At 65.2% G+C, this 111,260-nt stretch carries 106 protein-coding genes, 5 tRNA genes, 1 pseudogene and 2 riboswitches (1 of these 114 cut by a window edge); of the genes and pseudogenes, 49 read left to right on the top strand and 63 right to left on the bottom strand.

Translation table 11 applies throughout. The features are described from left to right. Positions 1-178: 178 nt before the first annotated feature. A complete protein-coding gene (locus AC0J42_RS23135) occupies positions 179-1,078 on the bottom strand; it encodes a LysR family transcriptional regulator (RefSeq protein ID WP_473004025.1) in 900 nt (299 codons plus the stop codon). Between the two features lie 131 nt (positions 1,079-1,209). Here AC0J42_RS23135 and AC0J42_RS23140 point away from each other — a divergent pair, with 131 nt between their 5' ends. Next, entirely contained in the window at positions 1,210-2,241 is a 1,032-nt protein-coding gene (locus AC0J42_RS23140; RefSeq protein ID WP_473004027.1) for a Rieske 2Fe-2S domain-containing protein, read from the top strand. A 10-nt stretch (positions 2,242-2,251) separates the two neighbouring features. Beyond that, the gene (locus tag AC0J42_RS23145) at positions 2,252-3,208 is read left to right on the top strand and encodes a PDR/VanB family oxidoreductase (RefSeq protein WP_473004030.1); all 957 of its coding nucleotides are present in this window, start codon (positions 2,252-2,254) and stop codon (positions 3,206-3,208) included. A 108-nt stretch (positions 3,209-3,316) separates the two neighbouring features. Here AC0J42_RS23145 and AC0J42_RS23150 read toward each other — a convergent pair whose 3' ends face one another. From AC0J42_RS23150 to AC0J42_RS23160, 3 genes are all read right to left on the bottom strand, one after another. Next, positions 3,317-3,745: a type II toxin-antitoxin system YafO family toxin gene (locus AC0J42_RS23150; RefSeq protein WP_473006894.1), complete on the bottom strand. Its 429-nt coding sequence runs from the start codon at positions 3,743-3,745 to the stop codon at positions 3,317-3,319. 6 nt (positions 3,746-3,751) lie between these two features. Continuing rightward, complete coding sequence (locus AC0J42_RS23155) at positions 3,752-3,907, bottom strand: hypothetical protein (RefSeq protein WP_416426135.1); 156 nt, start codon at positions 3,905-3,907, stop codon at positions 3,752-3,754. 131 nt (positions 3,908-4,038) lie between these two features. Further along, positions 4,039-4,115, bottom strand: a tRNA-Arg gene (locus AC0J42_RS23160). Between the two features lie 45 nt (positions 4,116-4,160). Here AC0J42_RS23160 and AC0J42_RS23165 point away from each other — a divergent pair. Genes AC0J42_RS23165 through AC0J42_RS23175 form a run of 3 tightly spaced genes read left to right on the top strand, consistent with a single transcriptional unit; the run spans position 4,161 to position 4,905 of the window. Continuing rightward, positions 4,161-4,427, top strand: coding sequence for a hypothetical protein (locus AC0J42_RS23165; RefSeq protein WP_473004032.1), 267 nt, complete (start codon positions 4,161-4,163; stop codon positions 4,425-4,427). 41 nt (positions 4,428-4,468) lie between these two features. Beyond that, positions 4,469-4,708, top strand: a complete 240-nt coding sequence (locus AC0J42_RS23170) for a hypothetical protein (RefSeq protein WP_473004034.1) — start codon at positions 4,469-4,471, stop codon at positions 4,706-4,708. An 11-nt stretch (positions 4,709-4,719) separates the two neighbouring features. Then, positions 4,720-4,905, top strand: coding sequence for a PA3371 family protein (locus AC0J42_RS23175; RefSeq protein WP_473004036.1), 186 nt, complete (start codon positions 4,720-4,722; stop codon positions 4,903-4,905). Here AC0J42_RS23175 and phnN read toward each other — a convergent pair. Then, positions 4,880-5,470, bottom strand: coding sequence for a phosphonate metabolism protein/1,5-bisphosphokinase (PRPP-forming) PhnN (phnN, locus tag AC0J42_RS23180; RefSeq protein ID WP_473004038.1), 591 nt, complete (start codon positions 5,468-5,470; stop codon positions 4,880-4,882). The two genes, AC0J42_RS23175 and phnN, sit on opposite strands and share 26 nt — an antisense overlap. Before the next feature lie 378 nt (positions 5,471-5,848). Between phnN and AC0J42_RS23185 the strand changes: the two genes are divergently transcribed. Further along, the gene (locus tag AC0J42_RS23185; protein WP_027978646.1) at positions 5,849-6,175 is read left to right on the top strand and encodes an Arc family DNA-binding protein; all 327 of its coding nucleotides are present in this window, start codon (positions 5,849-5,851) and stop codon (positions 6,173-6,175) included. 65 nt (positions 6,176-6,240) lie between these two features. On the opposite strand, the gene mgtE is transcribed toward AC0J42_RS23185, so the two are convergent. Then, positions 6,241-7,689, bottom strand: a complete 1,449-nt coding sequence (gene mgtE / locus AC0J42_RS23190; protein ID WP_473004040.1) for a magnesium transporter — start codon at positions 7,687-7,689, stop codon at positions 6,241-6,243. Positions 7,690-8,007: 318 nt separating this feature from the next. On the opposite strand from mgtE, the gene AC0J42_RS23195 reads away from it, so the two are divergent. Continuing rightward, complete coding sequence (locus tag AC0J42_RS23195) at positions 8,008-8,268, top strand: hypothetical protein (protein WP_473004042.1); 261 nt, start codon at positions 8,008-8,010, stop codon at positions 8,266-8,268. Positions 8,269-8,408: 140 nt separating this feature from the next. Here AC0J42_RS23195 and AC0J42_RS23200 read toward each other — a convergent pair. From AC0J42_RS23200 to alaS, 7 genes are all read right to left on the bottom strand, one after another. Then, positions 8,409-8,485: transfer RNA gene (locus AC0J42_RS23200), tRNA-Arg, on the bottom strand. 78 nt (positions 8,486-8,563) lie between these two features. Further along, positions 8,564-8,640: transfer RNA gene (locus AC0J42_RS23205), tRNA-Arg, on the bottom strand. 78 nt (positions 8,641-8,718) lie between these two features. After that, positions 8,719-8,795: transfer RNA gene (locus AC0J42_RS23210), tRNA-Arg, on the bottom strand. Between the two features lie 107 nt (positions 8,796-8,902). Continuing rightward, positions 8,903-8,993 (bottom strand) — tRNA-Ser (locus AC0J42_RS23215). A gap of 71 nt (positions 8,994-9,064) precedes the next feature. Continuing rightward, positions 9,065-9,253 carry a carbon storage regulator CsrA gene (gene csrA / locus AC0J42_RS23220; RefSeq protein WP_027978649.1) on the bottom strand — a complete coding sequence of 63 codons (189 nt, stop codon included), beginning with the start codon at positions 9,251-9,253 and terminating at the stop codon, positions 9,065-9,067. Between the two features lie 92 nt (positions 9,254-9,345). Beyond that, complete coding sequence (locus AC0J42_RS23225) at positions 9,346-10,584, bottom strand: aspartate kinase (protein ID WP_416426143.1); 1,239 nt, start codon at positions 10,582-10,584, stop codon at positions 9,346-9,348. A gap of 97 nt (positions 10,585-10,681) precedes the next feature. Beyond that, positions 10,682-13,306: an alanine--tRNA ligase gene (gene alaS / locus AC0J42_RS23230; RefSeq protein ID WP_416426144.1), complete on the bottom strand. Its 2,625-nt coding sequence runs from the start codon at positions 13,304-13,306 to the stop codon at positions 10,682-10,684. Positions 13,307-13,629: 323 nt separating this feature from the next. Further along, positions 13,630-13,786: riboswitch (FMN riboswitch) on the top strand. 91 nt (positions 13,787-13,877) lie between these two features. Between alaS and AC0J42_RS23235 the strand changes: the two genes are divergently transcribed. Continuing rightward, positions 13,878-14,378 (top strand): 6,7-dimethyl-8-ribityllumazine synthase, encoded by a 501-nt coding sequence (locus AC0J42_RS23235; protein ID WP_416426145.1) that lies wholly within the window; start codon positions 13,878-13,880, stop codon positions 14,376-14,378. A gap of 156 nt (positions 14,379-14,534) precedes the next feature. On the opposite strand, the gene astE is transcribed toward AC0J42_RS23235, so the two are convergent. The 14 genes from astE to acs all read right to left on the bottom strand — a co-directional run bounded on the left by astE (position 14,535) and on the right by acs (position 30,256). Further along, positions 14,535-15,521: a succinylglutamate desuccinylase gene (gene astE, locus AC0J42_RS23240; protein ID WP_473004044.1), complete on the bottom strand. Its 987-nt coding sequence runs from the start codon at positions 15,519-15,521 to the stop codon at positions 14,535-14,537. A gap of 12 nt (positions 15,522-15,533) precedes the next feature. Beyond that, on the bottom strand, positions 15,534-15,818 hold the full coding sequence (locus AC0J42_RS23245) for a topoisomerase II (RefSeq protein WP_416426147.1): 285 nt from the start codon (positions 15,816-15,818) through the stop codon (positions 15,534-15,536). A gap of 12 nt (positions 15,819-15,830) precedes the next feature. Beyond that, complete coding sequence (gene astB, locus AC0J42_RS23250) at positions 15,831-17,180, bottom strand: N-succinylarginine dihydrolase (RefSeq protein WP_473004046.1); 1,350 nt, start codon at positions 17,178-17,180, stop codon at positions 15,831-15,833. 37 nt (positions 17,181-17,217) lie between these two features. Further along, a complete protein-coding gene (astD, locus tag AC0J42_RS23255; RefSeq protein ID WP_473004047.1) occupies positions 17,218-18,681 on the bottom strand; it encodes a succinylglutamate-semialdehyde dehydrogenase in 1,464 nt (487 codons plus the stop codon). Next, complete coding sequence (gene astA / locus AC0J42_RS23260) at positions 18,678-19,712, bottom strand: arginine N-succinyltransferase (protein ID WP_473004048.1); 1,035 nt, start codon at positions 19,710-19,712, stop codon at positions 18,678-18,680. Before astA ends, astD begins: the two co-directional genes overlap by 4 nt. Before the next feature lie 61 nt (positions 19,713-19,773). Then, the gene (aruF, locus tag AC0J42_RS23265; protein WP_416426153.1) at positions 19,774-20,802 is read right to left on the bottom strand and encodes an arginine/ornithine succinyltransferase subunit alpha; all 1,029 of its coding nucleotides are present in this window, start codon (positions 20,800-20,802) and stop codon (positions 19,774-19,776) included. Positions 20,803-20,871: 69 nt separating this feature from the next. Then, positions 20,872-22,092, bottom strand: a complete 1,221-nt coding sequence (locus tag AC0J42_RS23270) for an aspartate aminotransferase family protein (protein ID WP_416426154.1) — start codon at positions 22,090-22,092, stop codon at positions 20,872-20,874. 466 nt (positions 22,093-22,558) lie between these two features. Continuing rightward, positions 22,559-23,539: a transcriptional regulator ArgR gene (argR, locus tag AC0J42_RS23275; protein ID WP_416426155.1), complete on the bottom strand. Its 981-nt coding sequence runs from the start codon at positions 23,537-23,539 to the stop codon at positions 22,559-22,561. A 127-nt stretch (positions 23,540-23,666) separates the two neighbouring features. After that, positions 23,667-24,431 (bottom strand): ABC transporter ATP-binding protein, encoded by a 765-nt coding sequence (locus AC0J42_RS23280; protein ID WP_027978661.1) that lies wholly within the window; start codon positions 24,429-24,431, stop codon positions 23,667-23,669. A gap of 19 nt (positions 24,432-24,450) precedes the next feature. Next, the gene (locus AC0J42_RS23285) at positions 24,451-25,563 is read right to left on the bottom strand and encodes a M14 family metallopeptidase (RefSeq protein ID WP_416426156.1); all 1,113 of its coding nucleotides are present in this window, start codon (positions 25,561-25,563) and stop codon (positions 24,451-24,453) included. 4 nt (positions 25,564-25,567) lie between these two features. Continuing rightward, positions 25,568-26,266, bottom strand: a complete 699-nt coding sequence (locus tag AC0J42_RS23290; protein WP_473004051.1) for an ABC transporter permease — start codon at positions 26,264-26,266, stop codon at positions 25,568-25,570. Beyond that, on the bottom strand, positions 26,263-26,952 hold the full coding sequence (locus AC0J42_RS23295; protein WP_416426158.1) for an ABC transporter permease: 690 nt from the start codon (positions 26,950-26,952) through the stop codon (positions 26,263-26,265). Before AC0J42_RS23295 ends, AC0J42_RS23290 begins: the two co-directional genes overlap by 4 nt. 89 nt (positions 26,953-27,041) lie before the next feature. Continuing rightward, on the bottom strand, positions 27,042-27,818 hold the full coding sequence (locus AC0J42_RS23300) for an ABC transporter substrate-binding protein (RefSeq protein WP_473004053.1): 777 nt from the start codon (positions 27,816-27,818) through the stop codon (positions 27,042-27,044). Between the two features lie 482 nt (positions 27,819-28,300). After that, entirely contained in the window at positions 28,301-30,256 is a 1,956-nt protein-coding gene (gene acs / locus AC0J42_RS23305) for an acetate--CoA ligase (RefSeq protein WP_416426161.1), read from the bottom strand. Positions 30,257-30,674: 418 nt separating this feature from the next. On the opposite strand from acs, the gene AC0J42_RS23310 reads away from it, so the two are divergent. Further along, positions 30,675-30,935: a DUF2790 domain-containing protein gene (locus tag AC0J42_RS23310; RefSeq protein WP_416426162.1), complete on the top strand. Its 261-nt coding sequence runs from the start codon at positions 30,675-30,677 to the stop codon at positions 30,933-30,935. A 140-nt stretch (positions 30,936-31,075) separates the two neighbouring features. Continuing rightward, entirely contained in the window at positions 31,076-35,224 is a 4,149-nt protein-coding gene (locus tag AC0J42_RS23315) for a deaminase domain-containing protein (protein ID WP_473004055.1), read from the top strand. Here AC0J42_RS23315 and AC0J42_RS23320 read toward each other — a convergent pair. Continuing rightward, complete coding sequence (locus AC0J42_RS23320) at positions 35,193-36,785, bottom strand: sigma-54-dependent transcriptional regulator (RefSeq protein ID WP_416426165.1); 1,593 nt, start codon at positions 36,783-36,785, stop codon at positions 35,193-35,195. The two genes, AC0J42_RS23315 and AC0J42_RS23320, sit on opposite strands and share 32 nt — an antisense overlap. A gap of 278 nt (positions 36,786-37,063) precedes the next feature. On the opposite strand from AC0J42_RS23320, the gene phhA reads away from it, so the two are divergent. The 5 genes from phhA to AC0J42_RS23345 all read left to right on the top strand — a co-directional run bounded on the left by phhA (position 37,064) and on the right by AC0J42_RS23345 (position 41,349). Further along, positions 37,064-37,849 carry a phenylalanine 4-monooxygenase gene (phhA, locus tag AC0J42_RS23325; protein ID WP_473004056.1) on the top strand — a complete coding sequence of 262 codons (786 nt, stop codon included), beginning with the start codon at positions 37,064-37,066 and terminating at the stop codon, positions 37,847-37,849. Between the two features lie 30 nt (positions 37,850-37,879). After that, positions 37,880-38,236 (top strand): 4a-hydroxytetrahydrobiopterin dehydratase, encoded by a 357-nt coding sequence (locus AC0J42_RS23330; protein WP_473004058.1) that lies wholly within the window; start codon positions 37,880-37,882, stop codon positions 38,234-38,236. Beyond that, positions 38,236-39,426 (top strand): amino acid aminotransferase, encoded by a 1,191-nt coding sequence (locus AC0J42_RS23335; RefSeq protein WP_473004059.1) that lies wholly within the window; start codon positions 38,236-38,238, stop codon positions 39,424-39,426. The genes AC0J42_RS23330 and AC0J42_RS23335 overlap by 1 nt, the downstream gene beginning before the upstream one ends. 428 nt (positions 39,427-39,854) lie before the next feature. After that, positions 39,855-40,037: a hypothetical protein gene (locus tag AC0J42_RS23340; RefSeq protein WP_416426170.1), complete on the top strand. Its 183-nt coding sequence runs from the start codon at positions 39,855-39,857 to the stop codon at positions 40,035-40,037. 109 nt (positions 40,038-40,146) lie between these two features. Continuing rightward, positions 40,147-41,349, top strand: a complete 1,203-nt coding sequence (locus AC0J42_RS23345; protein ID WP_416426172.1) for an MFS transporter — start codon at positions 40,147-40,149, stop codon at positions 41,347-41,349. Here the strand turns inward: AC0J42_RS23345 and arfB are convergent. The 8 genes from arfB to AC0J42_RS23385 all read right to left on the bottom strand — a co-directional run bounded on the left by arfB (position 41,346) and on the right by AC0J42_RS23385 (position 49,092). Continuing rightward, positions 41,346-41,759: an alternative ribosome rescue aminoacyl-tRNA hydrolase ArfB gene (arfB, locus tag AC0J42_RS23350; protein WP_473004060.1), complete on the bottom strand. Its 414-nt coding sequence runs from the start codon at positions 41,757-41,759 to the stop codon at positions 41,346-41,348. The genes AC0J42_RS23345 and arfB overlap by 4 nt on opposite strands. Before the next feature lie 158 nt (positions 41,760-41,917). Then, positions 41,918-43,312, bottom strand: a complete 1,395-nt coding sequence (locus AC0J42_RS23355) for an amino acid permease (RefSeq protein WP_416426174.1) — start codon at positions 43,310-43,312, stop codon at positions 41,918-41,920. 404 nt (positions 43,313-43,716) lie between these two features. Beyond that, entirely contained in the window at positions 43,717-44,904 is a 1,188-nt protein-coding gene (gene rluB / locus AC0J42_RS23360) for a 23S rRNA pseudouridine(2605) synthase RluB (RefSeq protein WP_416426176.1), read from the bottom strand. Between the two features lie 111 nt (positions 44,905-45,015). Then, on the bottom strand, positions 45,016-45,204 hold the full coding sequence (locus AC0J42_RS23365) for a DUF1289 domain-containing protein (protein WP_473004064.1): 189 nt from the start codon (positions 45,202-45,204) through the stop codon (positions 45,016-45,018). A 6-nt stretch (positions 45,205-45,210) separates the two neighbouring features. After that, on the bottom strand, positions 45,211-46,005 hold the full coding sequence (scpB, locus tag AC0J42_RS23370) for an SMC-Scp complex subunit ScpB (protein ID WP_473004066.1): 795 nt from the start codon (positions 46,003-46,005) through the stop codon (positions 45,211-45,213). 756 nt (positions 46,006-46,761) lie between these two features. Further along, positions 46,762-47,460, bottom strand: coding sequence for a segregation and condensation protein A (locus tag AC0J42_RS23375; protein WP_473006895.1), 699 nt, complete (start codon positions 47,458-47,460; stop codon positions 46,762-46,764). Positions 47,461-47,585: 125 nt separating this feature from the next. Next, on the bottom strand, positions 47,586-48,215 hold the full coding sequence (locus AC0J42_RS23380) for an L-threonylcarbamoyladenylate synthase (protein WP_416426179.1): 630 nt from the start codon (positions 48,213-48,215) through the stop codon (positions 47,586-47,588). Between the two features lie 16 nt (positions 48,216-48,231). Next, on the bottom strand, positions 48,232-49,092 hold the full coding sequence (locus AC0J42_RS23385) for a PHP domain-containing protein (RefSeq protein ID WP_473004069.1): 861 nt from the start codon (positions 49,090-49,092) through the stop codon (positions 48,232-48,234). Between the two features lie 67 nt (positions 49,093-49,159). Between AC0J42_RS23385 and AC0J42_RS23390 the strand changes: the two genes are divergently transcribed. The 6 genes from AC0J42_RS23390 (at position 49,160) to AC0J42_RS23415 (ending at position 53,399) form a co-directional block, all read left to right on the top strand. Further along, complete coding sequence (locus tag AC0J42_RS23390; RefSeq protein WP_473004072.1) at positions 49,160-49,756, top strand: septation protein A; 597 nt, start codon at positions 49,160-49,162, stop codon at positions 49,754-49,756. 1 nt (position 49,757) lies between these two features. Beyond that, positions 49,758-50,057 (top strand): YciI family protein, encoded by a 300-nt coding sequence (locus tag AC0J42_RS23395; protein ID WP_416426185.1) that lies wholly within the window; start codon positions 49,758-49,760, stop codon positions 50,055-50,057. A 216-nt stretch (positions 50,058-50,273) separates the two neighbouring features. Further along, a complete protein-coding gene (locus AC0J42_RS23400; RefSeq protein ID WP_416426187.1) occupies positions 50,274-50,621 on the top strand; it encodes an SH3 domain-containing protein in 348 nt (115 codons plus the stop codon). Between the two features lie 7 nt (positions 50,622-50,628). Beyond that, on the top strand, positions 50,629-51,306 hold the full coding sequence (locus tag AC0J42_RS23405; protein ID WP_416426189.1) for a response regulator transcription factor: 678 nt from the start codon (positions 50,629-50,631) through the stop codon (positions 51,304-51,306). A 225-nt stretch (positions 51,307-51,531) separates the two neighbouring features. Next, complete coding sequence (locus AC0J42_RS23410; protein WP_473004075.1) at positions 51,532-51,987, top strand: LTXXQ domain protein; 456 nt, start codon at positions 51,532-51,534, stop codon at positions 51,985-51,987. A gap of 71 nt (positions 51,988-52,058) precedes the next feature. Beyond that, complete coding sequence (locus tag AC0J42_RS23415; protein WP_416426191.1) at positions 52,059-53,399, top strand: sensor histidine kinase; 1,341 nt, start codon at positions 52,059-52,061, stop codon at positions 53,397-53,399. Between the two features lie 59 nt (positions 53,400-53,458). On the opposite strand, the gene AC0J42_RS23420 is transcribed toward AC0J42_RS23415, so the two are convergent. After that, the gene (locus AC0J42_RS23420; protein WP_416426192.1) at positions 53,459-54,016 is read right to left on the bottom strand and encodes a nitroreductase family protein; all 558 of its coding nucleotides are present in this window, start codon (positions 54,014-54,016) and stop codon (positions 53,459-53,461) included. A gap of 125 nt (positions 54,017-54,141) precedes the next feature. On the opposite strand from AC0J42_RS23420, the gene AC0J42_RS23425 reads away from it, so the two are divergent. Then, on the top strand, positions 54,142-55,596 hold the full coding sequence (locus AC0J42_RS23425; protein WP_473004077.1) for a TrkH family potassium uptake protein: 1,455 nt from the start codon (positions 54,142-54,144) through the stop codon (positions 55,594-55,596). On the opposite strand, the gene AC0J42_RS23430 is transcribed toward AC0J42_RS23425, so the two are convergent. After that, complete coding sequence (locus AC0J42_RS23430) at positions 55,553-56,617, bottom strand: AraC family transcriptional regulator (RefSeq protein ID WP_416426195.1); 1,065 nt, start codon at positions 56,615-56,617, stop codon at positions 55,553-55,555. The genes AC0J42_RS23425 and AC0J42_RS23430 overlap by 44 nt on opposite strands. 148 nt (positions 56,618-56,765) lie before the next feature. Between AC0J42_RS23430 and AC0J42_RS23435 the strand changes: the two genes are divergently transcribed. Continuing rightward, positions 56,766-57,077, top strand: coding sequence for an Mpo1-like protein (locus AC0J42_RS23435; RefSeq protein WP_416426196.1), 312 nt, complete (start codon positions 56,766-56,768; stop codon positions 57,075-57,077). A gap of 45 nt (positions 57,078-57,122) precedes the next feature. Beyond that, positions 57,123-57,710, top strand: a complete 588-nt coding sequence (locus AC0J42_RS23440) for an HD domain-containing protein (RefSeq protein ID WP_416426198.1) — start codon at positions 57,123-57,125, stop codon at positions 57,708-57,710. A 33-nt stretch (positions 57,711-57,743) separates the two neighbouring features. Here AC0J42_RS23440 and AC0J42_RS23445 read toward each other — a convergent pair whose 3' ends face one another. Next, positions 57,744-58,550: a UDP-2,3-diacylglucosamine diphosphatase gene (locus AC0J42_RS23445; RefSeq protein ID WP_416426200.1), complete on the bottom strand. Its 807-nt coding sequence runs from the start codon at positions 58,548-58,550 to the stop codon at positions 57,744-57,746. Positions 58,551-58,659: 109 nt separating this feature from the next. Between AC0J42_RS23445 and AC0J42_RS23450 the strand changes: the two genes are divergently transcribed. Continuing rightward, positions 58,660-59,529: a DMT family transporter gene (locus AC0J42_RS23450; RefSeq protein ID WP_473004080.1), complete on the top strand. Its 870-nt coding sequence runs from the start codon at positions 58,660-58,662 to the stop codon at positions 59,527-59,529. 118 nt (positions 59,530-59,647) lie between these two features. Here the strand turns inward: AC0J42_RS23450 and AC0J42_RS23455 are convergent, their stop codons facing one another. The 10 genes from AC0J42_RS23455 to cobO are packed head-to-tail and all read right to left on the bottom strand — an operon-like array spanning position 59,648 to position 68,452. After that, the gene (locus tag AC0J42_RS23455) at positions 59,648-60,379 is read right to left on the bottom strand and encodes an adenosylcobinamide-GDP ribazoletransferase (RefSeq protein ID WP_473004081.1); all 732 of its coding nucleotides are present in this window, start codon (positions 60,377-60,379) and stop codon (positions 59,648-59,650) included. Between the two features lie 3 nt (positions 60,380-60,382). Then, positions 60,383-60,958, bottom strand: coding sequence for an alpha-ribazole phosphatase family protein (gene cobC / locus AC0J42_RS23460; protein WP_416426206.1), 576 nt, complete (start codon positions 60,956-60,958; stop codon positions 60,383-60,385). Continuing rightward, positions 60,955-62,010 carry a nicotinate-nucleotide--dimethylbenzimidazole phosphoribosyltransferase gene (gene cobT / locus AC0J42_RS23465; RefSeq protein ID WP_416426208.1) on the bottom strand — a complete coding sequence of 352 codons (1,056 nt, stop codon included), beginning with the start codon at positions 62,008-62,010 and terminating at the stop codon, positions 60,955-60,957. The genes cobC and cobT overlap by 4 nt, the downstream gene beginning before the upstream one ends. Beyond that, complete coding sequence (gene cobU / locus AC0J42_RS23470; protein ID WP_473004085.1) at positions 62,007-62,528, bottom strand: bifunctional adenosylcobinamide kinase/adenosylcobinamide-phosphate guanylyltransferase; 522 nt, start codon at positions 62,526-62,528, stop codon at positions 62,007-62,009. The genes cobT and cobU overlap by 4 nt, the downstream gene beginning before the upstream one ends. Next, positions 62,516-63,982, bottom strand: a complete 1,467-nt coding sequence (locus AC0J42_RS23475) for a cobyric acid synthase (protein WP_416427444.1) — start codon at positions 63,980-63,982, stop codon at positions 62,516-62,518. The genes cobU and AC0J42_RS23475 overlap by 13 nt, the downstream gene beginning before the upstream one ends. 8 nt (positions 63,983-63,990) lie before the next feature. Further along, on the bottom strand, positions 63,991-64,983 hold the full coding sequence (gene cobD, locus AC0J42_RS23480; protein WP_473004087.1) for a threonine-phosphate decarboxylase CobD: 993 nt from the start codon (positions 64,981-64,983) through the stop codon (positions 63,991-63,993). Next, entirely contained in the window at positions 64,976-65,884 is a 909-nt protein-coding gene (gene cbiB / locus AC0J42_RS23485; RefSeq protein WP_416426214.1) for an adenosylcobinamide-phosphate synthase CbiB, read from the bottom strand. The genes cobD and cbiB overlap by 8 nt, the downstream gene beginning before the upstream one ends. Then, a complete protein-coding gene (bluB, locus tag AC0J42_RS23490) occupies positions 65,881-66,531 on the bottom strand; it encodes a 5,6-dimethylbenzimidazole synthase (RefSeq protein ID WP_473004089.1) in 651 nt (216 codons plus the stop codon). The genes cbiB and bluB overlap by 4 nt, the downstream gene beginning before the upstream one ends. Further along, positions 66,531-67,844, bottom strand: a complete 1,314-nt coding sequence (locus AC0J42_RS23495) for a cobyrinate a,c-diamide synthase (RefSeq protein WP_473004091.1) — start codon at positions 67,842-67,844, stop codon at positions 66,531-66,533. Before AC0J42_RS23495 ends, bluB begins: the two co-directional genes overlap by 1 nt. After that, positions 67,841-68,452 carry a cob(I)yrinic acid a,c-diamide adenosyltransferase gene (gene cobO, locus AC0J42_RS23500; RefSeq protein ID WP_473004094.1) on the bottom strand — a complete coding sequence of 204 codons (612 nt, stop codon included), beginning with the start codon at positions 68,450-68,452 and terminating at the stop codon, positions 67,841-67,843. Before cobO ends, AC0J42_RS23495 begins: the two co-directional genes overlap by 4 nt. Positions 68,453-68,584: 132 nt before the next feature. Further along, positions 68,585-68,812: riboswitch (cobalamin riboswitch) on the bottom strand. Between the two features lie 247 nt (positions 68,813-69,059). On the opposite strand from cobO, the gene AC0J42_RS23505 reads away from it, so the two are divergent. After that, positions 69,060-70,376, top strand: coding sequence for a PQQ-dependent sugar dehydrogenase (locus AC0J42_RS23505; protein WP_473004095.1), 1,317 nt, complete (start codon positions 69,060-69,062; stop codon positions 70,374-70,376). A gap of 81 nt (positions 70,377-70,457) precedes the next feature. Here the strand turns inward: AC0J42_RS23505 and AC0J42_RS23510 are convergent, their stop codons facing one another. The 6 genes from AC0J42_RS23510 to AC0J42_RS23535 all read right to left on the bottom strand — a co-directional run bounded on the left by AC0J42_RS23510 (position 70,458) and on the right by AC0J42_RS23535 (position 75,609). Continuing rightward, entirely contained in the window at positions 70,458-70,997 is a 540-nt protein-coding gene (locus AC0J42_RS23510; RefSeq protein WP_416426223.1) for a C40 family peptidase, read from the bottom strand. A gap of 112 nt (positions 70,998-71,109) precedes the next feature. Continuing rightward, complete coding sequence (locus AC0J42_RS23515; RefSeq protein ID WP_416426224.1) at positions 71,110-71,745, bottom strand: C40 family peptidase; 636 nt, start codon at positions 71,743-71,745, stop codon at positions 71,110-71,112. 67 nt (positions 71,746-71,812) lie between these two features. Then, entirely contained in the window at positions 71,813-72,586 is a 774-nt protein-coding gene (locus AC0J42_RS23520; RefSeq protein ID WP_473004098.1) for an NAD-dependent deacylase, read from the bottom strand. Further along, a complete protein-coding gene (gene hda, locus AC0J42_RS23525) occupies positions 72,580-73,284 on the bottom strand; it encodes a DnaA regulatory inactivator Hda (protein WP_008374391.1) in 705 nt (234 codons plus the stop codon). The genes AC0J42_RS23520 and hda overlap by 7 nt, the downstream gene beginning before the upstream one ends. Before the next feature lie 159 nt (positions 73,285-73,443). Beyond that, the gene (locus tag AC0J42_RS23530) at positions 73,444-74,517 is read right to left on the bottom strand and encodes an AI-2E family transporter (protein WP_416426228.1); all 1,074 of its coding nucleotides are present in this window, start codon (positions 74,515-74,517) and stop codon (positions 73,444-73,446) included. 39 nt (positions 74,518-74,556) lie between these two features. Next, complete coding sequence (locus AC0J42_RS23535) at positions 74,557-75,609, bottom strand: DUF2066 domain-containing protein (protein ID WP_473004101.1); 1,053 nt, start codon at positions 75,607-75,609, stop codon at positions 74,557-74,559. A gap of 391 nt (positions 75,610-76,000) precedes the next feature. On the opposite strand from AC0J42_RS23535, the gene purM reads away from it, so the two are divergent. From purM to AC0J42_RS23550, 3 genes are read left to right on the top strand one after another with little or no spacing between them, the layout of a single operon-like run. After that, positions 76,001-77,059 carry a phosphoribosylformylglycinamidine cyclo-ligase gene (gene purM / locus AC0J42_RS23540; protein ID WP_416426231.1) on the top strand — a complete coding sequence of 353 codons (1,059 nt, stop codon included), beginning with the start codon at positions 76,001-76,003 and terminating at the stop codon, positions 77,057-77,059. Between the two features lie 11 nt (positions 77,060-77,070). Next, positions 77,071-77,727 (top strand): phosphoribosylglycinamide formyltransferase, encoded by a 657-nt coding sequence (gene purN, locus AC0J42_RS23545; protein WP_416427445.1) that lies wholly within the window; start codon positions 77,071-77,073, stop codon positions 77,725-77,727. 8 nt (positions 77,728-77,735) lie between these two features. Beyond that, positions 77,736-78,446, top strand: coding sequence for a DUF3108 domain-containing protein (locus AC0J42_RS23550; RefSeq protein WP_416426232.1), 711 nt, complete (start codon positions 77,736-77,738; stop codon positions 78,444-78,446). 139 nt (positions 78,447-78,585) lie between these two features. On the opposite strand, the gene grxD is transcribed toward AC0J42_RS23550, so the two are convergent. From grxD to AC0J42_RS23565, 3 genes are all read right to left on the bottom strand, one after another. Further along, complete coding sequence (gene grxD, locus AC0J42_RS23555; RefSeq protein ID WP_473004103.1) at positions 78,586-78,927, bottom strand: Grx4 family monothiol glutaredoxin; 342 nt, start codon at positions 78,925-78,927, stop codon at positions 78,586-78,588. Between the two features lie 97 nt (positions 78,928-79,024). Further along, positions 79,025-81,115 carry a molybdopterin oxidoreductase family protein gene (locus AC0J42_RS23560; protein WP_473004105.1) on the bottom strand — a complete coding sequence of 697 codons (2,091 nt, stop codon included), beginning with the start codon at positions 81,113-81,115 and terminating at the stop codon, positions 79,025-79,027. 106 nt (positions 81,116-81,221) lie between these two features. Further along, positions 81,222-81,515 carry a hypothetical protein gene (locus AC0J42_RS23565; protein ID WP_416426235.1) on the bottom strand — a complete coding sequence of 98 codons (294 nt, stop codon included), beginning with the start codon at positions 81,513-81,515 and terminating at the stop codon, positions 81,222-81,224. Between the two features lie 378 nt (positions 81,516-81,893). Between AC0J42_RS23565 and argF the strand changes: the two genes are divergently transcribed. Next, the gene (gene argF / locus AC0J42_RS23570) at positions 81,894-82,814 is read left to right on the top strand and encodes an ornithine carbamoyltransferase (protein WP_416426237.1); all 921 of its coding nucleotides are present in this window, start codon (positions 81,894-81,896) and stop codon (positions 82,812-82,814) included. Next, positions 82,811-83,854 (top strand): ABC transporter ATP-binding protein, encoded by a 1,044-nt coding sequence (locus AC0J42_RS23575; RefSeq protein WP_473004107.1) that lies wholly within the window; start codon positions 82,811-82,813, stop codon positions 83,852-83,854. Before argF ends, AC0J42_RS23575 begins: the two co-directional genes overlap by 4 nt. A 1-nt stretch (position 83,855) precedes the next feature. Here the strand turns inward: AC0J42_RS23575 and ybaK are convergent, their stop codons facing one another. Then, positions 83,856-84,326 (bottom strand): Cys-tRNA(Pro) deacylase, encoded by a 471-nt coding sequence (gene ybaK, locus AC0J42_RS23580; RefSeq protein WP_473004109.1) that lies wholly within the window; start codon positions 84,324-84,326, stop codon positions 83,856-83,858. 336 nt (positions 84,327-84,662) lie between these two features. Between ybaK and AC0J42_RS23585 the strand changes: the two genes are divergently transcribed. From AC0J42_RS23585 to AC0J42_RS23635, 11 genes and pseudogenes are all read left to right on the top strand, one after another. Beyond that, positions 84,663-85,514: an MIP/aquaporin family protein gene (locus AC0J42_RS23585; RefSeq protein WP_473004111.1), complete on the top strand. Its 852-nt coding sequence runs from the start codon at positions 84,663-84,665 to the stop codon at positions 85,512-85,514. A gap of 64 nt (positions 85,515-85,578) precedes the next feature. Beyond that, entirely contained in the window at positions 85,579-87,081 is a 1,503-nt protein-coding gene (gene glpK, locus AC0J42_RS23590; protein WP_416426244.1) for a glycerol kinase GlpK, read from the top strand. 156 nt (positions 87,082-87,237) lie between these two features. Continuing rightward, positions 87,238-87,993 (top strand): DeoR/GlpR family transcriptional regulator, encoded by a 756-nt coding sequence (locus AC0J42_RS23595; RefSeq protein ID WP_416426246.1) that lies wholly within the window; start codon positions 87,238-87,240, stop codon positions 87,991-87,993. 242 nt (positions 87,994-88,235) lie between these two features. After that, positions 88,236-89,784, top strand: a pseudogene (glpD, locus tag AC0J42_RS23600) (glycerol-3-phosphate dehydrogenase). 258 nt (positions 89,785-90,042) lie between these two features. Beyond that, the gene (locus AC0J42_RS23605) at positions 90,043-90,948 is read left to right on the top strand and encodes a glutamate/aspartate ABC transporter substrate-binding protein (protein WP_416426248.1); all 906 of its coding nucleotides are present in this window, start codon (positions 90,043-90,045) and stop codon (positions 90,946-90,948) included. 97 nt (positions 90,949-91,045) lie between these two features. Continuing rightward, positions 91,046-91,792, top strand: a complete 747-nt coding sequence (locus AC0J42_RS23610; protein ID WP_416426249.1) for an amino acid ABC transporter permease — start codon at positions 91,046-91,048, stop codon at positions 91,790-91,792. Then, on the top strand, positions 91,793-92,458 hold the full coding sequence (locus AC0J42_RS23615; RefSeq protein ID WP_473004112.1) for an amino acid ABC transporter permease: 666 nt from the start codon (positions 91,793-91,795) through the stop codon (positions 92,456-92,458). After that, positions 92,455-93,189, top strand: a complete 735-nt coding sequence (locus tag AC0J42_RS23620; protein WP_416426251.1) for an amino acid ABC transporter ATP-binding protein — start codon at positions 92,455-92,457, stop codon at positions 93,187-93,189. The genes AC0J42_RS23615 and AC0J42_RS23620 overlap by 4 nt, the downstream gene beginning before the upstream one ends. A gap of 58 nt (positions 93,190-93,247) precedes the next feature. Then, positions 93,248-95,167, top strand: coding sequence for a two-component sensor histidine kinase AauS (gene aauS / locus AC0J42_RS23625; RefSeq protein ID WP_473004115.1), 1,920 nt, complete (start codon positions 93,248-93,250; stop codon positions 95,165-95,167). A 44-nt stretch (positions 95,168-95,211) separates the two neighbouring features. Further along, on the top strand, positions 95,212-96,486 hold the full coding sequence (gene aauR / locus AC0J42_RS23630) for a two-component response regulator AauR (RefSeq protein ID WP_473006896.1): 1,275 nt from the start codon (positions 95,212-95,214) through the stop codon (positions 96,484-96,486). A gap of 122 nt (positions 96,487-96,608) precedes the next feature. Further along, positions 96,609-97,754, top strand: a complete 1,146-nt coding sequence (locus tag AC0J42_RS23635; RefSeq protein WP_473003419.1) for an integrase core domain-containing protein — start codon at positions 96,609-96,611, stop codon at positions 97,752-97,754. 125 nt (positions 97,755-97,879) lie between these two features. Here AC0J42_RS23635 and AC0J42_RS23640 read toward each other — a convergent pair whose 3' ends face one another. Then, positions 97,880-98,641 (bottom strand): MipA/OmpV family protein, encoded by a 762-nt coding sequence (locus tag AC0J42_RS23640; protein ID WP_473004116.1) that lies wholly within the window; start codon positions 98,639-98,641, stop codon positions 97,880-97,882. A 217-nt stretch (positions 98,642-98,858) separates the two neighbouring features. Between AC0J42_RS23640 and AC0J42_RS23645 the strand changes: the two genes are divergently transcribed. From AC0J42_RS23645 to AC0J42_RS23665, 5 genes are all read left to right on the top strand, one after another. Beyond that, positions 98,859-99,557 (top strand): MtnX-like HAD-IB family phosphatase, encoded by a 699-nt coding sequence (locus AC0J42_RS23645; protein ID WP_416426255.1) that lies wholly within the window; start codon positions 98,859-98,861, stop codon positions 99,555-99,557. Continuing rightward, a complete protein-coding gene (locus AC0J42_RS23650; protein WP_027978733.1) occupies positions 99,550-100,947 on the top strand; it encodes an aspartate aminotransferase family protein in 1,398 nt (465 codons plus the stop codon). Before AC0J42_RS23645 ends, AC0J42_RS23650 begins: the two co-directional genes overlap by 8 nt. 17 nt (positions 100,948-100,964) lie before the next feature. Continuing rightward, positions 100,965-101,789 (top strand): alpha/beta hydrolase, encoded by an 825-nt coding sequence (locus AC0J42_RS23655; RefSeq protein WP_473006897.1) that lies wholly within the window; start codon positions 100,965-100,967, stop codon positions 101,787-101,789. Between the two features lie 143 nt (positions 101,790-101,932). Next, positions 101,933-103,690 (top strand): sensor histidine kinase, encoded by a 1,758-nt coding sequence (locus AC0J42_RS23660; protein WP_473004118.1) that lies wholly within the window; start codon positions 101,933-101,935, stop codon positions 103,688-103,690. Further along, positions 103,687-105,072: a sigma-54-dependent transcriptional regulator gene (locus tag AC0J42_RS23665; RefSeq protein WP_416426259.1), complete on the top strand. Its 1,386-nt coding sequence runs from the start codon at positions 103,687-103,689 to the stop codon at positions 105,070-105,072. Before AC0J42_RS23660 ends, AC0J42_RS23665 begins: the two co-directional genes overlap by 4 nt. A gap of 89 nt (positions 105,073-105,161) precedes the next feature. On the opposite strand, the gene AC0J42_RS23670 is transcribed toward AC0J42_RS23665, so the two are convergent. Both AC0J42_RS23670 and AC0J42_RS23675 read right to left on the bottom strand, forming a co-directional pair. Next, on the bottom strand, positions 105,162-106,154 hold the full coding sequence (locus AC0J42_RS23670) for an alpha/beta fold hydrolase (RefSeq protein WP_416426260.1): 993 nt from the start codon (positions 106,152-106,154) through the stop codon (positions 105,162-105,164). A gap of 109 nt (positions 106,155-106,263) precedes the next feature. Next, a complete protein-coding gene (locus tag AC0J42_RS23675) occupies positions 106,264-106,935 on the bottom strand; it encodes a uroporphyrinogen decarboxylase/cobalamine-independent methonine synthase family protein (RefSeq protein WP_473004119.1) in 672 nt (223 codons plus the stop codon). Between the two features lie 105 nt (positions 106,936-107,040). Between AC0J42_RS23675 and metR the strand changes: the two genes are divergently transcribed. Next, positions 107,041-107,958 (top strand): transcriptional regulator MetR, encoded by a 918-nt coding sequence (gene metR / locus AC0J42_RS23680; protein WP_416426261.1) that lies wholly within the window; start codon positions 107,041-107,043, stop codon positions 107,956-107,958. Here the strand turns inward: metR and AC0J42_RS23685 are convergent. Next, complete coding sequence (locus tag AC0J42_RS23685) at positions 107,942-108,349, bottom strand: NUDIX hydrolase (protein WP_473004120.1); 408 nt, start codon at positions 108,347-108,349, stop codon at positions 107,942-107,944. The two genes, metR and AC0J42_RS23685, sit on opposite strands and share 17 nt — an antisense overlap. A 156-nt stretch (positions 108,350-108,505) precedes the next feature. Between AC0J42_RS23685 and AC0J42_RS23690 the strand changes: the two genes are divergently transcribed. Beyond that, positions 108,506-111,260 carry the 5' portion of a DEAD/DEAH box helicase gene (locus AC0J42_RS23690; RefSeq protein ID WP_473004121.1) on the top strand. 1,532 nt of this gene lie beyond the right edge of the window, so 2,755 of the gene's 4,287 nt are visible here — the first part of the coding sequence; it begins with the start codon at positions 108,506-108,508; its stop codon lies off the right edge, out of view.

The raw sequence follows: 111,260 nt of genomic DNA on the forward strand, positions 1-111,260 counted from the left end.
TGCATGCCTGGGAATCTTCAAGCCTCATGACATCGAGCGCCGCCCGCGCGGCGCGACCCGGCCTGCGGCGGACGGCCGCCCCGCCGGTACTACCCGTTTGTTTCGGGCCAGTTATGTCAGTGGCATCTCCGGGGGCCGCCTTGGTTGTACGCCGGGAGATTTTTGGGGGGGGCGCTTTCTATATGGCGGCCAGCCTGCCTCGCACGTCTGCCAGCGCCAGCAGCGCTGCGCGTGACAGCTGCCGGTGGGGCGCTACGCACAGGCACAGCACCGGGTGGCTCACATGAATGCCGGTCAACGGCACGAAGGCGATTGTCCCTTCGGCGACTTCGCTGGCCACGTCCAGCCAGGACAACATCCCTACCCCCACGCCCTGGCGAATCAGCGAGCGCATCATGCGCAGGTCGTTGCAGGCCACGCGCTGCCGCACGTCCAGGCGCAGCTGGTCGTGCAGGGTACGCACGTGCTTGTGCACCACCAGCGGTTCGGCCGGGAAGATCACCGTTTCGCCCTGGGTCTCGCTGAGCCGCAGGCTCGGCTTGCCGGCCAGCGGGTGCGACACCGGCATGGCAATGCCCATTTTTACCGGAGCGCTGGCATTGATGGCCAGCTCGCTGCTGTCGCTGGCGTCGAGCATCAGGCCAAAGTCCACTTCGGCCGAGGTGATCATCTGCGCCACTTTCTGGTTGTCTGCCACCTTCATGCCAAACGTCAGCCCCGGGTATTGCGCCATCAGCGCCGCCACCGCCTCGGCGACGATGCCCTCGCTCAAAGCGTCGATCAGGCCGATCTCCACATGGCCGCGGCGTAGCCCCTGCATTTCATCGATCTGCTCACGGGTGCGGCCGTAGTCCTTTTGCCACTGGCGGGCATTGGCCAACAGCAACTCCCCCGCCGCCGTCAGCCGCAGGCCGCTGGGCAAGCGCTCGAACAAGGGCACGCCCAACTCCTCCTCGACCTTGAGAATCTGCCGATCAATGGCCGACGCCGACACATGCAGCACCTCCGCCGCGCGGCGGATGCTGCGGTGCCTGGCCACTTCCAGAAAGTAACGGGTGAAGCGCGAGAACGGGAACATGTGTTGCCTTTTTTGCAACGCGACAGTGAAAAAACGATGCTGGAGTTCATCACGACGCACTTCTAAAGTCCATCCCATAAGCGCTCTACAGCGCACCTTACAGACCGCCGAAGCCTGATGAGTGACACACCATGAACCAAGATCGCTCCCTCCCCCTGCACTGCACCTTCATTGAAAGCGACTGGCGCATCCTTGGCGCCCACTGGTACCCCATCGCGCAATCCGCCGCCGTCGGCCGCGAGCCGGTCAAGGCCATGCTGCTGGACGAACCGCTGGTGCTGTACCGCATGGACGACGAGCTGGTGGTGGCCCGCGACGTCTGCCCGCACCGCGGCGTGCCGCTGACCATGGGCAAAAGCGACGGCGAGGGCGTGGTGTGCCCCTACCACGGCCTGCGCTTCGGCAACGGCGGCCGCTGCAACAAAGTGCCGGCCAGCCCCAACGCTGCCATCCCGGCGCGCATGCAATTGCACACCTACCCCGCCGTGGAGCGCTACGGCCTGGTATGGACCTGCCTCGACCTGCAGAGCGACAGCGTCGATATCCCGCTGATGCCCCACTGGGACGACCCGCAATTCCAGCAGATCATCTGCCCCACCGTGGACATCCAGGCGTTCGCCGGCCGCCAGCTGGAAGGCTTCCTTGACGTCGCGCACTTCGGCTTCGTGCACACCGACACCTTCGGCGACCCCGACAACACCCAGATCCCGCCCTATCGCCCGGTGGAAACCGGCAGCGGCTTCGAAGTGCACTACAACAGTTCGGTGGGCAACTACCCCATCGGCGTCGACGGCAAGGCGCCGGACGACTTCAACTGGCTGCGGCACTTCCAGGTGCACCTGCCCTTCACCGCCACCCTCACCGTGCACTTCCCCAACGACGGCCGGCTGGTGATCATGAACGCCGCCTCGCCGGTGTCGTCGAAGGTCACCCGCCTGTTCGCGCCCATCGCGCGCAACTTCGACAAGGACCTGCCCGTGGAGGACTGCCACGCCTTCAACCTCAAAGTGTTCGAAGAAGACCGCCTGATCGTCGAGTCGCAGAAACCCGAGCGCCTGCCCCTGGACCCGATGCTGGAAGTGCACATCCCCGCCGACATGAGCTCCATCGCCTACCGCAAGGGCCTGCGCAACCAGGGCCTGAGCCAGTTCTTCCTGTATTGAGGGGCACGCCATGAACCGCCTCACCGTCACCGTCGCCGCACTGGCCGCCGAAGGCGCCGGCAACCTGGGCGTCCGCCTGGAGCCGCTGCCCGGCCAGGCGCTGCCAGCGTTCAGCGCTGGCGCGCACATCGACGTATTCCTGCCCGGCGCCCTCACCCGGCAATACTCGATCGCCAGCGCGCCTTCCCACCGGGACCACTACGAGCTGTGTGTGAAACGCGAACCCGAGTCGCGGGGCGGTTCGCGCTTCATCCATCAGCACCTGGCGGTTGGCGCCCAGCTGGAGATCTCCGCACCACGCAACCTGTTCGCCCTGCAGCCTGCCGGCCACCACGTGCTGGTCGCCGCCGGCATCGGCATCACGCCACTGCTGTCCATGGCCAGCGTATTAAAGGAACAGCAGCAGCCGTTCACCCTGCACTACTACACCCGCACCCGCGCCGAAGCGGCCTACGCCGAACGGCTGGAAACCCAGTTCACCCCAGGGCAGGTGCATCTGCACCACAGCGACCAGGACAAAAGCCCGCGCCGGCACCTGCCGGACGACCTCCTGCACCCCGCCCCCAACGCACATCTATACCTGTGCGGCCCCGCCCCCTTCATGCGCCACATGACCGAGCGGGCGCTGGGGCTGGAATGGGCGCCAGCGCAGATCCATCAAGAAGCGTTCGCCCCGGTAGCAGCTGAGGCGGTGGCCGGCGATGCGTTCGAAGTCCAGGTCAACTCCACCGGCCAGGTGGTGCAGGTACCGGCCGAGCAATCCATCGCCCAGGCGCTGATGGCGGCAGGGGTTGAAGTACCGGTGTCGTGTGAGCAGGGGTTTTGCGGGGCGTGCCTGACGCGGGTGCTGGAAGGGACGCCGTGTCACAGGGATAGCGTGTTGAGTGATGGGGAGAAGGAGTTGAATGACCAGATGGCGCTGTGCTGTTCGCGGAGTCGGTCGGGGCGGTTGGTGTTGGGGATATAGCCAGCATCCGGGCCAAGGCGGTGCTTCTATATATAGAGGAATACGACGAGAGAACATTTGTACTCCCGACGTATAGATGGCGAGTGCGCACGATCCACGAGTCGCCCCCTACTCCTGCACCGTATCGTCGGGGTCGTAATATTGAACTTGGCCTCTAACCCAAGGACCGACAATCTCGTGATGAATGTCACGCAGATAAGCTCCCCAGCGATCACGGCTATGAGCATCAGGCCCAAGGATTGTGAGCAGCAGATATTCTCCCCGGAGAGGTTCGTAGGCGTAGATTAGCCAAAAGTCTTCTTCGGGATGCTTGGCGTCTGTGGTGCGCCAAAACTGCATTCTTGCAGCACGCCATCGAGCCTGGGTGGCCTCGGTGGCGGCGAGATGGATGTGATAGAGATCATCAAGATCCAGCTCTTCATCTCGCCCGAAAATGTCCGGGAGATCGCCACAGAGCTTGTAATCGTGAAATTCAACGAAGAAATCGTACCAGCCATGAGACTGCTTGAAGAGGTCTGATACTTTGATTACAGACAGAAAGGCTCACTTAGAGACGGGGAGCTTTCCAGTCTCGACGTAATGATCAAATGCAGACTCTCCGCCGCGAGCAGCGATTCGCACATCTTCGAATGTGAGCTTCTTGCCAGCTTTCTTGCGCTTGGCGACGACTTTTTTTGGAGCTGCGGCCTGAACAATCATTTCCGCCTCCTGATAGCGGCTCAATCTGGATCAATCATAGGGGATGGGTCGGCTTCGAGCAACGCGCAGCACGGGATCTGAAGGATGGCGCAACACATTTGCCCATGAGACGACGGGCGAGGCGAACAATATGGTGTCCCAGGGCAGGTTCGAACTGCCAACCTTCCCCTTAGGAGGGGGATGCTCTATCCAATTGAGCTACTGAGACCTTGCTGAGCGCTGCGAGGAACCCGCAGCACGATGGACGGCGAGCATGTTAACCAGCCGCCCCGCATTTGTCATGTCATCCGTGGCCTTTTTGCCTGTAGGCAAGGTGAACGCCGAGGGAACTTTTCCGGATGACGGCGCGGACGCTCTGGCACAGGGGCCTGCGGCGACCGTGCATTTTGCAAGGCTGCCAGAATGCCATCTTGCAGATTGCAACCTGCCACTGTCGCCAAAACCCTGTAAACTACTGAAATCATTGGGTTTTATCCGACTTTCAGAGTTGGCACGGCGCCTGCTGTATTCACTTGCATAAAAAGTGGCCAGGCAGCCCTTCACTCTGCGGAGACAAGCCCCATGAACAGCACCCTCTTTGCCCTGAATGTGTTGGCCCTCGTTGCCCTGGTGGCGTTTCATTTCCATGACGAGGCGCAACCCGATGCCGCCCTGGTGCATGTCCAGGCGGAGCATTTCATGGCCCGGCCGGCCGCGCAGGTGGCGGACATGAAGCCGCACAGAGGGATGTCGGTACTGACCTCGCAGCAGGAACAGGGCGAATCGGTGCCGGTGATCCATACTGACCGCTATACCTTTTGAAGGAGCAGCACATGTCGAAAAGCGCATGGGCCTTTTTTCTGATCGCCCTTACCAGCTTCCTGGCGGCCGTGACCTTGCCACCGGATGCCGGCCAGGCCAGCGCGGTGCTGGGCATTGCCAGTGGGGTGTCGACCGCGCTGCTGCTGTTGGCGCTGCTGCGCGGCCGCAAGATCAAGTTCGATCCGTCGCTGCGCTGATGCCGTGACGGGCCAGCAGCGCCATCAGGCGCTGCACCGCTGACGCAAGGTCTGCGGAATTGTCCAGCGCCTCGATGCGCACGCTTCCCTCCTCCCATTGCCCCGGCTCGGCCTGCAGGCGCTCGTTGCGTGCCAGGCGCTCGTCGATCTGCGCTGCGGTTTCGCGCCCGCGGGCCTGCAGGCGCTGGCGCAGCACGGCGCTGTCGACGGTGACCAGCACCGGGATCAGTCCGGGGTAGAGCTGCAGGGCCTGGGGCAGCCAGGCGCGGGAGCCGTTGACCAACACGTGCTGGCCGCCGGCAAGCCGCGCGTTGATGTCACGGCCGATACCATATTGCAACCCGTTGGCCTGCCAATTCATGGCAAACTCGCCCGCCTCGCGCAAGCGCGCGAAGGTTTCCGGGCTGACGCCGATGGCATGTTCGCCAACGGCTTCGGCGGACCGCGTGATGGTCCGTCGCACCACGTGCACGTCAGCCCGCTGCAAGGCGCCGCGCGCCGCATCGATGACACTGTCCTTGCCGGCCCCGGAAGGCCCCATCAGGTAGATCAAACGTCCCGACATCTCATCGCTCTGTATGGCAGCATGCTGGCAACCTGCCAAAATGCCACTATGCTGAATCATAGGGTAGCTCGCGCGTCATTGTGCACAGGTTGTACCGGACGAGCCAGAGCACCTCTCGAGATAGCGGGACGAAACCGGGCAGTCGACAGGCGAACGGGGATTTTCCAACCAGTGCTCATTTTCGACAATTGGTGCTGGCAAAAAGCCCTTATTCAGTTCAATATTTGTCACAGAATTGGCGCCAACGAAATGGCGACTATGAGGCATCATAGAAGCCTCTTTCACAATTCAGGTTGAACTTTTGCTGTATCGACTGTCGTAAACACATCGTGCGGCTAATTTCGAGAACCGCTCCCCCTGAACTAAACGGTCAAATATATGCGCCCAATGAAACAGGCTATTTACTCCAGCCGTACGGCTGACAAATTCGTCGTACGCCTTCCCGATGGAATGCGTGAGCGCATTGCAGAGGTAGCTCGTAATCATCACCGTAGCATGAACTCGGAAATCATCGCCCGCCTGGAACAGAGCCTGATTCAGGAAGGCGCCCTGGGCGAAGAGTTGAGCATGCGCCTGGACAGCCCGGAGCTGTCGCTGCACGAGCGTGAACTGCTGCAACGCTTCCGCCAACTGTCGCACCGCCAGCAGAACGCGCTGGTGTCGCTGATCGACCACAACGCCGAGGCCACTGCCGACGCCTCGTGAGCGCTCGCCAAAAGCCCATGAAAAAAGCCAGCGAAAGCTGGCTTTTTTGTGGGCGCGGGTTCGACCTACATCAGGAACAGGGTCGCCAGGCCCAGGAAGATGAAGAAGCCGCCGCTGTCGGTCATGGCGGTGATCATCACGCTGGAGCCCATGGCCGGGTCGCGGCCGAACCTGGCCAGGGTCATGGGGATTATAACGCCCATGAAGGCCGCCAGCAGCAGGTTGAGGGTCATGGCCGCGGTCATCACCACACCCAGTGACCAGCTGCCATAGAGCAGGTAGGCCACCACGCCAATCACCCCGCCCCAGACGATGCCGTTGATCAACGACACTGCCAGTTCCTTGCGCAGCAGGCGCGTGGTGTTGCTGTTACCCGGGCTCACCTGGTCCAGGGCCATGGCGCGCACGATCATGGTGATGGTCTGGTTGCCGGAGTTGCCACCGATACCGGCAACGATGGGCATCAGCGCGGCCAGGGCCACCAGGCGCTCGATGGAGCCTTCGAACAGGCCGATCACCCGCGAGGCGACGAAAGCGGTGATCAGGTTGATGGCCAGCCACGACCAGCGGTTGCGCAGCGAGCGCCACACCGAGGCGAAGATGTCTTCCTCTTCGCGCAGGCCGGCCATGTTGAGGACTTCGGTCTCGCTCTCTTCACGAATCAGGTCGACCATCTCGTCGATGGTCAGGCGGCCGATCAGGCGGGCGTTCTTGTCCACCACGGGGGCCGAGATCAGGTCATAGCGCTCGAACGCCTGGGCGGCGTCGTAGGCGTCCTCGTCAGGGTGGAACGACACCGGGTCGTTGGCCATGACTTCGGCCACCTGCTTCTCCGGGTCGTTGACCAGCAGGCGCTTGATCGGCAGCACGCCCTTGAGCACGCCGTCGTGGTCGACCACGAACAGCTTGTCGGTGTGGCCGGGCAGCTCCTTGAGGCGGCGCAGGTAGCGCAGCACCACTTCCAGGCTGACGTCCTCGCGGATGGTGACCATCTCGAAGTCCATCAGCGCACCGACCTGCTCCTCGTCATAGCTCAACGCCGAACGCACGCGCTCACGCTGCTGGGCATCGAGGCTTTCCATCAGCTCGTGCACCACGTCGCGGGGCAGCTCGGGGGCCAGGTCAGCGAGTTCGTCGGCGTCCATCTCCTTGGCGGCGGCCAGCAGCTCGTGATCGTCCATGTCGGCGATCAGGGTCTCGCGCACCGAGTCGGAGACTTCCAGGAGGATGTCGCCGTCGCGCTCCACCTTGACCAGCTGCCAGACCGTCAGGCGGTCTGCCAGGGGCAAGGCTTCAAGAATGTAGGCGACGTCGGCGGAGTGCAAGTCGTCGAGCTTGCGCTGCAGCTCGACCAGGTTCTGGCGGTGCACCAGGTTTTCGACCAGATCACCATGCTGGCCTTCCTGGCGGTGCGTGAGGTCTTCGACCACGCGCTGGCGCTGCAGCAGGTCGACCACCTGGGCCAGGCGATCCTGCAGGCTGTCCTGCGGCTTTTTAACTTCTACTTCGGTCATAGGCGAACTCCACCCCCAGCAGCGGAGCACGCCGGAGGTTCAATCGGTCGATTCTTGATAGGTGTAGCGAGCTATTGAGTAACTACTGGGTAAGTCCATGGAAATAATCCAAAGCCCCGGCGGGGCTGACGGGCGCAATGATACACCGGCTGCCGGCTTTTAACGCGAAAAAATCTGGCAAGAACAAATGCTTGCGCGCGAAATCTGGGCGCAGTTCGAGTACCGGGAATTGCGACGACGCATGTGGAAAACAAATCACAGCCCCAGGCAGCGCAATTGCCGTTACGCTTTGGACCGCACAGTCATGGAGGACGTTCGATGCAAACCAAGCGTTGGCTACTGGCAGGGCTGCTGCTGTGCCCTGCCCTGGGTGCGCTGGCACAGACCGTGTCGCGTTGCGAGGATGAAAACGGACACTTGACGTTCACCACCCAGCAATGCCCACCAGGGACGCTGCAGAGCCTGCAGCAGGCCTACCACCCGTATTTGAGCAGCAAGAGCGAGCGTTCGGGTGCCAAGGAGCGGGCGGAGCGCAAAAGCCTGGATGACGAGATGAGGCGAATGAGTGAGGCACCTTGATCGGCGGCGCCTGGGACGCGGCCTGGGGCCGCTGCTACGTGGGAGTGGGCTCTGCCCGCGAAGAGAGCACGGTGATTTCATTGTCGCGGAGCCAGAAAGCAAAAAGCCCGCCTTCAGAAGAAGGCGGGCTTTCACTTGTATGGTGCACTCGACAGGATTCGAACCTGTGACCGCTCGGTTCGTAGCCGAGTACTCTATCCAGCTGAGCTACGAGTGCAGGGTTGGCGCTTGGTAGACCAGATCACCTCTGGTTGAAGCTGAAGATTCTTTCGTTACCGAAACAACCTTCGTAAAATGGTGCACTCGACAGGATTCGAACCTGTGACCGCTCGGTTCGTAGCCGAGTACTCTATCCAGCTGAGCTACGAGTGCACGATGGTACTTGATGGACCAGATCACCTCTGGTTTGTTGCAAGCTGCTTCTTCCGTTACCGAAACAAGCCTCTTAAATGGTGCACTCGACAGGATTCGAACCTGTGACCGCTCGGTTCGTAGCCGAGTACTCTATCCAGCTGAGCTACGAGTGCATATGTTGCCGCGCATCATAGTTCGTTAAAAACTTTTGTAAAGCACTTTTTTCAGTAATTTCAACAACTTACCTAAAAAGCCAGCTTTCAACGCCCTAAAGAAATAATGGCGGAGAACGGGGGATTCGAACCCCCGACACCCTTTTGAGGTGTACTCCCTTAGCAGGGGAGCGCCTTCGGCCACTCGGCCAGCTCTCCGCAACACGGGGCGTATATTATCGATAGCCCCTTTTCGACGCAAGCACTTTTTTCAAAAAAACCTAAATTAATTAAGCACTTGGTTCTTCGGCCTGCTCTTCCTTGATCCGCAGGTAGATTTCCTCGCGGTGTACAGCCACCTCTTTCGGGGCGTTGACGCCGATACGCACCTGATTGCCCTTGACGCCGAGCACGGTCACGGTGATCTCGCCATCACCAATCACCAGGCTTTCCGCGCACCGACGAGTCAGAATCAGCATTACCTTTTCTCCTCACCCACCGCAGTGGGAACAAACACAATCTGCAAAAAAGCAAAAGGCGCGGCTAAGCCGCGCCTCGTGCACTCGAACGCTTACTCGCCTTGACGGGCGGCGTCCAGTTCGAAAGCGGTGTGCAGGGCGCGCACCGCCAGTTCCAGGTACTTCTCTTCGATAACCACCGACACCTTGATTTCCGAGGTGGAGATCATCTGGATGTTGATGCTTTCCTTGGCCAGGGCCTCGAACATGCGGCTGGCAACACCGGCGTGCGAGCGCATGCCGACGCCGACGATGGACACCTTGGCGATCTTGGTGTCGCCGATGACCTGGCGCGCGCCGATTTCGCTGGCGGTGTTTTCCAGCACCTGCAGCGCCGACTGGTAGTCGTTGCGGTGCACGGTGAAGGTGAAGTCGGTGGTGTTATCGTGCGAAACATTCTGCACGATCATGTCCACTTCAATGTTGGCGCCGCTGATAGGGCCCAGGATCTTGAACGCCACGCCCGGGGTATCCGGTACGCCACGGATGGTCAGCTTGGCTTCATCGCGGTTGAAGGCGATGCCGGAAATGATCGGCTGTTCCATGGATTCCTCTTCATCGATAGTAATGAGGGTGCCCGGGCCCTCCTGGAAGCTGTGCAGCACGCGCAGCGGGACGTTGTACTTGCCGGCGAACTCGACGGCGCGGATCTGCAGCACCTTGGAACCGAGGCTGGCCATTTCCAGCATCTCTTCGAAGGTGATCTTGTCCAGGCGCTGGGCCGTGGACACCACGCGCGGGTCGGTGGTGTAGACACCATCGACGTCGGTGTAGATCTGGCACTCATCGGCCTTCAGCGCCGCAGCCAGGGCCACGCCAGTGGTGTCGGAGCCGCCACGGCCCAGGGTGGTGATGTTGCCGTGCTCGTCCACGCCCTGGAAGCCCGCCACGACCACGACACGCCCGGCCTTGAGGTCGGAGCGGATCTTCTGGTCGTCGATCTGCAGGATGCGCGCCTTGGTGTGCGAGCTGTCCGTCAGGATGCGAACCTGGTTGCCGGTGTAGGACACGGCCGGCACGCCACGCTTGATCAGCGCCATCGCCAGCAAGGCAATGGTGACCTGCTCACCGGTGGAGACGATCACGTCCAGCTCGCGCGGGACCGGCTGGTCGCCGCCGCTGGCCTGTTTCGCCAACTCGATCAGGCGGTTGGTTTCACCACTCATGGCAGACAGTACAACCACCAGGTCGTCGCCGGCTTCGCGGAATTTCTTAACCTTCTCGGCTACCTGCTCGATACGCTCGATGCTGCCGACGGAGGTGCCTCCGAATTTTTGTACGATCAAAGCCATTTCAAAGCCGCCTCAGCCCGTGAAGGGCGCCCATTAAACATTCAAACGCTACAACGCGGGAACCTGCTACTAGACAACAGGCACCCGCGAGGGTGAATCAGAGACCTTGTTCGACGAACGGTACGGTCAGGGCCAGGGCTGCATCCAGCGCGCCGGCGTCGACGCCGCCACCCTGGGCCATGTCCGGACGACCGCCGCCCTTGCCACCGACTGCCGCGGCAGCCTGTTTCATCAGGTCGCCGGCCTTCAGTTTCGAGGTCAGTTCCTTGGTGACACCGGCCACCAGCACCACTTTTTCCTCGTGCACGCCGCCGAGCAGGATCACGCCCTCGCCCAGCTTGTTCTTCAGCTGGTCGACCAGCGCCAGCAGCGCCTTGCCGTCCATGCCGTCCAGGCGTGCCGCCAGGACTTTAACGCCCTTGACGTCCACGGCCGCGGCCGACAGATCGTCACCGGCCGCGCTGGCGGCCTTGGCTTGCAGTTGCTCCAGCTGTTTTTCCAGCTGGCGGTTGCGCTCCAGCACGGCCGACAGCTTGTCGATCAGATTGTCGCGGCTGCCCTTGACCAGCTGCGCGGCTTCCTTGAGCTGCTCTTCGGCACCGTTCAGGTACGCCAGGGCCGCGGCGCCGGTGACGCCTTCGATACGGCGCACGCCTGCGGCCACGCCGCCTTCGCTGATGATCTTGAACAGGGCGATGTCGCCGGTGCGCTTGGCGTGGATACCGCCACACAGCTCGACGGAGAAGTCACCACCCATGCTCAGCACGCGGACCTGGTCGCCGTATTTCTCACCGAACAGGGCCATGGCGCCCTTGGCGCGGGCGGTGTCGATGTCGGTTTCCTCGGTTTCCACCGCGCTGTTCTTGCGGATCTGGGCGTTGACGATGTCTTCCAGCGCCTTGATCTGCTCGGGCTTGATGGCCTCGAAGTGGCTGAAGTCGAAGCGCAGGCGCTGGCTGTCCACCAGCGAGCCTTTCTGCTGCACGTGCTCGCCCAGCACCTGGCGCAGGGCCGCGTGCAGCAAGTGGGTCGCCGAGTGGTTCAGCGAGGTGGCCTGCTGCATGTCGCCGTCCACCTGGGCGGTCAGCTCGGCGCCGACGTTCAGGTTGCCCAGCGAGACCACGCCGTGGTGCAGGAACGCGCCGCCGGTCTTGGTGGTGTCACGCACGTCGAAGCGGCCGTTGCCAGCCAGCAGGTAGCCACGGTCGCCGACCTGGCCACCGGACTCGCCGTAGAACGGGGTCTGGTCGAGGATGACCACGCCCTCTTCGCCTTCGGCCAGTTGCTGCACCGAGACACCTTCCTTGTACAGGGCGACGACCTTGGCGCTGGATTGGGTGTTGCTGTAGCCGGTGAACACGGTCGGCACGTCAACCTTGACCAGGGCGTTGTAGTCCATGCCGAACGAGCTGGCAGCACGAGCGCGCACGCGCTGGGCTTCCATTTCCTTCTCGAAGCCGGCTTCGTCCAGGGTCAGCTCGCGCTCACGGGCGATGTCGCCGGTCAGGTCCATCGGGAAGCCGTAGGTGTCGTACAGCTTGAACACCACGTCGCCCGGGACCACGTTGCCTTTGAGCTCGGCAAGGTCGGCCTCGAGGATTTTCAGGCCCTGCTCCAGGGTCTTGGCGAACTGCTCTTCCTCGGCTTTCAGCACGCGCTCGATGTGCGCCTGCTGGGCTTTCAGTTCCGGGAACGCTTCGCCCATCTCGGCCACCAGGGCCGCGACGATCTGGTAGAAGAAGCTGCCCTTGGCGCCCAGCTTGTTGCCGTGGCGGCAGGCGCGACGAATGATACGGCGCAGCACGTAGCCGCGGCCTTCGTTGGACGGCAGCACGCCGTCGGCAATCAGGAAGCCGCAGGAACGGATGTGGTCAGCCACTACTTTCAGCGACGCCTGGTTGTCGTTGCTGCAGCCGATGGCCTGGGCCGAAGCGGCCAGCAGGCTCTGGAACAGGTCGATCTCATAGTTCGAGTGCACATGCTGCAGCACGGCGCTGATGCGCTCCAGGCCCATGCCGGTGTCCACCGACGGCGCTGGCAGCGGGTGCAGCACGCCGTCGGCAGTGCGGTTGAACTGCATGAAGACGTTGTTCCAGATCTCGATGTAGCGGTCGCCGTCTTCTTCCGGCGAGCCGGGTGGGCCGCCCCAGATGTCGGCGCCGTGGTCGAAGAATATCTCGGTGCACGGGCCGCACGGGCCGGTGTCACCCATGGTCCAGAAGTTGTCGGAGGCGTACGGGGCGCCCTTGTTGTCGCCGATGCGCACCATGCGCTCGGCCGGCACGCCGACTTCCTTGGTCCAGATGTCGTAGGCTTCGTCATCGCTGGCGTAGACCGTTACCCACAGCTTCTCCTTGGGCAGGTTCAGCCACTGCGGCGAAGTCAGGAAGGTCCAGGCGTAGGTGATGGCGTCGCGCTTGAAATAGTCGCCGAAGCTGAAGTTACCCAGCATTTCGAAGAAGGTGTGGTGACGGGCGGTGTAGCCAACGTTTTCCAGGTCGTTGTGCTTGCCACCGGCACGCACGCACTTCTGGCTGCTGACGGCGCGGGTGTACGCGCGCTTTTCCTGGCCCAGGAAACAGTCCTTGAACTGGTTCATGCCCGCGTTGGTGAACAGCAGGGTTGGGTCATTGCCCGGGATCAAGGAGCTGGAGGCTACACGGGTGTGGCCTTGCTCTTCGAAGAAGCGAAGGAAGGCTTCACGGATTTCTGCGCTTTTCATTAGGTTCTTCCACGACAGGCTGCGGCCATAGGCCAGTGCGTAACGTACTTGGACGTTTCGACGGCAAAGGGCCGCATTATATCGGCCCTGAGGCCACGGTACAGTCCACAGCCTGTCAATATATGGGTATTAAGTGAAAAAAACCCGACGATCTGTACACCCTGTGGGAGCTGGCTTGCCAGCGAGTTGTTGATCCCCCACAAGCTCGCTGGCAAGCCAGCTCCCACATGAACAGTGTCGTCTACGACTAAATCGCTAGCGCAGGGGCGATGCATAGTGCAAAAAAGTATGTTAAAAATCGTTCGCCACCTACCAATGGGTGGCAACGTTCTCAGGGCGGGGTGCGATTCCCCACCGGCGGTAATGGCGCGCAAGGCGTCTAGCCCGCGAGCGCTTGGCAGGCCACAGGCCTGGCAAGGTCAGCAGACCCGGTGTGATTCCGGGGCCGACGGTCATAGTCCGGATGAAGAGAGAACGGGATTGGTACACATGGGCCGACGGCATACCGCGTACCCTTGAATCCCATTCGATCCAACTGCCCTGTTTTTCATACAAACAGGAGTCAACGTAGATGCAACCCACCGCAATCGACAGCAAAAGCCACGCAAACGAGCGCATCGCCTTTATCCAGGCCTGCTGGCACAAGGATATCGTCGACCAGGCCCGTATCGGCTTTGTCGAGCAGATCACTCAACTGGGCTACCAGGAAAGCGACATCGACTTCTACGAAGTGGGCGGCGCCTTTGAAATCCCGCTGCACGCCAAGCTGCTGGCCAAGACCGGCCGTTATGCCGGCATCGTCGGCGCAGCCCTGGTAGTGGACGGTGGTATCTACCGCCACGACTTCGTCGCCGCCACCGTGGTCGACGCGCTGATGCAAGTGCAACTGGAAACCGAAGTGCCGGTGTTCTCGGTGTCGCTGACCCCGCACAACTTCCACGGCCAGGAACACCACGATTACTTCTTCAAGCACTTCCTGCACAAGGGCCACGAAGCAGCGAACACCTGCGCCGACACCCTGCAGAAAGTCCGCGCCCTGCGCCGCCTGACTGCGCAGCACAAAGTCGCCTGATAGCTTTCTATCGGCTTGAAGGGCCAGCGCAGCCTACGTCAGCGGCTACGACGCAAATCCCGTAGCCGCTGCCGCCAGGCTGCGCTGGCCTTTTTGTACGCTGAAGATGTTCAGTGAGGCACAGGCCCAGCGCAGCCTGGCGGCAGCGGCTACAGGTCAGGCGGGGACGATTAGAATGCCGGCGCGCAGGCCGTTCTTGACCTTGGGGTTGGGGAAAATGATGCGCGCACCCTCCTCCTCCACGATCCAGCGGCACTCGGCCAGGTCTTCGGCCAGCAGGTAGCCCTGAGGCAATTCGGAAAAGTTCTCCACGTCCGCCGGCAGGTGCAAGCGGAACGCATCGCTGTGCTTGATCACTTCCCGCGCCACGCGGAACTGCTTCAAGTGCTGCGGCTGCTCGACCTCAGGCTCGCTGCCTTCGATGATCTGCTTGAGCCGGGTTTCCAGAGGCGTCAGGTTGACCTGCTGGTTGTGCCCGAACGGCCGCGCCTTGCCCAGCTCCAGGGTGAAGGCCTCGGCGTCCAGCTGTTCGTAGGTGTAGGCCGTGAAGGTGATGGACGTCTTGCTTTGCAGCAACACCGCCTCCATGCCGGCCGCCTCCAGGCGCGCCAGCTCGCGCGCCGAGTGCTCGCGCCCTTCCTTGAACGGGTACAGCGCGAACTGCTCGATCTTCGAGCCACGAATGGCGGTGTGCAGGTCGTAGTGCAGACGGGTGCGGCCAGGCTGGCTGAAGAAGGTCGCCGCCAGGCGCTCCAGCTCACAGGCGCGCAGGGCCTCGGGGCCGCTGGACAGCTCGTGCCGGCCGTTGAACAGACGGTTTACATCCTGCTCCAGGTAACGCTCGCCGCGACGGATCGCTTCGGGGTTGCCGAACAGGAAAAGAATGCGGGCGCGCGGCTTGAGGGTGCCGCGGGCGATGTCATGCAACAGGCCATCGAGCAGCTCGATGGGCGCTGTCTCGTTGCCGTGGATGCCCGCCGACAACAGCAAATCCAGGCCATTGTCGCGGGCCTCGGGCGGGCGGACCTCAAGGGCCCCCTCGCCGAGCCAGCGCATACGCACGCCTTCGACCGTCAGCTGAGTCTTCTCTGCCGGCTCACGGCCGGCGAGGGTCAATTCAAGCAGCTTGCCGAGGGCGAGCATAGGCGTCAGTCCTTAGTGGTTGCAGTCCGGACCATGCACATGGTCGTCGTCTTCACCGGCGTCGGCCGGTTCCATTTCCAGTTGCAGGCTGACCAGGTTGGTAGCCAGTGGGCGCAGCAGCAGGTTGGCGTATTCGGCGTCGCCTTCTTCTACGTCAACGCCAATCAGCAGCTGGCCGCGGCCGTCCTGCTGAATCCACAGCTCCTTGCCTTGCCAGACCACGGCAAGACGGGTGCAGGAGGTTTCCAGCTGGGTGCCGTCGGTGTCTTCAAGAATCAGCCGCAGGGCGTCGGACATGGGGAAAATCTCTCAAGGTTGAAGTTGGAATGGGTAAACCGCGCCCAGTTTAAGGATTTGCGTCAGTTCATCCAATGCCGTGCGGCATTCCAGCAGCAATTGCGGGTCGGCCAGGTCCGCTTCGCCCAGGCGATCGCGGTAATGGCGGTCCACCCACTGGGTCAGGGTGTCGTACAGCGACGGGGTCATGATCACCCCCGGGTTCACCGCGGCCAGCTCGGTTTCGTTGAGCGCCACGCGCAAGCGCAGGCACGCCGGGCCGCCGCCGTTCTGCATGCTCTGCTTGAGGTCGAACACCTTGACCTCGGCAATCGGGCCACCCTGGGCCGTCAGGCGCTGCAGGTAGCTCCAGACGCGCTCGTTGCTGCGGCACTCCTCGGGCACGATCAACAGCATCGAACCGTCGGCGCGCGACAGCAGCTGGCTGTTGAACAGGTAGGAACGCACCGCGTCCTCCACCGACACCTCGCTGCGCGGCACGCACACCGCCTGGAAGTTGCCACCCCTTTTTGCCAGTTTAGCCTGCAGTTGCGCGAGCATCGGCGCGGTGTCCAGGAACGCGTCCTCGTGGTGGAACAGCAGCTCGCCGTTGCCTACCGCAATCACGTCGTTGTGGAACACGCCCTGGTCGATTACCGCCGGGTTCTGCTGGGCGAACACCACGCCCTCCTCGCCCAGCCCGTGCAGCCGCGCTACCGCCTGGGAAGCCTCTAGCGTCTGGCGTGCCGGGTATTTCTGCGGCGCCGGGTAGCGCGTGTCGAAGGCGCTGCGGCCGAACACGAAGAACTCCACGCCGGGCTCGCCGTAGCTGCGGCAGAAGCGCGTGTGGTTGGCCGCGCCCTCGTCGCCGAACTGACCAACGGCAGGCAAGGCGGCGTGGTGGGCGAAGTGCCGGTCATTGGCGAACATCGCCCCCAGCACTCGGCTGGTGGTGGGGTGCTCGATACTGCGGTGGTATTTGCAATTGAGGTTGGCGGCGGTGAAATGCACGCGACCATCGGCGGTATCGGCGCTGGGGCTGACGGTGGCAGCGTTGGCCACCCACATGCTCGACGCCGAGCAACTGGCCACCAGCAGCGGCATGGCCTCGCGGGCGGCGCGCTCGATGACCTGGGCGTCGCTGCCGCCGAAGCCCAGCGCGCGCAGGGCGGCGATGTCCGGGCGCTCCTGGGGTGCGAGCACGCCCTGGACGAAGCCCATCTCCATCAGCGCCTTCATTTTCGCCAGGCCCTGGCGCGCCGCTTCACGCGGGTTGGAAGCCTGCTGACTGTTGCTCTGGGAGGCGACGTTGCCGTAGGACAACCCGCCGTAGTTGTGGGTCGGACCTACCAGACCATCAAAGTTCACTTCATAGGCTTTCATCGGCCAGGCTCCATGGATCTCGTTATTGTGCTCACGCTTACAGCTTCACGCCCGGGGTCAGGCTGGCCGGCAGGCTGACGGCAGGGGCTTCCAGCGAAGCCACCGGGTAGGCGCAATAATCCGCCGCGTAATAGGCGCTGGCGCGGTGGTTGCCCGAGGCACCCACGCCGCCGAACGGCGCGCTGCTGGCGGCGCCGGTCAACTGCTTGTTCCAGTTGACGATGCCGGCGCGGCTTTGCAGCCAGAACTGCTGGTAGCGGGCGGCCGAATCGGACAGCAGGCCCGCGGCCAGGCCGTACTGGGTGTTGTTGGCCTCGGCGATGGCCTGCTCGAAGCGGCCGTAGCGGATGACCTGCAACAGCGGGCCGAACCACTCCTCATCGGGGCGCGCCTGCACGGCGGTCACATCGAGGATACCGGCGGTGAGCAGCGCGGCATTGGCCTGGGGCTGGGTCATGGCCAGCAGCGCCGTGGCACCCTTGGCCAGCAGCTGCGCCTGGGCATCGAGCAGCGCCTGGGCCGCGGCCAGGGACACCACCGAGCCCATGAACGGCGGCGGTTGCTGGTCGTACGGGCCGACCACCAGGTCGCCGGCCACCTGCACCAGGCGTTCAAGCAATGCGTCACCCCAGGCGCCTTCGGGCACCAGCAGGCGGCGGGCGCAGGTGCAGCGCTGGCCGGCAGAAATGAACGCGGACTGGATGATGGTGTACACCGCCGCCTCCAGGTCCTGCACTTCTTCCACCACCAGCGGGTTGTTGCCGCCCATCTCCAGGGCCAGGATCTTGTCCGGGCGCCCGGCGAACTGGCTGTGCAGCAGGTTGCCGGTGCGGCTCGAGCCGGTGAAGAACAGGCCGTCGATGCCGTCATGGGCCGCCAGGGCCACGCCGGTGTCACGGGCGCCTTGCAGCAGGCTCAGCACGCCCGCGGGCAGGCCGGCGTCGATCCAGCACTGCACGGTGAGCTCGGCCACCTTCGGGGTCAGCTCGCTGGGCTTGAACAGCACGGCGTTGCCGGCCAGCAGCGCCGGCACGATATGGCCGTTGGGCAGGTGGCCCGGGAAATTGTAGGGGCCGAACACCGCCACCACGCCGTGGGGCTTGTGGCGCAGCACGGCGGTGGCGTCGGCCAGCGGCCCGCTCTTCTCGCCCGTACGCTCGCGGTAGCTCAGGATGGAAATGGCGACCTTGTTGACCATGCTGGTCACCTCGGTGGCAGCTTCCCACAGCGGCTTGCCGGTTTCCTCGCCGATGCAGCGGGCCAGTTCATCGGCGCGCGCCTTGAGCGTGACGGCGAAGGTCTCGAGCACGCCGATGCGCTCGTCCAGCGAGCGCGACGCCCAGCCGACGAAGGCCTGGCGCGCGGCGAACACCGCCTGGTCGACCTGCTCGGCGCTGGCCGCGCGGCCTTGCCACACCACGGCCTGGGTCACCGGGTTGAGGGATTGCAGGGCCTCGCCCGCCCCTGCCAGCCATTGGCCGGCCACGTACAACGTGCTCATTTGCGTACCTCCCGTACGGGCTGCGGCGACAGGGCGACAGCGCGCACCTGGTCGCCGGCACTCAGGCGCAGGCGCTTGGCGGTCATTGGGTCGACCACCAGGGTGCCAGCCGCCAGGCGCGCCGGGGCGGCGGTGATGCGGCACTCTTCGCGCTTGCGGTTGTGAATCAGGAACGGCGTGGCGTCGTCACCGGGGGTGCCCACGGCCAGCACCAGCGCTTCGCTGTCATGCACGGCGCGAATCTTCGCGGTCTCGCATTCGATGGCCGGGCCGGCGTCGAAGATGTCGACATAACCCTGGTAGCTGAAGCCCTCGCCCTTGAGCATGGTCAGCGCCGGCTCGGTGTCGGCGTGCACGCGGCCGATCACCTCGCGCGCGGCGGGCGACAGGAAGCAGGTGTACAGCGGGAACTTGGGCATCAACTCAGCGATAAAGGCCTTGTTGCCCACGCCGGTGAGGTAGTCGGCCTGGCTGAATTCCATCTTGAAGAAGTGCCGGCCCAGGCTTTCCCAGAACGGCGAGCGGCCCTGCTCGTCGGACATGCCGCGCATCTCGGCGATGATCTTGTTGCCGAACAGCTGCGGGAACTCGGCGATGAACATCAACCGCGCCTTGGACAGCAGGCGGCCGTTGAGGCCGGTGCGGTATTCGCTGCGCAGGAACAGCGAGCACAGCTCGCTGTTGCCCGTCAGGTCGTTGGCCAGGAACAGCGTGGGGATCTCGCGGTAGATGTTCAACTCTTGCGACGCGCTGACCGTCAGGCCCACCCGGTAGTTGTACCAGGGCTCGCGCAGCCCCACGGCGCCGGCGATGGCGGAAATGCCGACGACCTTGCCGTCGTCATCCTCCAGCACGAACAGGTAGTCCGCGTCGCCGCGCCCGGCTTCGCCCCGGAAGGTCTTCTCGGCCCAGCCCACGCGGTGCGCCAGGCGCTCCTCGTTGGCCGGCAAGGTGGTCAGGCCGGTGCCGGTACTGCGTGCCAGCTCGATCAGCGCAGGTAGGTCGCTGCTGCGTACGGGACGAACGATCATGCTTTCTCCTTGCGCGGGCCGCAGTGGCAACCCGCAGAACTCGACCTGTGAATGACAGGTATCAAACCGCTACCAGGCGCACGCTGGCGCCCTCGCCCACACCCAGTGCCTCGGCCGCTTCCAGGCTGAGGGTCACCGGCTTGCCGGGCACCCAGTCCAGTTCCAGCAGCACCGCGCGGTAGTCCTGCAGCTGGGCGTTAGCCACCAGGTACGGGCGGCCGCCCTTGACCACGTCGCTGTTGCCGCTGTCGAGCTTGACCGGCACCACGCGGCTCTGGGCGATGGAGCGAATGCCCGAGACCCGCGCGTGCAGCGTCGGGCCGCCGTCGAAGATGTCGATGTAGTGGTCGGTCTCGAAACCCTCGCGCATGAGGATGTCGAAGGTGATCTGCGCGCGCGGGTGCACCTGGCCCATGGCTTCCTGGGCTTCGTCGGGCAGCAGCGGCACGTAGATCGGGTAATGGGGCATCAGTTCGGCCAGGAAGGTCCGGCTCTTGATACCGCACAGGCGCTCGGCCTCGGCGTAGTTGATGTCGAAGAAGTTACGGCCAATGGCGTCCCAGAACGGCGAGTCGCCGTTGTCGTCGCTGTAGCCGACGATCTCGGTCACCACCGAGTCGGCGAAGCGCTCGGGGTGGTTGGCCATGAACAGCAGGCGCGCCCGGGAGGTCAGCTCGGACCAGGCGCTGCCAACCATGTCCGGCACCATGTAGAAGCTGGTGAGCAGGCTGTTGCCGGTCAGGTCATGGCACTGGGACAGCACGTGAATCTTGTTATGGATCTTCAGCTCGCGGGAGGCGTGCACGAAGGTCTCATTACGGAAACTGTAAAAAGGCTCGGAATAGCCCGCCGACGCGACGATGGCCGAACAGCCCACCAGGCGCTGGGTCTGGCTGTCTTCGAGGACGAAGAAGTAGCTCTCCTCGCCATTGAAGCTGACCTCGGCGGCGAACGACGCTTCGGACGCCGCGATCTTGTCGCGCAGGCGCTCGGCATCGTCCGGCAGGGACGTGACACCAATCGGGCTGTCCGCGGCCAGGCGTTGGACCTCGGCCAGGTCAGCCATTTGCGCAGGGCGCATTACCAGCATGGTGTCACTCCTTGGAATTGCTTGAAAAAACGGCGAGCGCCGTGACGCTCGCCTTTTGCCGGCCCGGAATCAGGCTTGGGTCAGTTGCTGCACGGCACGTTCGAAGCGGTCCAGGCCTTCGTCGATGTCGGCGTCTTCAATCACCAGGCTAGGCGCGAAACGCACCACGTCGGGGCCGGCCTGCAGGATCATCAGGTCGTGCTGCTCGGCAGCGTTGAAGAAGTCCTTGGCCTTGCCTTTCCAGGCATCGCTCAGTTGGCAACCGATCAGCAGGCCCAAGCCGCGTACTTCGGTGAACACGCCGTATTGCTCGCCGATCTGTTGCAGGCGGGCCTTGAAGCGCTCGTGCTTGGCCTTGACGCCAGCCAGCACTTGCGGGGTATTGATCACGTCCATCACCGCCTCGCCCACGGCGCAGGCCAGCGGGTTGCCGCCGTAGGTGGTGCCGTGCACGCCCACGGCGAAGTGCTTGGCCAGCTCGGTGGTGGTCAGCATGGCGCCGATCGGGAAACCGCCGCCCAGGCTCTTGGCGCTGGAGAGGATGTCCGGGGTGACGCCGTAGTGCATGTAGGCGAACAGCTCGCCACTGCGGCCCATGCCGCTCTGCACTTCGTCGAACACCAGCAACGCGTTGTGCTGGTCGCACAGCGCGCGGGCGCCCTGCAGGTAGGCCAGGTCCGCCGGCAGCACGCCGCCTTCACCCTGGATAGGCTCCAGCACCACGGCGCAGGTCTTGTCCGAGATGGCCGCTTTCAGCGCAGCCAGGTCGTTGTACGGCACGTGGGTGATGCCGGTGATCTTCGGACCGAAACCGTCGGAGTACTTGGGCTGGCCGCCCACGCTCACGGTGAACAGGGTGCGGCCGTGGAAGCTGTTGGTGGCGGCGATGATTTCGTATTTTTCCGGGCCGAACTTGTCGTGGGCCACGCGGCGGGCCAGCTTGAACGCGGCCTCGTTGGCCTCGGCGCCGGAGTTGCAGAAGAACACGCGGTCGGCAAAGGTGGCGTCGACCAGCTTGTGCGCCAGGCGCAGCGCCGGCTCGTTGGTGAACACGTTGGACACGTGCCAGACCTTGTTGGCCTGCTCGGTCAGGGCGTTGACCAGCGCCGGGTGGGCGTGGCCCAGCACGTTGACGGCGATGCCGCCCGAGAAGTCGACCAGTTCGCGACCTGCCTGGTCCCACACCCGGGAACCTGCGCCGCGCACGGGAATGAAGGCGGCCGGGGCGTAGTTGGGGACCATCACCTGGTCGAAATCGGCGCGTTGCACCTGGGCATGCTCAACGGACATCGGAGTCTCCTGAAGAGGAACGCCCGCCTGGTATTGGCGAGCGATGGGGGGATTGTAAGGACTGGCCAGCGCTTGTCCTTGTCGCCAAGCGACAACTTATTACAGCGCCAAACCGTGAAAACGGGGGGTTTTCGGTAATGCGACATATTATTGCATCAGGCAACAGTTTGGTCGCGCGAAGATCCATGCCGCGCGCAAAAGGCTGGCAACGCCTATCCGTCAGGCCATGGCACGGTGCAACAAATGTAGATGCTGCCGCCAGGCTGCGTTGCGCCGCGCGGGCGGCGCTCGATCTCAAGAGCGCCCGAACAACCAAGGCATGCACCCGCCAGCCTCACCACTATCCGTAGCCGCTGCCGTCAGGCTGCGCTGGCCCCTGAGTACGCTGGAGATTTTCAGTGTGGCTGAGGGCCAGCGCAGCCTGGCGGCAGCGGCTACGGGGTCTGCGGGCGTTGCGGGATGGTGGCTACCCGCGCTCGGCGGGCACCGACGACAGCTCGAACGGGCTGCTGCTGCGGCGCTGGTTGCGGTCTTCCCGCGGCGTTGCGCCGAAGAAATTGCGGTAGGCGCTGGAAAAATGCGGCCCCGACGAGAACCCGCACGACAGGCCGATCTGGATGATCGACTTGCTGGTCTGCATCAGCATCTGCCGCGCCTTGTTCAAGCGCAGCTCCAGGTAATACTGGCTCGGCACCCGGTTCAGGTACTGCTTGAAGATGCGCTCCAGCTGGCGGCGCGACACGCACACGTGCTGGGCGATTTCGTCGGTGGTCAGCGGCTCTTCGATGTTGGCCTCCATCAGCAACACCGCCTGGGTGAGCTTGGGGTGGCTGGAGCCCAGGCGGTTCTGCAGCGGAATGCGCTGGCGCTCGCCGCCTTCGCGGATTCGCTCCACCACTAGCTCTTCCGACACCGCGCCCGCCAGCTCGGCGCCGTGGTCGCGGGCCAGCACCGCCAGCAGCAGGTCGAGCACCGAGAGGCCGCCACACGCGGTCATGCGGTCCCGGTCCCAGTCGAACAGGTGGCTGGTGGCGATCACCTTGGGGAAGCGCTCGGCGAAATCATCCTGCCAGCGCCAGTGCACCGCGGCGCGGTAGCCGTCCAGCAGGCCAACCTGGGCCATGGGGTAGACGCCGGCGGACAGGCCGCCAATCACGCAGCCCGAACGCACCAGCTGCTTGAGCGCGGTGGCCAGGGCCGGCGCCAGCGCAGCCGGCGGCTCGTCGGCCAGCAGGAACAGTTTCTGACAGCCTTCCAGGCGCCCCGCCCACGGCTCGCCCGGCAACTGCCAGCCGCCTTCAGGGGCAGGCTCGGCGTGCAGGAACACCATCTCGTAGGCCACTTCGGGGTGCACCTTCTGGGCCACATCCAGGGCCTCTTCAGCCAGCGCCAGGGTCAGGGCCTTGGTGCTCGGCCAGATGAGAAAACCGATTCGTTGGGCTGTCATGGGGTGCGGTCCGAAACCTGTTCAGGATCAATGCTCGGCAGAGCGGGTGGAAGGAACATGCTGCCAAGACGCGCAGCATGCCCCTTTCTACAACAACGTGGCAGTCATCGTTTGTATCAAATGACGACTACTTCAGGCTTCCGGACAGGAACTGCTGCAGGCGCTCGGACTTGGGGTTGGCCAGCACGTCGCGCGGGCAGCCCGACTCTTCCACCAGGCCCTTGTGCAGGAACACCAGCTGGTTGGACACCTCGCGGGCGAAGCCCATCTCGTGGGTGACCACCACCATGGTGCGGCCTTCCTGGGCCAGGTCCTGCATCACCTTCAGCACGTCGCCCACCAGCTCGGGGTCGAGCGCCGAGGTGGGTTCGTCGAACAGCATGACTTCAGGCTCCATGGCCAGGGCACGGGCGATGGCCACGCGCTGCTGCTCGCCGCCGGACATGTGACCCGGGTAGGCGTCCTTGCGGTGCGCCACGCCCACCTTGTTCAGGTAGTGCTCGGCCTTTTCCAGCGCCTCTTTCTTCGACACGCCCAGCACGTGCACCGGCGCCTCGATGATGTTTTCCAGGGCGGTCATGTGCGCCCACAGGTTGAAGTGCTGGAACACCATGGACAGGCGCGAGCGCATGCGCTGCAACTGCTTGGGGTCGGCGGCCTTGAGGGCGCCGTCCTTGCTGGCCACCAGTTGCAGCTCTTCGTTGTTGAGCAGGATCTTGCCCGCGTGCGGCTGCTCCAGCAGGTTGATGCAGCGCAGGAAGGTACTCTTGCCCGAGCCGCTGGAGCCGATGATGCTGATGACATCGCCGGCCTTGGCGGCCAGGGACACACCCTTGAGCACTTCATGACTGCCGTAGCGTTTATGCAGGTCCTGGACTTCAAGTTTGTACATAGCGGTTCTCACAAAGCAGTCAGTCGTTGAGCAGGCGCCCGCGACGAAGGGGTTGGCGCCCGGCGACCTTGGCCAGCCAGAAACCTGGCTGGGCGTAACGCAGTCGTTCGATGGCAAACAGCACGCCGGCAGTGCCGGCACACACGACGGTAACGCGATCGGCCAGCGGGTCGATCACTTCAAACAGCGGGTCGCCCGCCTCTACCCATTCACCGGGGGCGCGCAGGAAACTGATCACGCCGGGGTGTGGGGCAAACAGCAATTCAGTGCCCTCGAACGGCATGCCTTCGCAGGGCTCGTTGGCGGCTGGCGGCCATTCGCCGGCGATCAGCCCCTGTTCGGCGAGGAACGCCAGGATGCCCTCGGCGTGGCGCTCGGCGTCGTCGCGCGCGGTGTCGGCCTGACCACCCAGTTCCACGGTAGTGGCCAGGCAGGCCAGCGGCAGCTGGGCCTCGGGGAAGCGCCGGGACAGGCGCAGCCACGGCAACGAGCAGGCTTCGTCGAACGAACTGCCACCCGAGTCCTCGGCCAGCAGGCCCACGCGCACGTTCAGGTGCGCGGCCAGCGAGCGCCACTGCGGCCAGTGCTGCGGCAGCGCGTACATGTGCAGCGCGGCGTCGGCGTCGCAGTGCAGGTCCAGCACCACGTCGGCGTCGCAGGCATGGCCCAGCAGCAGGCGTTGCAGGCCCTGCAGCTGGCTGGCGGCTGGCGGCAGCGCCGCCAGGGTGTCGCGCATGGCCTGGCGCACCAGGCGGATGTTGGCGTGGGCGTCGTCACCCAGCTGGCCATCCAGCGCGGCAGCCACCGGCTCGCTCAGCTCGTGGAAGTCACGGTTGAAGTTCTTGCCGCTGCCGAACTCGAAACGCCCCTGGTGGGCGCCCTGCAGCAACTGGCCCAGGCCGATGGGGTTGGCCACCGGCACCAGCTCGACCACGCCCTTGAGCTGGCCAGCCTCCTCCAGCGCCAGCAGGCGCTTTTTCAGTTCCCAGGCGGTGCGCATGCCCGGCAGTTCGTCGGCGTGCAGGCTGGCCTGGATGTAGGCCTTGCGCTCGCCGCTGCCGAAGCGGAATACGCTCAGGTGACGCTCGCTGCCCAGGGTGCTCCAGGGCAATGGATGATCGATGCGTTGCATGTCTTCAGCCCTTGCGTGGTGCCAGGTAGCCCAGCCAGCGGCGCTCGGCCAGCTTGAACAGGCGAACCAGGATAAAGGTCAGGCACAGGTAGAAAACGCCTGCGGTGATGTAGGCTTCGAACGGCAGATAGTACTGCGCGTTCACCGTGCGTGCCGCGCCGGTGATGTCGATCAGGGTGACAATCGACGCAAGGCTGGTGGTCTGCAGCATCATGATCACTTCGTTGCTGTACTGCGGCAGCGCCCGGCGCAGGGCCGACGGCAGCAGGATGCGACGGTACATCTTGACCCGCGACATGCCCATGGCCCGCGCCGCCTCGATCTCGCCATGGGGCGTGACCTTGAGGCTGCCGGCGACGATTTCCGCGGTGTAGGCGCTGGTGTTGATGGCAAAGGCCAGGCAGGCGCAGAAGGTGGCGCTGGACAGCCACGGCCAGAAGATGCTCTCGCGCACCACGGCGAACTGCGCCAGGCCGTAGTAGATCAGGAACAGCTGCACCAGCATCGGCGTGCCGCGGATCACGTAGGTGTACAGCCAGGCCGGCAGGTTCACCAGCGGCCGCTTGGACACGCGCATCAGGCCCAGCGGCAAGGCCGCCAGCAGGCCGAAGAACAGCGACAGCAGCAACAGCTTGATGGTCTCCAGCACGCCGCTGAAGTACAGCGGCAGGTTGTCCCAGACCACGTTGTAATCAAAAATCATAGTTCAGCCACCCTTACGCCAGCCGAGTAGCGTTTTTCCAGGAACCGCAGCACCAGCAGCGATACGCTGGTGATCACCAGGTACAGCGCGGCCACCGCCAGGAAGAAAGTGAACGGCTGGCGCGTGGCGTCCGCCGCGGCCTTGGCCTTGAACATCATGTCCTGCAAGCCCACCACCGACACCAGCGCAGTGGCCTTGACCAGTACCAGCCAGTTGTTGGTGAAGCCGGGAATGGCCAGGCGGATCATCTGCGGCACCAGCACGCGGAAGAACACCTGGCGGCTGTTCATGCCATAGGCAAGGCCAGCCTCGGCCTGCCCCTTGGGGATGGCCAGGAACGCACCGCGGAAGGTTTCCGACAGGTACGCCCCGAAAATGAAGCCCAGCGTGCCGATGCCGGCCGCCATGGGGTTGAGATCGATGTAGTCGTCGAAGCCCAGCAGGGGCGCGACGCGGTTGAGCAGGTCCTGGCCGCCGAAGAAGATCAGCAGGATCAGCACCAGGTCGGGAATGCCGCGGATGACCGTGGAATAGGTCGCCCCCAGCCAGGCCAGCCAACGCACGGGCGACAGCCGCAGTGCGACGACGATCAATCCCAGGGCAATGGCTAGCGCCATCGACGACAGGGCCAACTGCAAGGTCAGCCAGGTGCCATCGAGGATGACTGCCCCGTAGCCTTCTAACATGTAAATTTCCTCGACCGTGGAAATGAAAAAATGGTGCAAGCCTCAGCGCCTGCGGCTTGCACCATCTGTCGGGTGACGCTTACAGCCAGTTACTGGCCGTAGATGTCGAAGTTGAAGTACTTGTCCTGGATCTGCTTGTACTTGCCGTTGGCGCGAATGGCGGCGATGGCAGCGTTGAGCTTGTCCAGGTCAGCCTTGTCACCCTTGCGCACGGCGATGCCCACGCCGTCACCGAAGTATTTGACGTCGGTGAACGATGGACCTGCGAAGGCGTAGCCCTTGCCGGCGTCGGTGTTCAGGAAGCCGTCCTGCAGCAGGGTGGCGTCGGCCAGGGTGCCGTCCAGGCGGCCAGCGGTCACGTCCAGGTAGATTTCGTTCTGCGAGCCGTACGGCACCACTTCCACGCCTTTTGGCGCCAGCACTTCGCGGGCGAAACGCTCGTGGATGGAACCGCGCTGCACGCCGATCTTCTTGCCTTTCAGGCCGTCGAGGTTGTCGGCGACGGTGGTGCCTTCCTTCATCACCAGGCGCGCTGGGGTCAGGTAGTAGCGGTTGGTGAAATCAACCGACTTCTTGCGGTCTTCGGTGATGGACATGGACGACAGGATGGCGTCGATCTTGCGCACTTTCAGCGCCGGGATCAGGCCGTCGAATTCCTGCTCGACCCACTGGCACTTGACCTTCATCTCTTCGCACAGGGCGTTGCCGATGTCGTAGTCAAAACCCACGATGCTGCCGTCGGCAGCCTTGGAGGCGAACGGTGGGTAGGCCGCTTCGATACCGATCTTGAAAGGCTTCTCGTCGGCGAACGAGGACAGCGACAGCACGGACAGCGCCAGGGCGCCAAGAAGCACGAGTTTCTTCATCTCAGGACTCCATCGGTAAAGGGCAATAAATGGCAGAGTGAGCACAGGCCCAATATGCGAATGGGTACAACGCAGATAGCGGCGCGCGGCTCGGGAGCATGGCTCATCGGGCGACGGCGAGTGACCGGCATTTTAGCGACAGCCCCGAAGCCGATATTTCTTCAATGCGACAACTAGTTACAGATGCACCGAGAATACGACCCGAGATTATTGACAGCCTTTCATGTTTATGCAAAGGCAAATGACAGGGAACCGATCTATCAAGCAAATTGCGCGCCTATTATTGGCAAAGCCTTGTAATCCGGCAACCCTGGCGTTTGGCTTTGTCATTTTTCGTAGGACCGGCGCACCGGTTTGTGGCGTTTCGCCTCCTTTTGGCGCACAGAAAGGTGACGGACGGTAACACCGATATATCCCGGTCATGTGGGACATAAACACGAAACCCCGCCAACGGGCGGGGTTCCGGGGTTAGCGCAGCAGCCTTACGCCGCCTTCATGCCCTTGTGGGTGTCGATCAGGTGCTGCACCACGCCCGGGTCGGCCAGGGTGGAGATATCACCCAGCGCGTCGTACTCGCCGGTGGCGATCTTGCGCAGGATACGGCGCATGATCTTGCCCGAGCGGGTCTTGGGCAGCCCCGGCGCCCACTGGATCACATCCGGCGAGGCGATCGGGCCGATCTCCTTGCGCACCCAGTTCTTCAGTTCCTGGCGCAGGGTCTCGCTGGCTTCCACGCCATGGTTGAGGGTCACGTACACATAGATGCCCTGGCCCTTGATGTCGTGGGGCACGCCCACCACCGCGGCCTCGGCCACCTTGGGATGGGCAACCATGGCACTCTCGATCTCGGCGGTGCCCATGCGGTGGCCGGAGACGTTGAGCACGTCATCGACGCGGCCGGTGATCCAGTAGTAGCCATCCTCGTCGCGGCGCGCGCCGTCGCCGGTGAAGTACATGCCACGGAAGGTCTTGAAGTAGGTGTCGACGAAGCGGTCGTGGTCGCCGTACAGGCTGCGCGACTGGCCCGGCCACGAGTCGAGGATCACCAGGTTGCCCTCGGCGGCGCCGTCGATCAGGTTGCCCAGGTTGTCCACCAGCCCCGGCACCACGCCGAAGAACGGCTTGCTCGCCGAGCCCGGCTTGAGCGCGGTGGCGCCCGGCAGCGGGCTGATCAGCACGCCGCCGGTCTCGGTCTGCCACCAGGTGTCGACGATCGGGCAGCGTTGCTTGCCCACGGTGTCGTAGTACCAACCCCAGGCCTCGGGGTTGATCGGCTCGCCCACCGAGCCCAGCAGGCGCAGGCTGGAGCCATCGGCGCCCTCCACCGCCGCAGTGCCCTCGGCCATCATGGCGCGGATGGCGGTGGGTGCGGTGTAGAGGATGTTGACCTTGTGCTTGTCGATGATCTTCGACACGCGGGTGATGTCCGGGTAGTTCGGCACGCCTTCGAACAGCAGCGTGGTGGCGCCGTTGGCCAGCGGGCCGTAGACGATGTAGCTGTGGCCGGTGACCCAGCCGACGTCGGCGGTGCACCAGTAGATTTCGCCCGGGCGGTAGTCGAACACGCGCTCATGGGTGAGGGCTGCGTACACCAGGTAGCCGCCGGTGGTGTGCAGCACGCCCTTGGGCTTGCCGGTGGAGCCGGAGGTATAGAGGATGAACAGCGGCTCCTCGGCACCCATTTCCTTCGGCGCGCAGGTGCTGGACGCCACGTCCAGCAGGGTGTGGTACCAGATGTCGCGGTGGCGGTTCCACTCGATGTCGCCGCCGGTGCGCTTGCAGACGATGACCTTCTGCACACTGCTGGTTTCCGGGTTGGTCAGGGCGCGGTCGACGTTGGCCTTGAGCGCGGTCTTCTTGCCGCCACGCAGGCCTTCGTCGGCGGTGATGACCACCTTGGAGCTGCAGTCGATGATGCGCCCGGCCAGGGCCTCGGGGGAGAAGCCGCCGAACACCACCGAATGGATGGCACCGATACGGGTACAGGCCAGCATGGCGACCACGGCTTCGGGAATCATCGGCATGTAGATGGTAACCACGTCACCGCGGTGCACATCCTGGCCACGCAGGGCGTTGGCGAACTTGCAGACTTCCTCGTGCAGTTCGCGGTAGGTGATGTTGCGGTGCTCGGAGGGGTCGTCGCCTTCCCAGATGATCGCGATCTGGTCGCCGCGCTCGGCAAGGTGCCGGTCCAGGCAGTTGTAGGAGACGTTGAGAGTGCCGTCGGCGAACCACTTGATGTCCACGTGGTGGTCATCGAAAGAGGTCTGCTTGACCTTGGTGAAGGGCTTGATCCAGTCCAGGCGCTGGGCCTGCTCGCGCCAGAAGCCGTCAGGGTTCACCACCGACTGCTGGTACATGGCCTTGTAGGTCGCTTCATCGGTCAGCGTGGTGGCTGCCACCTCGGGACGAACGGGATACAGGGACGCCGCACTCATCTTTCTTACCTCGGAGCTATGTAGTTGTTTTTGTATGACCTCGTTGTAAGGCTAAGCGCACGCCGAGGCCATTCGACGATGGTAGTAACCATTACCCTACTCTTTGATGACGGCGCGCGGCAAGGCTCAAGCCCGGGCGCGGGGCGCCTCGACGGCCGCGTGTCTTTGCAGGAAAACGCGCGCCACCGGCCGCTACGAAATTGATTGTTACAGATTCAGATAAAACTGTTTATCAAAACTCTGTCTGTTTAACCCCCCGCCAGCGCCCTAAAATTCACCTCGCCAACCGGCACTGTGATTAACACACGCAACAGCCCCCACGAAGGCACGTTAATCCGACTCTAACTTTCCCGAGCAACACACGCAGTCCCACAAGGATTGCGTGCCCCCTGACGACCGCACAAAGGTAAACTTTAAAATGAAAGCTTTAATTGTCTTGGCCCTGAGTACTTTCTCGCTGGCAGCCATGGCTGATGAAGTTTCGAACACCGCCAACACTGAAGTTCCGGTGGAGCACTACAACTATTCGCAGCACCTTGATATTGCCAAGGTCATCAGCACCAGCGAAATCCCCAACGTCTGCGAAGTGGTGCCGGCACGCATGACTTACCTGGACTCCACTGGCCAGAAACACATTCTTGAATACCGCGTGATGGGCAACGGCTGCTCGAACGGATAAGTTCACAGTGCTTCAGCGCCTCTTCAGGAGGCGCTGGCCTATTTAATTGATCGAATAATTATTCAACACCTGCCCGCCAGCACAACGCTTGATGATGCGCCGAACTTTTTGTTCGACCTTTCCCGCATCATGGAGTTTGCATGGCACTTTATATCCCGCCTTCCGTCCCGCCGATCAAGAAAGCCACTTCGCCTTTTGGCCAATTACTGACAACCCTGTTTCAGCGCGATGACTTTTCACGCATTGATCCGCTGGGCAGTGATTTCCAATGGCTGGATAACGTCGAGGCACTGTGCGCGGCCCCCGACGTCGTCGCTCTGATTCCCCCCTCACTGAACAACGACACCAATGACGCCCCCGCGCAACTGACCCGGCACCTGCAGGCCCAGGCAACACAAGCCTTGCGCGACGTGGACCCGGCATTGCCGGCAACACTGCGCAAGGTGTCCCGGCGGGCCAAGGCTGGACGCCGGGTGTTCAGCGCCGCCAGCCACCTGTGGCTACAGGCAACCTTCGCACGTGCGACAGATTGCGCCTGGCTGGCCTGCCTGCTGCTGTATCCGAGCCTGGCCAGCAAAGCCACGCCCACGCAGCAGCCGCTGCAAACCCGGAACGGCGCTTTCAGCCACCTGCATACGGATCTGTCGGCGTGCGTCTCGCGTATCCTGCACAAACGCGTTGGCGGCGGGCGCATGGCGCGGCTGCTCGATTACCTGCAGATGGATTTCGCCCTGGCCTGCACCACCGAGCCGCGGCGGCTGATGCCGTGCCTGTTTGGCTGCGCTACCTTCGACGCCTTTGAAAAAGCCGTGATTGACGACCTGCAATGGGTACCACCACCTCACCATCTGCAGCGCGAACTGGCCATGCAGGCCATCGTCGACTACCTAGCCCCCCGCAGCTCGCGCATCGAGGGTGAACTTGCCGGCGTGTCGCTCACCCCCCAGGGCAACGCACAGGCGTTACGTGCACGCCTGGACCAGGCGCTCGCGGCACACCTGGACTGCAGCCCTACCGAACTGGCACTGGTAGCGCCGCTGTTGCTGCGTCAACATGCCCCGCTGCTGCTGCTCGAAGACCTGCCGCCTGACTTCGAGCACCTGCCGGACCTTTACTCCGTGCAATTGCGCCTGGGCATCAGCCTGTCGGAACGCGACCCGTGGCTGTTGACGCCCGAGACGGCGCTGCAGGTGGCGCTACTGAAACAAGCGCAAGCGACCACGCAAGAAGACCAGGTCAACATCCTGCTCGCCCGCGCTCCACTCGTCATGCAATGGGCGGAGTACAACCGCATACTGTCGAGGCAACCTTGGTACACGCCGGCCGACATCAACGCCGCCCTCGATGCCTTCGACATCATGGCGACACTGGCACAACTGAGCAGCCCACCCTCGCGCATAAAAATGGCCATTGGCTACCTGGAATCATTTGGCATCAAGCCGCATGAAATTGTCTCGGGCGCTCGCAAGACCTCCCACCTGGAGCGCCTGCTCGACAGCGGCCCGGGCTTTCGCCATGCCGCACTCAAGCATACGACCGCCGCCGATATCACCGCGCAGTTCGACCAACTGTTCAGCGCCTACCGCGGCCATTGCCGCCGCGCACTGAAAGACTTGCTCGAGCTGTTCATCCAGCGGCTGCCCGACAACGACCGCGCGGTAATGGAAGCAGTATCGCTGCAGGCGTACGCGGTGCACTGGCATGAATTCATCGGGGCGAACCAGATGAGCATCCCGCAACTGGGCGATGCCGATCCCGAACTATGGGCCCTGCGCCGTTGCCCCGCCCTGCTGATTCTGTGCCAGGGCAGCCAGGGCGAAACCTTGTACCGCTGGTTTCCCCAGCAATGGCGGTGGGACAGCCGGGCCATCGACCGCCAGGGGGTGCCAATGGAGCAGTGGGCACGCGAACACCTGCCGCTGCAGTTCGAGGACTACCACGACGCCGAGCACCCATTCACCTACAGCACCGCCGGGGGCGTGCAGGCGGTAGGCCCGCTGCTGCCTGCCGGACCAATGGCACGCCTGGTCGACATCGCGCTGGACCACGTGTGGATGCACCACTTCGACGACCTGAGGCAGCAGTGCCGGGGCATGACCCAACTGGAGCTGCAGCAAAAAAACATCCAGGGCCGCAGCCTCGCGGCCCACCTGGCACGCATCGGCGTTCCTTTTGCCAGTTGCTTCGATACCCAGGGCAGCGGCGGCGTGTCCATGTGCGTGCTTGATGCAGTGACCCTGCCCCTGACGGCGCTAACGCCTGTATTAAAAACGCTTGTGGCCAACCGTCGCCTCCTCAACCGCCTTCTGCACAGCGGCGGTCGCTCGCCACTGGCAAACACAGCCTTTGCGGTGAGCCGCTGGCTCAACCTGCATCAACGCCGTTTCCCCTTCAATTTTGCCAGGGACCTGGGAATTTCCACAGGGCAAGTGGCGCGCCCCAGCCACGGCATCTGGCACCTCCAGCCCGCCCAGATCAGCCGCACCTACGGCCCGCCTCTGCTGGACCTGACGCCCGGCGGCGCCGAGCGCACCTTCATCGAGGCCTTCGCCATGGCCCGCCGCGGGCTCGACCCTGGCGCCCTGGCTTTGCATCGCGGGCCCGATGGCCTGCGCTACCTGCGCAGCCACGTGGATAGCCAAGTCATGCTCATCCCTCGGGCAGACCGCAGCGTGGATGTACTCATTGATGGCCACCTGTACCGCTTGAGCCAGGAAATCAGCGGTAAATACTACGTGCGCCATGATCGCCTTGGCACGCTGCGCAAACCCCGCCGCATGATCGAGACGCCCACCCCTTGCCGCATCCCACGGGCAGCCGACGCCCCGGGATGCGCCAGCCTGTACACCCACCAACTTCCTGTCACCGCATTGCCCCCCCACGCGACCGCCGGGGAGCATGCCGCACACGCCTGGCAGGCGCGTACCTACCGCCTGGGCAGCCTGGCGATTGCCGGCGGCAGCAGCAGCCAGACGCCCGCCAACCTGGATGTGGTGGTCATGGATGGCACCCTGTGGCGACGCGAGCGGACCCGCGCCGGGCGCCTGGTACCGGTCACCGATGCCGAACGCGCTACCTTTGGCCTGTCCTTGCCCACTGCCAACGGTCCATCGGTGAACTACCTGCCGAGCATCAGCGGCCGACGCTCTACCGACAGCCGCTTTGGCCTGCCCCCCTCACTGACCGCCGAGCAGGCCGGGTTGATCAACGACACGCTGCCCGTCCTGGAGCTTGACGAACTGGTGGCCGGCGTGGGGGACCGCCGCATCCTGCGCGGCCACGTCATGGACACCCCTCAGGGCCCGTGCATTGCGGTCGAGGCCGACACCCACGTGATCTACCGTGCGCCCGACCGCCCCGGCGAATTAAGCTTCGAGCGCGTCACCGCCGAAGAGGATATCAACCGCTTTCTCACCACCAGCGAAACCTACCGCATCGTCAGCGGCACGCCTTCAGCTCCCCGCGACCGGGAAAACATTGCCACGCTGTTGTTTGACCTGGCCAAGCACCAGCCTGCCCCCGGCGACATTCCCCTCGACGCCTTCCCCACCTATGCCGCCTACGCGGAGGCAGCAGGTATACACAACGAGCTGCTCGACTACGCCACCCATATCCTGGCGGGCAATAGCCAGCAGCTGCGCCTGTTCGAGCGGATGCAGGCGCTGATCCCCGACCGCGGCCTCCTCACTACGCGCCCCAGGAACGTGCAACAGGCACACATTGATGTGCTCAATCGGCTGGCCCCGCCGCAAGGCACCTCGCCAGGCACCTTCGCTCCCATCACCGCCGATAACCTCGGCGATGCCAGCGTGCATGCCGCACTGCGCCACACCATGGCGCAGGCCAACCTGGCCTTCATCCGGGTGAGCCTGGCCGATGGACGGCGGATGGTTTACTACGCCCTGTCCGGCGGTAAACGTGCTGCGGCGATCCGCTTGAAGATCGATGTGGCCAGCAGCCCGCGCCAGACCCTCGATGGGGTGGAATGGGTAGACGCGCGCGCGATCATGCGTACTCGCGGCCCTGATCCGCAAATGACCAGCCTGCCGGTGGTGCGCTACGCTGGACGCAAGATCATCCGCCCCCACCCCCGCGACCAGGACGCCGAACGCCTGATCGCCACAGTGCTCAAGGCCGACCTGCGCGGCCAGCCCGTGACCGACCTGCAGGTGTTCACGCGCATGGACACCTGCCGTTCATGCGGCGCCATCGTACTGCCGCAACTCAAGCTACTGTTCCCCCAAGCCAGCATGAGCATCAATTTCCTGGAACCTTACCCGCTGGACTGAGTGCCAGTTCCGCCTTGCCCAACCCATGCTCGCGCAGCTTGTTGGCAATGGTGGTATGCGACACCCCCAGGCGCTTGCCCAGCAAGCGGCTGCTGGGGTGCTGGGCATGCAGTTGCTCCAGCACCGCGCGCTCGAAGCGCGCGACGATCTGTTGCAGGTCACCCTCCAGGGAGAAATCGCCCAAGGGCTGGCGCACACCGTAGTCGGGCAGGCGGATATGCTCGGGCTTGACCCAACCGGCGTCGCACAATGACACGGCCTGGAACAGCACATTCTCCAGTTGCCGCACGTTGCCCGGCCAATGGTAGCGGGCCAGCTTGTCCTTGGCGGCGGGCGCCAGGCGCGGCAGCGGGCAGCCGATCTGGCGGCTGGCCTGGTCAAGGAAGTGCTCCACCAGCGGGTCGAGGCCGTCCATGCACTCGCGCAGCGGCGGGATGTGCAGCGACAGCACGTTGAGGCGGTGGTACAGGTCCTGGCGGAATTCGCCGCGGGCGCACAGCTCCGACAGATCCATCTGGGTGGCGCAGATCACCCGCACATCCAGGTACACCTCTTCGTCACTGCCTACGCGGCGGAAGCAGCCGTCTTGCAGGAAGCGCAACAATTTCGCCTGCAGGCGCGGACTCATCTCCCCTACCCCATCGAGGAATAGCGTGCCGCCCGCGGTCAGCTCCAGCAGGCCCAGCTTGCCCTCGGCGCGCGCGCCTTCGAAGGCGCCGGGGCCGTAGCCAAACAGCTCGGTCTCGGCCATGGACTCGGGCAAGCCGGCGCAGTTGAGGGCCATCAACGGCGACTGGCCGCGCGGGCTGGCCAGGTGGCAGGCGCGGGCCAGCAGCTCCTTGCCGGTGCCGGTCTCGCCCTCGATCAACAGCGGTGCGTCGAGTGGCGCCATGCGGCGCGCCTCGCGCACCACGGCGGCCATCACTTTCGAGCTCTGGAAGATGCTGTCGAAGCCGCGCAGTTCCTGCTTGCGCACGTGGTAGATGCGCTCGCCAATGCGGTCGGCGCGGTGCAGGGTCAGCACCGCACCGGCCAGGGCTTCGCTGTCGTCATGCTCGGACTGCAGCGGGGCGATGTCGGCAAGGAACACGTCGCCGCGCACCTTCACCCGCAGGCCGTTGATGCGCGATTTGTTGTCGCGCACCAGCTGCGGCAGGTCGAAGTCCTCGGCGTAACGCGACAACGGCATGCCCGGCACCTCGTCCACCCGCACCCCCAGCAGCTGCGCGGCGGCGCGGTTGGCGGCGACGATGGAGCCGGCCATGTCGATGGACAGCACCGGGAATTCCAGTGCGCCCAGCAGCGCATTGAGCTCCATGTGCCGGCGCTCGCTGGGCATCAGCCCCACCCGTTTGACGCCGAACACGCCGGGTATGGCTTCGAACTTGGGGCGCAGGGCCTGGAACTGCAGGTTGATCAGGTTCGGGCAATGCAGGTAGATGGCGTTGCCGTGCTCGCCACCCACTTCGCCGCGGGCGACGTTGATGCCGTATTCCACCAGCAGGTTGAGGATGTCACGCAGGATGCCGATGCGGTTCTGGCAGTGGACTTTGATGCGCATGAGGGGCCTGTTTTTTGGCGAAAGGCAAAGATATTCGTAAAGAATATGTGACATTTGAGGCTGACGACAAGACACGGGCGCCGATGAGCGCGGTAGCTGTATCGAATAGTTTACGAAAAGTCGGGGCTGTGCCTGCGATGCGGGGCGCCAGGTGGGGCTGACAGCCGTGGGGCGGTGGACTATCAATGGAGCGTGGGGTCTGCGGACGCAGCCTTTGGCAGCTGCTACGGGGATGTGTGCGGGCCCATCTATAATAAAAACGTGCGCTGGAGAACAGCATGAAGCAGACCCACTACGTGGCCCGCGAACCGGATGCTAAGGGGTTCATCCATTACTCCGACACCGAGCACGCGGTATGGCACACCTTGGTCAGCCGCCAGCTCAAGCTGGTAGAGGGGCGCGCGTGCCAGGAATACCTGGACGGCATCGAGCAACTGGCCCTGCCGCATGAGCGCATTCCGCAACTGGCCGAGGTCAACCAGGTGCTGGCCCGCACCACCGGCTGGCAGGTCGCCCGGGTGCCGGCACTGATCCCCTTCCAGACCTTCTTCGAATTGCTGGCCAGCAAGCGCTTTCCCGTGGCCACCTTCATTCGCACGCCCGAAGAGCTGGATTACCTGCAGGAACCGGACATTTTCCACGAGATTTTCGGCCACTGCCCGCTGCTGACCAACCCCTGGTTCGCCGAATTCACCCACACCTACGGCAAGCTGGGCCTGGCGGCCAGCAAGGAGCAACGGGTGTTCCTGGCGCGCCTGTACTGGATGACCATCGAATTCGGCCTGGTGGACACGCCCCAGGGCCGGCGCATCTACGGCGGCGGCATTCTCTCGTCGCCCAAGGAAACCCTCTACAGCCTGTCGGACGCCCCCGAGCACCAGGCCTTCGACCCGCTGGAATGCATGCGCACCCCCTACCGCATCGACATCCTGCAGCCGCTGTATTTCGTGCTGCCAGACCTCAAACGCCTGTTCGACCTGGCCCATGAAGACATCATGGCCCTGGTGGCCCGCGCCCAGCAGCTGGGCCTGCACGCGCCGAAATTTCCGCCCAAGGCGGCCTGACCCGCTTTTAACTACTATAAGGAAGCAACCATGAACCCATTGAACCAGGCCCATTGCGAAGCCTGCCGCGCCGACGCCCCGCAGGTCAGCGACGAGGAGCTGCCAGCGCTGCTGCGGCAGATTCCGGACTGGAACATCGAGGTGCGTGACGGCGTCATGCAGCTGGAAAAGGTCTACCTGTTCAAGAACTTCAAGCACGCCCTGGCGTTCACCAACGCCGTGGGCGAGATCGCCGAGGCCGAGGGCCACCACCCAGGCCTGCTGACCGAATGGGGCAAGGTCACCGTGACCTGGTGGAGCCACTCGATCAAGGGCCTGCACCGCAACGATTTCATCATGGCCGCCCGCACCGACGACGTCAGCCAGGGGGCCGAGGGCCGCAAATAATGCACTTCAGCGCGATCCAGCGAATTCCCGGCGACTCGATCCTGAGCCTGATGGACGCTTACGCCCGCGACCCCAACCCGCGCAAGTTCGACCTGGGCGTGGGCGTGTACAAGGACGCCCAGGGCCTGACCCCGGTGCTGTCGGCGGTCAAGCAGGCCGAGCGGTTCCTGCTCGACCACCAGACCAGCAAGACCTACGTCAGTGGCCACGGCGATCAGGCGTTCGGTCGCCTGGTCAGCGAACTGGTGCTGGGCAAGGACTCGCCGCTGCTGGCCCAGGAGCGCGCCGGCGCCACCCAGACCCCGGGTGGCACCGGGGCCCTGCGCCTGGCCGGCGAGTTCATCGCCCATTGCCTGCCCGGCAAGGGCATCTGGCTCAGCGACCCGACCTGGCCCATCCACGAAAGCATCTTCGCCGCGGTGGGCCTCAAGGTGAATCACTACCCCTACGTGGGCCGTGACAACCGCCTGGACGTGGAAGCCATGCTGCTGGCGCTGGAAGACATACCGCGCGGCGACGTGCTGCTGTTGCACGCCTGCTGCCACAACCCCACCGGCTTCGACCTGCGGCACAACGACTGGCACCGGGTGCTGGACGTGGCCAAGCGCCGCGACCTGCTGCCGCTGATCGACTTCGCTTACCAGGGCTTTGGCGATGGCCTGAACGAGGATGCCTGGGGCGTGCGCCTGTTCGCCAAGGAACTGCCGGAGCTGCTGGTCACCAGTTCGTGCTCGAAAAACTTTGGCCTGTACCGCGAACGCACCGGCGCGTTGATCGCCTGCACGCACACCGCTGAACAGTTGCTGGACGTGCGCAGCCAACTCGCCGGCCTGGCGCGCAACCTGTGGTCGACGCCGCCGGACCATGGCGCCGCCGTGGTCGCCACCATCCTCGGTGATGCGCAGTTGAAGAGCCTGTGGGCGGATGAGGTGGAGCACATGCGTTCGCGCATCGCCCAGCTGCGGGCCGGGCTGGTCGAGGCGCTGGGGCCGCATGGGCTGTCGGCGCGTTTCGCCCACATTGGCGAGCAACGCGGGATGTTCTCCTACACCGGGCTCAGCCCCGAGCAGGTGGACCGCCTGCGCGACGAGCACAGCGTGTACATGGTGCGCTCGGGCCGCGCCAACGTCGCCGGCATCGACGCCAGCCGCCTGGACGAACTGGCGGCCGCCCTCGCCAAGGTGTGTTGAACCTGTGGGAGCTGGCTTGCCAGCGAGTTTTTGAGGGCCTCGAAGAGCTCGCTGGCAAGCCAGCTCCCACATTCAGCCTCCATGAAAATCCGTTCATTGTGCGACCAATGGCCGCCGGCGAAGTCAGTTTGTCATGCGCAGTGCTGTATCCTGTCCCGGCTTTAACCAGCACGCGCTATCCAGCGCCACCCTCAACCTGTAATTGCGAGGAGCGATGACGATGCACGAGATCCCAAACCTTCCTTTCCCGAGCCTGCATCAACCAGAGCAGCCTCAACCGCCACAATCGGCCAGCCAGGCCACTGAAAACGAGGCCGACGAAGCCTCGAGCGCTGATCGCGACGACTAAGCGCCGACCGCAGGTGGTACGATCCCCACGGCGGCCATGCCGCGTGATCGCACCACCTCAGCGCTGAACGGAGCCCCTCATGCAAGATACTTTCAACGAAGCACAGGCCGCGCAGGTGATCGACACCGCGCAACAGATGATCGACATCTGGGCCCGCCTCTCCCCGGAAAAACAGCAAGCCCTGCTGCAACGTTTCGGCACCCAGGAAAACGCCCTCGCCGCCCTGGTGGCCACCCGACTGCTGGCACAGCCGCAGGCTTGAGCCTTCGGCGAGATAAAATCTTGCCGCTGGTCGTGCACTGTGTGGCTCGCCGCCCTATGATAAGCGTCTAGTGTGCTAGCACCCGACACCTATCCCCCTGGAATTCCCAATGTCTTCAAACCCGCGGCCGCTGGCGGTCACGCTGCAAGTCGTTTCCATCGTGCTGTTCACCTTCATCGGCTACCTGAACATCGGCATCCCGCTGGCCGTGCTGCCCGGTTTCGTGCATACCGGCCTGGGCTTCAACGCCGTGATCGCGGGCCTGGTGATCAGCGTCCAGTACCTGGCCACCCTGCTCAGCCGGCCGTACGCCAGCCGTATCATCGACAACCACGGCAGCAAGAAGGCGGTGATCTACGGCCTGTTCGGCTGTGGCGCCAGCGGGCTGTTCATGCTGCTGGCGGCGTTCACCCAGAGCCTGCCGGTGGTGAGCCTGGCCAGCCTGTTCGTCGGCCGCCTGGTGCTGGGTAGCGCCGAAAGCCTGGTGGGCTCGGGCTCCATCGGCTGGGGGATCGGCCGCGTGGGCGCACAGCACACCGCCAAGGTCATCTCCTGGAACGGCATCGCCAGCTACGGCGCCCTGGCCATCGGTGCCCCGGCCGGCGTGCTGCTGGTGCAACACCTGGGCCTGTGGGCCATGGGCGTGAGCATCCTGCTGCTGGCGGCGCTGGGGATTGCCCTGGCCTGGAACAAGACCCCGGCGCCGATCGTCGCCGGCGAGCGCATGCCGTTCATGCACGTGCTGGGCAAGGTGCTGCCCCACGGCACCGGTCTGGCCCTGGGCGGCATCGGCTTCGGCACCATCGCCACCTTCATCACCCTGTACTACGCCACCAACCACTGGGACAACGCCGCGTTGTCGCTGAGCCTGTTCGGCGCCTGCTTCATTGTCGCGCGGCTGATCTTCGGCAACCTGATCAACCGCATCGGCGGCTTCCGCGTGGCCATCGGCTGCATGACCGTGGAGACCATCGGCCTGTTGCTGCTGTGGCTGGCGCCCAGCGCCGAGCTGGCCATGGCCGGCGCGGCCCTGACCGGCTTTGGTTTCTCGTTGGTGTTCCCGGCCCTGGGCGTGGAAGCGGTGAACCTGGTGCCGGCCTCCAGCCGCGGCGCGGCAGTGGGTGCCTACTCACTGTTCGTCGACCTGTCGCTGGGCATCACCGGCCCGCTGGCGGGCGCGATTGCCGCCGGCTTCGGCTTCAGTTCGATCTTCCTGTTCGCCGGCATCGCCTCGTTCGCCGGCCTGGCGCTGAGCCTGTACCTGTACCGGCAAACCCTCAACCAGCCGCGCCACCCGGACGCCGCGCTTTAAAAGTCGACCTTGCCGCGGCCTGCCTTGATGGCGCCGCGCTTGCTCTTGCCATCCAGCCGACGGGTTTTCGAGCCCTTGGTTGGCTTGGTGGGCCGCCGCGCCTTTTCCACCTTCGCCGCATTCACGATCAGCTCGCGCAGCCGCTCCAGGGCGTCGGCGCGGTTCTGCTCCTGGGTGCGATATTGCTGGGCCTTGATCACGATCACGCCTTCGCTGGTGATGCGGCTGTCGCGCAGGGCCAGCAGCCGCTCCTTGTAGAAAGGCGGCAATGACGAGGCGTTGATGTCGAAGCGCAGGTGCACCGCACTGGACACCTTGTTGACGTTCTGGCCGCCAGCGCCTTGGGCGCGGATGGCGCTCAGCTCGACTTCGGCATCGGGCAGGTGGACGTTGTTGGAGATTTCCAGCATGAAGGGGTTTCGGCAGGGTCAAAGACCGCAAGGGTACACCATCACGCGCGTAGCCGCTGCCGAAGGCTGCGCTGGCCCGCGCGTGCACTGGAGATACCCAGCGCGACTCAGGGCCAGCGCAGCCTGCGGCAGCGGCTACGCGCGGAGTATGGCGCGAATCAACCCAGCGCCAGGGCGGCGCGGCGGTTCTTGGCGAGGTACGCCACGTACATCACCACCACCCACACAGGGATGGCGTACACCGAGACGTTGATGCCCGGGATCATCAGCATGATGCCGAGGATGAACACCACGAACGCCAGGCAGATGTAGTTGCCCCACGGCGACCACAGCGCCTTGAACGACGACACCTGGCCGTTGCGCACCTGGTGCTGGCGGAACTTGAGGTGCGAGAAGCTGATCATCGCCCAGTTGATCACCAGGGTGGCCACTACCAGCGACATCAGCAGTTCCAGCGCGTCATGGGGCATGAAGTAGTTGAGCAGCACGGCCACCAGGGTCACTGCCGCCGACACCAGGATGGCCCGCACCGGCACGCCGCGCTTGTCCACCTTGGCCAGCGCCGCAGGGGCGTCGCCCTGCTCGGCCATGCCCAGCAGCATGCGGCTGTTGCAGTAGGTGCCGCTGTTGTACACCGACAGCGCCGCGGTCAGCACCACGAAGTTGAGGATGTGCGCCGCGGTGTTGCTGCCCAGCATCGAGAACACCTGCACGAACGGGCTGCCGCTGTAGGCGTCGCCGGCGCTATCCAGGGTCTGCAGCAGGCCATCCCACGGGGTCAGCGACAGCAGCACCACCAGGGCGCCGATGTAGAAGATCAGGATGCGGTAGATGACCTGGTTGATGGCCTTGGGAATCACGGTCTTGGGCTGGTCGGCCTCGGCAGCGGTGAAGCCGAGCATTTCCAGGCCGCCGAACGAGAACATGATGATTGCCAGCGCCATCACCAGGCCCTTGACGCCATTGGGGAAGAAGCCGCCGTGGTCCCACAGGTTGCTGACCGAGGCCTGCGGGCCGCCGTGGCCGCTGACCAGCAGGTAGCTGCCCAGGGCGATCATGCCGACGATGGCCGCCACCTTGATGATGGCGAACCAGAACTCGGCCTCGCCGAACACCTTGACGTTGGCCAGGTTGATGGCGTTGATCATGACGAAGAACACCGCGGCCGAGACCCAGGTCGGGATCTCCGGCCACCAGTAGTGCACGTACTTGCCAACTGCGGTCAGTTCCGACATGCCCACCAGGATGTACAGCACCCAGCAGTTCCAGCCCGACAGGAAGCCGGCGAAGCCGCCCCAGTACTTGTGCGCGAAATGGCTGAACGAGCCGGCCACCGGTTCTTCGACAATCATCTCGCCCAGCTGGCGCATGATCATGAAGGCGATGAAACCGCAGATGGCGTAGCCGAGGATCATCGAGGGCCCGGCCGACTTGAGCACCCCGGCCGAGCCGAGGAACAGCCCGGTGCCGATGGCACCGCCGAGGGCAATCAATTGGATGTGTCGATTTTTCAGGCCGCGCTTGAGCTGGCCGGATGAGTCTTGTGCACTCATTGTGTTGGTCACCTGGTTATTTTTATCTGTGACGGAACGGACCCGCCCCACTCGTGATGAGGCGGTAGACAGGCGCGCGTTAACGCAGGGTGCCACAGTAAAGGGCGCGCATTGTACACGCCGGGCATCAGAGCGCGAGGGGTCGAGGCTGGCAAGAGGGCAAAAAGGCAGGGAATGTTACAAATTAGTGCACGAGCGGAAATATTTCTTTACACCCTAACAGCTCGCTGGCAAGCCAGCTCCCACATTTCCCCAATGTTCCCTGTGGGAGCTGGCTTGCCAGCGAGCTTTTGGCCAACGCCACGATCGTAAACAAATGTTTACAGCCTGCAACGGCAATTTTCCACACGCCAGAATGCAAAACGCCAGCCCGAAGGCTGGCGTTTGCAGTTCAAGCGCGTTGATTACTCAGGCTTGGGCTTGCGGCGGGTGACCGGCGCACGCTTGTCCGCGGCTGGGCCACGGCGCTTGCTGTCGTCCGACAGCTTCAGGCCTGGGCGCTGGGCACCTGGCTTGGCTGGACGCTTGTTCATGTCGGCCGGGCGCTCGGCCACCGCCGAACCACGACCGTCCTTGCGGGCCGGCGCTTCGCCACGGCGCGGGGCCGGCGCGTCACCGCGTGGCTTGCGCGCCGGGCGCTCGCCTTCTTCCAGGCGTGGCGCGCGGGCTGGGCGCTCGGCACCGGCGGCACCGTCGTGGGCCGGGCGCAGGGTGCGCACGCGCTCGCTGCGGGCCATGGGGCGCGACGACTTGCGCTGCATGCGGTCCAGCTTGTCCTTGCTCTTGGTGCTCATGGTCGGCATGGCCACGGCGCTCAGGCCCACTTCGGCGCTGAGCACGTCCACTTCGTGCTGGCTCAGTTCGCGCCAGCGGCCCATGGGCAGGTCGGAGTTGAGGAACACCGGGCCGAAACGCACGCGCTTCAGGCGGCTGACCACCAGGCCCTGGGATTCCCACAGGCGACGCACTTCACGGTTGCGGCCTTCCATGACCACGCAGTGGTACCAGTGGTTGAAGCCTTCACCACCCGGTGCCACCTGGATGTCGGTGAACCGCGCCGGGCCGTCTTCCAGGATCACGCCGTTCTTCAGGCGCAGCAGCATGTCGTCGTCGACTTCACCGCGCACGCGCACGGCGTATTCACGGTCCATCTCGTAGGACGGGTGCATCAGGCGGTTGGCCAGCTCACCGTCGGTGGTGAACATCAGCAGGCCGGTGGTGTTGATGTCCAGGCGGCCAATGTTGATCCAGCGGCCTTCGCGCGGGCGCGGCAGGCGGTCGAACACGGTCGGGCGGCCTTCCGGGTCGTCACGGGTGCAGATCTCGCCGTCCGGCTTGTTGTAGATGATCACGCGGCGCACGGTTTCCGAGGCTTCTTCGCGCTTGATCACCTTGCCGTCGACGCTGATGGCGTCGTGCAGGTCGACGCGCTGGCCCAGGGTGGCGGCCACGCCGTTGACCTTGATGCGGCCTTCACCGATCCAGGCTTCCACGTCGCGACGCGAGCCGACGCCGATACGGGCCAGGACTTTCTGCAGTTTTTCGCCGGCGGGGCCCATTTCCTGGACTTCTGGCTTGATAGGTTCACTCATCTTTTAGCACCTCCCGGTGTGTGATGTGGGGCGTTCATGTCGCCCGAAGGGTCGCGAATCATACGCGCATGTGCGGCGTTGCGCACCTGAGACTAGTCGAAATAGCGTGGGTTATTTCTTTTTCCGTCGGCCGGTGGCACCCAGCGCCAGCAAACGCAGGTGCGCCTGGGCCAACGCCTCGCGGCGCTCGCCCTTGTCCAGCTTCTTCCAGCCCTTGATTTCACGCTTGGTGCGCCCGCAGCCCACGCAGACATCGTCATTGAACTTGCAGACACCGATACAGGGATCCTTGCTGCTCATGGGCACTCACTCGTGGCGGGGCTCTTGCTCCTCCTCGCCGTCTTCCGTCTCGTCGAAGGGGGCCAGGGGCGCGTCGAGCAAATCGTCGAAGTCAGTCTTGAGACCCTGTTCCATGCTGTCGAGTTCGGCCAGCAGGGTGTGGAAGCTGGTTTCCTCCTTCGGCGCCTCGCCCTCCTCGCCCGGCTCGGCACTGGCATCGGCCAGGGCCTGCAGGTGCGCGGGCACCGGCGGATCTTCATCCAGGTCCTCGACCAGCGGCTCGGGCTCGATCTCGCGCAGCTCGGCCAGCGGCGGCAGGTCATCGAGGTTCTTCAGGTTGAAGTGGTCGAGGAACGCCTTGGTAGTGGCGAACATCGCCGGCCGCCCGGGCACCTCGCGGTAGCCCACCACGCGAATCCACTCGCGCTCGAGCAGGGTCTTGGTGATGTTGCTGTTCACCGCCACGCCCCGCACGTCCTCGATCTCGCCACGGGTGATGGGTTGGCGATAGGCAATCAGCGCCAGGGTTTCCAGCAGTGCACGGGAATAGCGCTGCGGGCGTTCCTCCCACAGCCGCCCGACCCAGGGCGCGAACTTTTCGCGGATCTGCAGGCGGTAGCCGGAGGCCACCTCCACCAGCTCGAAGGAGCGGCTGTCGCAGCTTTTGCGCAGTAGGTCCAGGGCCTTCTTGAACACAGCAGGCTCGGGGCGCTCGGTTTCCTCGAACAGCTCGTACAGGCGGTCCAGCGATTGCGGCTTGCCGGAGGCGAGCAGGAAGGCTTCGAGCAGGGACGCCAGCTCGCGGGGTTCGGTCAAATTCATCTATTGGCTCTTGTTCACAATTCTGATCCAGCGCTCTCTGCTGCTCTTGCCGTTGCTAGTGATCTTGATCTTGATCTTGATCTTGCTTTGCTTTTGATCCGGCTTTTGATCTTGGCCCCGTTAAGCGCCAGGGCCGACTGGAGGCGTCGATCAACGGGCTGCCCGAAGGGCCGAGGCCGCAGGCCGAAGAGACGGTAACCCGCAGGCTTCTATAGCGGGTGCCGTCTGCCCGTTGAGCGGCGCCGGAAGGAGGGGACCCGTAGCGCAGCGGAGGGCCCAAGCAGGGGCGAGCCCTTTTTGCTTCCTTTTTGGCTGGGCCGGCACACCGGGCGACTGCCAAAAAGGGAGTCGCCGTAAGGGCGAAACGGTCGGTGGTCGCACCACGAAAATGGATATGTCCGAAACCCTCAAAAGCGGGATCCAAATACCGTGAACATATCCATTACCGAGGGTGATGCAGAATCACCTTTCCGGCCTTACGCCGGGTCACTTTTTGGCAAACGCCCCAAAAAGTAACCAAAAAAGGCTTGCCCCTGCTTGGTCCCTCCGCTTCGCTGCGGGTCCCCTCCCTCCGGCGTCGCCCAAGCGGCCGACGGCCCGGAATAGAAGCGCCTCCGGTTCCGTCTTCTTCGGCTACGCCTCAGCCCGCTTGGCCAACGCCTCCAGTCGGCCCTGGCGCTTTATGGGGCACACAATCAAGATCAAAGGCCGCACGGGATCAAGATCAAAAGCTTGATCGGCGGAGTGACGGTGTTATCACTCCGCCCTTGCGCGGACATGAATCGCCGCAAACGGCTCATTCTGCACCAATTCCACCAACGATTCCTTCACAAGCTCCAGGATGGCCATAAACGTCACCACCACCCCCAACTTGCCCTCCTCCTTGGTAAACAACTCGACAAACGGCACAAAGCCCCCGCCCTTCAACCGCTCCAGCACCTCACTCATGCGCTCGCGGGTCGACAACGCCTCACGGCTCACCTGGTGGCTCTCGAACAGATCCCCCCGCCGCATCACTTCGGCCATGGCCAACAGCACCTCCTCCAGCGCCACGTCAGGCACCAGCTTGCGCACCTTGGCCTGGGGCGCATCCAGCTGCGGCACGTAAATGTCACGGCCCAGGCGCTTGAGGCCATCGAGGTTCTCGGCCGCCGCCTTGAACCGCTCGTACTCCTGCAGCCGACGGATCAGCTCCGCACGCGGGTCGTCTTCTTCCACCTCGGCCTCGGCCGAACGCGGCAGCAGCATGCGCGACTTGATCTCGGCGAGCATGGCGGCCATCACCAGGTACTCGGCGGCCAGTTCCAGGCGCACGGTCTTCATCAGCTCGACGTAGCCCATGTACTGGCGGGTGATTTCCGCCACGGGGATGTCGAGGATGTCGATGTTCTGCTTGCGAATCAGGTACAGCAGCAGGTCCAGCGGGCCTTCGAAGGCTTCGAGGAAGACTTCCAGCGCATCGGGCGGGATGTACAGGTCCACGGGCATTTCCGTGAACGACTGGCCATACACCAGCGCCAGCTGCTCGGGCACACGCGGCTCGTCTATGGCAGGGGTGTTTTCAGCGATGGTCACGCCACTCACGCCTCGGCCATGAACGGCGACGGGTCGCCACAGCCCACGCGCACCACCTGCGGTTCGCCGTCGGCCAGGTTGATCACCGTCGACGCCGACACGCCACCGAAACCGCCGTCGATGATCAGGTCCACGTGGTGCTCCAGCAGCTGGCGCATCTCGTAGGGGTCGGTCATGGGCAGGGTCTCGCCGGGCATGATCAGGCTCACGCTCATCAGCGGCTCGCCCAACTCTTCCAGCAGCGCGTGGGAAATGGGGTGGTCGGGCACGCGCAGGCCGATGGTGCGGCGCTTGTCGTGCAGCAACAGGCGCGGCACCTCGCGGGTAGCGTTGAGAATGAATGTGTAGGGCCCTGGAATGTGCGCCTTCAGCAGGCGGAACGCGCCGGTGTCGATCTTGGCGAACAGCCCCAGTTGCGACAGGTCGCGGCAGATCAGGGTGAAGTTGTGCTTGTCGTCCAGCTTGCGCAGGCGGCGCACGCGCTCGATGGCGCCCTTGTCACCGATCTGGCAGCCCATGGCGTAGGAAGAGTCGGTGGGGTAGATCACCACGCCGCCCTTGCGGATGATCTCCACGGCCTGTTTGATCAGGCGCGGCTGAGGGTTTTCCGGATGAATCTGGAAGAATTGACTCACGTTCTCTACCTGTTGGTCAGACGACGAGTGGCTGCTCATGTTTGAACCGGCACCATAAAGGTGGCAAGTCCTCTGGCACGGGTCGGTACACACCGATCTCGGACCAGGCCCCTGGACCATGGAAATCACTGCCGGCGCTGACCAGCAGACCGAACTCGCGCGCCAGGATCGACAGGGTGCCCACCTGTTCGGCAGGCTGCATGCCATTCACCACTTCGATTGCCTGGCCACCGGCTTGAATATAGTCGGCAATCAGCTTGCGGCGCTTGCTGCGGGTGAAATCGTAATGCAGCGGGTGCGCCAGGCTCACCCACGCGCCCGCGGCGCGCAGGGTGCCGACGGTCTCTTCCAGCGTAGGCCAGTGCAGCTTGACGTCACCCAGCTTGCCGGCGCCCAGCCACTTGCGGAAGGCTTCGGCGCGGTCTTTCACGTAGTGCTGGCGCACCAGGAACTCGGCGAAGTGCGGGCGCGCCGGGGCGTTGCCGCTGTCGCCCAGCTCCTGCTGGATGGCGCGCGCGCCTTCGAGGGCGCCGGGCATGCCCTTGAGTGCCAGTCGTCGGCTGATTTCCTCGGCGCGCAGCCAGCGGCCGGTGTGCAGGGCTTCCACCGCGGCGACCAACGGTGGCGCGTCGAGTTCGAAGCCGTAGCCCAGCACGTGGATGGTGGCGCCGCCCCAGGTGCAGGACATTTCCACCCCGCTCACCCACTGCATGCCCAGCGCCCGCGTGGCTTCGCGGGCCTCGGGCAGGCCTTCGAGGGTGTCGTGGTCGGTCAGCGCCAGTACCCGCACGCCATTGGCGTGGGCGCGCGCAGCCAGCTCGGTCGGCGAGAGGGAGCCGTCGGAGGCGGTGCTGTGGCAGTGCAGGTCAACATTCATGTGGTGGCGCTTTCGCTGTCTTTGATGTTTGTTATTATGCCGTCACATCCTGCTTCTGGCTGCCACTGTGAAACAATTCATCGATTTCATCCCGCTGTTCCTGTTTTTCATCGTCTACAAGCTTGACCCACGCACCATCGAAGTCGCCGGCCAGCAGGTCACCCTGGGCGGTATCTTCAGCGCCACCGGCGTGCTGATCGCCAGCTCGATCATCGTCTACGGCATCCTGTTCATCACCCAGCGCAAGCTGGAGAAGAGCCAATGGCTGACCCTGGCCGCGTGCCTGGTGTTCGGCAGCCTGACCCTGGCGTTCCACAGCGAGACCTTCCTGAAATGGAAGGCGCCAGTGGTCAACTGGCTGTTCGCCCTGGCCTTCACCGGCAGCCATTTCATTGGCGACCGCCTGCTGATCAAGCGCCTGATGGGCCACGCCCTGACCCTGCCGGACGCCGTGTGGGCGCGGCTGAACGTGGCCTGGATCATCTTCTTCCTGTTCAGCGGCGCCGCCAACCTGTTCGTGGCCTTTACCTTCCAGAGCATCTGGGTGGACTTCAAGGTCTTCGGCAGCCTGGGCATGACCCTGCTGTTCCTGGTAGGCCAGGGCATCTACCTGTCCCGCCACCTGCATGACGCAGACACCACCACCCCGAAGACCGAGGACTGACATGCTCTACGCAATCATTGCCACCGACACGCCAAACTCGCTGGACAAACGCCTGAGCGTGCGCCCAGCCCACCTGGCGCGCCTGGAGAAGCTCAAGGATGACGGTCGCCTGGTCCTGGCCGGCCCGCACCCGGCGGTAGACAGCAACGACCCAGGCGCCGCCGGCTTCTCCGGCAGCCTGATCGTGGCCGAGTTCGAATCCCTGGCCGCCGCCCAGGAATGGGCCGGTGCCGACCCGTTCGTGGAAGCCGGCGTGTACGCCGACGTACTGGTCAAGCCGTTCAAGCAGACCCTGCCGTAACCCCCGCTGCCACTATCGCGTAGCCGCTGCCGCCAGGCTGCGCTGGCCCTGTGCCTCGCTGGAGTTTTCCGGTGTTGATACAGGCCAGCGCAGCCTGACGGCAGCGGCTACGTCGTTTGTGCTGCAAAAAACTGTTTCTTTGTACTGATCCATTGCTCATCATTCCCCCACGACTGCCGACAACCTGCCGAACAATCGACAGAATCGGGAGTCTGTATGCGCCAGAGTGTGCTGTTTTCGCTGTTCGTGCTGCTCCTGCTCGGTGCCGGCGATGCCCAAGCCGACGAGCCTTCCACGCCATTGGCACTGAACGCCGGCAGCCAGGTCAGCGACCTGCAGCAGCGGCTCAAGGACAGCGAGCGGGCCCGGGCCGACCTGAACCAGGAAATCCAGCGGCTCAAACTGCAGTTGCAGGAAGCCCAGGGCAAGATGGCGCCAGGCGTGCGCCTGCTGACCGAGCAACAGCAATGGTTTGTTACCGGCGGCGGCGTGGCCTTGTTGGCCGCCATGTGCGGTATCTTTATCAGCGGCGGGCGTAGACAACGTCGGCAATGGTTGAATTGAGAGTTTCATGAGCGATCTGTTACTGATTGATGATGACGTGGAGTTGTGCGAGCTGCTTGGCAGCTGGCTGAGCCAGGAAGGCTTCGTGGTGCGCGCCTGCCATGATGGCGGCAGTGCCCGCAAGGCCCTGGCCGAGCTGTCCCCGGCAGCCGTGGTGCTGGACGTGATGCTGCCCGACGGCAGCGGCCTGGAGCTGCTCAAGCAACTGCGCAACGAACACCCCGACCTGCCGGTGCTGATGCTGTCGGCCCGCGGCGAGCCGCTGGACCGTATCCTGGGCCTGGAGCTGGGCGCCGATGACTACCTGGCCAAGCCCTGCGACCCGCGCGAGCTGACCGCACGCCTGCGCGCCGTGCTGCGCCGCAGCCACCCCAGCGCCGCCAGCGGCCAGCTGGAACTGGGCGACCTGTGCTTCAGCCAGGCGCGCGGCGTGGTGACCATCGACGAGCACGACATCACCCTGACCATCTCCGAGAGCCGCCTGCTCGAAGCCCTGCTGCGCCAGCCGGGCGAGCCGCTGGACAAGCAGGAGCTGGCGCAGATCGCCCTGGGCCGCAAGCTGACCCTGTACGACCGCAGCCTGGACATGCACGTGAGCAACCTGCGCAAGAAGATCGGCCCCCACGCCGACGGCCGCCCGCGCATCGTCGCGCTGCGCAGCCGCGGCTACTACTACGCCGAGTGATTATTCAAACATCGCGTAATCCCCATCGCGGCCAAGGCCGGCTCCTACACGATCGGCGTAGGAGCCGGCCTTGGCCGCGATGTGGATCACGCGGTTGTTTGTGTAAACCCCCGCTCTAGACGTCTTTACCTAAGCTTTACCGTCCACTGACTGCAGCTGACCTTGATCTCCATAAACTGAGCTCATCCGGTTGATACCACCGGCAACGAGACAAGGAGATTCACCATGCGCAAGACCCTTATGGCTCTGATGTTCGCCGCCGCCCTGCCCGCCGTTGCCATGGCTGCACCTGAAGGCGGCGATGGCCCAGGCTTCGGTCCTGGCGGCCCTGGCTTCGGCGGCCCTGGCATGCACCACGAGCGCGGCCCGCGCGACGGTTTCGCCAAGCTGGACCTGAGCCCTGAACAGCGTCAGAAAATCGGCCAGCTGATGGGTGAAGAACGCCACATCGACCGCGAAGTGCTGCACAAGTACCTGGAAAAGCTGCCGGCAGCCGACCAGAAGGCGATGAAGGACGAGATCACCGCCAAGCATGACAAGGCCCGCGCCGACATCCGCGCCGTGCTGAACCCGACCCAGCAGAAACAGTTCGACGAAATGAAGAAGCAACAGGACGCGCGCCGCGCCGAATGGAAAGAGTTCCAGGCGTGGAAGGCCCAAAAGGACCAGAAAGCCCAGTAAGCTTCACCTATCGTTGACCCCCGCCCGGCACGCTCACGCGTGTCCGGGCTTCTGCATTTGAGGTACTCCCCTTGCGATCATTGTTCTGGCGCATCCTGGCAAGCTTCTGGCTGGCCATCGCCCTCGTCGCCGGCCTGTCGATCCTGCTGGGCCACGTATTGAACCAGGACACCTGGATTCTCAGCCGCCACCCCGGCCTGCACAACCTCGCGCAGACCTGGGTGCAGACGTACGAGAAAGACGGCCAGGACGCGGCCCAGCAGCTGCTGGAAGAGCGCAAGTGGCGTTACCACATCGATGTGCAGGTACTCAACGAAGCCGGCGAAGCGGTGGTGCCCGGCACCTTCCCGCGCCGCGCGGCAGCCTTCGAGGCGCGCCAGAGCGACGGTAATGACGACCGGCCCCTGCCCTGGCGGCGCCTGACCGCCGAATACACCAGCCCCAAGACCGGCGACACCTACCTGCTGATCTACCGCATCGCCCACCCGGAGCTGGATGCCTGGCGCCGCCAGAGCCTGGTGTGGCCGCTCAGTGCGCTGGGCATCGCCCTGGTGGTGCTGACCCTGTTCAGCCTGCTGGTGACCCTGTCCATCACCCGCCCGCTCAGCCGCCTGCGCGGCGCGGTGCATGAACTGGGGCAGACCACCTACCAGCAGAACAGCCTGGCGCAGCTGGCCAAGCGGCGCGACGAGTTCGGCGTGCTGGCCAACGACTTCAACCGCATGGGCGGCCGCCTGCAAAGCCTGATCGGCAGCCAGCGGCAACTGCTGCGCGACGTCTCCCACGAGCTGCGCTCGCCGCTGGCGCGCCTGCGCATCGCCCTGGCCCTGGCCGAGCGCGCCGAGCCCGAGCAGCGCGAACGCCTGTGGCCGCGCCTGACCCGCGAGTGCGACCGCCTGGAAGCGCTGATCAGCGAGATCCTGACCCTGGCGCGGCTGGACGCCGAGCACGCCACCGCCGAGCCGGTGGACGTGGCCACGGTGCTGAAAAGCGTGCGCAACGATGCGCGCCTGAGCGCGGCGGAACAGCAGATCAAGATTGACTGTGAACCGGGCCTGACCCTGACCGGCTGGCCGACCATGATCGAGCGGGCGGTGGACAACCTGGTGCGCAACGCCTTGCGCTTCAACCCCGAGGACCAGCCCATCGAGCTGAGCGCGCGGCTGGTGAACGAGCACGTGGAGTTGAGCGTGCGCGACCACGGCCCTGGGGTAGCGGACGAGCACCTGGCGCAGCTGGGCGAGCCGTTCTACCGGGCGCCGGGGCAGACCGCAGCGGGCCATGGCCTGGGGCTGGCCATTGCGCGGCGGGCGGTGGAACGCCACGGCGGCAACCTGAGCCTGGCCAACCATCCCCAGGGCGGCTTCATGGCCACCCTGGACCTGCCGCTGACCCCGGTTACCGCCGCCTGACGCGGCCTGCGGCCGCTGCTACGGAATACACCCACGGCCGCGTCAAAAGCCCAGGCCTATCAGGCCGACCAGGCGCTGACGTAGTCGGCGGTGCTGACCACTGGCGCTTCGCGCGGCGGGTTCAGCGGCGTGCCCAGGTACAGGAAGGCAATCACCTCCTCGCCTTCGCCCAGCCCCAGGCCCTTGGCCACGTGCGGGGCGTAGGCCAGCTCGCCGGTGCGCCACACCGCGCCGATGCCCTGGGCGAACGCCGCCAGCAGGATGTTCTGCGCCGCGCAACCGGCCGCCAGCAGTTGCTCGGCCTTGGGCACCTTGAAGTGATCCTGCAGGCGCGCCACCACCACGACCACCAGCGGCGCCCGCAGCGGCATGCCACGGGCTTTCTCCAGCGCCGCCGGGGTGGCGTCGCCCTTGAGCTGCACCGCCTCGGCCAGGATTTCACCCAGCTGCTCGCGGGCCGCGCCTTCCACGGTCAGGAACCGCCAGGGCCGCAGCTGGCCATGGTCCGGCGCGCGCAGGGCGGCCTGGAACAGCACTTCACGCTGTTGCGCCGACGGCGCGGGCTCCACCAGGCGCGGAACGGATACACGGTTGAGCAATGCGTCGAGGGCCTCCATCGGCCACCTCCTGAACAGTGAAAGAGCACCTATTCTAGACATAACGAGCAAACCCTTGCCGGGTTTACATGCACAGACCCGCAGGTAGAATGGCGCCCTTCTTTTTTCAGCCCCGAGCGGACTCCATGGCGTTGCCGACCCTGCGCATCATTGGCTTTATCATCGGCATCTTCCTGATCACTCTGGCGATCAGCATGGTCATCCCCATGGCCACCCTGCTGATCTTCGGCCACACCGGCGACCTGCCGTCCTTCCTGTGGTCGAGCCTGATCACCTTCGTCGCCGGCCTGGCGCTGCTGGTCCCCGGCCGCCCGGACAACGTCAACCTGCGCCCGCGCGACATGTACCTGCTGACCGTGTCCAGCTGGCTGGTGGTGTGCGTGTTCGCCGCCCTGCCCTTCGTGCTCACCGAGCACACCAGCTACACCGACGCCTTCTTCGAGAGCATGTCGGGCATCACCGCCACCGGCTCCACCGTGCTCAGCGGCCTGGACAGCATGTCCCCCGGCATCCTGATGTGGCGCTCGCTGCTGCACTGGCTGGGCGGCATCGGCTTCATCGGCATGGCGGTGGCGATCCTGCCGCTGCTGCGGGTGGGCGGCATGCGCCTGTTCCAGACCGAGTCCTCGGACCGCTCGGAGAAGGTCATGCCGCGCTCGCACATGGTGGCCAAGTCCATCGTGCTGGTGTACATCGGCATCACCGCGCTGGGCAGCCTGGCCTTCTGGGCCGCGGGCATGAGCGTGTTCGACGCCATCAACCACGCCATGTCGGCGATTTCCACCGGCGGTTTCTCCACCTCCGACCAGTCCCTGGCCAAGTGGTCGCAGCCAGCGGTGCACTGGGTGGCGGTGGTGGTGATGATCCTCGGCAGCCTGCCGTTCACCCTGTACGTGGCCACCCTGCGCGGCAACCGCCGGGCGCTGCTGCGCGACGAACAGGTGCAGGGGTTCCTCGGCCTGCTGCTGGTGACCTGGCTGGTAATGACCACCTGGTACTGGTGGCAGACCAACCTGCCGTGGTGGACGGCCCTGCGCCACGTGGCGCTGAACGTGACCTCGGTGGTCACCACCACCGGCTTTGCCCTGGGTGACTACAGCCTGTGGGGCAACTTCGCCCTGATGCTGTTCTTCTACCTGGGGTTCATTGGCGGCTGCTCGGGCTCTACCGCCGGCGGGGTGAAGATCTTCCGCTTCCAGGTGGCCTACATCCTGCTCAAGGCCAACCTCAACCAGCTGATCCACCCGCGCGCGGTGATCCGCCAGAAGTACAACGGTCACCGCCTGGACGAAGACATCGTGCGCTCGATCCTGACGTTCTCGTTCTTCTTCGCCATCACCATCAGCGGCATCGCCCTGGCCCTGTCGCTGCTGGGCCTGGACTGGATGACCGCGCTGACCGGCGCCGCCAGCACCGTGTCCGGCGTGGGCCCGGGGCTGGGCGAGGCCATCGGCCCGTCCGGCAACTTCGCCGGGCTGCCGGACGCCGCCAAGTGGATTCTGTCCGGCGGCATGCTGCTGGGCCGGCTGGAGATCATCACGGTGCTGGTGCTGTGCATGCCGGCGTTCTGGCGGCACTGACCTCGACCAGCTCGCTGCCCAGCAGGCGCGCGCGGTATTCACCCGGCGTGGTGTCGAACCAGCGCCGGAAGGCGCGGAAGAAGTTGCTGGGGTCGGCAAAGCCCAACAGGTAGGCGGCTTCCAGCAAGGTCATGTGCGGCTGGGCCAGGTACTGCTCGGCCAGCTCGCGGCGGGTGTCATCCAGCAGCGCCTGGAAGCTGGTGCCCTCGTCCTGCAAGCGCCGCTGCAAGGTGCGCTGGGACAGGTGCAGCACCTGGGCCACCGCCTCGCGCTTGGGCTCGCCCTGGGGCAGCAGCCGGCACAGCACCTGGCGCGCCTGGTGGGTCACGCGGCTTTCGGAGAAACGCGCCAGGTATTCCCCGGCAAAGCGGTCATGCAGCGCGGCCATGGCCTCGTTGGCGGTGGCCAGCGGTTCCTCCATGTCGGTGCGTTCGAAAATCAATGCATCGTAAGGCGCGCCGAACACCAGCGGCGCGTGAAAGGCCTGCTGGTAAGGCGCCAGGTCATGGGGCTGGCTGCCCTGGATCAGCACCTTGCGTGGCTGCAGCACACGCCCGCACAGCCAGCCGCACAGCGATAAGGCGCACGCCAGCGAGGCCTCGGCGCTCTGGCGGGTGGGTGGCAGGTGGTCGCCGTGCACGGTGACGATCAGGCCGTAGCCCTCGGGCAACAGCTTGAAGCTGACGTCGGCGCTTTCGGCGATGATGCGCTGGTAGCGCACCAGCCGTTCGAAGCCCTCGGCCAGGGTGCGGCTGGACATCAGCGCGTAGCCCACCACATGGAAGGACGCCGGGCGCACTACCCGCGCCATGTTCAGGCCAATGGCCGGGTTGCCTGACAGCTCGACGGCCAGGGTCCAGAGACGGGTCATGGAGTCCTGGGTAAAACGTGCATCGGGATCGTCCAGCGCGCCGTAGTCGAGCCCCAGCTGGGCGAACAGCGCCCGGCAGTCCAGCCCTTCCAGTTCCAGCGCCTTGACAATGCCCCCGGCCCAACTGGCCGATGTGGTCCGTTCGCTCATGCCGCTGCCGCCCCATTCCTTTCAAACCGTGGCAATTGTGTCAAAAGATACGAAACTGGCGCCCTCGGCCACTGGCCCGCCTTGTCGTTCACTCTAGACTTAAATAAGGTGCCACGTAGTCCCATTGATCGTCTGCGAGACTGCCGTCGTGAACAATAGCCATGAGTTTGCAAGCTTCAGGGATTTCTATCCCTATTACCTGGCCGAGCACAGCAACAGCACGTGCCGCCGGCTGCATTTCGTCGGCACCAGCCTTGTGATCGCGCTGGTGGCCTGGATTGTCGCCAGCGGCAGCTGGCTGTTGTTGATCGCCCTGCCGCTGGCCGGCTACAGCTTCGCCTGGGTGGGCCATTTCTTCTTCGAGAAGAACCGCCCGGCGACCTTCCGCCACCCGCTGTACAGCCTGTTCGGCGACTTCGTGATGTACCGCGACATGCTGGTGGGCAAAGTGGGCTTTTGACAACTGCGTCTATACTCGCCGCAACCCGCGACAGACGGAGCCGAGATGAGCGAACAAGCACGCTTCACCCACATGAAGGATGGCACCGAGCAGGACTGGGCCATCATTGCCAACGACTTTGCCCAGTACGCCCGCCAGCTGCCCCAGCGTATTCTCACCCACCTGCGCCTGCTGGACGGTGACTTCGGCGGTTTCCCGGTGGACCGCCTGACCCACTCGCTGCAGACCGCCACCCGCGCCCACCGCGATGGCCGCGACGAGGAATACGTGGTGTGCGCGCTGTTGCACGACATCGGCGACACCCTGGCCAGCTACAACCACCCGGACATCGCCGCGGCCATCCTCAAGCCGTTCGTCAGCCCCGAGAACCATTGGATGGTGGAGAAGCACGGGATATTCCAGGGCTATTACTTCTTCCACCACCTGGGCATGGACCGCCACCTGCGCGAGCAATTCCAGGACCACCCGCAGTACCGGCAGACCATCGAGTTCTGCGCCAAGTACGACGCCGCGGCGTTCGACCCGGCCTACGAGCACCTGCCCCTGGCGTTCTTCGAGCCGATGCTGGCGCGGGTGTTCGCCGAGCCCAAGCGTTCGCTGTACCGCGAAGCACTGGCCAATATGCCGGCGTGAGCGTGGGGCCTGGGACGCGGCCTTTGGCCGCTGCTACGGGGTGACTGCGGTGGCTTCGGCCAGTTGCGCGGCCTGTGCATCCGCCAGGCGGTACAGCTCGATCTGGCCGTCCCAATGCTCGATCAGCGCCGTGCACGACTCCACCCAATCGCCGCAGTTGAGGTATTCCACCTCGCCCACCTGGCGAATCTCGGCGTGGTGAATGTGCCCGCACACCACGCCGTGGAAGCCGCGCTTCACGCACTCGTGGGCGATGGCCTCCTCGAAGTCGCTGATGAAGCTGACCGCGGTCTTGACCTTGTGCTTGAGGTACGCCGACAGCGACCAGTAGCCATAGCCGTAGCGCGCCCGCCAGTGGTTGAGCCAGCGGTTCAGGGTAAGGGTGAATTCGTAGGCCGAATCCCCCAGGAAGGCGAGCCAGCGGTGGTAGCGGGTGATGACGTCGAACTGGTCGCCGTGGATCACCAGCAGCCGGCGGCCGTCGGCGGTGACGTGCTCCGCCTCGTCCACCAGTTGGATGTTGCCCAGGATCAGCTTGGAATAGCGGCGCAGGAATTCGTCGTGGTTGCCGGTGACGTAGATCACCTCGGTGCCACGCTTGCTCATGGTCAGCAGCCGGCGGATGACGTTGGTGTGCGCCTGGGGCCAGTACATGCCGCCGCGCATTTTCCAGCCGTCGATGATGTCGCCCACCAGGTAGATGCGGTCGGCGTGGTAGGTCTTGAGGAAGCGTGACAGGTGCTCGGCCTGGCAATCACGAGTGCCCAGGTGTACGTCGGAAATCCACAAGGTGCGCACGCGCTGCTTGCCGGTAGGCTTGGGAAACTGGGCGCTGGTCATGGGCAGGCTTCCGTCAGGGTTTGCACAAGCTTGCGACGGCGTCATGAAATGACCATGACGCTCGTGCAACAATAAAATGACAGCGCCGCTCCCTGGATAAGGACATCACATGAACCACCGCACCGCCCTCGCCGCCCTGCATTTCGGCGCCTTGTTCTTTGGCCTGGCCGGGGTGTTCGGCAAGCTGGCCAATGCCAGCGCGGTGGTCATCGTGTTCGGCCGGGCGCTGTTCGCGGTGGCGGCGCTGGTCGCGTTCCTCGGCCTGGCCCGGCGCGGCTGGCAGCAGTTGCAAGCGGCGGACTGGGGTCGGCTACTGGGCGCCGGCGGCCTGCTGGCAGCGCACTGGGTGAGTTTTTTCATCGCCGTGAAGCTGGCTGGCGTGGCCGTGGCTACCCTGGGCTTCGCCAGCTTCCCGGCGTTCACCGTGCTGCTGGAAGGCCTGGTGTTCCGCGAGCGCATTCGCCGCAACGAGGTGCTGCTGGTGCTGCTGGTGAGCTTTGGCCTGGTGCTGGTGACCCCGGCGTTCGACGTCGCCAGCCAGGCCACCACCGGCCTGCTGTGGGCGGTGTGCTCGGGGCTGACCTTCGCCGTGCTGTCGCTGGTCAACCGCGCAGGCGGCACGCGGGTGCCGCCGGTGCAGGCGGCGCTGTGCCAGAACGCCGTGGTCGCCCTGTGCCTGGTGCCGGCCGCGTGGCCGCAATTGGCGGCGGTCAGCGCCATGGACTGGTTGTGGATCGGCCTTTTGGGAGTTTTCTGCACCGGCATCGCCCACAGCCTGTTCGTCGCCAGCCTGGCGGTGATCAAGGCGCGCACCGCTGCGGTGGTGTTCGCCCTGGAGCCGGTCTACGGGATTGCGTTTGCCTGGGTGATCTTCAGTGAGACGCCGACGTTGCGGATGCTGCTGGGTGGGGCGTTGATCCTGGTGGCGATTGTCCTTTCCACGCGCAATGACAGGACGCAGCCTTCGGCAGCTCCATAAGCCCAATCCGCGTAGCAGCTGCCGAAGGCTGCGTCCGGCGGCGGGCCTACGTTGCGCCGGGACGCGGCCTGTGGCCGCTGCTACGGTGAACGACGCGAATTGCGTAGCAGCGGCTGCGTCATTGCAGGGCCCAGGCCACCACCACGATCATCTCCAGCAACTCCAGCAACGCCCCGGCGGTGTCGCCGGTGGTGCCGCCCAGGCGGCGCACCATCAGCTGGCGCAGCCACAGGCCGGCGGCCAGGGCGATGGCCAGTATCCACAGGGCCTTAACGCCCGCCAGCAACACACAGGCCATGGCGCTGAGCAGCAACACCCCCCGCCCCGCCGCGCGTGGCAGATGGTCGGCCAGCGCCTGGCCCAGGCCGCCCGCACGCACGTAAGGCGTGCTGAGGAACAGGCCCAGCAACGACGCGCGACCCAGCAACGGCGCAATCAGCAGGATTGCGCCATGGCCGCTGTCCACCACTGCCAGCAACGCACAGAACTTGAGCAGCAGCACCAGCACCAGGGTGACCACGGCGATGGGCCCGCTGCGCGGGTCCTTCATGATTTCCAGGGTGCGCGCCCGGTCGCCGAAGCCGCCCAGCCAGGCGTCGGCGCTGTCGGCCAGGCCGTCCAGGTGCAGGCCGCCGCTGAGCAGAACCCAGGCGCTGAGCAGCAAGGCGGCGTGCAGGAGCGCCGGGCTGCCGGCCAGCAGCAGGTTCAGCGCCCACAACAGCACGCCGAACAGCAGGCCCACCAGCGGGTAGCACAACAACGAGCGACCCATGGCCTGGGGCGGCGGCATGCCGGCCAGGCGCACGGGCAGGCTGCTAAGAAATTGCAGGGCGATCCAGAACGGCAACATGGCTCAGGCGTCCTCGCGCAGGTGGCCGTCGGCAGCCACCGCCAGGGTGAACAGGCTGCCATTGCCCGCCTCCACCGACAGCAACTGCTCGCGCGGCAAGCCACGAGCGCGGGCCAGCAGCAGGCGCATCACGCCGCCGTGGCAAACCACCAGCAGGCGCTGGCCGGCATAGGCCGCCTGCAAACGCTCGACCGCCCCCAGCACCCGCGCGCTGAACGCCAGCACCGGTTCGCCGTTAGGCGGCGTGAAGCCGTAGGGGTCGGCCCAGAACAGGCCCAGGCCACGTTCGTCGGTCTCCATGAGTTCGGCGGCGCTGCGCCCTTCCCAGTCGCCGAAGTGCAGCTCCTGCAAGCCCGGCTCCAGGCTCAGCGGCAGCTGCCGCTCGGCCGCCAGCGCCTCGGCGAACAGCCGGCAACGCTGCAGCGGCGAGCTGATGATGCGGTCCCAGCCGCCGCGCTCGGCCACGGCATCGCGCATCTGCTGCCAGCCATGGGCGGTCAGCGCGTCGTCGATGCTGCCGCGCAGGCCGCCACCCTGTTCGGTTTCGCCGTGGCGCAGCAGGTCCAGCACCAGGGTCATTCGGCGCGGTCCGCCACCGCGGCTTCGGCGAAGGTCGCCATCTGCCCGTGCAGGTCGCAGGCCAGGCGCAGCAGCGGCACGGCCAGGGCGGCGCCGCTGGCCTCGCCCAGGCGCAGGCCCAGGTCCAGCAGCGGCTGGGCGTCCAGCGCCGCCAGCACATGGCGGTGGCCCGGTTCGGCGCCACGGTGGCCGAACAGCAGCCAGTCACGGCAACCGGGGTTCAGGCGCGTGGCCACCAGGGCGGCGACGGTGCAGATGTAGCCGTCCACCAGCACGGCGATGCCAGCCTGGGCAGCAGCGAGATAAGCACCGACCAGGGCCACCACTTCGAAACCACCGAAGCACAGCAGGCGTTCCAGCGGGTCGGCGGGCAGGTTGGCGTGAGTCTCCAGCGCGCGCTGGATGACCTGGGCCTTGTGGCTGACGCCCGCAGCGTCGAGGCCAGTGCCGGGGCCGGCGAGGTCGGTGATCGGGCAATCCAGCAAGGCGCAGGCCAAGGCCGCGGCCGAGCTAGTGTTGCCGATGCCCATCTCGCCGCCGATGAACAGCTGGGTGCCGGCGGCCAGGGCGCGCTGCACGCTGTCGCGGCCAACCTGCAGGGCCTGCTCGCCCTGGGCGCGGGTCATGGCCGGCTCCTTGGCGAAGTTGCGGGTGCCGGGGCCGACGCGTTCGTGGCGCACGCCGGGCAGGTTGTCGACGGCGCTGGCGGTGCCCAGGTCGACCACTTCCAGTTGCGCGCCCAGCTGGCGGGCAAGCACGCTGATGGCCGCGCCGCCATTGACGAAGTTGAGCAGCATCTGCCAGGTGACTTCCTGCGGGTACGGCGACACGCCCTCGGCGACGATGCCGTGGTCACCGGCGAAAATGCTGATCCAGACCTTGTCCACCGCCGGCTTCAGGCGGTGTTGCAGGCCGGCCAGTTGCACCGCCACGTCTTCCAGCGGGCCCAGCGAACCGGCCGGCTTGGTCAACTGGCGCTGGCGTTCCTGGGCCTGTTGCAGCACCAGGGTGTCGATGGGCTGGCACGGGTTCAGCCACCAGGCATTGCTCATGTGTCGGTTCCTTTCAGGGTAAGGGGCAGGCCGGCGACGGTCAGGGTCACGCGCTGGCAGCGTTCGGCCAGGGCCTGGTGCAACAGGCCGGCCTCGTCCACGTAGCGACGGGTCAGTTCGCCCAGGGGCACGACGCCGAGGCTGGTCTCGTTGCTGACAAAAATGATTTCGCCCGGCAGCTGGGCCAGGCACTGCAGCAGCGCCTCGCGCTCGTGCGCCAGGCGTGCGGGGTCTTCGAGCATCAGCAGGTTGGTCAGCCACAGGGTCAGGCAGTCCACCAGCAGGCAGCGCTTGGCGCTGGCGTGTTCACGCAGCACCCGCGCCAGCTCCACCGGTTCTTCCACCAGGCCCCAGTGCTCGGGGCGGCGCTGGCGGTGCAGGCGCACCCGCTCGTTCATCTCGCCGTCCAGCGGCTGGCTGGTCGCGATGTAGGTCACGGCCAGGCCACTGTCGGCGGCGCGCTGTTCGGCCAGGCGGCTCTTGCCCGAGCGGGCGCCACCGAGGATCAGTTGCAGCATGCCGGCGCCTCCTGTGGCAGGCCGCACAGGGCGCGCAGGCGGTCGGTGTCCAGGTGCTTTTCCACCAGGTCCGCCAGGCGTTCGATGTCCACTTCGCGCAGGGCGTGGTAGTCCACGTCCTGCACGTCTTCAAGGCCAGCCCAGCGCAGCAGCGCGCTGCTGGATGCCGATGCCTCGAACAACCCGTGCAAATAGGTGCCCAGCACCTGGCCGTCGTCGCTGATGGCGCCGTCGCAGCGGCCGTCGTCCAGCTGCACCAGGGGCTTTGCCAGCGCCGGGCCACGGGTGACCCCGGCATGAATTTCATAACCCACCACGGCCGCGTCTTCCAGGCTCAGGCGGCCCTGGACGTTGCGCAGCTGCTTCTCGCGTTCCAGGGTGGTCTCGTAGGCCAGCAGGCCCAGGCCCGGGCTGGACCCGGGCGCGCCTTCCAGGCCCAGCGGGTCGTGCACCTGCTGGCCGAGCATCTGCAGGCCGCCGCAGATGCCCAGCAGCTTGCCGCCGTAGCGCAGGTGGCGGGCGATGGCGCCCTCCCAGCCCTGGGCGCGCAGGTAGGCAAGGTCGCTGCGCACGCTCTTGGAGCCGGGCAGGATGATCAGGTCGGCCGGCGGAATGCTGTCGCCGGGGCCGATGAACTGCAGGTCCACCTGGGGGTGCAGGCGCAGCGGGTCGAAGTCGGTGTGGTTGCTGATGCGCGGCAGCACCGGCACGATCACCTTCAGCACCTGGGCGGCCTTGTCGGCCTGGCGCCGGTCCAGGCCGTCCTCGGCTTCCAGGTGCAAGTCCAGCACATAGGGCAGCACGCCGATTACCGGCTTGCCGGTGCGCGCCTCCAGCCAGTCCAGGCCCGGTTGCAGCAAGGCAATGTCGCCCCGGAAACGGTTGATGATGAAGCCCTGCACCCGCGCCTGCTCGCTGGGCGACAGCAGTTCCAGGGTGCCCACCAGGTGCGCGAACACGCCGCCACGGTTGATGTCGGCGATCAGCAGCACCGGGCAGTCCACGGCCTCGGCAAAGCCCATGTTGGCGATGTCGCCGGCGCGCAGGTTGATCTCGGCCGGCGAGCCGGCGCCTTCCACCATCACCACCGGGTACTGCTGGCTCAGGCGCTGGTGCGAGGCCAGCACCGCCTGCATGGCGATGGCCTTGTAGTCGTGGTAGGCCACGGCGTTCATGGTGGTGACCGCGCGGCCATGAATGATCACCTGGGCGCCGGTGTCGCTGTTGGGCTTGAGCAGCACCGGATTCATGTCGGTGTGCGGCGCCAGGTACGCGGCCTGGGCCTGCACCGCCTGGGCGCGGCCGATCTCGCCGCCGTCGGCGGTCACTGCGCTGTTGAGCGCCATGTTCTGCGGCTTGAACGGCACCACCGCCACGCCCTGGCGGGTCAGCCAGCGGCACAGCGCGGTCACCAGGGTGCTCTTGCCGGCATCGGAGGTGGTGCCCTGCACCATCAATGTACTCACGGGTGTTCCTCGTTGAAGGCGTGCAGCGCCTGCTCCAGGCGCAGCCAGTCCGGCTCCTCGGGTGGCAGGCCGAAGCGCACGCTGCTGGTGGCGACGAACAGGCGCACGAGAATGCCGCGCTGGGCCAGGAACGCGTGCAGCGCCGCGGCCTTGTCGGTGACCAGCCACTGGAACAGCGCGCAGCCGCCATGGGGCGCCAGCCCGAACTGCGCCAGCAGGCCGGCCAGGCGCAGGCTGGCCAGTTCGCTGCGCTCGATCATGCGCTGGTGCCCTGCAGTGTCGCCCAGGCACGCCTGGCCGAGGATGCGCGTGGGGCCGCTGACGGCCCAGGGGCCGACCTGCTCGGCCAGCAGCTGGAGAAACTTTTTCTGCCCCAGCACAAAGCCCAGGCGCACCCCGGCCAGGCCGAAGAACTTGCCGAACGAGCGCAGCACGATCAGGCCCGGGCGTTCCACGTGGGGCGCCAGGCTGACCGCCGGGGTGTTGTCCATGAAGGCTTCGTCCACCACCAGCCAGCCGCCGCGCTGGGCCAGCCGCGCGTGCCAGTCCAGCAGGCGGCCGGCAGGCAGCACGCGGCCGGTGGGGTTGTTGGGGTTGACCACCACCAGCACGTCGAGGCTGTCGAGGAAGAAGTCCACCTCGCTCTCGCTGACCTCGCGCACCAGGTGCCCGGCGCGGCGCCAGGCCTCGGCGTGCTCGGCGTAGCACGGCGACAGCACGCCGATCTTGCCGCCCCGGCGCAGGCGCGGCAGCAACTGGATGGCGCACTGGGAGCCGGGCACCGGCAGCACCTGATTGACGCCGTAGTAGGCGCAGGCCGCCGCTTCCAGGCCGTCGTCGGTTTCCGGCAGGCGCGCCCAGGCGCGTTCGGGAATCGCGGGGATCGGCCAGGGCCAGGGCGCCAGGCCGCTGGACAGGTCGAGCCAGTCGGCCTCGGCGATGCCGTATTGCTGCGCCGCCTTGCGCAGTCGTCCACCGTGCTCAAGCATAGAATTGCCCTCCCACACACAGGATCAGCAGCCACAGCCACACACCGCGCTGCACCAGTTGCCAGCCGCGGTCGATGGCGTCGGCGTCGGCCGCCGGGCCTTCGCCCAGGGTCGCGCGCTCATGCAGCTCGCCATGATAGACCGCCGGGCCACCCAGCTCGACGCCCAGGGCGCCAGCACCGGCTGCCATGACCGGGCCGGCGTTGGGGCTGTCCCACTTCGGCGCCTGCTGGCGCCAGCAGCGCAGGGCCAGGCGGGTCTTGCCCAGCACCGCGTAGGTCAGGGCCACCAGCCGTGCAGGAATATAGTTGAGGACGTCGTCGATGCGCGCTGCCGCCCAGCCGAAACGTTCGAAGCGCTCGTTGCGGTAGCCCCACATGGCGTCCAGGGTATTGCTCAGGCGGTACAGCACCACGCCCGGCGCGCCGGCCACGGCAAACCAGAACAGCGCGGCGAACACCGCGTCGCTGCCGTTCTCCAGCACCGACTCGGTGGCGGCGCGCGCCACGGCGTTGGCGTCCAGCTCGCTGGTCTGGCGGCTGACCAGGTAGCCCACGCGAGTGCGGGCGGTGTCCAGGTCATCGCTGCGCAGGGCCTGGGCCACGGGCGCCACGTGCTCACCGAGGCTGCGCAGGCCCAGGGCGCAGTACAGCGCCAGGATTTCCACCAGGGTGCCCACGTATGGCAGCCAGGACAGCAGCGTGGCCAGCAGGGTCAAGGGGATGACGGCCAGGAACCAGGCCGTCACGCCGTGGCTGCGCCAGCCACGGCCGCCGCCGTTGAAGCGGCGCTCCAGGCGGTCGGCCAGGCGCCCGAAGGCTACCAGCGGGTGACGGCTCTTCGGCTCGCCAAGCAGGGCATCCAGCGCCACGCCGGCAACGGTGACCAGGGCGATGCTCATGGCTTAACCCCCCAGTGGTTCTCATACAGCATCTCGCTCAACGGCTTGGCCTCGGCCCAGCCTTCCATCACCAGCATGGGCGATGGGTAGAATTCGGTCACCGGGCCCAGGCACAGCACGGCCATGGGCTTGGCGCCGGCGGGCAGCCCCAGCAGGTCGGCCAGGGCCTGGGGGTCGAACAGCGAGACCCAGCCCATGCCCAGGCCTTCGGCACGCGCCGCCAGCCACAGGTTCTGGATAGCGCAGGACAGCGACGCCAGGTCCATCTCCGGCAAGGTACGGCGGCCGAAGATGTAGCGCTCGCGGTCGTCCATCAGCGCCGCCACCAGCACCTCGGCGCAGTCGTTGATGCCTTCCACTTTGAGCTTCATGAACTCGTCCGAGCGCTCGCCCAGGGCCTCGGCGGTGCGCACCCGCTCGTCCTCCACCACCGCCTGGATACGCTCGCGCAGGGCGCGGTCGCTGATGCGGATGAAGCGCCAGGGCTGCATCAGGCCGACGCTGGGCGCCTGGTGCGCGGCGTGCAGCAGGCGCGCCAGCAGTTCCGGGGCGACGTCGCCGCCGGCGAAGTGGCGCATGTCGCGGCGCTCACCGATGGCTCGGTAGATGGCCGCGCGCTCGGCGGGGGTGTAGGCGTTGTCAGTCATCAAATGTGCGAGGCCCCTTTGGGGCAGAACAGGGCGGCAACGGCCGCCGGGTTGGAAGGGAAATAGAAGTGCACGTACGATGCCGTCAGCCGGCCATCACGGTACACCGCCTCGGCGCCGCGGCCACCGTTGGGGCTGAGGCCACGGGCAATGGGCTCAAGCGCGGTGCTGGTCAGCGAATGGTGGTAGGTGTGGCCGCGCAGGGTGCCTTCGGGCAGCTCCACGGCTTGCAGGGCCAGGGCCGCCAGGCGCTTTTGCATCACCGCTTCGCCAGCTAGCAGGCCCAGCAGCTCGGCGCGCTGGCCGTCAACGTCGGTCAGGGCGTCCAGCAGGAACAGCATGCCGCCACATTCGGCCAGCAGCGGCTTGCCCTGGGCGTGGTGGCCGCGAATCGCCGCCAGCATCGGCGCGTTGGCGGCCAGGGTGTGGTGGTGCAGCTCCGGGTAGCCACCGGGCAGGTACAGGCTGTCGCAGGGCGGCAACTGTTGGTCATGCACCGGCGAGAAGAAGCTCAGCTCGGCGCCCATGGCGCGCAGCAGGTCGAGGCTGGCGCCGTAGGTGAAGGCGAAGGCCTCGTCACGGGCGACGGCAATGCGCACGCCGGCCAGCAGCGGTTCGCACGGCACCGGGGTGGGCGCAGCAAAGGTCACCGGCGGTGGCAGCGCGACTTCGCAGCTTGCCGCCAGGGCATTGGCGGCCGCGTCCAGGCGCAGGTCCAGGTCGTTCAGCTCGCTGGCCTGCACCAGGCCCAAATGGCGGCTGGGCAGTTCGATGCCGGTCTCGCGAGACAACGCGCCGTACCAGCGCAGGCCTTCAGTGAGGCTGCCTTCAAGCAGTTGCGCGTGGCGCAGGGTGCCGACGCGGTTGGCCAGCACGCCGGCGAACGGCAGGTCCGGCTGGTAGCGCGCCAGGCCCAGGGCCAGGGCGCCGAAGGTCTGGGCCATGGCGGTGCCGTCGATCACGCCCAGCACCGGCACGCCGAAGTGCCGCGCCAGGTCGGCGCTGCTGGGGGTGCCGTCGAACAGGCCCATCACGCCCTCGATCAGGATCAGGTCGGCCTCGGCCGCCGCTTCCCACAGCAGGCGCCGGCTTTCCTCGGCGCCCACCATCCACAGGTCGAGCTGGTACACCGGCGCGCCACTGGCCCGTTCCAGGATCATGGGGTCGAGGAAATCCGGCCCGCACTTGAACACCCGCACCTTGCGCCCCTGGTTGCGGTGCAGGCGCGCCAGGGCAGCGGTGACGGTGGTCTTGCCCTGGCCAGAAGCGGGTGCTGCGATCAGCACCGCCGGGCAATGACGCGGCTGGGTCATAGCTCGATGCCCTTCTGGGCACGAATGCCGGCCTGGAAGGCGTGCTTGAGCATGCCCATCTCGGTGACGGTGTCGGCCAGTTCGACCATCTCGTCCTTGGCGCCACGGCCAGTGACCACCACGTGCTGCATGGCGGGACGCGCCTGCAGGTCGGCCAGCACCTGGTCGAGGTCCAGGTAGCCATGCTTGAGGGCGATGTTCAGTTCATCGAGAATCACCAGGCCGATGCTCTCATCCTGCAACAGGCCACGGGACACTTCCCAGGCGGCCTGGGCGGCGGCGATGTCGCGCTGGCGGTCCTGGGTTTCCCAGGTAAAGCCCTCGCCCATCACGTGGTAGCGCACCTGCTCGGGGAAGCGGCGGAAGAACAACTCTTCGCCGGTGGCGTTGCGGCCCTTGATGAACTGCACCACGCCGCACTGCATGCCGTGGCCCATGGCGCGCGCGAGCATGCCGAAGGCCGAGCTGCTCTTGCCCTTGCCGTTGCCGCTCAGGACCAGCAGCAGCCCGCATTCGTTGGGCGCATTGGCAATGCGCTCGTCAATGATCGCCTTCTTGCGCAACATGCGCGCCAGATGGCGTTGTTCACGTTCCTGGGATTCACTCATCGCAGCTCTCCGCTACACCTGCACACAGGCGACATCGACGAAAAGCCGCCGCCCGGACGGGCGCAGCGCAGACTCGTCAATGCCGCTCTCACCCGCGCGACAGAACAAAAGGGGACCGGCAAGCCAGCGGCTTGCCAAGAAGGGTTCCAGGCCGGTCTCCGGACTCATGAGCGGGGGCATGCACACCCGGGGCCACGCGCCTTCCCGAGCCAATTCGGCCCAGTGGCGCCATGCGCGACCTTGACTCATTTACCGTTGCGGGGGCAGCGCCGGGCTCGCACGCCTGCGGCGGCTCACCGGCTTCCCTGTTTCACCCTGCCAGCCGTGGGGCTGCAGGGCACCTGAAACACGCCGGGAAGGTTAGAGGGTTGGGGGTGGGAGGTCAATTAAAGCTCGCCATACCTCCCCTGTAGCAGCTGCCGCCAGGCGGCGTCCGGCCCTGACGCGGCCTGGCTATTGCACCGCAGCGCCTGTGGACGCGGCCTTCGGCCGCTGCTAGGGAACTCCCCGTAGCAGCGGCCAAAGGCCGCGTCACAGGGTTTTATTGGAACCACTGCCCTACCCCACCCCTCTACAGCACATACCTCCGCCTCAGCGAGCAATTACAATGCACAAGACCCGCCTGGCCCTGATCATCCTCGCCTCCAGCACGCTGCTGGCCTGCGGCGAGTCCTCGACCCTGAAGGTGGCCGACGGCACCGGCCCGCACCCGCAGCTGCCGGCGCCGAACAAGACGCTGATCCCCACGGTGAACATCGCCGACGCCATCGGCTGGCCCGACGGCGAGAAACCCCAGCCGGCCAAGGGCACCCAGGTGGCTGCCTTCGCCGAGGGCCTGGACCACCCGCGCTGGCTGTACGTGCTGCCCAACGGCGACGTGCTGGTGGCCGAGACCAACGCGCCGCCCAAGCCCGAGGACGCCAAGGGCATCAAGGGCTGGGTGATGAAGAAGGTCATGGGCAAGGCCGGCGCGGGGGTGCCCAGCGCCAACCGCATCACTCTGCTGCGCGACACCGACGGCGACGGCGTGGCCGACACCCGTACGGTGTTCATCGCCAACCTCAACTCGCCGTTCGGCATGACCCTGGTGGGCAGCGACCTGTACGTGGCCGACACCGATGCCCTGCTGCGCTTCCATTACGACACCGGCGCCACCGCCATCAGCGGCCAAGGCACCAAGGTGACGGACCTGCCGGGCGGGCCGCTCAACCACCACTGGACCAAGAACGTCATCGCCAGCCCCTCGGGCAACAAGCTGTACGTCACCGTGGGCTCCAACAGCAACGTCGGCGAGAACGGCCTGGACAAGGAAGCAGGCCGCGCGGCGATCTGGGAGGTGGACCGCGCCAGCGGCGAGCACCGCATCTACGCCTCCGGCCTGCGCAACCCCAACGGCATGGGCTTCGAGCCGCAGACCGGGCAGCTGTGGACCTCAGTCAACGAACGCGACGAGATCGGCAGCGACCTGGTGCCTGACTACATCACCTCGGTGAAGGACGGCGGCTTCTATGGCTGGCCGTTCAGCTACTACGGCCAGCACATCGACAACCGCGTCAGCCCGCAGAACCCGGCACTGGTGGCCAAGGCCATCGCCCCGGACTACGCCGTGGGCCCGCACACCGCTTCCATCGGCTTCACCTTTGCCAGCAACAGCGGCGGGCTGGCGGCGCCGTTCAACCATGGCGCCTACGTAAGCCAGCACGGTTCGTGGAACCGCAAGCCACACAGCGGCTACAAGGTGATTTTCGTGCCGTTCGTGGACGGCAAGCCCAGCGGCCAGCCGATCGACGTGCTGACCGGGTTCCTCAACGACAAGGAACAGGCCATGGGCCGGCCGGTTGGCGTGACCGAGGACCACAAGGGCGGGGTGCTGGTGGCGGATGACGTGGGGAACAAGATCTGGCGGATTACAGCTGAGAAGTAAACAACCTGTGGGAGCTGGCTTGCCAGCGAGCTTTGGGGGAAACCCGAACAGCTCGCTGGCAAGCCAGCTCCCACAGGCGCATCAAGGGTTGTGCGCCAGGCTTGCTGGTTGCAGCACGCGCTTGGCGTTCAGGTAGGCGTGCTGCCAATACGGCTTGTTGAGGTAGTCCAGCTTCACCGTGCCACCCGTGGCCGGGGCATGCACGAAGCGGCCCTCGCCCACGTAGATCCCGGCATGGCTGACCTGCGAACCGCCGCTGGTGGCGAAGAAGATCAGGTCACCGGACTGCAAGGCATCCTTGCTGACATCGGGGGCGCGCATGCTGATCATTTCCCGCGTGGAGCGCGGCAGGCTGATGCCGGCCGCGTCGCGATAGACGTAGGCGATCAGGCCGCTGCAGTCAAAACCCGAATCCGGTGTGTTGCCGCCCCAGCGGTATGGGGTGCCGACCAGCCCGATGGCGCGCATCAGGACGTCATCGGCCTGGGGGGACAGGGGCTGCTGGGGGGCTGAAACAAAAGGTTGATACACCGGCGCAGGCGCAGGTGGCGGCTTGTGGCCAGCGCAGGCGGTGAGCAGGCCTGCGAAGAGTAATAGCGCGAAACGGGCCGTTAGCGACATAAACAGAACCATCCTGATTCAACTGCCGTTGAAGACTAGCTTGTATTCCCGAAAACGCGCAACGGCGGCACACTTTTCAGTGCGCCGCCGCTGCGAGTACCGCCCAGACTGCTTACTTGCGTGCGATAGTCGTGGTCGGTGCCATGGCCAAGGCACGCTTGGCTTCGATAAAGGTCTTGCTCCAGTAGGCGTCATCGAGGCTGTCGATGCGCACGCCGCCGCTACGGTGGCTGCTGGAGTGGATGAACTGGTCATCGCCCAGGTAGATGCCGGCGTGGCTCACGCGACCACGGCCACGGGTGCTGAAGAACAGCAGGTCACCGGGCTTGAGGTTGTTGCGGGCTACCAGGGGGGCCTTGACGTTGATCATGTCACGCGTGGAACGCGGCAGGGTCATGCCGGCCTCCTCGCGGAACAGGTAACCGATGAAGCCGCTGCAATCGAAGCCCGATTCAGTGGAACCACCGGTGCGATAGCGGGTGCCGATCAGCGATTTGCCGCGTTCCAGGATGCTGTCAGCCAGCATGGGCATCTGGTAGGGCTTGCTGTTCTCGGAGAAGTCAGCCAGTTCCTTTTCGGTATCCAGCTCTTCTTCTTGGAAATTCAGGGTTACAGCTTTCGCCTGGGCCTGGGACTGTGGAGTCACCGGGTTGAGAGCCTGTTGCTGCGATACCGGCGTATGAGCCGCGCAGCCGAAAAGCAGGGTCACGAGTGCGAGGGGCACGAGGGGTGCGAAGCGCTTTAGCATGGGCACGACCGTGTCTGTAATAGTTAAGAAGACGCGACTATGCCCGCTATCAAATCCATTTGCAAATTCAATCGAAAAAAATGTGACTCAGCAGTTTCGGCATGACTTCTAACGCCCTACTCTCAAAAAACACGTCCATGCTGGCAGAAAGCCCGCTTCGCAATGGGTTGATCTCAATGGCAAACCCGCCAGCGGCGCGGGTTTCAGCGATGGGCGCGTTGATGTAGGGGAAGCTTGCCGTGGTGCCGATCACCAGCACCACCTCGAAACCGATCGCCATTTGCCGATACAGCGCCTCAATCGCCCGCTCAGGCAGCATTTCCTCGAAAAGCACCACGGAAGGCCGCATAACGCCATTACAGACGTTGCAGCGCGGCGGCAGTGGCTGACCAAGGATTTCCCGCAAATCATCGCGTACAGCGCCACAGGCGCGACAGAACAGTGGCGCCAATTCCCCGTGAATTTCAATTAACCGTTCGTCGGGACTTCCTGCCTGACGGTGATAACCGTCAATGTTTTGCGTCAGCACCCAGCACTCCGGCTTGGCTTTCTGCAGCTGGGCAATGGCATGGTGCGCCGCATTGGGTTGCGCGCCCAGGCAGGCCTCGCCCAGCTGCGCCAGGTATTTCCAGCACAGCGCCGGGTCGCGTTCGAGCATGGGCCCCGACAAGGCTTTTTCGATGGGCAGGCCTTCGCTGGTGGTGCCGTTGTACAGGCCACCCAGGCCACGGTAGGTGGGCAACCCGGAGTCGGCGGAGAGGCCGGCGCCGGTAATCACCAGGATGCGCCGGGCATCACGCAGGGCAGCGCCGGCGCGGGCCAGCAGCTGCGGGTCTACCAACCCAGGGTTTCCTTGAGGAAGGGAATGGTCAGCTTGCGCTGCGCTTGCAGGGAGGCCTGGTCCAGGCGCTCCAGCAGGTCGAACAGCGCACTCATGCTGCGGGTACCACGAGTGAGGATGAAGTGCCCGACCTCGTCGGTGAGGTGCAGGCCGCGGCGCGAGGCGCGCAACTGCAGGGCACGCAGCTTGTCTTCGTCCGACAGCGGGCGCATCTGGAAGATCAGCGCCATGGTCAGGCGCGACTTCAGGTCCGGCAGCTTCACCGCCAGCTCGCGCGGCGAATGAGAGGCGGCGATCAACAGGCGCCGGCCGCTGTCGCGCAGGCGGTTGAACAGGTGGAACATGGCCTCTTCCCACTCGGGCTTGCCGGCAATGACCTGCAGGTCGTCCAGGCACACCAGCTCGTACTGTTCCAGGTAATCGAGGATTTCCACGCCGCGGTCGAGCAGCTGCGCCAGGGGCAGGTACACCGCCGGCTCGCCCATCTGTTCGAAGCGCAGGCACGCGGCCTGCAGCAGGTGGGTACGGCCCACGCCCTGCTTGCCCCACAAGTAGATCAGGCTTTCGGTCCAGCCGGCGTCGGCTTCGCACAGGCGTTCGACGTAGCCGAGTGCAGCGGCATTGGCGCCTGGATAGTAATTGATGAAGGTAGCGTCATCACGCAGACGCACACCTAAGGGCAGCTGAATCGGTTTCATGCTGGCTGACGGTTCTGGCGAACCGCAGGGGGCCTCTGTGTGAAGTTAGCAAAGTTTATACCCGTGACGCCGGGCGCACAATGCAACAGACCACAAGCAAAATCAAAGGTTTGCATTCATTTGCACACCCGCTGCCGCAACAGCGGGTGCACGGCGCCACTACAGGTCAGGGTCTTCCTGGCCGCCGTAGATGTCCGATTCCTTATACAGATCATGGGCATGGCGCAGCAGCACCATGATCACCGCGGCCACCGGCAGCGCCAGCAGTACGCCGGCGAAACCGAACAGTTCGCCGCCGGCGAGGATGGCAAAGATCACTGCCACCGGGTGCAGGCCGATGCGGTCGCCCACCAGCATCGGCGTCAACACCATGCCTTCGAGCAGCTGGCCCACCAGGAATACCGCGCCAATGCCCATCAGCGGGTAGATGTCGCCGCCGAACTGGAACAGGCCGGTGATCATCGCCGCGCTGATGCCGATGATGAAGCCCATGTACGGCACGATGGCGGCGAGGCCGGCGATCAGGCCGATCAGCAGGCCCAGTTCCACCCCCACCAGCATCAGGCCGGCAGCGTAGATGATGCCCAGCGCCAGCATCACCAGCAGCTGGCCACGCACGAATGCGCCCAGCACCTCGTGGCACTCCTTGGCCAGGGCGACGATCTTGCCCTCGCGGTGGCGCGGCAGCAGGCTGCGGATCTTGGCCATCATCAGGTCCCAGTCGCGCAGCAGGTAGAAACCCACCACCGGGATCAGCACCAGGTTGGTCAGCCAGCCGATCAGCGCCAGGCTGGAGGCCGTGGCCTGGCTCAGCACCACGCCGACGATGTCGGTGGTCTGGCCCATGTGCTCGGTGATCGCGGCCTTGATCTTGTCGAACTTCCAGAAGCCGTCGGCCAGGCCCAGCTTGGCCTGCACCCACGGCAGGGCCACGTGCTGCAGCCAGTCCAGCACCTGCGGCGCCAGCTCGTACAGGCGCACGAACTGCTTGGCCAGCAGCGGCACCAGCACCAGCAAGGCAATCATGAACACCAGGGTGAACAGCGAGAACACCACGATCACGCCCCAGGTGCGCGACAGGCCGACCTTTTCCAGGCGGTCCACCAGCGGATCCGCCATGTAGGCCAGCACGATCGCCACCAGGAACGGCGACAGGATGGGGTGCAGGAAGTACACGAACAGGCAGAGCAGGAGCACCGCCCCCGCCCAGACCCAACGACGCATGTCAGTCATCAAACCACCCAAGCCTTATATAAAGAGAAGATCGCTGCATTACCAATGGAAGCGCAGGCCAGGGGCAGGTTGCGGTGCAGGGGCTGGCGCGGCGCCAGGCGCCAGCGGCTGGGTAGCGACCACGGGCGCCGCTTCCGGCGGCAGCTCGCTGAGCTTGCCCAGCGCCAGTTGCGCGCGCAGTTGGTCGCTGCTGCCGCTGACCTGGTAGACCACCTTGTCGCCATCCACGGATTTCAGCTTGGCGTTGAAGGGTTCCAGCAGGCGGCCCAGGGCCGCGTAGTGCTCCAGGGTCATGCCTTCGACCTGCAGGCTCATGTCAGTGCTGGCACCGCCGCCGGCCTTGACCACGTAGCGCGGCGCCAGGCGCTCGCTCACGGCCAGCAGCACGGCATCGGCCAGGGCGGCGGGGTCGTCGCCCTCGGCCTTGCCCTGCTCGGGGCGGTCGCCCAGGTACAGGTGCCATTGGGCGCTCCACTTGCCGCCTTCCTGCTTGGCGTGTACCGCCAGCAGGCCGTCGGCGCCATAGCGTTCGGAGGCCGCGCGCAGCGGCGTGGCGTCGCTGCCGTCGAGGGTCTTGGCGGTGCCCAGGGATTGCTCGCCCAGGTCGGCCAGCGGCAAACGCAGCGGCAGGCCACGGTGCTGGGCGGCGCGGCGCAGGGGTTCGGCGGTGGGCTGGCCGTCGCCGACCAGGTTGGCGCCGTCGGTGCCTTCGTTCAGCCACCAGGCCAGCACGCTGGGGCGGTTGTTGCCCCAGGTGGGCAGGCCGGCCTGGCGCAGGGCGTTGTCGGTGCTGGCCTGGTCGAAGTCCACGCGCAGGCTCTCGGGCGGGCCGGCCTCATAGCCGAACTGGCTGATGATCTGCTGCGGGTCCTTGCGCACGGCCGCAAGGCCGGCGGCGCTGACCGCCTTGGGGTCGCCGGTGAGGCGCAGCACCAGGGTCTCGAGCGCACGCTGGGTGGCGGCGTCGCGCTCTTCGGGGCTCTGGCCGCCCACGGTTTCGCGGACCTGGTAGAGGTTCTTGACGGTTTCGGCGTGAGCGGCCAGGGCGAACACCGACAGGCAGCCGACTAAAAGGTAGTTACACAGACGCATGGAAGATTCCCGACGGGCAATAAGCGGACTGAGGCTTGTGACCACAGTTTCAAGCAAAACATTCAAGCCGCCCATTGAAGTTTTCGTAATGCGCCTACTATAGCGTGTCAGGGATGTGGGAGCTGGCTTGCCAGCGAGCTTTTGATGCCCCCAAAAAGCTCGCTGGCAAGCCAGCTCCCACATTTCATCCTGCCCCGCCAGGGTGTTTTTTAATTAAATGCAGCCCTGCCCGTCGGCCTGAGGATGGCCGCACAGGGGCAAGCCTGATAAAATCGCGCGCCTTCGCAGACCAACGACGGTTGGCCGATTGGAAATACCCGGCAACGGTATTTCCGGGCAGCCCGCCGCTTGCGGTCGATTTTTCGAATCCCTCCCTCTAAAGGCCTGGATCATGAGCAAGCAACCCTCCCTGAGCTACAAGGACGCCGGTGTAGACATCGACGCCGGTGAAGCATTGGTCGAACGCATCAAGAGCGTCGCCAAGCGTACTGCGCGTCCTGAAGTCATGGGCGGCCTGGGCGGTTTCGGCGCCCTCTGTGAGATCCCGGCCGGCTACAAGCAGCCTGTCCTGGTCTCGGGCACCGACGGCGTGGGCACCAAGCTGCGCCTGGCACTGAACCTGAACAAGCACGACAGCATCGGCATCGACCTGGTGGCCATGTGCGTCAACGACCTGGTGGTGTGCGGCGCCGAGCCCCTGTTCTTCCTGGACTACTACGCCACCGGCAAGCTGAACGTGGACACCGCCGCCCAGGTAGTGACCGGTATCGGCGCTGGCTGCGAACTGTCGGGTTGCTCGTTGGTAGGCGGCGAAACCGCTGAAATGCCAGGCATGTACGAAGGCGAGGACTACGACCTGGCCGGCTTCTGCGTGGGCGTGGTCGAGAAGGCCGAGATCATCGACGGCTCGAAAGTCGCCACCGGTGACGCCCTGCTGGCCCTGCCATCGTCCGGCCCGCACTCCAACGGCTACTCGCTGATCCGCAAGATCATCGAAGTGTCGGGTGCCGACATCGAGAACACCCAGCTGGACGGCAAGCCACTGACCGACCTGCTGATGGCCCCGACCCGCATCTACGTCAAGCCCCTGCTCAAGCTGATCAAGGACACTGGCGCCGTCAAGGCCATGGCCCACATCACCGGTGGCGGCCTGCTGGACAACATCCCGCGCGTGCTGCCAAAAGGCGCCCAGGCCGTGGTTGACGTGGCCAGCTGGCAGCGCCCGGCGGTGTTCGACTGGCTGCAGGAAAAAGGCAACGTCGACGAGCACGAAATGCACCGCGTGCTGAACTGCGGCGTGGGCATGGTCATCTGCGTGGCCCAGGAACACGTCGACGTGGCCCTGCAAACCCTGCGTGACGCTGGCGAGCAGCCATGGGTCATCGGCCAGATCGGCGTTGCCGCCGAAGGCGCCCCACAGGTCGAGCTGAAGAACGTCAAGGCACACTGATGCACGAACAGATGCCCGCACGCTGTAACGTAGTGGTGCTGCTCTCCGGCACCGGCAGCAACCTGCAGGCCCTGATCGATAGCGTGAACCAGCAGGCCGGGACCCACCCGGCCCGCATCCGCGCGGTGATCTCCAACCGCGCCGATGCCTACGGCCTGGAACGCGCCCGCCACGCCGGTATCGACACCGCCGTGCTGGACCACAAGGCGTTCGAAGGCCGCGAAGCCTTCGACGCCGCGCTGGTCGAACTCATCGACGGCTTCAGCCCCGACCTGGTGGTGCTGGCCGGCTTCATGCGAATCCTGAGCCCAGGCTTCGTGCGCCACTATCAAGGGCGCCTGCTCAATATCCACCCTTCCCTGCTGCCCAGGTACAAAGGCCTGCACACCCATCAGCGCGCCATCGAGGCCGGTGATGCCGAGCATGGCTGCAGTGTGCATTTCGTCACCGAGGAACTCGATGGCGGACCACTGGTCGTACAGGCAGCAATACCGGTACAGTTGGACGACACGCCGGTCACCCTGGCGCAGCGGGTCCATGCCCAGGAACACCAGATCTATCCGCTGGCCGTGCGCTGGTTCGCCGAAGGACGCTTGCGTCTGGACGCCCACGGTGCATTATTGGACGGCAAGCCCCTCGGGGCCAGCGGTCACTTGATTCGACCCTAGGAGATTTTATGCGTCGTGCCCTGCTGTTCTGCGCCGCGTTGCTGGCTTTGCCGGTACACGCTGCCGACCTGAAGCCCTTCACGGCCAGCTACACCGCCGACTGGAAACAGCTGCCCATGAGCGGCACCGCCTCGCGCAGCCTGGAAAAAGGTGCCAACGACACCTGGACCCTGAGCTTCAAGGCGTCGATGATGATTGCCAGCCTCACCGAGGAAAGCACCCTCACCGTCGACAAGGACGCGCTGCTGCCCAAGACCTACCACTTCGAACGTGGCGGCCTGGGCAAGCCGAAGAAGACCGACCTGGACTTCGACTGGTCGCAGAAAATGGTCACCGGCACCGACCGTGGCGACGCCGTCAAGGTGCCACTCAACCGCGGCATGCTCGACAAGTCGACCTACCAGCTGGCCCTGCAGCGTGACGTGGCCGCCGGCAAGAAGAGCATGAGCTACCAGGTGGTGGACGGCGGCGACGTCGACACCTACGACTTCCGCGTGCTGGGCACCGAGAAGGTCGACACCAAGGCCGGCCAGGTCGACGCCATCAAGGTGGAGCGCGTGCGTGACCCCACGCAGAACAAGCGCACCACCGTGCTGTGGTTCGCCAAGGACTGGGACTACCTGCTGGTTCGCCTGCAACAGGTCGAGACCGACGGCAAGGAATACAACATCATGCTGCAGGACGGTACCGTTGATGGTCGTTCGGTGAAAGGTAGCTGATTTGCAACGTTGGTGTGGGAGCTGGCTTGCCAGCGAGCTTTTAAGGGCCTCAAAAGCTCGCTGGCAAGCCAGCTCCCACACCCTTCAACAAAAAGCCCCGCTGTCTCACGACAGCGGGGCTTTTTGTTGAAGCGCAGGGCTAACAGGCGTTTTCGCCGGCCTTGGCTTTCTCGGCAGCGGCCTTGATCAGCGTCTGCAGCTCGCCGTTGGCGAACATTTCAGCAACGATGTCGCTACCGCCAACCAGCTCGCCGGCTACCCACAGCTGCGGGAAAGTCGGCCAGTTGGCGTACTTTGGCAGGTTCGCACGGATTTCCGGGTTCTGCAGGATATCCACATAAGCGAATTTCTCGCCGCACTGCATCACGCACTGCGACGCCTTCGACGAGAAGCCGCACTGCGGGGCGTTCGGCGAGCCTTTCATGTAAAGCAGAATGGTGTTGTTGGCAATCTGCTCTTTAATCGTTTCGATGATATCCATGGAGCACCTCGGCTTAGCTTTCCGACTCATAGGTCGACACGGTGACGCATTGTAACGGAAACCCGAGCGGCGCGCTCGGCCTTGCCGATGGAGCCGTTCACGCCGCCGCCACCCGCACCGGCACGCCGTTCAACGCCGCATTGCCGGAAACCTGGTCCAGCACCCGCTCGTCGGTCAGGTCGTTGGCACTGGCGCCAGGCTGGGCCTGGGCGATCTCCAGGCGCACACCATGGCGCGCGTGGCCGAAGCCGTGGGGCAGGCTGACCACGCCGGGCATCATCTCCAGGCTGCCCAGCACCTCCACCTCGACGCTGCCCACCCGCGACGTCACCCGCACCCGCTGGCCGTCCGCCAGGCCGCGGGCGGCCAGGTCATCGGGATGCATCAGCAACTGGTGGCGCGGCTTGCCCTTCACCAGGCGGTGGTAGTTGTGCATCCAGGAATTGTTGCTGCGCACGTGGCGGCGCCCCACCATCACCAGCTCATCGGCGCCCGGCATGGCTTGCGCGGCGAAGCGCTGCAGGTCTGCCAGCAGCACCGCTGGCGCCGCCTGGATGCGTTGGCCGGGGGTTTTCAGGCGCGCCGCAAGGTTGGGCTGCAGCGGCCCCAGGTCGAGGCCGTGGGGGTGCTCGGCCAGGGCCGCCAGGGACAGGCCCCACGGCCCGGCCTGCAAGCCACGGTCGATGAGCTGCGCCGGCGGCCAGGTGGGCTTCAGGGGCTTGCCGGCACGGGCGGCGAACGCCTCGGCCAGGCCGACGAAAATCTCCCAGTCGTGCAGCGCGCCGTCGGGCTTGGGCAGGATCGCGCGGTTGAAGCGGCTGACGTTGCGCACCGCGAACAGGTTGAAGGTGGTGTCGTAGTGGTCATTTTCCAGCGCCGAGGTCGACGGCAGGATCAGGTCGGCGTACCGCGTGGTCTCGTTGATGTACAGGTCGATGCTGAGCATGAACTCCAGGCCATCGAGGGCCTGTTCCAGCTGCCGGCCGTTAGGCGTGGACAGCACCGGGTTGCCGGCCACGGTGATCAGCGCCCGCACCTGCCCTTCGCCTGCGGTGAGCATTTCCTCGGCCAGCGCCGACACCGGCAACTCGCCGCCGTACTCGGGCAGGCCGGAGACGCGGCTTTGCCAACTATTGAAGTGGCCACCGCCGGTGTTGGCCACCAGGTCCACCGCCGGCGTGGTGCACAGGGCGCCGCCCACCCGGTCAAGGTTGCCGGTGACCAGGTTGATCAGCTGCACCAACCAATGGCACAGGGTGCCGAACGCCTGGGTGGAGACGCCCATGCGCCCGTAGCACACGGCCTTGTCGGCGCCGGCGAACGCCCGCGCCAGCGCGCGGATGTCCGCTGCGGCCACGCCACAGCGCGAGCTCATGGCCTCGGCGCTGAAGCCGGCGATAGCCTCGCGTACCGACTGCAGGCCATCCACCGGCAGGTGGCTGGCGCGCGTCAGCCCTTCCTCGAACAGGGTGTTGAGCAGGCCCAGCAGCAGCGCCGCATCGCCACCGGGGCGAATGAACAGGTGCTGGCTGGCCATGGCCGCGGTCTCGCTGCGCCGGGGGTCGATCACCACCACCTTGCCGCCACGAGCCTGGATGGCCTTGAGGCGCTTCTCCACGTCCGGCACGGTCATGATGCTGCCGTTGGACGCCAGCGGGTTACCGCCCAGAATCAGCATGAAGTCGGTGTGATCGATATCCGGGATGGGCAACAACAGCCCGTGGCCGTACATCAGGAAGCTGGACAGGTGATGGGGCAACTGGTCCACCGAGGTGGCCGAATAGCGGTTGCGGGTCTTCAGCAGGCCCAGGAAGTAATTACCGTGGGTCATCAGCCCGTAGTTGTGCACGCTGGGGTTGCCCTGGTAGATCGCCACGGCGTCCTGGCCATGGCGCTGCTGCAGGTCCCACAGGCGCGTGGCCACCGTGTCGAAGGCTTCCTGCCAGCTGATCGGCTGCCATTCGCTGCCCGTGCGCAGCATGGGCTGGCGCAGGCGGTCGGGGTCGTTCTGGATGTCCTGCAGGGCCACGGCCTTGGGGCAGATGTGGCCGCGGCTGAAGGTGTCCTGGGGGTCGCCCTTGATCGAGGTGATGGTCAGGTGCCCGGCGTCGTCGGCCTGGGTTTCGATATTGAGGCCGCAGATGGCCTCGCACAGGTGGCAGGCGCGGTGGTGCAGGGTCTTGGTCATGGCCAGTCTCGTCCAGGCAGCGGTAGCCGACTATGGAACGATAGTACCCGGTGCACCAGCACGCTTGGCGGGCTGAATCGGCCGGCATCAGGCCAGCCGATGATGCTCAGTTGGCCGGCAGGCCGGGGGGCGGTGCCTGCAGCTGGATCTCCACCACGGTCTCGACCTCTTCCTGGCCGATGGGCACGCCGGTCAGTTCGCCGATCAGCTTCCAATGCTCGTCCAGCCCGCCGCTGATGGTGGCCATGCGGTCGATCATGCGCCTGGCCGCGCTGGCGGTGACCTCGTCATCGCTGCGCAGCAACTCGAACGACATGGACGTCATCGAGGCCGTCAGGTGCGTGAGCGTGCGCGCCGTCAGGCCCAGCAGCTCGAGCAGTTGTTGTTCTCTGGAATCCATTCACCCTCTCCGCGTATCGTGCAGGATACAGTCGTGTACCCATGGCTGGCAGTGTACGAAATGCGCACTGCGACGGCCAGCCGCAGGTTGATACCTGAGACAGGGTTAACGCTAGACAATTCCGGGCACGATTGCCAAGGGAACCGACGGGGGTGTAAAAAGCAGGGCCGGACGCTTGCGCACACGGCTTTTGAGACATGCCCTGAAACACTGTCCGTGATCGGAATATGAAACACATATTGGCGAGACGCGACATTTAATTATAAGATCGCGTCTTCCCTAATTTCGTCGCCGCGTGCGGCTTTCGCCGCAGGCCTCTCTCGTTTTTTCAAAAGCTGGTCACGAGTGCTGCGGTACGTTGCAAAAAGGTAGTCAATGATGAGCGCAAGGCACTTTCTCTCCCTGATGGATTGCACGCCCGAAGAGCTTCTCAGCGTCATCCGTCGAGGCATCGAGCTCAAGGACCTGCGTAACCGCGGCGTGCTGTTCGAGCCGCTGAAGAACCGGGTACTGGGCATGATTTTCGAGAAATCCTCGACCCGTACCCGCCTGTCGTTCGAGGCCGGCATGATCCAGCTCGGCGGCCAGGCCATCTTCCTGTCCCCGCGCGACACCCAACTGGGCCGTGGCGAGCCGATCGGCGACTGCGCCATCGTCATGTCGAGCATGCTCGACGCGGTGATGATCCGCACCTACGCCCACAGCACCCTGACCGAATTCGCCGCCAACTCGCGCGTGCCAGTGATCAACGGCCTGTCCGACGACCTGCACCCCTGCCAGCTGCTGGCCGACATGCAAACCTTCCTGGAACACCGCGGCAGCATCCAGGGCAAGACCGTGGCCTGGATCGGCGACGGCAACAACATGTGCAACAGCTATATAGAAGCGGCCATCCAGTTCGACTTCCAGCTGCGCGTGGCCTGCCCCGAAGGCTTCGAGCCCAACCCGCAGTTCCTGGCCCAGGCCGGCGACCGCGTGCAAGTGATGCGCGACCCCAAGGCCGCCGTGGCCGGCGCCCACCTGGTGAGCACCGACGTCTGGACCTCCATGGGCCAGGAAGAGGAAACCGCGCGCCGCCTGAAGCTGTTCGCGCCCTACCAGGTCAGCCGCGCGCTGCTGGACCTGGCCGCCGACGACGTGCTGTTCATGCACTGCCTGCCCGCCCACCGTGGCGAGGAGATCAGCATGGACGTGCTCGACGATCCGCGTGCCGTGGCGTGGGACCAGGCCGAGAACCGCCTGCACGCACAGAAGGCGCTGCTGGAGTTCCTGGTGGCCCCGGCCTACCGCCCGGCATGAGCCAGCCGCTGCTGGCGCTGCACCACCTGGCCTGCGGTTACCAGGGCCAGGCGGTGGTCGCCGACCTCAGCCTGCAGCTGCAGGCCGGTGACATCGGTTGCCTGCTGGGCGCTTCGGGGTGCGGCAAGACCACCACCCTGCGTGCCATCGCCGGCTTCGAGCCGGTGCACCAGGGCGAGATTCGCCTGGCCGGCGAGGTCATCTCCCGGCCAGGCTTCACCCTGGCCCCGGAAAAGCGCCGCCTCGGCATGGTGTTCCAGGACTACGCGCTGTTCCCCCACCTGACCGTGGCGCAGAACGTGGCGTTCGGCATCCGCCAGCACCCGCACCAGACCCGAGTGGTCGACGAGATGCTCGAGCTGGTGAACCTCACCGGCCTGGGCGCGCGTTACCCTCACGAGCTGTCCGGTGGCCAGCAACAGCGCGTGGCCCTGGCCCGCGCGCTGGCGCCGCAACCGCAGCTGCTGCTGCTGGACGAGCCGTTTTCCAACCTCGACGTGGAGCTGCGCCGACGCCTGAGCCAGGAAGTGCGCGACATCCTGAAAAGCCGCGGCACCAGTGCGATCCTGGTCACCCATGACCAGGAAGAGGCGTTTTCGGTGAGCGATCAGGTCGGCGTCTTCCAGCAGGGGCGGCTGCAGCAGTGGGACACGCCTTACAACCTTTACCACCGCCCGCAGACGGCCTTCGTCGCCAGCTTCATCGGCCAGGGTTACTTCCTGCGCGGCACCGTGAACGACGCGCAGTCGGTGCACACCGAACTGGGCGAGCTGCACGGCGACAGCGCCAGCGCCTGGCCCCGCGGCAGTGCCGTGGACGTGTTGCTGCGCCCGGACAACATCGTGCACGCCCCGGACAGCCCGGTGCAGGCACGCGTCACCGGCAAGCGCTTCCAAGGCGCGGCCACGCTGTACCAGCTGCAGCTGGGCAGCGGCAGCCAGGTGGAGGCGTTGTTGCCCAGCCACCTGGCCTGCGAGCCTGGCCAGCACATCGGCATTCGCCTGCGCAGCGAACACCTGGTGATGTTCGCCGCGGCTTGATTCAGGCCCGGCCGATGTCGGCGAACACCCCGCGGGTGTGTTCCGCCAGCAGGGCCGGCGCCAGCTCCACTTCCAGGCCTCGGCGCCCGGCGCTAACGAACATCGTTGCCAACGGCTGCGCCGACTGGTCGATGAAGGTCCGCAGGCGCTTCTTCTGCCCCAACGGGCTGATACCCCCCAGCAGGTAGCCGGTGGAACGCTGGGCGGCGGCCGGGTCGGCCATCTCGCACTTCTTCACCCCGGCGGCATGGGCCAGGCCCTTGAGGTCGAGGGTGCCAGCCACCGGCACCACGGCCACCAGCAACTCGCCCTTCTCGCTGCTGGCCAGCAGCGTCTTGAACACCTGGGCCGGGTTGAGCCCCAGCTTTTCCGCCGCTTCCAGGCCGTAGGAAGCCGCCTTGGGGTCGTGTTCGTAACTGTGCACGCGGTGTTCGGCACGGGCCTTTTTCAACAAATCCAACGCCGGGGTCATGTTCACTCCTGTGGCGGTGCAAAAAATCGACCGCCTAATGTATCAGCAGCCCTGCCCCTCCACCACGCAATCACCGATGCGCCCAGGACGCGGCCTGGCGGCCGCTGCTACCGGGGCGGCTCAGCACCACCCAACCCCCGCCAGTCAGTTTCTGAATCATGGTTCATTTTCGACCTTTGACATAATCGTTTCTTGTCTATATTTTTTCGTTTCTGAATATCGCAAACCCTAGACCAGTTTGCGCACGCAACACATCCGCCGGTATGGGGTTTTACCGGCGGGTGCATGACTCGAGCGCCCGAACGGCGCCGCACAACAACAAAAAAGGTGTCAATGATGACGACTGCTCAGCAACAACCTGCGTTGTCCGGCCAGTGCATGGCCGAGTTTCTCGGAACCGCCCTCCTGATCTTCTTCGGCACCGGCTGTGTAGCGGCGCTCAAGGTGGCGGGCGCCAGCTTTGGGCTGTGGGAAATCAGCATCATCTGGGGGGTGGGCGTCAGCATGGCGATCTACCTGACCGCCGGGGTATCCGGCGCGCACCTGAGCCCCGCGGTGAGCATCGCCCTGTGCGTGTTTGCCGGCTTTGAAAAACGCAAGCTGCCCTTCTACATCCTGGCCCAGGTGGCGGGCGCGTTCTGTGGCGCAGCGCTGGTGTACACGCTGTACAGCAACCTGTTCTTCGATTACGAACAAGCCCACCACATGATCCGCGGCAGCCAGGAAAGCCTGGAACTGGCGTCGGTGTTCTCCACCTACCCGCACCCGTCGCTGTCCACCGCCCAGGCGTTTCTGGTGGAAATGGTGATCACCGCCATTCTCATGGGCGTGATCATGGCGCTGGGCGACGACCAGAACGGCCTGCCCCGCGGCCCGCTGGCGCCGCTGCTGATCGGCCTGCTGATTGCCGTGATCGGCAGCTCCATGGGCCCGCTGACCGGTTTTGCGATGAACCCGGCGCGCGATTTCGGGCCCAAGCTGATGACATTCTTCGCAGGTTGGGGCGAAATAGCCTTTACCGGCGGGCGTGACATCCCGTATTTCCTGGTGCCGATCTTCGCCCCGATCCTGGGCGCCTGCCTCGGCGCGGCCATTTACCGCGGCCTGCTGGCCCGCCACCTGCCCGCCGCCGCACCTGCTGGCGAAACCGCCACCGACAACACCGGGAGCAAGGTACAGGCGTCCTAGACCAGCGCCCCCGAGTACCTTGAGCCATATTCCCGACTTTTACTTTTCTTGAAAGGCGATTGCCATGACAGACCTTCAGAACAAGAACTACATCATCGCCCTGGACCAGGGCACCACCAGTTCGCGCGCGATCATTTTTGACCGCGACGCAAACGTTGTCTGCTCCAGCCAAAGCGAATTCCCCCAGCACTACCCGCAGCCGGGCTGGGTCGAGCACGACCCCATGGACATCTTCGCCACCCAGAGCGCGGTCATGGTCCAGGCCCTGGCCAAGGCCGGCCTGCACCACGACCAGGTAGCCGCCATCGGCATCACCAACCAGCGTGAAACCACCGTGGTGTGGGACAAGCACACCGGCCAGCCGGTGTACAACGCCATCGTCTGGCAGTGCCGCCGCAGCACCGAGATCTGCGAACAGCTCAAGCGTGACGGCCACGCCGAGTACATCCGCGAGACCACAGGCCTTGTCACCGACCCGTACTTCTCGGGCACCAAGCTGAAGTGGATCCTGGACAACGTCGAAGGCGCCCGCGAGCGCGCGCAGCAAGGCGACCTGCTGTTCGGCACCGTCGATACCTGGCTGATCTGGAAATTCTCCGGCGGCAAGGTGCACGTCACCGACTACACCAACGCCTCGCGCACCATGTTGTTCAACATCCATACCCTGCAATGGGATGACAAGATGCTGGACGTGCTGAACATTCCGCGCGAAATGCTCCCGGAAGTAAAAGGCTCGTCCGAGGTCTACGGCCGCACCAAGAGCGGCATCGCCATCGCCGGTATCGCCGGCGACCAGCAGGCCGCCCTGTTCGGCCAGATGTGCGTGGAGCCCGGCCAGGCCAAGAACACCTACGGCACTGGCTGCTTCCTGCTGATGAATACCGGCGACAAGGCCGTGAAGTCCAAGCACGGCATGCTCACCACCATCGCCTGCGGCCCGCGCGGCGAAGTGGCCTACGCCCTGGAAGGTGCGGTGTTCAACGGTGGCTCCACGGTGCAGTGGCTGCGCGACGAACTGAAACTGGTCAACGACGCCTACGACACCGAGTACTTCGCCAGCAAGGTCAAGGACAGCAACGGTGTGTACCTGGTGCCGGCCTTCACCGGCCTGGGCGCTCCGTACTGGGACCCCTATGCCCGCGGCGCGCTGTTCGGCCTGACCCGTGGCGTCAAGGTCGACCACATCATTCGTGCGGCGCTGGAATCCATCGCCTACCAGACCCGCGACGTGCTCGACGCCATGCAGCAGGACGCCGGCGAACGCCTGAAGGCCCTGCGCGTGGACGGCGGCGCGGTGGCCAACAACTTCCTCATGCAGTTCCAGGCCGACATCCTCGGCACCCAGGTGGAACGCCCGCAAATGCGCGAAACCACCGCCCTGGGCGCCGCCTACCTGGCTGGCCTGGCCGTGGGCTTCTGGGGCAGCCTGGAAGAACTGCGCGGCAAGGCGGTGATCGAGCGCGAGTTCGAACCACAGCTGGATGAGGCCGCCAAGGAGAAACTGTACGCCGGCTGGCGCAAGGCCGTGGACCGCACCCGCGACTGGGAACCCCACGAAGAAGCGTGACACCCCGTTGTAGCAGCTGCCGCAGGCGGCGTCCCGGACACCTCGGTCGAGGCCCCGGACGCAGCCTTCGGCAGCTGCTACGGGGAGTGGTGCTAGCACCCGCCTCCTTCCTGCGGCATGATGGGCGAATTTGCCCCGGCAGCCAAAGGAAGCCCAATGAATCTGCCTCCACGCCAACAACAAATCCTCGAACTGGTGCGTGAACGCGGCTACGTCAGCATCGAAGAGATGGCCCAGCTGTTCATCGTCACCCCGCAGACCATCCGCCGCGACATCAACCAACTGGCCGAACTCAACCTGCTGCGCCGTTACCACGGTGGCGCCGCCTACGATTCCAGCATCGAAAACACCGCGTACGCCATGCGTGCCGACCAGATGCGCGATGAAAAGCAACGCATCGCCGAAGCCATCGCCGCACAGATCCCCGACCACGCCTCGCTGTTCATCAACATCGGCACCACCACCGAATCCATCGCCCGCGCCCTGCTCAACCACAACCACCTGAAGATCATCACCAACAACCTGCACGTGGCGTCGATCCTCAGCGCCAAGGATGACTTCGAGGTGCAACTGGCCGGTGGCAACGTGCGCCGTGACGGCGGCGTGGTGGGCCAGGCCAGCGTCGACTTCATCAACCAGTTCAAGGTCGACTTCGCCCTGGTGGGCATCAGCGGCATCGACGAAGACGGCAGCCTGCTGGACTTCGACTACCAGGAAGTGCGCGTGTCCCAGGCCATCATCGCCAACGCCCGCCAGGTGATACTGGCCGCCGACTCCAGCAAGTTCGGGCGCAACGCCATGGTGCGCCTGGGGTCCATCAGCCTGATCGACTGCCTGGTGACCGACAAGGCGCCGGTGCCGGCGCTGCTGCAACTGCTCAACCAGCACAAAATCCGCCTGGAAGTCGTCTAACCCCCTGTGGGAGCTGGCTTGCCAGCGAGCTGTTAGGGCCCAAAAGCTCGCTGGCAAGCCAGCTCCCACAGAAGCTCGAACGCAAGTACGGGTGCGTTCATGTTCGGTAATTTTCATTTCGAGGCCATTCGATCAGTTTTTTCAATCGAATTCGACTGGCCTGTGCCTTCCTGTTGCGCTACTATTTTCGAAAATGAACATTAATGTTCGATTTCAATTTCGAATAACCGCAGGAGGCCGCCATGCCCCACACCACCTTGCCCACCCCGCCCCTCGCCGAAGTCTATGATGTTGCCGTAATTGGCGGCGGTATCAATGGCGTCGGCATCGCAGCGGACGCGGCAGGTCGCGGGCTGTCGGTGTTCCTTTGCGAAAAGGACGACCTCGCCAGCCACACCTCGTCGGCCAGCAGCAAGCTGATCCACGGCGGCCTGCGCTACCTGGAACACTACGAATTCCGCCTGGTGCGCGAAGCCCTGGCCGAGCGCGAAGTGCTGCTGGCCAAGGCCCCGCACATCGTCAAGCCCATGCGCTTTGTGCTGCCGCACCGCCCGCACCTGCGCCCGGCGTGGATGATTCGCGCCGGCCTGTTCCTGTACGACCACCTGGGCAAGCGCGAAAAACTGGCCGGCTCGCGCAGCCTGAAGTTCGGTGCGAACAGCGTGTTGAAGAGCGAGATCACCCGCGGTTTCGAATACTCCGACTGCTGGGTGGACGACGCCCGCCTGGTGGTGCTCAACGCCATGGCTGCCCGTGAGCACGGCGCCCACCTGCACACCCGCACCCGCTGCCTGAACGCCCGGCGCATCAAGGGCCTGTGGCATGTGCACCTGGAGCGCGCCGACGGCAGCCTGTTCTCCATTCACGCCAAGGCGCTGGTCAACGCCGCCGGCCCATGGGTGGCGAAGTTCATCCGTGATGACCTGAAGCTGGATTCGCCCTACGGCATCCGCCTGATCCAGGGCAGCCACCTGATCGTGCCCAAGCTGTACGAAGGCGAGCAGGCGCACATCCTGCAGAACGAAGACCAGCGCATCGTCTTCACCATTCCGTACATGGAACGCTTCACCATCATCGGCACCACCGACCGCGAATACACCGGGGACCCTGCGAAAGTCACCATCACCGAAGCCGAGACCGACTACCTGTTGAAGGTGGTCAACGCGCACTTCAAGAAGCAGGTGCAGCGCGACGACATCCTGCACACCTATTCGGGCGTGCGCCCGCTGTGCAACGACGAGTCCGACAACCCGTCGGCGGTGACCCGCGACTACACCCTGTCGCTGTCGGGCAGCGGCGACGATGACGCACCGCTGCTGTCGGTGTTCGGCGGCAAGCTGACCACCTACCGCAAGCTGGCCGAGTCGGCCATGGCGCAGCTGGCGCCGTTCTTCAAGCAGATGAAAGGCAGCTGGACCGGCACCGCTACCTTGCCCGGTGGCGAGCAGATGACCACCCCGCAGGCGCTGGCCGAGGCGCTGGTGGCCAGGCACGGCTGGTTGCCCAAGGACCTCGCCCGGCGCTGGGCCATCACCTACGGCAGCCGCAGCTGGCAGCTGCTGGACGGCGTGCAAGGCCTGGCAGATTTGGGCGACCTGATCGGCGCCAACCTGTACAGCCGCGAAGTGGACTACCTGCGCCAGCAGGAATGGGCCGTGGACGCCGCCGACATCCTGTGGCGCCGTACCAAGCTGGGCCTGTTCACCACGGCGGCCGAGCAGCAGAAGCTGGTGGATTACCTCGCCAAGCCGGCCCACACCCAGGCCGCGTAAAGACGCCGCCCCCCCGTAGCAGCGGCCGCAGGCCGCGTCCAAACTCGGTCGGCTTTCCGAATGCTCAACGTGCCATCATTCGGCCAGCCGACCGATCAGCCTCGCCACATACCCTTCACCAAAGTTTAATCCCCTTGCCAATCAAGGCCTTGGACCATCGTCCCGGTTTTGGCACGACTCATGCTCTACACTCTCCATCGGAATCAGCGGCACAGACTGCTGAACGAATGAGCCACCAGACGGCTCCATAAAAAAAACAAAGGTCGAGGAGACATAGATGCGCATCATTCACACCCTGTTGGGTGCAGCCATCGCTGCAGCACTGATCAGCAGCCCTGCCATGGGCGAAGAGCTGACCGGCACCCTCAAGAAGATCAAGGATTCGGGCACGATCACCCTGGGCCATCGTGACGCCTCCATCCCGTTCTCCTACATCGCCGATGCATCGGGCAAACCGGTCGGCTACTCCCATGACATCCAGCTGAAAATCGTCGAGGCCATCAAGAAAGACCTCGACATGCCCAACCTGAACGTCAAGTACAACCTGGTCACCTCCCAGACCCGCATCCCGCTGGTGCAGAACGGCACCGTCGACATCGAGTGCGGCTCCACCACCAACAACGCCGAACGCCAGCAGCAGGTCGACTTCTCGGTGGGCATCTTCGAGATCGGCACGCGTCTGCTGGCCAAGAAAGACTCGCCCTACAAGGACTTCCCGGACCTGAAGGGCAAGAACGTGGTGACCACCGCCGGCACCACCTCCGAGCGCCTGCTCAAGGCCATGAACGCCGACAAGCAGATGGGCATGAACGTGATCTCGGCCAAGGACCACGGCGAATCCTTCCAGATGCTGGAATCGGGCCGCGCCGTGGCCTTCATGATGGACGACGCCCTGCTGGCCGGCGAAATGGCCAAGGCCAAGAAGCCCGACGACTGGGCCGTGACCGGCACCGCGCAGTCCCACGAGATCTATGGCTGCATGGTGCGCAAGGGTGACCCGGCGTTCAAGAAGGCCGTGGATGACGCCATCGTCGCCGTGTTCAAGTCCGGCGAGATCAACACCATCTACAACAAGTGGTTCACCCAGCCGATCCCGCCGAAGGGCCTGAACCTGATGTTCCCGGAAAGCGACGAACTGAAGAACCTGATCGCCAACCCGACCGACCAGCCTGCCAAGGACTGATCCGCCCGCACCGTCTAACCTTCAATCATCCACTGGCGCCCTTGCGCCGGTGGATGACTGCAGGTGCCCGTGAATCGCAACTCAAGGGGAGACCCTGATGAATTACAACTGGGACTGGGGCGTGTTCTTCAAGTCCACCGGCATTGGCAACGAGATCTACCTGGACTGGTACATTGCCGGCCTGGGCTGGACCATCGGTATCGCCGTCGCCGCCTGGATCATTGCCTTGCTGCTGGGCTCCGTGCTCGGCGTGATGCGCACCGTGCCCAACCGTTGGGTATCGGCCATCGCCACCACTTACGTGGAAATCTTCCGCAACGTGCCGCTGCTGGTGCAGCTGTTCATCTGGTATTTCGTGATTCCCGACCTGATGCCCCAGGGCTTCCAGGACTGGTTCAAGCAAGACCTCAACCCCACCACCGCCGCCTTCCTCAGCGTGGTGGTGTGCCTGGGCCTGTTCACCGCCGCACGCGTCTGCGAGCAGGTGCGCACCGGTATCCAGGCGCTGCCAAAGGGCCAGGAATCGGCCGCCCGGGCCATGGGCTTCAAGCTGCCGCAGATCTACTGGAACGTGCTGCTGCCCCAGGCCTACCGCATCATCATTCCGCCGCTCACCTCGGAATTCCTCAACGTGTTCAAGAACTCCTCGGTGGCCTCGCTGATCGGCCTGATGGAGCTGCTGGCACAGACCAAGCAGACCGCCGAGTTCTCCGCCAACCTGTTCGAGGCCTTCACCCTGGCGACGCTGATCTACTTCACCCTGAACATGAGCCTGATGCTGCTGATGCGCCTGATCGAGAAGAAAGTCGCGGTACCCGGCCTGATCTCCGTGGGGGGCAAGTAAATGGACTTCAGTGGCATCATTCCCGCCCTGCCCGGCCTGTGGAACGGCATGCTCATGACCCTGCAACTGATGGTCATGGGTATCGTCGGCGGCATCGTGCTGGGCACCCTGCTGGCGCTGATGCGCCTGTCGTCGAGCAAGCTGCTGTCGCGGGTAGCGGGCGCCTACGTCAACTACTTCCGCTCCATCCCGCTGCTGCTGGTGATCACCTGGTTCTACCTGGCGGTGCCCTACGTGCTGCGCTGGATCACCGGCCAGGACACGCCCGTGGGCGCGTTCACCTCCTGTGTCGTGGCCTTCATGATGTTCGAGGCGGCGTACTTCTGCGAGATCGTGCGTGCCGGCGTGCAGTCCATTCCCAAGGGCCAGATGGGCGCCGCCCAGGCCATGGGCATGACCTACAGCCAGACCATGCGCCTGATCATCCTGCCCCAGGCGTTCCGCAAGATGACCCCGCTGCTGCTGCAGCAGAGCATCATCCTGTTCCAGGACACCTCGCTGGTGTACACCGTGGGCCTGGTGGACTTCCTCAACGCGGCACGGGCCAATGGCGACATCATCGGCCAGTCCAACGAGTTCCTGATCTTCGCCGGGCTCGTCTACTTCGTCATCAGCTTCTCCGCCTCGCTGCTGGTCAAGCGTCTGCATAAAAGGTTAGCCGTATGATTTCCATCAAGAACGTCAACAAGTGGTACGGGGACTTCCAGGTGCTGACCGACTGCAGCACCGAAGTCAAGAAAGGTGAGGTGGTGGTGGTGTGCGGGCCCTCGGGCTCGGGCAAGTCCACGCTGATCAAGTGCGTCAACGCCCTGGAGCCCTTCCAGAAGGGCGACATCAACGTCGACGGCACCTCCATCGCCGACCCCAAGACCAACCTGCCCAAGCTGCGCTCGCGGGTGGGCATGGTGTTCCAGCATTTCGAGCTGTTCCCGCACCTGACCATCACCGAGAACCTGACCATCGCGCAGATCAAGGTGCTGGGCCGCAGCAAGGAAGAGGCCACGGCCAAGGGCCTGAAGCTGCTGGAGCGCGTCGGCCTGTCGGCCCATGCGCACAAGCACCCCGGCCAGCTGTCCGGCGGCCAGCAGCAGCGCGTGGCCATTGCCCGGGCGCTGGCCATGGACCCGATCGTCATGCTGTTCGACGAACCCACCTCGGCGCTGGACCCGGAAATGGTCAACGAAGTGCTCGACGTGATGGTGCAGCTGGCCCACGAAGGCATGACCATGATGTGCGTGACCCACGAGATGGGCTTTGCGCGCAAGGTGGCCAACCGGGTGATCTTCATGGACAAGGGCCAGATCGTCGAAGACTGCCCCAAGGAAGAGTTCTTCGGTGACGTGAGCGCGCGTTCGGAACGTGCGCAGCAATTCCTCGCCAAGATCCTGCAACACTAAAAGCCCTGCCCGGGTGCCCTCACCGGCACCCGGCGCTGGCAGGCCCCAAGGCACTGTGATGAAATGCGACCCTGATCACTCCCGTGCGACCTCGCCTGCCCTAGCCGTGAAACCCCGTCTGATTCGCCACCTGTTCCTGCCCCCCCTGATCCTGCTGCTGACCGTGGGCCTGGGCTATGCCGGCTATCGTGCCAGCCTCTACAACGGCATCCGCACCCTGAGCGAGAGCGGCGAGCGCCAGCTGGAACTGAACGGCCGGGCGGTGGAAAGCGAGATCAACAAATATACCTTCCTGCCCAGCCTGCTGGAGCTGGAAGGTAGCGTCTCGACGCTGCTGGGCGACCCCGACGGCGAAGGCCACCGCCAGGCGGTCAACGACTACCTGGAAGGCCTCAACCGCCGCAGCCACAGCAGCGCCATCTACGTGCTGGACACCACCGGCCGGGTGCAGGCCACCAGCAACTGGCGCGATGCCAACAGCTACCTGGGCGAGGACCTGTCCTTCCGCGCCTACTTCCAGGACGCCGTGCGCGGCCAGGACGGGCGCTTCTACGGCATCGGCACGACCACCGGCGAGCCCGGCTACTACCTGGCCCATGGCCTCGAAGAGCACGGCAAGATCGTCGGCGTGGCGGTGGTCAAGGTGCGCATGGAAAGCCTCGAGGAGCGCTGGCAGAAGGCGCAGCTGGAGGCCTTCGTCAGCGACGAGAACGGCATCATCATTCTGTCCAGCGACCCGGCGCGGCGGCTGAAATCGGTCCGCCCACTGACCCCGGACATCAAGGAGCGCCTGGCCCGCAGCCTGCAGTACTACTGGTTCTCGCTCACCGAGCTGCAACCGCTGGAGCGCGAGACCCTGGCCGAAGGCGTGGAGCGCCTGAGCTTCCCCGGCCCCGCCACCCGCACCGGCAGCCCTCGCCAGGTCAGCTACCTGGCGCAGACCCGCGAGCTGAAAGACACGCCCTGGCACTTCACCCTGCTCACCCCCCTGCAGGACCTGCGCCGCGAGGCCATGGTCCAGGGCGTGCTGGTGGCGGTGGCGTTCGCGTTCCTGGCGTTCCTGCTGATTGCCTGGAACGAACGGCGCAAGGTCATCGCCACCCGCCTGGCCGCCCGCGAGGCGCTGGAAGAGGCGAACAGCCAGCTTGAGCGGCGCATCGCCGCGCGCACCGAGAACCTGCGCGCCAGCAACGAACGGCTGAAAAGCCAGATTCGCGAACGCCGCCAGGCCGAGGAAACCCTGCGCCACGCCCAGGACGAACTGGTGCAGGCCGGCAAACTGGCGGCCATCGGGCAGATGTCCACCAGCATCGCCCACGAGCTGAACCAGCCGCTGGCGGCGCTGCGTACGCTGTCCGGCAACACCGTGCGCTTCCTCGAGCGCGGCGCCCTGGACACGGCTAGCACCAACCTTGCCACCATGAACCAACTGATCGACCGCATGGGCCGCATCACCGCCAGCCTGCGCTCGTTCGCCCGCCGCGGCGAAGACCGTGGCCGCGCCTCGCTGACCCAGGCCGTGGACGCCACCCTGCAGGTGCTGGCCGCGCGCCTCAGCGACCAAGGCGTGCAGGTACACCGGCAGTTCAGCGAGGTACAATTGCCCATGGGCCAGACGCGCCTGGAGCAGATCCTCGGCAACCTGGCCGGCAACGCCCTGGACGCCTTGCAGGGCATCGCCCAGCCGGCGCTGTGGCTGCAGGGCGAAACCCTGGACGATGGCCGCTACCGCCTGCGCGTGCGCGACAACGGCCATGGCGTGCCCGCGCAGACGCGCCAGCACCTGTTCGAACCGTTCTTTACCACCAAACCGGGCGAGCAAGGCCTGGGCCTGGGCCTGACGCTTTCCGCCAGCCTGGCGGCCGCCGCCGGTGGCAGCCTGGGCGCCGAGCACCCCGACGACGGCGGCACCGCCTTCGTGCTGACCTTGCCTGCACTCAATGCCCAACCGCCCACTTCACCAGTCGAGCCGTCATGAACACCTCGCTTACCGTTCTGATCGTCGAGGACGATCCCCATGTGCTGCTCGGGTGCCAACAGGCCCTGAGCCTGGAAGATATCCCGTGCCAGGGCGTGGGCAGCGCCGAGGAAGCGCTGGCGTTGATCGGCGACGACTTCGCCGGCATCGTCGTCAGTGACATTCGCCTGCCGGGCATCGACGGCCTGGAGCTGCTGAACCGCCTCAAGGCCCGCGACCCGAGCCTGCCGGTGGTGCTGATCACTGGCCACGGCGACATCAGCATGGCGGTGGGCGCCATGCGCAGCGGCGCCTACGACTTCATGGAAAAGCCCTTCTCCCCCGAGCGCCTGGTGGACGTAGTGCGCCGCGCCCTGGAACAGCGCGGCCTGGCCCGCGAGGTCAGCTCGCTGCGCCGCCAGCTGGCCGGGCGCAGCAGCCTCGAGGGGCGCATCATCGGCCGCTCGCCGGCCATAGAGAACCTGCGCGAGCTGATCGCCAACGTCGCCGATACGTCGGCCAACGTGCTGATCGAAGGCGAGACCGGCACCGGCAAGGAACTGGTAGCGCGCTGCCTGCACGACTTCAGCCGCCGCCAGCCGCAGCCCTTCGTGGCACTGAACTGTGGCGGCCTGCCGGAGAACCTGTTCGAAAGCGAAATCTTCGGCCACGAGGCCAACGCCTTCACCGGCGCCGGCAAGCGCCGCATCGGCAAGATCGAGCACGCCAACGGCGGCACGCTGTTCCTCGATGAAGTGGAAAGCATGCCGCTGAACCTGCAGATCAAGCTGTTGCGGGTGTTGCAGGAGCGCACCCTGGAGCGCCTGGGGTCGAACCAGAGCATCGAGGTGGATTGCCGGGTGATCGCCGCCACCAAGGCCGACCTCGACGAACTGAGCCGCAGCAACGGCTTCCGTAGCGACCTGTACTACCGGCTCAACGTAGTGACCCTGGAGCTGCCGCCGCTGCGCGAGCGCCGCGAGGACATCCTGCAACTGTTCGAACACTTCCTCGAACAGTCGGCCCTGCGCTTCGACCGCGAGGTGCCCGAACTGGACAGCCAGACCCTGTCGCGCCTGATGAGCCACGACTGGCCCGGCAATGTGCGGGAGCTGCGCAACGTCGCCGAGCGCTACGCGCTGGGCCTGCCTGCGTTCAAGAAAAGCGGCGCCCAGGCCGTGCCGGGGGTGGGCTTCGCCGAGGCCGTGGAGGCCTTCGAGCGCAACCTGCTGAGCGACGCCCTGGCGCGCAACAACGGCAACCTCAGCCAGGCCAGCCAGGACCTGGGCATGGCCAAGACCACCTTGTTCGACAAGGTGAAGAAGTACGGGCTGTCATAAGCTGCACCATCAACCTGCATTGTGGGAGCTGGCTTGCCAGGGTGTGAACCGGATACATCCTTTACGTTTTAAACCGGAGACATCGTTTACAGGTTATTAACCATGGTCAGGAGGTCCTGACCATGCCCTGGAATCGAGAATCCGTGATGGATCAAAAAATCACTCTGGTTGCCGAATGGCATTCCGGCCTTTACTCAAAAACCCAGCTTGCCGCTCGCCATGGCTTGTCACGGCCGACATTGGACAAGTGGCTTGCTCGTTACGCCGAGCAGGGTGTCGACGGCCTCAAGGAGGCTTCTCGGCGCCCCTCTTCCTGTCCCGCGCAGACCAGCGACCACCTCCTTCAACTTCTTCTTGAACAGAAGCGCCAGCATCCAACGTGGGGCCCTAAAAAGCTGGTTGCCCTGCTTCAGCGTGAGCATCCTGAAATGACGGTGCCGGCGCCTAGTACAGCTGGGGAGTGGCTGAGGAAATTTGGCTTGGTGAAGGCCAGGCGGCAGTTCAACAGGCCTTCCACAGGCCCCAAGACCATGCGGCCAGCAGACGAGCCGAATCAGACCTGGGCAGCGGACTTCAAGGGCAGCTTCAAGCTCAAAGGCGGGCAGCGCTGCCATCCCCTGACGATCACTGACCATGCCAGCCGCTTTTTGCTGTTATGCAAGGCCCAGCCTGACGTCAGCAATGCACGTGAAGGCTTTGAGTGGGCGTTTCACGAATTCGGCTTGCCTGATGTTATTCGCACCGACAATGGGTCGCCGTTTGCCTCGACAGGCTTTTCTCGCCTTTCGTCGCTGTCAGTCTGGTGGATTCGTCTTGGTATTTTTCCAGAGCTCATACAGCTTGGAAGGCCTGATCAAAATGGGCGCCATGAGCGTATGCACCGTACCCTGAAAGATGACCTTTTGTGCGCTCCTGAAACCACATTGATCCAGCAGCAACTGGCCTTTGAGCGTTTCCGGGAAGAGTTCAACTACGTCAGGCCGCACGAAGCACTGGACATGATGACTCCTGCCCGAATCTACACACCCTCGGTTAGGCAATACCATGGCAAGGTTCCTGCGTTCGACTACTCGTCGGAGGATGTCGTCAGACGGGTGCGATTGAACGGGCACATAAAATGGAAGGGGAAATCGCTATTCCTGAGCGAGGCCTTGATCGGGGAAGCGGTTGGGATGCGGGAAGTTGATGATGAGGTGTGGGATCTGTATCTGTGCAATCATCGTTTAGGCAGGCTTGAGCGCGGTGCAAAGCGCTTCTCAAGCCTGTAAAGATGTAAACGATGTCTCCGGTTTATTTTGTAAAGGATGTCCCGCTCGCACCCAGCGAGCTTTTAGGGCCTCAACAGCTCGCTGGCAAGCCAGCTCCCACAAAAACAGCTTCGCCCCCAGGCACCTCAGAACTTGTAGGCCACCGCCGTCTGCACTTCGCCCTGGTTCACCCGCCCGCGCTGGCTGACGATGCTGCTGTCCGCTGCCGAGCCACTCAGGTGCACCCACTCCACGTTGGCCAGCAACGACCAATGGGGCGCCAACGGGAATTGCGCGCCCTGGCTCAGGGTCCAGTTCTGCAGCCCGCCGCTGGCGCGGTAGGCGCCGATGCCGCTGGCCTGGGCCTCGCTGGCATCAACGCCGAAGAAGGTCTGGTTCATGCGCTGGTCGGCGAAATGCGCCACCAGTTCGGTGGCGCCGAACACCCCGCCGCCCAGCGGGTAATCCAGCTCGGTGCCCAGCCGCCCCAGCAGGCCGCCCTGGCCATGGCCACCCCCTTCGGCCCGGCCGGCCTGGGCGTATACGCGCCAGAAGTCCACCGGGCTGTACTGCACGAAGCCGCCCAGCTCGACCATGTCCGGCACGTCCCGCAGGCCACGCAGGCGGTCGTTGCCGTCGCGCCCTTCCACCAGGTTGGCCAGGGGCCCGGCGCTCCAGCCGTTGCCGGTCTTCAGCGCGGCCCAGGTCAGGCCTTCATCGGAGTCGATGCCGATGTTGCCCCAGGTCAGGTCCAGGTACGGCATGGGCTTGGTTTCGTAGCGGCTGCCGGAAGGTTCGCTGGGCTGGTAGGACAGGCCCACGCCGGCATCGCCGGTCAATGGCGTGGCCCAGGCGCCACCGGCCAGGCTGCTCAGCAGCAGCCCCAGCAGCAGGTTGATTCGTGACATCGCAATTCTCGTGACGTTTTTCGTACGCGCATGAACGCGCACGCGAGGCTGCCGGCGCAAGCACTCATGTTCTTTGTAGCAACCTACAAAAATTGTAGCTTCGCGCTTACCAAGCAGCGCCAGAGCCCGCAGAACAAGGGCTCCACCGGGTTGGCACGCTCCCTGCTCTACCGCTGGGCAAGCGCGAACTGCGCTGCTCACCCATAGGTAACTGCAGATGATGCACTGGCATATCGTGTGTGACTTCGACGGGACCATCACCCCGAGCGATGTCATCGACAACATCCTGGATCGCTTCGCCGATCCACGCTGGGAAGCCATCGAAGCGCAATGGCTGGCCGGTGAAATCGGCTCGCGTGAATGCCTGAGCCAACAGCTGGCCCTGGTGAAAGCCCAACCCGCCCAGCTGCTGGAATACTTCGACAGCGTCACCATCGACCCGGCGTTCACCGCCTTCGTCGAGCTGGTGCTGGAGCGCGGCGCCAGCCTGGCGGTGGTCAGCGACGGCCTGGAGCAGGCCATCGCCCGCATCCTGGCGCGCAACGGCGCACCGCTGCTGCCGATCATCGCCAACCAACTGCGCCAGGTCGACGCCGACAGCTGGCGCATCGTGTTCCCCCACGCCAGCGACGCCTGCCGTGCCGCTTCCGGCAACTGCAAATGCAAGTCCACGCCCGGCAGCAAACGCATCCTGGTGATCGGCGACGGCAAGTCCGACATGTGCGTGGCCGGCACCGCCGACTTCGTGTTCGCCAAGGGCAGCCTGGCCGACCATTGCGAACGCAATGGCATTGCCCACGCCCGCTTCGATTCGTTCGCCGAGCTGCCAGCCCTGCTGGCCGCCCTGCCGCAAGACACCCGCAACACCGTTCCACACCTCAATTCAGAACAGCAGGAACTCTTCCACCATGTCTAACACCCCGCGTATCACCAGCGAAGAAGACCAGATCCTTCTGGACAAAGAATCGCGCTACTGCTCGTTCGGTGACACCGTTCACTACATCGAGCCACCGCGCATTTTCAGCCGCTGCGAAGGTTCCTACGTCTACGACACCAATGACCAGGCCTACCTCGACCTGCAAATGTGGTACTCGGCGGTCAACTTCGGCTACGCCAACCCGCGCCTGAACAACGCCCTGAAGCAGCAGATCGACACCCTGCCGCAAATCGCCAGCCAGTACCTGCACAAGGGCAAGATCGAGCTGTCGGAAATGATCGCGGTCGATGCCAAGAAGAAATTCGGCATGGACGGTCGCGTGCACTTCAACGTCGGCGGTTCGCAGTCCATCGAAGACTCGCTGAAAGTGGTACGCAACGCCTCCAACGGCAAGAGCCTGATGTTCGCCTTCGAAGGCGGCTACCACGGCCGTACCCTGGGCGCCTCGTCCATCACCTCCAGCTACCGCTACCGTCGCCGCTACGGCCACTTCGGCGAGCGCGCGCAGTTCATCCCGTTCCCGTACCATTTCCGCGGCCCCAAGGGCATGAGCAAGGAAGAGTACGGCAGCTACTGCGTGAAGCAGTTCGCCCGCCTGTTCGAAACCGAATACAACGGTGTGTGGGACCCGAAAGTCGGCCAGTGCGAATACGCAGCCTTCTACGTCGAGCCGATCCAGGGCACCGGCGGCTACGTGATCCCGCCGATGAACTTCTACAGCGAGCTGAAGCAGGTCCTGGACCAGCACGGCATCCTGATGGTGGTCGACGAAATCCAGATGGGCTTCTACCGCACCGGCAAGCTGTGGTCGATCGAGCACTTCGACGTCAAACCCGACGTGCTGGTGTTCGGCAAGGCACTGACCAACGGCCTGAACCCGCTGGGCGGCATCTGGGCCCGTGAAGAGCTGATCAACCCGGGCATCTTCCCGCCAGGTTCGACCCACTCCACCTTCGCCTCCAACCCGCTGGGCACCGCCGTGGGCCTGGAAATGTTCAAGATGACCAGCGAAGTGGACTACGGCGCCATGGTCATGGCCAAGGGCAAGTACTTCCTGGCCGGCCTGGAAGACCTGAAGAAGCGCTACAAGATCGTCGGCGACGTCGACGGCCTGGGCCTGGCCCTGCGCATGGAAATCTGTGGCGAAGACGGCTTCACCCCGGACAAGGCCAAGCTCGACGAAATGGTCGAGGAAGGCATGAAGGGCGACATCGAGATCGACGGCCGCCGCCTGGGCCTGATCCTCGACGTGGGCGGTTACTACAAGAACGTGATCACCCTGGCCCCGTCGCTGGAAATCAGCTACCCGGAAATCGACCTGGCCATCGCCCTGCTCGACCGCCTGCTGCACCGGGTCACCCAGAAGTGAGTGCCGCGCAGATCGATATGGGTGTTGGCGACGCCAGCTTCGTGCTCGGCAACGGCCCGGTGGCCGTGCTGCTGATCCACGGGCTGACCGGCACCCCCACCGAGCTGCGCAAGGTTGCCCAGGGGCTGGCCAAGGCGGGGTACACGGTGTACGTGCCCACCCTGGCTGGCCATTGCGGGGACAACGCCGATCTGCAGGCCACCACGTGGCGCGACTGGTACGCCAGCGCGCTGAGCACCTTCGAGGGCATCCGCAAGGTGCACGAGCAGGTGTTCGTCGGTGGCCTGTCGATGGGCGCGGTCCTGTCGATGCACCTGGCCGCCCAGCGGCCAGGCGAGGTGGCGGGGTTGCTGCTGTACTCCACCACCTTGCGCTACGACGGCTGGAACATGCCCTGGGTGGCGCGCCTGACGCCGCTGTTCATGGCCTTCCCGTTCGGCGTGCACATCTGCCGCTTCAACGAAAAGCCGCCCTACGGGATCAAGAACCCGCGGTTGCGCGCCATCGTCGAAAAGCAGATGAAAGCCGGCGAGAGCGCCAACGCGGGGCTGCTGACCATGTCGGGCATCAGCGTGCGCGAACTGCACCGGTTGGTAGCCGAAGTGAAACGCGGCATGCCTACTATCAAAGCGCCGGCGCTGGTGCTGCATTCCAGCGAAGACGACATCACCAGCCGCTGGAACGCCGACTACATTGAAGCGCACATCGGCGGCCCGGTGACCAAGGTACTGCTCGACGACTGCTATCACATGATCACCGTGGACCTGCAATACCCGAAAGTGATCAGCCTGAGCGCAGAGTTCATCCAGCTTCACGCCCCGGGCCTTGCCCAGGCATCCTGATAGCCGCATGCTCTACCCCTGTAGCCGCTGCCGCAGGCTGCGCTGGCCCTTGCGTACACTGAAGATCTCGAGCGTACGCAAGGGCCAGCGCAGCCTGCGGCAGCTGCTACGAGGATTTGCGACCTGGCCATAAGCGAGTATCGATGACGCCCCCTGCCCCGAAACCGTCCGCCTTTCGACTGTCGCGCTGGAACCTGCAACGCAAGTTGATCCTGGCGTTCTGGCTGGTCAGCGTGGTGCCGACGATGATCGCCTCCGAACTGGCCGCCACCACCCTGGCCGAAATTTTCGACAGCAACGTGCGCGTCTGGCTGCAGGAATCGACCAAGATCGTCGAGGACGAAATCAGCGAGATCCTGCGCGACAACGCCCGCGTCGCCCAACTGTTCCTGCGCTACGCCCGGGCCGAGGCACCCACCGAGAAACGCGCGCAGCACCAGGACAAACTGATCGGTGACATCGCCGATGCCATGGGCATCGACGTGGTGGCGCTGATCCGCAGCCGTGACCACAAGGTGGTCTTCTCCACCGCCGCCGCCGACGTGGTGGAACAGATCAGCCTGGCGCCCGATGCCGTGCTGCAGACCATCCACAACGGCAGCGCACGCATCGGCACCGTGGTCTCCACCTTCCCCACCCAGCAGAACGGCGAAGACTACCAGCTGCTGGTCGCCACCTTCCTCGACGCCAGCTTCCTGACCAGCGTCGCCGACGTGCACACCCTCGACCTGCGCCTGTACCTGTCCAGCGACCAGGGCTACGCCGAGGTGTTTTCCAGCCAGCGCTTCGAAAACCACCCGCCCCTGTTGCCACAACGCATCGAGCAGGTGCTGCGCGACACCAAGAGCCCCACCGAACAGTTCACCAGCCAGTACAGCGGCCTGTACCGGCCCCTGCTCAATGACAAGGGCAACCTGCAGGGCGTGGTGTTCAGCGGCCTGCTGCGCCACAGCAACCTGCTGGGGCTGGTGAACCAGAGCAACCTGTTCGTGCTGATTTTCCTGCTCAGCTCGGCGCTGTCCCTGGGTGTCGGCACCCTGGTGACGCGGCGGTTCACCCGGCCGATGCGCGCCCTGTCCGAAGGCGTGCGCGCGGTGACCGCCGGCGACTACAGCCAACAGGTGGAAGTGCTGGGCAACGACGAGCTGGCCGAGCTGGGCGTGACCTTCAACCACATGACCAAGGGCTTGCAGGCCCTGCAGCACCTGGAGGCGCAGATGCGCCGCCGCGACCGCCTGCACACCATGGGCGAAGTGGCCATGGGCCTGGCCCACGAAATTCGCAACCCGCTGGGCATCATCAAGACCGCCACCCAGCTGCTGCACCGCCGTGCAGCCCTGCCCGAGGCGGACATGCGCCACCTGGAATACGTGATCTCGGAAGTCACCCGCATCAACGAACTGATCACCGAGTTCCTCGATTTCGCCAAGCCCAGCCCGCCGATCCGCACGGTGATGTCGGCGCGGGCGCTGCTGGAAGACATACTCGGCTTCTGCGCGCCGGAGCTTGCCACCCATGACATTCACGCGCTGATCGAAGACCAGGCCCCCGGCGCCACGCTGTACGCCGACAGCCGCCAGCTCAAGCAGGCCTGCCTGAACCTGGTGCTCAACGCCATCGACGCCATGCCCGACGGCGGCCACCTGGTGCTGGGCATCGGCACCGACGGCGCCAACACGCGCCTGAGCGTGGAAGACGACGGCCAGGGCATTTCCAGCGACCTGATGGAGCGCATCTTCAACCCGTTCGTCACCACCAAGGCCTCGGGCACCGGCCTTGGGCTTGCAAAAGTGTTCTCGATCATGGAAAACCATGACGGTCGCGTGGAGTGCATCAGCACCCCGGGCCAAGGCGCCACGTTCAACCTGTACATACCGGCCCGCGAAGGAGAGCCCGCTTGAGCCATAACGTCCTGGTAGTCGACGATGAGCCGAAACTCTGCGACCTGCTGGTCTCAGCACTCAGCCAAGACCAGGTGCAGGTGTTCACCGCCGGCAACGGCCTGCTGGCGCTGGAGGTGATGGAGCAGGAAAGCATCGACCTGGTCATCAGCGACTGGCGCATGCCCGGCATGGACGGCCCGCAGCTGCTGGCCGAGATCAAGCAGCGCTTTCCCCAGGTGCCGGTCATTGTCATGACTGCCTACTCCACGGTGAAGAACGCCGTGAAGTCCATGCGCGACGGGGCCTTCGACTACATCGCCAAGCCGTTCGACATCGACGAGCTGGACATCACCGTGCACAAGGCGCTGCAGTTCCGCGACATCCTGCGCGACAACGCGCGCATGCGCGCCGAGCTCGACAACCATCACCAGTTCGACAACCTGGTGGGCGAAAGCCCGGCCTTTCGCCGGGTGTTGCAGGCCATCGATTCGGTGCGCGAGAGCAGCGCCACCATCCTGCTGACCGGCGAGAGCGGCACCGGCAAGGAAATGGTCGCGCGCGCCATCCACCAGCACGGCAACCGCGCCGACCAGCCGTTCGTGGCGGTCAACTGCGCGGCCATTCCCGAGGGGCTGCTGGAAAGCGAGATGTTCGGCCACCGCAAGGGCGCGTTCACTGGTGCGGTCAGCGACCGCATCGGCCGTTTCCAGCAAGCCGACAAGGGCACGCTGTTCCTCGACGAGGTGGGCGACATGCCCCTGGCGCTGCAGGCCAAGATTTTGCGCGCGCTGCAGGAGCGGCTGATCGAGCCGGTGGGCGACAGCCGCGAGCGCAAGGTCGACGTGCGCGTGATCGCCGCCACCCACAAGAACCTGGTGGAAGCCGTGGCGCGCAAGGAGTTTCGCGAAGACCTGTATTACCGCCTCAACGTTTTCCCCATCCCCCTGCCCGCCCTGCGCGAGCGCAGCGAGGACATCCCCGGCCTGGCCCACCACTTCGCCGGCCTATTGGGCGCCGAGGCGGGCAAGCGCATCACCGGCTTCAGCCCGCAGGCCATGCAGTCGATGCTCAACTACCCGTGGCCGGGCAACATCCGCGAGCTGCAGAACTGCGTGGAACGCGCAACCATCGTCGCCCAGGGCGCGCTGATCGAACAGCAGGACCTGCCCGCGTACCTGTTCGAGGCCGCTGCCGGGCAGGCCGACGAGGCCGTGCCCAGCGGCGTGCCCAATGACCTGGACGGCAAACTGGCCGAGGTGGAAAAGGCCTGGATCCTGGCCGCCCTGCAGCAGACCAACGGCGTGCAGGCCGCAGCGGCGCAGTTGATGGGCATTACCGAGCGCAGCCTGTGGTACCGGCTGAAGAAGCTGGCGATTCAGGTCAGCAAGTTTGCTCGGTAGGGCTTGATAAAAGCGTGTGGGAGCTGGCTTGCCAGCGAGCTTTTGGCGGCCTGGACAGCTCGCTGGCAAGCCAGCTCCCACCCGGGTTTCTACAACCCCGCCACCGGCGCGTCGTGCAGTTTCTGTGCATCCAGGTAGGGCAACACCGCCGCCAGCAACGGCGCCTTGAACGCTTCCTGGAACCGGTGCGCCAACCCCGGAATCAGCTTCAGCTCGCTGCCACGGATATGCGCCGCCAGGTGCACGCCGTGCATCACCGGCAGCAACGGGTCGGCCGTGCCATGCACCACCAGGGTCGGCACCCGCAGGCTGTCCAGCAGCGTCACGCGGCTGGGCTCGGCGAGTATCGCCAAAATCTGCCGCTTCACGCCCTCGGGGTTGAACGCGCGGTCGTAGGACACCGCCGCCTGGTGCAGCAGCACCTGGCGGTCGTCCACCACGTCCGGGCTGCCCAGCGCCGCCAGCAGGTCGGCCTGCTGTTCGATGGCCACCTCGCGGTTCGGCGCGCCACGCCGGGCCAGCAGTTGCAGCAGCGCCGGGCTGGGCATGGGCAGGCCGGGGTCACCGGAGCTGCTCATGATCAGCGTCAGGCTCTCGACCCGCTGCGGCGCCATGGCCGCCATGTGCTGGGCGATCATGCCACCCATGCTCGCGCCCAGCAGGTGAAAGCGGCCCACGTGCAGCGCGTCCATCAGGCCCAGGCCGTCGTTGGCCATGTCGGTCAGGCTGTAGGGCGCCGACACCGGCAGGCCGAGCTTGTAGCGCAGCACCTCGAAGGTCAGGTTGACGCTGTCGGGGGCCTGGGCCCAGCTGGACAGGCCGACGTCGCGGTTGTCATAGCGAATCACCCGGAAGCCCTGCTCGCACAGCGCCACCACCACCTCGTCGGGCCAGTGGATCAGTTGCCCACCCAGGCCCATCACCAACAGCAACGCCGGGTCGGAGTCGCGACCGATGCTTTGGTAGGCCAGGTTGACGTCCTTGAGCAGTGCGTGACGCACCGGAACGTTTACATCACAGCTAGACGCCGCGAAAGAAGAAAGGCTGCACAACAGCGCCGCCAGAAACAAAATTGCCCGCATGAAAAACACCACAAACGCAGATCCCCAGTAGAGCGCGAGTGTGATGAACTTCGTGCGGGCGCGCTGCCACAGTTCAGTGACAGTTTGATGAACCTCGCTGAATGGTCGCTCAGCTGGTGATGTGGCAGGCATGCCCGGCGGGGCGCAGGTCGGGCAGCAGGGCGCCCAGGTCGGCCAACCAGCGCGCACCTGACAGCCACAGGTTTTCGCCGAAGCGCCGGCGGGCGGGCTGCAATTGTGCCTGCACCGCTTCCAGCTCGCAGCACCACAGGTCGGCGCCATCGATGGCCACCGCCAGGGACAGCACCTTGTAGCTGGGCACCCGGTCCAGCACCGCGGTCAGCTGCTCGGGGGCGCTGGCCAGGTCCACGTGCAGGCCGTCCACCGGCAGGTGCGCGGCCAGGCCGAGGTTGTCCTGCAGCGCGCCGCCGTAAGTGGCCAGCAGCTTCTTCAGCGGCGAATACTGGAGGATGTGGTAGGCGCGCTCGAAGGCGCTCTTCCAGGCCTGGGGCAACGCCTGGGTGAGGATCGGCTCGTCGATCTGCACCCACTCCACGCCCAGGCGCGCCAGGCGCACCAGGATCTCGCCGTACACCGGCAGCACCACTTCCAGGCGGCTCAGCGCGCGCACGTCGCTGCCGTTGGCCTGGTCCAGCCACAGATAGCTCAGCGGCCCCATCAGCACCGGCCGTGGCATCTCGCCGCGCGCCCGGGCCTGTTCGACCTCGTCCAGCAGGCGTTGGGTGTAGAACGACAGGTCGTGTGGGGTGGCGTTGGCCATGGTGCGGTACTCCGTATTCGATGGGCGCATTATCGACATTCGGTACAACATGAGACAAACTCAATCTATTCGTGTTGATCACAAGAAATTTTCATAGAGGCGCTCATGCTGGAAATCCGACACCTGAAAACCCTGCACGCCTTGCGCGAGGCCGACAGCCTGGTGGAAGCGGCCGAGCGCCTGCACCTGACGCAATCGGCGCTGTCGCACCAGTTCAAGGAGCTGGAAGAGCGCCTGGGCCTGCCACTGTTCATGCGCAAGACCAAGCCCATCCGCTTCACCAGCGCCGGCCTGCGCCTGCTGCAATTGGCCGACGCCACCCTGCCGCTGCTGCGTGGCGCCGAGCGCGATATCGCGCGGCTGGCCGGCGGCACCGCCGGGCGCCTGCACATGGCCATCGAGTGCCACAGCTGCTTCCAGTGGCTGATGCCCACCATCGACCAGTTCCGCGACGCCTGGCCGGAAGTGGAACTGGACCTGGCCTCGGGCTTCGCCTTCGCGCCGCTGCCGGCCCTGGCCCGTGGCGACCTGGACCTGGTGGTGACCAGCGACCCGCTGGAACTGCCGGGCATCACCTACGTGCCGCTGTTCACCTACGAGGCCATGCTGGCGGTGGCCAACCAGCACGCGCTGGCCAGCAAGCCATACATCGTGCCCGATGACCTGGCCAGCGAGACCCTGATCACCTACCCGGTGGAGCGCGACCGCCTGGACATCTTCACCCGCTTCCTGGAGCCGGCCGACGTCGAGCCGGCCCAGGTGCGCACCTCGGAACTCACGGTGATGATGATGCAACTGGTCGCCAGCGGCCGCGGCGTGTGCGGCATGCCGCACTGGGCACTGCATGAGTACAGCTCGCGCGGCTACGTGAAGGGCAAGCGCCTGGGCGAGAAAGGCCTGTTCGCCACGCTGTACGCGGCGGTGCGCGCCGACATGCTCGACGCGCCGTACATGCGCGACTTCCTGCTGACGGCCAAGGACACCTCGTTCTCGACCCTGGATGGGGTCAGCGCGGTGCGCTAGCGGCGTACAGGGGCAGAATGTGGTCGCGGGTCAGCGGCGCCAGTTCCAGCTGGGCATGGCTGTCGCCATCCACCCAGACCGCCTCTTCGATCTCGGCGGCAATGGTCACCGGCCCCGCCACGTCGACGCGGAACAGCTCGCAGCGCACCTCGAAGCCCGGCTCGTTGGCCGCCGGTGCGCTGAAGGCGCCCAGGTACTGCGCCTGGGCAGCGTCGATGCGCACGCCCAGCTCCTCGTCCAGCTCGCGGGCCAAGGCATGCACCGGCTGCTCGCCAGGCTCGATCTTGCCGCCAGGCTGCATGAACGCCAGGGTGTTGCGCTTGCGCACCAGCAGGGTCTTGCCGTCGGGGCCGATCAGCAGGGCGGCGGCGATGTGGATGGTACGGGTCATGAATAGTCCAAAAGCACCGATTATACCGTAGCAGCGGCCGCCAGGCCGCGTCTGCCGCGCCGCGGTTTGCCTGTTGTACCCTGGGGGGCAGGACGCAGCCTGCGGCAGCTGCTACGAGGCATTGCAACTTGCGCGCGGGTGGGGCATCAATACTGAATGAACCTGCCTGCCTCCGACGACCCGGCGCTCGACGGTTTCCACCCCGCCGTGCGTGCCTGGTTCCAGCACACCTTCCCGGCCGTGACCCCGGCCCAGGCGCGCGCCTGGCCATTGATCAAGGCTGGCGAATCGCTGCTGGTGGCCGCACCCACCGGTTCGGGCAAGACCCTGACGGCGTTCCTGGCGGTGATCGACGACCTGGTGCAGCTGGGCGACGCCTTGCCCGAGCAGACCCTGGTGGTTTACGTGTCGCCGCTCAAGGCGCTGTCCAACGACATCCAGATCAACCTGCAACACCCCCTGGCCGGCATCGGCGAGCAACTGCAGGCCATGGGCCTGCCGCCGGTGCCGATCCGCACGGCGGTGCGCACCGGCGACACCCCTCAGAAAGAGCGCGCGGCCATGCGCAAGCAGGCGCCGCACATCCTGGTCAGCACCCCGGAATCGCTGTATGTGCTGCTGGGCTCGGCATCGGGGCGCAAGATGCTCGGCAACGTCGGCACGGTGATCGTCGACGAGATCCACGCCGTGGCCGCCAGCAAGCGCGGCAGCCACCTGGCGCTGAGCCTGGAACGCCTGCAGGCGTTGTGCCCGGCGCCGCTGCGGCGCATCGGCCTGTCGGCCACCCAGCAGCCCATCGAGCGCGTGGCGCGGTTCCTGGTGGGGCACGAACGGCCGTGCGCCATCGTCGACATCGGCCATGCGCGGCCGCGCGACCTGGCCATCGAGGTGCCGCCAGTGCCGCTGGGCGCGGTGATGGCCAACGACGTGTGGCTGCTGGTCTACGACCGCCTCGCCGAACTGAGCCGCCAGCACCGCACCACGCTGATATTCGTCAACACCCGGCGCCTGGCCGAACGCCTGGCGCGGCATTTGAGCGACCGCCTGGGCCGCGACGCGGTGGCCGCCCACCACGGCAGCCTGGCCAAGGAACAACGGCTGGACGCCGAACAGCGGCTCAAGCGCGGCGAGTTGCGGGTGCTGGTGGCCACCGCCTCGCTGGAGCTGGGCCTGGACATCGGCGACGTCGAGCTGGTGTGCCAGATCGCCTCGCCGCGCTCGATCTCGGCGTTCCTGCAAAGAGTAGGACGCTCGGGCCACCAGGTGGGCGGCACGCCCAAGGGCCGGCTGTTCGCCACCTCGCTGGACGACCTGATCGAATGCGCGGCGCTGCTCGACTGCGTGCGCCGCGGCGAGCTGGATGTGCTGCACGTGCCCAGGGCGCCGCTGGACGTGCTGGCCCAGCAGATCATCGCCGAGGTCAGTTGCCAGGAATGGCACGAAGACGCGCTGCTGGCACTGATGCAGCGGGCCATGCCCTATGCGCAGCTGGACCCGGCCCATTATCAGGCGCTGCTGCGCATGCTCGCCGAGGGCTACAGCGGCCGCCAGGGCGTGCGCGCCGCCTACCTGCACCGCGACGCGGTCAGCGGCACCCTGCGTGGCCGCCGCGGCGCGCAGCTGACCGCGGTCACCAGCGGCGGCACCATCCCCGACAACGCCGACTACAGCGTGGTCCTGGAGCCCCAGGGCCTGAACGTGGGCAGCGTCAATGAAGACTTCGCGGTGGAAAGCATCGCCGGCGACATTTTCCAGCTCGGCAACACCTCGTACCGCATCCTGCGCATCGAGACCGGCCGGGTGCGCGTGGAAGACGCCCAGGGCCAGCCGCCGAACATTCCATTCTGGCTGGGCGAGGCGCCGGGGCGCAGCGACGAACTTTCGCTGGCGGTGGCGCGCCTGCAAGGGCACATCGACGCCCGCCTGGGCGCCCTCGACGGCCAGCTGCCGGCGCTGGTCCAGCAGTTGCAGGCCGAGCTGGGCCTGGGGGCCGACAGCGCCGAACAACTGGTGGATTACCTGGCCCGCACGCGCAACGCCCTGGGCGCCCTGCCCTCGCGCGACACGCTGATCATGGAGCGTTTCTTCGACGAGTCCGGCGGCACCCAGCTGATCATCCACACGCCGTTCGGCAGCCGCATCAACCGCGCCTGGGGCCTGGCGCTGCGCAAGCGCTTCTGCCGCACCTTCAACTTCGAGCTGCAGGCGGCCGCCAGCGAGGACGCCATCGTGCTGTCGCTGTCCACCAGCCACAGCTTCGCGCTGGACGAGGTGTGGCGTTACCTCAACAGCAACAGCGCCGAACACCTGCTGATCCAGGCCGTGCTCGACGCGCCGCTGTTCGGCGTGCGCTGGCGCTGGACCACCGGCGTGGCCCTGGCGCTGCCGCGCTACACCGGCGGGCGCAAGGTGGCGCCGCAGGTGCAGCGCATGAAAAGCGAAGACCTGATTGCCACAGTATTTCCCGACCAGATCGCCTGCCTGGAAAACATCGTCGGCGAGCGCGAGATTCCCGACCACCCGCTGGTGGAACAGACCCTCGACGACTGCCTGCACGAGGCCATGGACAGCGAAGGCTGGCTGGCCCTGCTGCGGCGCATGGAACAGGGCCAAGTGCGGCTGATCAGCCACGACCTGCCGGCACCCTCGCCGCTGGCCGCGGCGATTCTGAATGCCCGACCCTATGCGTTTCTCGACGACGCGCCGCTGGAGGAGCGCCGCACCCAGGCGGTGCTCAGCCGCCGCTGGCACGAACCCCAGGCCGCCGACGACCTGGGGGCGCTGGACGCCGAGGCGATCACCGCCGTGGCCGCCGAAGCCTGGCCTGCGCCCCACAGCCTTGACGAGATGCACGAAGCGCTGATGCAACTGGCCGCCATCAACAGCCACGAAACCGCCGGCCAGCCCCACT

The sequence above is a fragment of the Pseudomonas sp. Tav-5-1A genome (assembly GCF_055755055.1).

What these genes read in the sequence shown, in the direction of transcription:
- AC0J42_RS23655 (WP_473006897.1), top strand. Translation starts at nt 100,965, where the DNA reads ATGGGTGTTGGCGACGCCAGCTTCGTGCTCGGCAACGGCCCGGTGGCC.
- cobU (WP_473004085.1), bottom strand. Translation starts at nt 62,528, where the DNA reads ATGCTGCAACTGATCCTCGGTGGCGCCCGCTCGGGCAAGAGCCGCCTG.
- AC0J42_RS23535 (WP_473004101.1), bottom strand. Translation starts at nt 75,609, where the DNA reads ATGCGTCTGTGTAACTACCTTTTAGTCGGCTGCCTGTCGGTGTTCGCC.
- AC0J42_RS23635 (WP_473003419.1), top strand. Translation starts at nt 96,609, where the DNA reads ATGCCCTGGAATCGAGAATCCGTGATGGATCAAAAAATCACTCTGGTT.
- AC0J42_RS23330 (WP_473004058.1), top strand. Translation starts at nt 37,880, where the DNA reads ATGAACCCATTGAACCAGGCCCATTGCGAAGCCTGCCGCGCCGACGCC.
- AC0J42_RS23170 (WP_473004034.1), top strand. Translation starts at nt 4,469, where the DNA reads ATGAACAGCACCCTCTTTGCCCTGAATGTGTTGGCCCTCGTTGCCCTG.
- AC0J42_RS23505 (WP_473004095.1), top strand. Translation starts at nt 69,060, where the DNA reads ATGCACAAGACCCGCCTGGCCCTGATCATCCTCGCCTCCAGCACGCTG.
- cbiB (WP_416426214.1), bottom strand. Translation starts at nt 65,884, where the DNA reads ATGAGCATCGCCCTGGTCACCGTTGCCGGCGTGGCGCTGGATGCCCTG.
- AC0J42_RS23510 (WP_416426223.1), bottom strand. Translation starts at nt 70,997, where the DNA reads ATGTCGCTAACGGCCCGTTTCGCGCTATTACTCTTCGCAGGCCTGCTC.
- AC0J42_RS23595 (WP_416426246.1), top strand. Translation starts at nt 87,238, where the DNA reads ATGAATCTGCCTCCACGCCAACAACAAATCCTCGAACTGGTGCGTGAA.
- AC0J42_RS23285 (WP_416426156.1), bottom strand. Translation starts at nt 25,563, where the DNA reads ATGCAACGCATCGATCATCCATTGCCCTGGAGCACCCTGGGCAGCGAG.
- AC0J42_RS23385 (WP_473004069.1), bottom strand. Translation starts at nt 49,092, where the DNA reads ATGAATGTTGACCTGCACTGCCACAGCACCGCCTCCGACGGCTCCCTC.
- grxD (WP_473004103.1), bottom strand. Translation starts at nt 78,927, where the DNA reads ATGGATATCATCGAAACGATTAAAGAGCAGATTGCCAACAACACCATT.
- AC0J42_RS23550 (WP_416426232.1), top strand. Translation starts at nt 77,736, where the DNA reads ATGCGTCGTGCCCTGCTGTTCTGCGCCGCGTTGCTGGCTTTGCCGGTA.
- AC0J42_RS23660 (WP_473004118.1), top strand. Translation starts at nt 101,933, where the DNA reads ATGACGCCCCCTGCCCCGAAACCGTCCGCCTTTCGACTGTCGCGCTGG.
- AC0J42_RS23450 (WP_473004080.1), top strand. Translation starts at nt 58,660, where the DNA reads ATGAACCACCGCACCGCCCTCGCCGCCCTGCATTTCGGCGCCTTGTTC.
- bluB (WP_473004089.1), bottom strand. Translation starts at nt 66,531, where the DNA reads ATGACTGACAACGCCTACACCCCCGCCGAGCGCGCGGCCATCTACCGA.
- AC0J42_RS23270 (WP_416426154.1), bottom strand. Translation starts at nt 22,092, where the DNA reads ATGTCCGTTGAGCATGCCCAGGTGCAACGCGCCGATTTCGACCAGGTG.
- AC0J42_RS23530 (WP_416426228.1), bottom strand. Translation starts at nt 74,517, where the DNA reads ATGACTGACATGCGTCGTTGGGTCTGGGCGGGGGCGGTGCTCCTGCTC.
- scpB (WP_473004066.1), bottom strand. Translation starts at nt 46,005, where the DNA reads ATGAATTTGACCGAACCCCGCGAGCTGGCGTCCCTGCTCGAAGCCTTC.
- AC0J42_RS23605 (WP_416426248.1), top strand. Translation starts at nt 90,043, where the DNA reads ATGCGCATCATTCACACCCTGTTGGGTGCAGCCATCGCTGCAGCACTG.
- AC0J42_RS23345 (WP_416426172.1), top strand. Translation starts at nt 40,147, where the DNA reads ATGTCTTCAAACCCGCGGCCGCTGGCGGTCACGCTGCAAGTCGTTTCC.
- AC0J42_RS23140 (WP_473004027.1), top strand. Translation starts at nt 1,210, where the DNA reads ATGAACCAAGATCGCTCCCTCCCCCTGCACTGCACCTTCATTGAAAGC.
- AC0J42_RS23145 (WP_473004030.1), top strand. Translation starts at nt 2,252, where the DNA reads ATGAACCGCCTCACCGTCACCGTCGCCGCACTGGCCGCCGAAGGCGCC.
- cobO (WP_473004094.1), bottom strand. Translation starts at nt 68,452, where the DNA reads ATGAGTGAATCCCAGGAACGTGAACAACGCCATCTGGCGCGCATGTTG.
- AC0J42_RS23310 (WP_416426162.1), top strand. Translation starts at nt 30,675, where the DNA reads ATGAAAGCTTTAATTGTCTTGGCCCTGAGTACTTTCTCGCTGGCAGCC.
- AC0J42_RS23475 (WP_416427444.1), bottom strand. Translation starts at nt 63,982, where the DNA reads ATGGTGCAGGGCACCACCTCCGATGCCGGCAAGAGCACCCTGGTGACC.
- AC0J42_RS23565 (WP_416426235.1), bottom strand. Translation starts at nt 81,515, where the DNA reads ATGGATTCCAGAGAACAACAACTGCTCGAGCTGCTGGGCCTGACGGCG.
- hda (WP_008374391.1), bottom strand. Translation starts at nt 73,284, where the DNA reads ATGAAACCGATTCAGCTGCCCTTAGGTGTGCGTCTGCGTGATGACGCT.
- cobT (WP_416426208.1), bottom strand. Translation starts at nt 62,010, where the DNA reads ATGAGCAATGCCTGGTGGCTGAACCCGTGCCAGCCCATCGACACCCTG.
- astD (WP_473004047.1), bottom strand. Translation starts at nt 18,681, where the DNA reads ATGAGCACGTTGTACGTGGCCGGCCAATGGCTGGCAGGGGCGGGCGAG.
- AC0J42_RS23430 (WP_416426195.1), bottom strand. Translation starts at nt 56,617, where the DNA reads ATGAGCGAACGGACCACATCGGCCAGTTGGGCCGGGGGCATTGTCAAG.
- AC0J42_RS23610 (WP_416426249.1), top strand. Translation starts at nt 91,046, where the DNA reads ATGAATTACAACTGGGACTGGGGCGTGTTCTTCAAGTCCACCGGCATT.
- AC0J42_RS23650 (WP_027978733.1), top strand. Translation starts at nt 99,550, where the DNA reads ATGTCTAACACCCCGCGTATCACCAGCGAAGAAGACCAGATCCTTCTG.
- AC0J42_RS23560 (WP_473004105.1), bottom strand. Translation starts at nt 81,115, where the DNA reads ATGACCAAGACCCTGCACCACCGCGCCTGCCACCTGTGCGAGGCCATC.
- AC0J42_RS23320 (WP_416426165.1), bottom strand. Translation starts at nt 36,785, where the DNA reads ATGCGCATCAAAGTCCACTGCCAGAACCGCATCGGCATCCTGCGTGAC.
- AC0J42_RS23235 (WP_416426145.1), top strand. Translation starts at nt 13,878, where the DNA reads ATGCAACCCACCGCAATCGACAGCAAAAGCCACGCAAACGAGCGCATC.
- metR (WP_416426261.1), top strand. Translation starts at nt 107,041, where the DNA reads ATGCTGGAAATCCGACACCTGAAAACCCTGCACGCCTTGCGCGAGGCC.
- AC0J42_RS23420 (WP_416426192.1), bottom strand. Translation starts at nt 54,016, where the DNA reads ATGGAGGCCCTCGACGCATTGCTCAACCGTGTATCCGTTCCGCGCCTG.
- csrA (WP_027978649.1), bottom strand. Translation starts at nt 9,253, where the DNA reads ATGCTGATTCTGACTCGTCGGTGCGCGGAAAGCCTGGTGATTGGTGAT.
- AC0J42_RS23675 (WP_473004119.1), bottom strand. Translation starts at nt 106,935, where the DNA reads ATGGCCAACGCCACCCCACACGACCTGTCGTTCTACACCCAACGCCTG.
- AC0J42_RS23295 (WP_416426158.1), bottom strand. Translation starts at nt 26,952, where the DNA reads ATGTTAGAAGGCTACGGGGCAGTCATCCTCGATGGCACCTGGCTGACC.
- AC0J42_RS23440 (WP_416426198.1), top strand. Translation starts at nt 57,123, where the DNA reads ATGAGCGAACAAGCACGCTTCACCCACATGAAGGATGGCACCGAGCAG.
- AC0J42_RS23340 (WP_416426170.1), top strand. Translation starts at nt 39,855, where the DNA reads ATGCAAGATACTTTCAACGAAGCACAGGCCGCGCAGGTGATCGACACC.
- arfB (WP_473004060.1), bottom strand. Translation starts at nt 41,759, where the DNA reads ATGCTGGAAATCTCCAACAACGTCCACCTGCCCGATGCCGAAGTCGAG.
- acs (WP_416426161.1), bottom strand. Translation starts at nt 30,256, where the DNA reads ATGAGTGCGGCGTCCCTGTATCCCGTTCGTCCCGAGGTGGCAGCCACC.
- AC0J42_RS23185 (WP_027978646.1), top strand. Translation starts at nt 5,849, where the DNA reads ATGCGCCCAATGAAACAGGCTATTTACTCCAGCCGTACGGCTGACAAA.
- AC0J42_RS23290 (WP_473004051.1), bottom strand. Translation starts at nt 26,266, where the DNA reads ATGATTTTTGATTACAACGTGGTCTGGGACAACCTGCCGCTGTACTTC.
- cobC (WP_416426206.1), bottom strand. Translation starts at nt 60,958, where the DNA reads ATGACCCTGGTGCTGGACCTGCTGCGCCACGGCGAAACCGAACAGGGT.
- astE (WP_473004044.1), bottom strand. Translation starts at nt 15,521, where the DNA reads ATGCTCGCCCTCGGCAAGCTGCTTGAATTGACCCTCGCCGGCCGTGAG.
- AC0J42_RS23135 (WP_473004025.1), bottom strand. Translation starts at nt 1,078, where the DNA reads ATGTTCCCGTTCTCGCGCTTCACCCGTTACTTTCTGGAAGTGGCCAGG.
- AC0J42_RS23365 (WP_473004064.1), bottom strand. Translation starts at nt 45,204, where the DNA reads ATGAGCAGCAAGGATCCCTGTATCGGTGTCTGCAAGTTCAATGACGAT.
- phhA (WP_473004056.1), top strand. Translation starts at nt 37,064, where the DNA reads ATGAAGCAGACCCACTACGTGGCCCGCGAACCGGATGCTAAGGGGTTC.
- AC0J42_RS23355 (WP_416426174.1), bottom strand. Translation starts at nt 43,312, where the DNA reads ATGAGTGCACAAGACTCATCCGGCCAGCTCAAGCGCGGCCTGAAAAAT.
- alaS (WP_416426144.1), bottom strand. Translation starts at nt 13,306, where the DNA reads ATGAAAAGCGCAGAAATCCGTGAAGCCTTCCTTCGCTTCTTCGAAGAG.
- AC0J42_RS23405 (WP_416426189.1), top strand. Translation starts at nt 50,629, where the DNA reads ATGAGCGATCTGTTACTGATTGATGATGACGTGGAGTTGTGCGAGCTG.
- AC0J42_RS23495 (WP_473004091.1), bottom strand. Translation starts at nt 67,844, where the DNA reads ATGACCCAGCCGCGTCATTGCCCGGCGGTGCTGATCGCAGCACCCGCT.
- AC0J42_RS23315 (WP_473004055.1), top strand. Translation starts at nt 31,076, where the DNA reads ATGGCACTTTATATCCCGCCTTCCGTCCCGCCGATCAAGAAAGCCACT.
- AC0J42_RS23280 (WP_027978661.1), bottom strand. Translation starts at nt 24,431, where the DNA reads ATGTACAAACTTGAAGTCCAGGACCTGCATAAACGCTACGGCAGTCAT.
- AC0J42_RS23335 (WP_473004059.1), top strand. Translation starts at nt 38,236, where the DNA reads ATGCACTTCAGCGCGATCCAGCGAATTCCCGGCGACTCGATCCTGAGC.
- AC0J42_RS23585 (WP_473004111.1), top strand. Translation starts at nt 84,663, where the DNA reads ATGACGACTGCTCAGCAACAACCTGCGTTGTCCGGCCAGTGCATGGCC.
- AC0J42_RS23445 (WP_416426200.1), bottom strand. Translation starts at nt 58,550, where the DNA reads ATGACCAGCGCCCAGTTTCCCAAGCCTACCGGCAAGCAGCGCGTGCGC.
- ybaK (WP_473004109.1), bottom strand. Translation starts at nt 84,326, where the DNA reads ATGACCCCGGCGTTGGATTTGTTGAAAAAGGCCCGTGCCGAACACCGC.
- AC0J42_RS23410 (WP_473004075.1), top strand. Translation starts at nt 51,532, where the DNA reads ATGCGCAAGACCCTTATGGCTCTGATGTTCGCCGCCGCCCTGCCCGCC.
- argR (WP_416426155.1), bottom strand. Translation starts at nt 23,539, where the DNA reads ATGACAGCCCAACGAATCGGTTTTCTCATCTGGCCGAGCACCAAGGCC.
- AC0J42_RS23155 (WP_416426135.1), bottom strand. Translation starts at nt 3,907, where the DNA reads ATGATTGTTCAGGCCGCAGCTCCAAAAAAAGTCGTCGCCAAGCGCAAG.
- AC0J42_RS23685 (WP_473004120.1), bottom strand. Translation starts at nt 108,349, where the DNA reads ATGACCCGTACCATCCACATCGCCGCCGCCCTGCTGATCGGCCCCGAC.
- aauS (WP_473004115.1), top strand. Translation starts at nt 93,248, where the DNA reads ATGAAATGCGACCCTGATCACTCCCGTGCGACCTCGCCTGCCCTAGCC.
- AC0J42_RS23425 (WP_473004077.1), top strand. Translation starts at nt 54,142, where the DNA reads ATGGCGTTGCCGACCCTGCGCATCATTGGCTTTATCATCGGCATCTTC.
- purN (WP_416427445.1), top strand. Translation starts at nt 77,071, where the DNA reads ATGCCCGCACGCTGTAACGTAGTGGTGCTGCTCTCCGGCACCGGCAGC.
- AC0J42_RS23455 (WP_473004081.1), bottom strand. Translation starts at nt 60,379, where the DNA reads ATGTTGCCGTTCTGGATCGCCCTGCAATTTCTTAGCAGCCTGCCCGTG.
- aruF (WP_416426153.1), bottom strand. Translation starts at nt 20,802, where the DNA reads ATGCTGGTAATGCGCCCTGCGCAAATGGCTGACCTGGCCGAGGTCCAA.
- phnN (WP_473004038.1), bottom strand. Translation starts at nt 5,470, where the DNA reads ATGTCGGGACGTTTGATCTACCTGATGGGGCCTTCCGGGGCCGGCAAG.
- argF (WP_416426237.1), top strand. Translation starts at nt 81,894, where the DNA reads ATGAGCGCAAGGCACTTTCTCTCCCTGATGGATTGCACGCCCGAAGAG.
- AC0J42_RS23195 (WP_473004042.1), top strand. Translation starts at nt 8,008, where the DNA reads ATGCAAACCAAGCGTTGGCTACTGGCAGGGCTGCTGCTGTGCCCTGCC.
- rluB (WP_416426176.1), bottom strand. Translation starts at nt 44,904, where the DNA reads ATGAGTGAACCTATCAAGCCAGAAGTCCAGGAAATGGGCCCCGCCGGC.
- AC0J42_RS23640 (WP_473004116.1), bottom strand. Translation starts at nt 98,641, where the DNA reads ATGTCACGAATCAACCTGCTGCTGGGGCTGCTGCTGAGCAGCCTGGCC.
- AC0J42_RS23575 (WP_473004107.1), top strand. Translation starts at nt 82,811, where the DNA reads ATGAGCCAGCCGCTGCTGGCGCTGCACCACCTGGCCTGCGGTTACCAG.
- mgtE (WP_473004040.1), bottom strand. Translation starts at nt 7,689, where the DNA reads ATGACCGAAGTAGAAGTTAAAAAGCCGCAGGACAGCCTGCAGGATCGC.
- AC0J42_RS23400 (WP_416426187.1), top strand. Translation starts at nt 50,274, where the DNA reads ATGCGCCAGAGTGTGCTGTTTTCGCTGTTCGTGCTGCTCCTGCTCGGT.
- AC0J42_RS23165 (WP_473004032.1), top strand. Translation starts at nt 4,161, where the DNA reads ATGTTAACCAGCCGCCCCGCATTTGTCATGTCATCCGTGGCCTTTTTG.
- AC0J42_RS23670 (WP_416426260.1), bottom strand. Translation starts at nt 106,154, where the DNA reads ATGCGGGCAATTTTGTTTCTGGCGGCGCTGTTGTGCAGCCTTTCTTCT.
- AC0J42_RS23175 (WP_473004036.1), top strand. Translation starts at nt 4,720, where the DNA reads ATGTCGAAAAGCGCATGGGCCTTTTTTCTGATCGCCCTTACCAGCTTC.
- AC0J42_RS23245 (WP_416426147.1), bottom strand. Translation starts at nt 15,818, where the DNA reads ATGTCCGACGCCCTGCGGCTGATTCTTGAAGACACCGACGGCACCCAG.
- AC0J42_RS23395 (WP_416426185.1), top strand. Translation starts at nt 49,758, where the DNA reads ATGCTCTACGCAATCATTGCCACCGACACGCCAAACTCGCTGGACAAA.
- purM (WP_416426231.1), top strand. Translation starts at nt 76,001, where the DNA reads ATGAGCAAGCAACCCTCCCTGAGCTACAAGGACGCCGGTGTAGACATC.
- AC0J42_RS23515 (WP_416426224.1), bottom strand. Translation starts at nt 71,745, where the DNA reads ATGCTAAAGCGCTTCGCACCCCTCGTGCCCCTCGCACTCGTGACCCTG.
- cobD (WP_473004087.1), bottom strand. Translation starts at nt 64,983, where the DNA reads ATGCTTGAGCACGGTGGACGACTGCGCAAGGCGGCGCAGCAATACGGC.
- AC0J42_RS23645 (WP_416426255.1), top strand. Translation starts at nt 98,859, where the DNA reads ATGATGCACTGGCATATCGTGTGTGACTTCGACGGGACCATCACCCCG.
- AC0J42_RS23620 (WP_416426251.1), top strand. Translation starts at nt 92,455, where the DNA reads ATGATTTCCATCAAGAACGTCAACAAGTGGTACGGGGACTTCCAGGTG.
- AC0J42_RS23300 (WP_473004053.1), bottom strand. Translation starts at nt 27,818, where the DNA reads ATGAAGAAACTCGTGCTTCTTGGCGCCCTGGCGCTGTCCGTGCTGTCG.
- glpK (WP_416426244.1), top strand. Translation starts at nt 85,579, where the DNA reads ATGACAGACCTTCAGAACAAGAACTACATCATCGCCCTGGACCAGGGC.
- astB (WP_473004046.1), bottom strand. Translation starts at nt 17,180, where the DNA reads ATGAAAGCCTATGAAGTGAACTTTGATGGTCTGGTAGGTCCGACCCAC.
- AC0J42_RS23225 (WP_416426143.1), bottom strand. Translation starts at nt 10,584, where the DNA reads ATGGCTTTGATCGTACAAAAATTCGGAGGCACCTCCGTCGGCAGCATC.
- astA (WP_473004048.1), bottom strand. Translation starts at nt 19,712, where the DNA reads ATGATCGTTCGTCCCGTACGCAGCAGCGACCTACCTGCGCTGATCGAG.
- AC0J42_RS23615 (WP_473004112.1), top strand. Translation starts at nt 91,793, where the DNA reads ATGGACTTCAGTGGCATCATTCCCGCCCTGCCCGGCCTGTGGAACGGC.